This window comes from Paenibacillus sp. J23TS9 (assembly GCF_018403225.1).
GTDB lineage: Bacteria > Bacillota > Bacilli > Paenibacillales > Paenibacillaceae > Paenibacillus_AQ.
Genome location: NZ_BOSG01000004.1, coordinates 230256 through 345598, shown reverse-complemented (window position 1 = coordinate 345598; position 115343 = coordinate 230256). Strand labels below are relative to the sequence as shown.

Here is a 115343-nt window from a genome sequence, read left to right as displayed (position 1 = left end):
CGTTCCAGGCCTATAATCCTCTCGAAACGCAGGTCTATCCTACGATAACGGAGTGGTGCCTGAAAGAAGATATGATGCTCTGTTATCCGTATGATTCGATGGATCCTTTTTTACAGCTTTTGAAGGAAAGCGCTGAAGATCCCCAAGTCGTCTCGATCAAGATCACGATTTACCGGCTGGCTCAGCACTCGATCATTACGCAATATTTAAGCCGTGCGGCAGAAAACCAGAAGGATGTAACCGTCTTGATCGAGCTGCAGGCGAGGTTCGATGAACAGAATAATATTGAATGGGCGGAACGGCTTGAAGAGGCAGGGTGCCAGGTTATCTACGGAGTCGAGGGTTATAAGGTGCATAGCAAAATATGTCTCATCACCCGGAAAGACCGGAATCGAATTCAATATATTACGCATATCAGTACAGGAAATTACAATGAAAAGACGGCAAAATTATATACGGATATCTCCATTATGACCTCGCATGAAGAAATCGGGCGCGATGCGGACACCTTTTTCAAAAATATGGCGATGTCTAATCTGGAGGGGCAATATCAGCACTTGCTCGTGGCACCGAATCATTTCAGGCAGCCTCTGCTTGCTTGCATGGATCGGGAAATCGAGAAAGCTCGTCGTGGTGAGCCCTGCCGCATTCTGATGAAATCGAATTCCTTGACGGATATCGAAATTCTGCAGAAGCTGTCTGAAGCTTCGGAAGCTGGCGTTCCCGTTCAGCTCATCATTCGCGGGATTTGCTGCCTGCTGCCAGGGGTCCCGGATCATACGGAGAACGTTGCGGTACGCAGCATCGTTGGACGATTCCTTGAGCATTCCCGCATTTTTTGTTTTGGTGCGGACGAGGACTGCTCCATCTATATTTCGTCAGGGGATTTAATGACACGCAGCACCACCCGCCGCGTCGAGACGGCTTGTCCAGTATATGATCCCAGACTGAAGCAGCGTATCCTTCATCATCTGGATATCATGCTGCGGGACAATGACAAGGGTCGGCAAATGTCCAGCAACGGGCAATATAAACGGCTATCCGCGCCTTATGAAGCCAACCTCTTGGACAGCCAGAAACAATTAATCGATGAGGCCATGCAGGCCATGAACCGGCAGCACCCGCAGGACTGGCGATTTTGGCGCAAGTGGAGTCGATTGCTTCAGCAGTGAATTTAACCGTACTCTCTCTATTTTGTCCTATTAGAAGGACGGGTAGTGAGCAATTCCGCAAATGTTATTAAATCGTTACGGACGAAACGGGGACACGTATGATCGTGTCCCCGTTTTTTCGAATCCATAAGACTGTATGCATATCAAAAAAAAGCTGCCCACCGGCAGCTCTTCGCATCATCTGCTTTTAGGTTTAGCCTTCCCCTTGTTGGATCCACTCACTAAACTGTTTCATTGCTTTCTCACTGTGAACGTATTTGTATGTCTTGCCGTCTTCGTAATGGAAAATAGCGGCACTGTCTTCGTCATCTTCAATTTCAGACGTTATCGAAAGTATGCGTTCGACATCGAGCAGTTTAAAATTACCTTCTTCATCTTCAGCCGGGATCGCTTGTTGTTTTTGTTCTTCTTCCATATTCATAGTAGGCCTCCACATGTCGTTTTGTCTTATTGTACCCGAACGGAAAACGATTTGCATTTATGATATGATATAGGCAAAAGCAGCCGCTTGTAATTTTGTTTTACCCAGGCTGTAAGACAGAGAGGGACGTGAACATCGTGGGACCGCATATGATCCGGGCCAACATCAAGCCGGGAATGACCGTGGAAATCGTGAAGAAAGAAGATCAGCGTACAGGCAAACGCACGCAGGGCATCGTCCAAAAGCTGCTGACCAACTCGCCCAATCATACAAGGGGTATTAAAGTAAGGTTAACCGACGGTACCGTGGGGCGCGTGCAGGCGATCATGCAGTCATGAAAAACATATAACTCGCTTATCCATAACCAAGACCTTTCGCATATTCATTCTTGCGAAAGGTCTTTTTGCATAGGGGGCAAACATGATGCGTGAGCTCCCGCAAACGAACCCAAATCCGAGCTGCGGCGCAAAAAAGCATCATCTTGCTCAAACAGCCTTGCATCACTAGGTTCCCTTCAGCCCTGTTCGGGCTGGAGAAGCGTCCTTTTTTGTTGCAGATCCTTAGCGAAGAAAACCATCGTTCGTCATGGATTCGATCAAAAGCTGCTTGAAATTACGGGCGGCCATGGAGAGATATTGGTCTTTAAGCGTGATGATGGCGGTATCCGATGCAATCGTCGGGGCGATTTCGGCATGTTTCACCTGCTCCAGACGAAGCAGCAGGGCTGAGCGGGGTACGACCGCCATGCCGATGCCTGAATCTGCCAGGAGCATTAGAGTCGATACGTCAGGGCTCTCGCATACGATGTTGGGCTCAACACCCCTAATTTTACAGACATCCATAAATCGATGATAAACACCATAGTCTCCCTGCCCGCGTAGAATCAATAGGGGATGACGGCATAATTCCTCGATGGAGATGAGAGGATCATCAAACCCATTCCATGAACCCGGAGGAATGGCTACCAAAGGCTCGGTTTGCAAACGATGTATCGATACCTCGGGAGTATGGTCGGATAAACTCGACTGCAGGGGTAGCCTCACGATACCCAATTCGATTCTTTTATTCTGCAAAAGCTCTTCCACCCGATAAGAGTCGTCTTCCCATAATTGGAACGTCACCTGCGGATGGGACTTTTGAAACTGTTTCACAACGGAAGGCAGGTAGGGAACACAGGACATCACCGTACCGATGGACAGCTTGCCTCGCATGCCATGTTTCTGTTCATGGATTTCCATGACGATACCATCCATCGAGTGCAGGACTTCTTGGGCGCGTTTATACAATGTCCAGCCGACCGGGGTGACCTCAAACTTTTTGTTTTCTCGGTCGATTAAGGTCACACCAAGTTCATCCTCCAAGGATTTGAGCTGAAGGCTAAGCGGGGGCTGCGCGATATGCAGCCGATGTGCGGCTCGGGTGATTTGTCCTTCCTCGACGATAGTGACGAAATACAGCAGTTTTTTTAAATCCATATTTTCTCCTCTTCGCAGCATATATTTTTTATATTATAAACATCATTAATATATATTTTACATATATGTACGGACGGATGTAAGCTTTTTATGCAGACATTTTAACGACCTCAGGAGGTTTAATGATGGAAACGAAAAAGAAACCCTCTTCAAGCTTTCGTGAATATATCGAGGCCTTGGAACGATACGGAGACCTGCTCAAGATCGATCAGGAAGTGGACTGGAACCTGGAAATGGGAGCAATGATCCGCTATGCCTACGAAATGCCTTCACCCGCGCCGCTATTCAGCAATGTGAAGGACAGTGCTCCCGGCTTTCGTGTACTCGGCGCGCCTGTGGGTCTCAGTCCGCACGAACGGCATCCTTTTTTGCGGATTGCGCTTTCGCTGGGGCTTCCCGCTGAGATGGGTATTACAGAACTTGTTGAATCCTGGTCCCATCTCCCCGAAGCAGCGCCGCTGCCACCGCAGGAAGTGCTTAACGCGCCGTGCAAGGAAAACAAGCTATTCGGGGAGGACATCGATTTGACGAGTCTTCCGGTTCCATACTTGCATGTTGGCGATGGCGGTCGCTATATCAACACGTACGGCGTTTTAATCGTGCGTTCTCCGGACGGCACGTGGGTAAACTGGTCAATTACGCGGGTCATGCTCCATGGCAAACAGACAATGGCCGGCGTCATCGTGCCTTCCCAGCACATCGGCAAAATCTATGAGCAGTGGAGGGCGCTCGGGCAGAATATGCCGTTTGCGCTGTGTCTCGGCGTGGACCCGGCTATCGCTATGATCGCGGGATATCCCCTACCGGACAATGCCAATGAAGCCGATTTGCTGGGCGGATGGTTCGGTAAGCCGCTGGATGTCGTCCGCTGCGAAAGCCATGATCTTAAGGTTCCCGCAAACAGCGAAATTGTCATCGAAGGTTTTGTTTCATTGGATGAGACCGTCCCCGAAGGCCCCATGGGAGAATACGCGGGATATACTTGGGTGGGGCACCACAAGGAAGTACCATGTTTTCAGGTGACCGCGATGACTCACCGCCATGATCCGATCATGCCGGTGGTGGCTGCGGGCACGCCTCCCGAGGAGAATCACACCAACTGGGGCGTCGCGATCGCCGCGAGCATTCAGCATGAATTGCGGCAACATCGATTGCCTGTTCGAAGCTGTTTTATTCCGTTTGAATCCGCCGTCCATTGGCTTGTCGTTACCGTTGACTCATCCGGAATATATTCCGACTCGAAGGAGCTTGCCCAAAGAATAGGTGAAGTTGTATTTGCCTGCCGAGGTGGCTCCTACATTCCGAAAGTCATCGTCGTAAGTGACGATATCGATCCCAGCCGAATCGACCAGGTCGTATGGGCCGTAGCAACCCGCAGCCATCCGGATAAAGTCATCCATTTTGCGGATCAGCCTGTGCTGCCGCTCGTGGCTTACCTGGATCAGGACGAAAAGAAGAAAGCAGCGACGACCAAGGTGGTATATAATTGCCTTTCTTCGGATGCATGGCCTACAGGCTACACGCCTCTGCAAGCTTCCTTTTCCGGTTATCCGGAGGAAATCCAAAAGCGTGTCAGGGATGTATATCAAAAGCTTGAAGAAGTCGAAAGCTTGTGAATTACCAATGAAAGCCGGGATACGGAAACTGGGACTTGGGAGGAGTGAAGCCATATGAAAATCATCGTAGGCATGTCAGGGGCAACGGGGGCCATTCTGGGAATCAGGCTGCTGCAAGTGTTACAAGAGGCGAGCGTCGAAACGCATGCCGTCATTTCGCCTTGGGCGGCTGCAAACATCCAGTATGAAACCTCCTATACGATAAAAGATGTGGAAAAGCTGGCGGATGCCGTCTACGGATACAAGGATTTGGGAGCAGCCATTTCCAGCGGATCGTTTCAAGTGGATGGGATGATCGTGGCGCCATGCAGCATGAAGACACTTGCCTCCATCCGCATGGGTCTAAGCGATAACCTGCTCACTCGGGCGGCGGATGTCATCTTAAAGGAACGAAAAAAACTGATCCTGCTTACGCGCGAAACGCCGCTGAACGATATCCATTTGGAACATATGCTGGCTTTATCCCGTATGGGGACAACGATTTTACCACCCATGCCTGCATTCTACAACCATCCGGCCACCATCGACGATCTGATCACGCATATTGTGGTACGGACGGTAGATCAGTTGGGGATTCATCTGTCACCGGATAAAAGATGGCAGGGGATGAATGCAAGCATCAAGCAGAAGTGAAACCCGGGCCTTTTCGTAAATATATTTTTTTTGGCAGCAACTTACCATTGATTAAAGAACAGATGTTCGGGTAAAATATAAGAACAAGAGTTCTGTTAGGAGGGGTTGTCATGCCGGAAAAATACATCGGTCAAAGGGTGGAAATTGTATATCTCGATCGAACGGGAAAAATAACACAGCGCAAAATCGAGGTCAAAGGTATCCGCGGACAAATCGTACGTGCTACATGCCTGCGAACGGGAGCGCCGCGGACATTCCGTCTGGACCGCATTCTGGCATGGCAGCCGGCTAAAATTGCGTAGGGAGTGACTGCCATGCTGGCGGATATGGATCGGAAAATTTTGCGCATTCTTTTTAACTATCTCAGCGGACGGAGAAGGCTGCCGACCATTCATGAGCTTGAAATTAAGACAGGGAAACGGAAAGAGGAGATTCACCGCTCTCTGCGGGAGCTGGAAAAGCTGCAGTATATTGAATGGAAGGATAAAGCGAATCTCCAGAGCATTGTGATTATTGAAAAGTGGGAGCGGGAAGAACCGGCAATCGAGGAGGCCCGAAAGCAGCAGAACCAGCTGGTGATCAAGGAAGGAAATACGGATTATTGGACCTTGTACTAAAACGAATAGGGAGATTGGTAATCGTGGAGAGACAGCCGTCCCAAGTTGGGGTGGCTGTTTTTTTGAGTAAGAAGAGCATTATCACTACGGTGTTCGCTGTCAAAGTGCATCAACAATCGACCAGTTCATTGCAAATAACCTCAAAAAACAACGAATTATTAAATTAAATTTTTGTAGTAAAGTTTTAAAATGCACTATATAATTAAAACATATTTTCAAGAAAGTGGGTGGTTGCAACTTCATAATGATGAAGCGCTCAAGATTTGCAAGAAAAACTTCATTTATGGGAAGGGACGTGCATGTATGGTACACCGGGTATCATGGTTGGGTAGGCCTCTTAGTGTAATGCTCATAATAAGTTTAATTGTAAGCGCATTCATATCGTATACACCCGCTTTTGTATATGGAGCGGCAGCAGAGGAGGAAGTTAATGGAGAGCAAGGAGATACACCCGTAAAGAATAACGGTAAAGAAGATTTGGAGAATGGCGGGGAAGCTGAAGCTGCAAATCCGGATGATAAGGAGGCAGTTACTGGGGAAGGCGAGACACCAAGCACAGATAATAACGGCATTCCTTCGGGTTCACAAGGTGAAGCACTTCCAGTAATCGAGGAGAAAACAGAAGCAGAAAAAAACGCTGCTGTGGTGCGTTTGGATATATCGCCTGAACCTATAACGGTAATCGTGAATACATCAATAGCGCTCACGGTAAAGGGCTATGATGCAGGCGGCAGTGAAGTGGAGATACCGCAGCATGAGGTGATCTGGAGCATCAAAACGGACGGTGTTCCCGAAATCGGCAAGATAGCTGGAGGAACACTGACAGCTGGAGAACAACCAGCCACGGGAGTCGTTGCCGCCGAATACGGTGGTTTGACAACGGAAGTCACTGTGAATGTCAAGGCTCCCCCTGCTATGCAAACAGCAGTGAATAGCGAGTGGGCCAAAGTTTTCGAGGATTTTGAAGATATGACAGATCTTAGAGTAACCACTGTTGCAGCCAATTCGGCTGGCATTGACCCGGTAGAGCGTCCAAATCCGGTTAAATACGGTCTGAAGGCGGGCAGGCTGACATATGACTTTACTGATCAGGGGGGTACTTCGGCGGCTTACATACGCTTTAAAGCTCCGGACGGAAAAGACGGACGCGAGATATCCGGCAGCCCGAAGAAAATCGGGTTCTGGGTGTATGGCGAGGATAAAAAGCACTGGATCCGCGGTCAAATTCAGGATGGCAAGGGAGCCTTGTTAACAATCGACTTTACAGGCAGCAGCGAAGTTTTGAACGGCTGGCGTTACGTCACGGCTGATATTCCTTCCAGTAATTATCCGATTAAGCTCAATTATATTTATTTGGTCGAGACGGGAACGAAAACGGCTGGAACTTTATATGTAGATCAGGTGAGCATGATCTACGAGGACACGAATATTTTCGGTTTGGAGTGGTCTGGCGTCAAGCCCCTGGGCATTGGCGAAACCGTGAAAGCCAGCGCGCTGATAACTCGCAAGGGTGATTCGTCTCCGCAGCCCGCAGACAGTGGTATCGTCACCTTTTCGAGCATTGATGAGACTGTGGCAACGATTGATCCGAGCGGTATGATTACAGCACTGGCTGCCGGGGAAACCGAATTGATAGCCACGTATCAGAACAAATATGCAGCTGTGTATCGGCTGGTCGTTTCGTTAGAGCCTGCTCAGCCTGAGCGAATCCTGATTGAGGGACCATCTTCGCTGGTACTGACAGAAACGGCCAACTTGAAGGCATTTGCTGTTTTTGGAGACGGGGAGCCTGTAGATGTATCGGCGGAAGCGACCTTTGAAGTTGAAGCTGACAACGCGGTCGCCGAAATAACGGGGCAGCAAATCCGGGCCCTGCAAGTAGGAGGGACCATGGTGAAGGCAAAATATGAAGGACATGAAGCGAGCTACACGGTACAGGTTAAGGCCGGGGAACTGAAAACGATTGAGATTGGGGATGTGTTCTCCGCGATCGTCGGAGAAGATGTACCCGCAGCCAAAGTTTATGGGGATTATAAAGTTGAAGGAAAAAAAGAAATCACTTCAGGGATCACATTTGGAAGCATGAATACCAATATTGCAACCATTGATCCAGCGACAGGGAAAATGACAGCCATCGCACCGGGAACGACCATGATCACGGCAGAGGTATCTGGGAAAAAAGCACAGCAGCTTCTCGTAGTGACAAAACCGGCAGCACATCCAAAACGCGAGCTGCGTGGCGCATGGATTTCCACGGTCGAGAACATTGACTGGCCAACTAAGAATGTAATCGACCCTGAGCAGCAAAGACAGGATTTTGTTAAACTGCTGGATCAGCTGAAACAGACCGGAATCAATGCGGTTTTTGTACAGATAAGACCGACAAGCGATTCCTTCTTTCCGTCTGAATATTTCCCATGGTCGCACTGGTTGACCGGAGAACAGGGAAAGGCACCAAGCGATGGATATGATCCGCTGAAGTTTATGATTGATGAAGCGCATAAACGGAATCTTGAATTTCATGGCTGGATTAATCCGTACCGGATCAGCATGCACGACAAGCCTGAACTGCTGTCAACGAACCATCCGGCAAGGCTTCATCCCGACTGGGTGGTTAAGAACGGCGGTAAATTGTATTTCAATCCTGCCATTCCCGAAGCCCAGAACTATATCATTGACGGCGTGAAGGAAATTGTTCAGAAGTATGATGTCGACGGCATTCATATGGACGATTACTTTTATCCGTATCCGGGAAATGAACCTTTTGACGACACCAAAGAGTATAACGCTTATAAAAGCAGCGGTGGCACGATGACATTAGACAATTGGCGCAGAGATAATGTAAATACGATCGTCAAAGGCCTGAACACAGCCATCAAGCATATCAAGCCTTACGTTAAATTCGGTATCAGTCCATTCGGGATTTGGCGCAATAAAGGCACCGATCCAACCGGCTCAGACACGAACGGCCAGCAAAACTATGATGGTCTGTATGCGGATACGAGAACATGGATGAAAGAAGGCTGGGTGGATTATCTGGCACCGCAAATTTATTGGCATTTCGGATATTCAGCTGCGGCCTATGAGAAGCTGATTGATTGGTGGACCAAAGAGATTAATGGAATAAACGATAATTCGGGTAAGCATAACGTTCAGCTGTATATCGGGCAGGCTGCATATCGCGTCGGAGAGGATAACTGGAAAAATCCTGATCAGCTGCCGGCACAGCTGCGGTTTAATAATGACCATGGTGAGGATGTAGCTGGGAATATTATGTTCAGCACCTCTGACCTGCTCGGCAATCCTCTTGGTGTAAGGGATGTGATTACGTCCATGTATTCTCGCCCGGCATTGATTCCTGTGATGTCTTGGCTCCCGGATGAAACACCTGATGCACCGAAGTTGACAGGGGCTGAAGGTTCAAGTGGCTCCATTCAGCTTTCGTGGACGGATATCGGTGACAAGGAACCCGCTTATTATGCAGTATACCGTGTTCAGGATAGTTCGGTCATCGACCCAACCAACACATCACAGCTGATCGCCACGGTACGCAGAGCCGAAGGCGTGATGCAGGTCTATAAGGATCTTAGCGCTGCTGCGGGCCAAGAATATACCTATGCCGTTTCGGGAGTGAGCCGGCTGCATCATGAAAGCGGCTTAAGCAATACGCTTGCCGGGCATACGGAAGCTTCTGATTTTACTGCTATTGAATTGGGTAAGTTGCAACCGATGACCGTTTCCCAGACGCAGCAGGTCAAGGTTTACGGTATCCTGCACTCCGGAGAGAAGCAGGGGATATCAGAAGGCGTCACGTTTACCAGCTCTGAGCCCAAAGCGGCAAGTGTCAATGAAGCAGGACTTATTACGGCTCTTGCCGAAGGCTCGACGCTGATCAAAGCTGAGTTCCAAGGCAATAGCGCATCCTATACGTTGGATGTTCAAGCAGCAGCAACTACGAACCCGGGAACACAGACACCATCGACCGGCCCGGGAACACCATCTACGCTGCCGACCGAGCCGCCGGTAGTACAGCTTAACCAACGGGTAGTGTCTGATCATGATCTGAACAGCATCCGGAATGACAAACTGGATATTGAGATGGAGTCAGGTCAAACTCAGGTGCTGCTGCCAAGCAGTGCCCCAGACCGACTGGGCAAAGGTGGAATACTGAATATTCATACCGGAGGGGCAGTCTTATCCATTCCGTCATCCATTCTTCAGGAGGCTGCGAAACTCGTGGCGGGTGCAAATTCGAATGAACTAAAGCTCATCGTTGACGTTAAATCTCTGGCAGCAGATGTTGTTTCGAGTGCGATCAAGCAGCTGCAGCAAAGTGAAGACGCAGAGCTTACGGCGAGCCTAATAATTCAAGTTGGAATTTCTGCGCAGACGAATGACGGCAAGCAATATGAATTGAAGCATTTCTCGGATTCAGTCATTCTTACACTGGATATACCTGCAGGTGTGAAACCTGCACGTACAGGGATCTACCGCATCACGGGCAGCAAAGCAATGGAATATGCAGGCGGAAAAAGAATAGGCGAGAAACAAGTGAGGGTTGGGATTACAACACCAGGACAATACAGCGCGATAGCATATGACAAAACATTCAGGGATATCGCCTCCAATCACTGGGCTTCCGAGGTTATCAAGGATATGGCTGCACGGCATGTGGTGAATGGACTCCCGGATGGATCCTTTGCACCTGATAAGCCGGTCAGCCGTGCAGAATTCGCTTCGATGCTGACACGTATGCTCAGCCTGCCAGCAGGAAATGAGGCAGTGTTCACGGATGTCAGGGATGACAGCTGGTATACGAAGGACATCGCTGCAGCTGTTGAGGCGGGAATTATTCATGGTTCGGGAGACGGGCAGTTCCATCCGGAGCGGGCTGTGACTCGTGAAGAAATGACCGTGATGCTTCTGAATGCTTTTGTGGCCGCGGGAGGCAAGAAACCTGGGAATATAACCGATACAGCATTCAAGGATCAATCCGCCATCAGCAAATGGGCGCAGCAGGCGATCAATGATGCCGTGGGCATGGGGCTGCTGCAAGGCAGCGACGGTAAATTCAATCCGGCACAGAAAACGAAAAGGTCGGAAAGTGCTCAGGCACTTGCAAATTTATTGAAGTTTATAGAAAAGCTGTCCTAAAGGTTAGAAAGGGCGGAGCTCTTATCAGAGCTTCGCTTCTTTTTTAGCGATATCCATGAAGATTTCCAGCAGATTTACCTGAAGGATTGACAACTACCTCCAAATATAATATCTTTATATTAAGATAAATAAACAAGCAAGAAATATTAAAAAGTTAACTTTCACTTAAATATCTCTAATTAAAGATGAACATGATCTAAAAGGAGCTGAACCAGTCATGAATATGAAAACCGCAGGTATTCACCACATTACTGCTTTTGTAAGAGATCCTCAGAAAACAATAGATTTTTATGCAGGTGTGCTCGGACTCCGCCTGATTAAACAAACCGTTAACTTCGATGCGCCGGAGGTATATCACCTTTATCTGGGGGATGAGCAAGGAAGCCCCGGAACCATCATTACGTTCTTTCCATGGCCTAGATCACGCCAAGGACGCGTTGGCGGCGGGCAGGTTGGTGTAACTACATTTGCTGTTCCCGCAGGAGCGCTCAGCTTTTGGGAGAAAAGATTGGCAAATTTTCAAATACCGGTTGTGAAAACGGCAAGATTTTCAGAGGAATATCTGACATTCCGCGATCAGGATGGACTTCAGCTGGAGATTGTGGAACGAAGAGATGGACCTCTCAGCACATGGTCTTTTGGCGGGATTCCTATGGAGCAAGCGATTAAAGGCTTTGGGGGTGCAATTCTGTACAGTACAGCACCTCAGCAAACGGCTGATTTGCTTCAGCGGGTGATGGGGCTTCAAAAGGTTGGCCAGGAAGGAGCCTATGCCCGGTTCAAATCATTCGGTGATATTGGCAATGTCATTGATGTGATTGTGGCGCCAATGGAGCATGGTACAGGAGGAGCGGGTACCGTCCACCATATTGCCTGGCGTGCGAAGGATGATCAAGAGCATGTCCTGTGGAGAGAACATGTGCTTGAGCATGGCTTGCAAGCGACTCCGGTCGTGGACCGACAATATTTTAACGCTCTTTATTTCCGCGAGGGGGGCGGCATCCAGTTTGAAATTGCGACAGATCCGCCGGGCTTCGCACGCGACGAAGAGCCTGCTCATTTGGGTGAACGGCTTATGCTGCCCGAATGGTATGAGGAACGCCGGACAGAAATTGAAGCCAAGCTTACACCTTTTGAAGTAAGGGTATTAGAGGAGGTTATCTCATGATCATTCATATCGATCCGTCTGGGCAAAGTGAACGCGATAATTACAAGCTGCTGACCGGCAGCATTATTCCAAGACCTGTTGCCTGGGTGACGACTCTGGCTGATAACGGCAAGGTTAATGCGGCACCATTCAGTTATTTCAATATCGTGACGGCAGATCCGCCCATGGTATCTGTATCCGTCCAAAGAAAGCTGGGAGAGCCGAAAGATACCGCGAGAAATGCTGTGCGGGAAGGAGAATTCGTTGTTCATATCGGAGATGAGACCTCCATTCTGAAGCTGAATCAAACCGCTGCAAGTCTACCTCCCGATCAGAGTGAGGTGGAGTTTGCCGGTCTGACAACCGTATCAAGCGATGTCGTGCGCGTACCTGGGCTTGCTGAAGCGAAAATACGCATGGAATGCGTACTGGAGCGGTCCAACCCGCTCGAAGGAACGGAGGCATCCCCATCCACGGATCTGCTGATCGGACGCGTCGTACGGTTTCATGTGGATGATGCATTGCTTGATCATGGCCGGGTTCTCGCGGATGTTTTGCAGCCTGTCAGCCGTTTGGCCGGAAACAGCTACGCCAAGCTGGGTGAGACCTTCTCTCTGGATCGACCGCTGTAAGCCTTATTTATTGAACCGGGTGTTGAATCCACTCCCTTCCACATACGATACCTTAACGTCAATCAGGAAAATCAGATTTATATTTTCTTGAAAAATTAACCTATATTTGTCCCGCTGTTCGCCTTATCTTCTTGAAAAGGACAGGCTATAATGGGAAGGAAAGTGTGTACTAAACGAACCATTATAAGGGAGGACACAAGACAATGAGCTTGAAGATTGCGCCGTATATTGTGCTCAATGGTAACTGCGCTGAGGCAGTCGCATTTTATGAAAAGGTGCTAGGAGCAAACAATCTGGGTATCCAACGGTTTGGGGATATGCCGGATGAAGGCCATCCGGTGCCTGAAGAAGCGAAGGACCGCGTGCTGCATGCGGCACTTGAATTTGACGGCCAAATGCTGTTGTTCTCCGATACCTTTCCGGGTAATCCGTTCCAGCTGGGCGACCAACTGAGTATTGCCATTATGACAAGCGATCTGGAGCGTCTTAAATCCATTTTTCACGCTCTTTCCGATGGTGGACAAGTCCATATGGAGCTTCAGGAGACATTTTGGAGTCCATTGTTTGGTATGGTACGCGACCGGTTCGGCATCTCATGGCAGCTTAGCGGAGAGGCATCCGAAGGATAGAATATAGAAAGGGACCGGTGATCCGGTCCTTTTTCTTTTTGATATCGTATGTTATATAGTCATTTCGAGAAAAATGGAGTGGGTTCACTTTAAGCCGTGATTTCGACAATGATTATATCAAATGATGTAAAAAAAGCTCAGCTTTATACCTTCTATTACCTTAACATGATATAATTGGGATATTGTGATTATCCGCATTACTCGGATCTTGCAAAATCTGAGACATATGTTTCTGAAAACAATTGGAGGTTGGAATGAAAAAACTGTTTACTGCACTGCCGCCGCTGCTGGTTATTTGTTTGCTGTCACTCGGCACACCCGCTTTTGCCGCCAAATGGACGGACTATAGCTTAGTCGCCCATGCGCTCGGGGGAATCGATCAAAAGGCGTACACCAATTCCTATGAGGCCTTTGAAACCAACTATGAAAAGGGACAGCGTATCTTTGAAGTCGATCTGCAGTTTACATCCGATGGTTATTTGATCGGACGTCATGATTGGTCTGCGTACGCTTTTCAATCGCTGGGACAGGCTCTGACACCGGCAATTACCGGAGGGCCGCTGCCTTTATCCGATATGAAATCCATGAAAATGTTCGACAAATACAATGCACTGGAATTTAGCGAAATTATCGATCTGCTGCATGAATATCCGGATGCCTATATTGTAACCGACACGAAAAGCACGGATAAGGATACGATTACGGCCCAGTTCAGTCAAATCGTGGAGCTTGCCAACGAAGATCCGTATATGCTGGAGCGGATCATTCCGCAACTTTATAATGAGAGTATGTATCCGATCATTGAAAAGGTGTTTCCTTTTGAGTCATACATTTATACCTTGTACCAAACGACGGATTCAAACCAGAAGGTACTGCAGTTTGTGAAGAACCATAAAAAGATTACCGCCGTTACGATGCCGGAATGGAGAGCGACAGCCGGTTTTGTCGGCAGCTTGAAGAAAATAAACAAACTCGCTTTCGTTCATACGATCAATAGTCCGGAAGAGATGGCGAAATATAAGGCGAGAGGTGTATACGGCTTTTACACCGATTTCGTCACACCGGAGGATCTGAAAGTGTATTATACGAAAAAAGCACAGGAAGCTGCGGCAAAGACAGCGAAAGCCTCATCGGCCAAAGCTGCCAAGAAAGCATAGTCTGCTGATTCACAATATACAAGAAAAAAGGCTGCCCTTAGCTTGAAAAGCTTGGGACAGCCTTTTTCTGGATAAACCTATATTTTCAGGCTAACAACAAGCACTACGCCAAGAATGAGTACCATTAAAGCAGTCATCGTTGATAAATATCCGGTTACTTTCACGGGTTGACCCCCAGCGGCCTTCAGTTTTTTCTTGACCTTGCTGCCGAGAATACCCGTTACGATCAGAGACAGCAGCGCTACAGTACCTCCGCCTTTTTCCATAATATCAAGCCACAGCGGCTTGGTGCCGGATCCCATTTTCAGAATGAGATATACCCCGCTGCCAAGCACGAGCACAGCCCCCGGATGTGCAAGATAGCTGAAGATGGTCAGGCTCTTGCGTGCCAGCAGATTGGAGTCCTGTGATGAACCGAGCTGCTTGTTGAGCAGGCCAATCATGACAATGATCACCATCAGACCACCCACCCAGGCAAACAATCCGCCCAAATGTAAAAATAGCATAAATCCAAACATGCTTATTCCTCCTTGTCTTCGGTTACTCCGGATGAACCGGAAGGTTATTTTTATGGCTCGTACTGCGCTTGCTGCCGCCAATCATCGTCAGGATGGCAGGTAACAGCATGCCACGCACCAGGAAGGTGTCGATCAGAATGCCCATGGCCATCAGGATGCCAAACAGGAACAGTTCCTGCAGCGGCTGCGTGATCAGAACGCAGAAAGTGGCAGCCAGAATAATACCAGCCGAAGAGATGACGCCGCCCGTCAGCGAGACGCCCCGTTTGACGGCTTCCATCCATTCGTATTTCTTCGCTTCCTCCCGGATCCGGGACACCAGCATAATGTTGTAATCAACGCCAAGCGCGATCAGAAAGACGAAGGTATATACCGGCAGGCGGTAGCTGACGGAATCATAACCCAGGAACTCATGGAAGATAAGCCATCCGAGCCCCATGGTGCCTGCATAGGATAGGAGCATGGTTAGAATCATGGTGGCAGCCATCTTGACTGAACGTGCCTGGAAGGCCAGCATGACGGCGATGCAGAGCGTGATCAGCGTAAATACTACGGTCGTATCGCGTTGGTTCATGATACGAACGTCAAGTTGTTCCGCAGTTTGACCGGCAAAATGCAAGGAATATCGCTCCGTTGCGAGTCCGCTATCCTTTAGTAGGCTGTTGCTATCCTGCCGGAGCTGGGCGATTACATCCAGAGCCGCAGGGTCATACGGATTATCTTCGAGTGTGAGCTGAAGCTTGACGACCTGTCCTGATTCAGACAATGCCTTGCCCGGCAGCTGACCGCTGTCTGCTTGCTGCGGAGTCAGCGCAGGTGTAATGGAACTGATATGGCCTTCAGATTTGAGCTTTTCACTGAGGGAAGCAATCTGTTTGACGAAATCCGCATTGACATCGATCCTATGATCAGACTCCAGCAGAACGGTTACGGGTGCAAGCTGTCCCGGAGGGAAGCGCTCCTCCAAAATGTCGAAGCCCTGTCTGGATGAAATATCCTCCGGAAACGACTTCATGATGTTAAAAGAATACTTCATGCCAAACAGGTTGGCGGATGATGCCAGCAGCAGCACCAGCAGAACACCGGCGGTAACTGCAGGCTTCCGGGTGACAAAAGAGCCGATTCTGCTCCAAATGCTTTCCTGCTTAGGTTTGGTCTGTTCTGCTCCGGCTTTGGGAACAAACGGCCAAAATGCTTTGCGGCCGACGAGGGTGAACAGGGCTGGAATCAGCGTGACCCCGCCGATCAGAATAACGACCATTGCGATGGAAAACACGGGAGCGAAGTGATTGTACGGTTTGAAAATAGCGGTAAACAAAATGACCATCGCCATTAACACGGTGCCTCCGCTGAATAGAATCGGTTCCGCGACATGGGTCAGGGCCTGCTTCATGGCCTCATGTTTTGATTCCGTCTGACGGAGTTCCTCCCGGAAACGTGCAATAACAAACAGACAGTAGTCGGTTAATACGGCAAACAGCAGGATCATCATGATGGATAGTGACTGCTTCTCAACAACAAACCAGCCGAGCTTTCCGCCAAGTCCCAGAATCCGGTCCACGACCAGATACACGATGCCGGAAATGAGAAGGGGCATAATGGCTAGCAGCGGCGAACGGTAAATCACAATGAGGATGACCAGTATTAGCACCACGGTGGCCAGCATCAGAACAAAATCCGCGTTTTTGAACAATGTCGTCGTGTCTGAGGCGATACCGGCAGGACCGGTAATTTCGACTTGAAGGCCGCTGTTATTCATATTTTCCACATGGTTACGGATTTGCTGCAATGTATCATAGGTCTGGTCGGACTCGAGATTCTTTTGCAGACTCACATTCAGAAGCAGCGTCGTCTTGTCTTTCGAAAACATCTGCTCCTGAACGTTTTTCGGAAGCTGATGGAAAGGAAGAGCAGCAGATACATATTGCGGTTTGTCCGCAGAGGAAAGCCATTGACTGACTTCTGTAATGGCGCTGCGATCCTTATCCGTAATCCGGCTTGGATCATGAAAGACGAGCAGGGCCGTCAGCCCATCCTTGGAGGGGAAATGCTCATCCATAATTCGCTGCGCTGCCGCGGAAGGCGTGTCGTTATGAACGCTGCCCTCGCCGCTGTTCACGGCATATTCTTTGGATCCCGGTGCGGTCAGACTAAGTAAAAGTATGATGACAATCCAGCCGATCAGCACGGTCCAAGCGCCTTTTCGGCTGCTGACGAAATGGGTGAATGTTTTCGCAAACTGTTTCAACATGGCCTTGAGCCTCCTGTTTTTAGGTTCAAGGTCATTGTAGGAAAGTTATATGAACGGAGAGTGAACAACATATTACAAATGACCGCCCCCGTCACAATCAGTATTGCAATCTCTCACTAATGATTTTCATGACGAGCGTCCTCCCAAACGATTTCCTTAATAAAACACAATCTCATCACTAAAAAAGACATGTTCATTTCATATCTGCGCAAGTTAAAATGTAAGCGATTTCAATTTAAGAGAGGTGGGATTTTATTGATAGGCTTTTTGAAAAGGCTTGGCTTCGGTCTCATGATCATGCTGCTGGTGCTTCCGGTGATACCCAGCGGCAAAGAAAAAGCAGCGGCAGCCAGTGATTCAGGCACGAATCTGGTGCTCGGCAAATCAGCGCAGGCAAGTTCAGGCAAGGCGGGCAATGCCGTGGATGGCGATGCAGCCACCGTATGGCAGCCGCTTGCGGTAGACCGCCAGGATGATATGAATGTCTGGATATCGGTCGATATGGGCACTACGGAAACCTTCAACAAAGTCATGATTCATCTCAACCGTGCGGATAATCTGAAGGATTACCAAATCCTGTATTCGGACGACGGCAGCAATTGGAATCAGGCATACAACAAAAATAAAGATCTTACTTCGACGGAGGCAGCGATGTTCGAACGTGTTTCGGCAAGATATATGAAACTGAACCTGAATCTGAGCAAAGACCTGAATGTGCAGTTATCTGAGCTTGCGGTGTATAACAGTACGGAAACGCCGGCGCCTGCCGGGCTGAAGCGGATTTATTTTACGGATGCAAGCGGTAAAGAATACCCTAACAATGCCGAAATGCGTCTGGAGAAAGGTGAAAAAGGAACGCTGGTCCTGAAAGGAGAACTCGACTCCGGGCAGGAAGTGGACCTGACGTCATATGCAAAAACCTTTATTGCTTCTACGCAGGACGTAAGCATCGAACCGTCAGGATCGTTTACGGCCAATCAGGTTGGTGCCTCGCTCGTTCATGGCGTTGTGCAGGCAGCACAGGAGCTGAAGACCAATGATTTCTGGATCGTGGTTGACGATCCGAATGCTTTTCTGGGTGAAAGCTATGTGATGAATTCCACGTTGACGCATCCGCATATGAAGGCGGAAATCGGCCAGCCGGCCATGATTGAACCCAAGGATGTATATCCTTCCGTGTCGGCAGCTTCCAATATCAACGGGACGCTCAGCGGCGAGCTGATCTATAACGGTTCCAAGGTGATCTCGCAGCTTGATTCTGCGGCGGTAGCCAAAGGAGATACGAAGCTGTGGACACCGCCGGGCAAAGCGGATAATGAAGGACGTTATGAAATCCGCTTGAAAATGGAACAAGACGGTAAGCAGCCAGTGTACGATTCATTCTATTTCACGGTATGGGAAAAGAAAAAGATTCCGAAAGACCAAAGCCAAATCGCCTTTCTTGGCAAAGATGACAAGATGATTTATGTGAGTGATTATCGCGGCAATCAAATACTGGATTTCTCGAACGTGGGTTATATGGGCGGCGGCGTGAAAATTCCGGAGATTAAGGTAAAAGCGACTGTGAAGCCTGGAGATGGGGACGATACGGCCCGTATTCAGGCAGCTATTGACGAAGTAGCCCAAATGCCAATCGGCAAAGATGGCTTCCGCGGAGCAGTGCTGTTGAAAAAAGGGAAATATGAGGTTGGCGGAACACTGAAAATCAAGGCCAGCGGTATCGTTCTCCGGGGTGAGGGACAGGACGACAAAGGTACGCTGATCTATGGTACGGGGGCGAACCCTCGCAACTTGATTGAAATCGGGGAAAATACAGGCCTGAGCATCGATAACAGCACGATGAAAACGATCACGGATCTGTACGTGCCATCAGGTTCGCGTTCCTTCCATGTGGATGATGCCAGCAGCTATCATGTTGGTGACACCATTGTCGTTCGCCGGATCGGAGACAAGAACTGGATTCATGAAATCGGCATGGATTACATATATAACCGTCCGGAAGGCACCGCGACCCAGTGGGCGCCCTTTAATCTGGATTTTGACCGTGTAATTACTGCCATTGATGGAAACAGCATCACCGTTGATGCGCCGATCTCCAACGCCATTGAGCGTAAATGGGGCGGAGGACAAATTTTCAAATACACGGACAGTGCCCGGATTGAGCAGGTCGGCGTGGAAAATATGCGCGCGGATTCCGAATTTGATCCAAGTGTCTTAGACACAACCATGGACAATGGCAAGACTGATCCGTATTATGCGGATGAAAAGCATGCCGAACGCTTCGTCGTGTTTAACAGCGTGAAAAACGGTTGGTTGCGCGACGTGACCGGATACCATCTGTCATACTCGCTGGTGCAAATGAGCCGTAACTCGAAGTGGATCACGGTGCAGGACAGCAAAATGTATGATATGGTCAGCATTATTACGGGCGGACGCCGTTATGTCATCCATCAAATGGGTCAGCTGAACCTTGCGCAGCGGATTTATACCGAGACGGCACGTCATGCCTTCGTGGTGGACAGCCGCGTGCAAGGCCCGAATGTCTTCCTGGATGGCAAAGCGGTGAATAACTTTAACACGAGCGAGCCGCATCACCGCTGGTCCGTGGGCGGCCTGTTCGACAACATCGACGCGCCGATCTCCATCCGCGATCGTGGCTGGCTTGGAAGTGGTCATGGCTGGGCGGGAGCGAACTATGTTTCCTGGAATACCGAGGATGAGTTGACCTCGCAGCAGCCGCCGACCGCGCAAAATTATGCCATCGGACATGTGGGGCCGAAGGTGCCGGGACTTGTCCCGAGCGACTATGATCCGCGCCCCCGAAATGATGGTTATTGGGAAAGCCTCGGCAAGCATGTAAAGGTTGAGAGTTTGTACAAACAACAGCTGCTGGAGCGGCTTGGCAAGAAGGCGCTGGACAATATTAAGCGATAAAATAGATTAAGAACAAAGCTATGGATACCGTATGCGCAGACAGCTAACGGTGTCCGTAGTTTTATTTCAATTTATACATATGACTTTTGGCATTCTTTACCGATGTAAATTCTACAACTTCATGACAAAATCCGATAAAGTATGATATTCTTGAAGAGCAGTAATACACAACTTTCTTCCTATATTTAAGCAGGTCTTCTGGATACAACCTACTTGAAATCGGAAGGTTTGTGAAATTTATCATTTGCTTCGTTGGCTATTTTCTATTCATATTCCGTGCGGATGTGATATTCCCGGCATTCACGGGTATTTTACTAAGGAAAGGGGCATTGTGTGGACATGCTCAAACAATTTATGAAGGCATCACGGTTCGGTGTCGTGCCGGTTATGCTCATTCCGGTTGCGCTTGGCGCACTCGGGGCTTTTGTGTGGAACGGGGTGTTCAACGTCTGGCTGTTCCTGGTGACGCTGGTGGGAGCTGCCGCCGCGCATTTGTTCTCCAATATGATCAATGATCTGTGGGACTACAAGAGCGGAACGGACATAGCGGCAAAAGAAGCGGTAGATGCCGTATCGACCAACTCGGGATTCTTGACCAATAAGGTCTGGAGCATCCGCAAGTTTGCAGCTGTAACATGGGGACTGTTTGCATTGGCTGCGATTTGCGGCATCCTGCTTGCGGTATTCTCCGGTATATGGGCATTCGTATTCGGGGCGCTAGGCGGATTAATCGCCTACTTCTACGTGGCTCCTCCGCTGAAATTCGGCTACCGGGGTAAAGGGTACAGTGAGATCGCGATTCTGCTTTCTTTTGGAGTGCTGCCGGTCATGGGTGCTTATTACGTTCAGACCTCTCATTTGGATATGAGAGCCCTGCTGCTGTCGCTGCCAATCGGACTGCTCACAACATTGATTCTGTTCAACCACCACTTCCTGCATTGGCAGGCGGACCGCCAAGCGGGCAAGCGTACGCTGGTTGTCGTATGGGGTGAGAAGAGAGCTCTAACATTCTCAAGATTTTTGCTGCTGCTATCCGTATTAACATTGATTCTGAGTGTGGTTGCTGGTGCGCTTCCGGTGTATGGCCTGCTCGCGCTGCCTGCGATGATTCCTCTCTATCAGGTATATGGCAAGCTGAAGCCGCAAAATACTTCGCATGCTTACTTGCCTTTAATGGGAGCTTCCGTTAAATCCGCACAGCTGAGCGGACTTATTATGATTGTATGCTTATTCATTCAAGGACTGATCTGATAAACATCCTATGGACAGGTACTGATCCATCAAAGAAGGGAAGTCGAAAGCAACATGGAACAACAAAAAGTCATCGGTGATTTTCATACGATTTTATCGGAAGGCGAAGTTTGGAAAGTGGGTGGATTTCCCCTTCCGGACGGTTCCTTCTGGGAATACCGCGAACCTAATGCGGTCGTCATTGTACGCAACGGTGTTCTGTATGTGCGCGCTCCGCTGAGCCGCGAGAACCACCAGATTCAAATTCTGGATAACGCCAAGCATATGTACTATTCCGTGGAAACCATCAAGGTTCCCGAATCCGGCGAGGTCAGCTTCGAGCTGCAAATCCGTGCACGCAGTGAAAATACGGCGCCGAACGATCTGTATGATGGCTATGTTTCGCTGAATCTGCTGGACTTTACAACCGGCGCGGCTCTGGACTTCTTTGCCGGAAACGACAAGTACGCAAGCGTCTATGCCGTACTTCCTTTCCCGGGAGTAGAGGTGCCGCCATCCGATAAAACGAGATACTTCTGCATCTTCAAGGAAGACACCAACTTCAAAGCCCGCGAGTTCAATACCTACAAAATTACGTATGACCGCGGCAATGACGAAGCGATATTTTACTTGAACGGGGAAGAGATCCGTCGCGAGAAAAATGTGCCGATCAAATTCAATGAATTTACGATCGCACTGGGCATTATGACCGAGAAGGATATTTCGCCGGAAGGCAGCGTGTCCATCCATGGACAAACCGTTACTGCGGAATACTCTCCTGTGACAGTAACGATTAATGATCGTGCGGATGGCAAGAAGAAGTCGAAGGACGAAGAGTAGGAAAGATAGCATTTTGCTGGAAGTGCTTGATTAAGAATATAAAAAGAAACTCCAGGTCCCGTATGAACGGTTCCTGGAGTTCTTTTTTTTGTCGCATTGTAATTTGTTTATCACAAGAAGCGTGCAGCGGTTGGAAAAACGATCCGTTACCGCAGCGGCCTCAGCGTACAAATCTTATTTCTTCAAATCCTCAATCGAGCTGATGTCGACATAGGAAGGGACAACCAGTCCGGTTTTCACGCCGGTCATGTTGGCTCCGAGATCTTCGACTTTGTCCTTGAACTTATCCATGTAGTCTGCGTGAGTGAGCGGGAGCCATGCTGCGGCAGTGGCATCCACGTCACCATTTGCGACACCGGTCCACATCGGTCCAGCCTCTACCTGAAGGGCAGTAACCTTGTAACCAAGCTTACTCTGCAGCACATATTGAAGCAGATTCGTGCTGGCGATTTCCGAATCCCAAGCTACATAGCTCAGCTTCAATGCTTTGCCATCCACGGGCTTCAGATCCTTGATCCATTCATTCACGCGGTCGGCATGCTCATCGGCCCACTTCTTGGCTGCATCCTCAGGCTTTGCGCCTTCTTCAATCGCGGTCATGATTTCACCCATTTCATCGGATGTCCATTCGAAGCGGTCTAGAAAAGCATACGCAGTTGGATCATCTTCTTTAAGTCCTTTACGGGCAATGGTATGAATTTCCTCTGCGTCACCGTATACCTTTTTCGGATCATCGAGATACTTAAGATCATACTTGGAGAACATCCAGTGCGGCGTCCAACCGGTGATGATAATCGGTTTTTTATTCTTGATATCCTTGGCCAGGGTGGCCGTCATTGCAGCGCCGGAGCCTTCGATCAGCTTCCAGTCGGATAAGTCATATTCTTTAATGGCTTTGTTCGTCGCCTTCATGATGCCGGCTCCCGGGTCAATGCCGATAATTTCATATTTTACTTGTTTGCCGAAAGATTCCGTGCTGCTTCCATCTTGCGATGTGTCACTCGCACTGCTGTTTGTGTTGCAGGCAGAGAGCATTAGTACTCCGGCGAGTCCAAGCAGTGTCATCCATTTACCTTGTTTTTTCATTCTTATCTTCCCCTTTTTTTATCGGATTTGAATAAGCGTTGAGTAAAACGATCAAGTACAATGGCCAAAATAACAACAACCAGACCAGCTTCAAAGCCTTTACCAATCTGCAGCTGGGTCACCGCACGGTACACCTCCGCACCGATGCCCTGCGCACCGATCATGGAAGCAATAACGACCATGGACAGCGACAGCATAATCGTCTGGTTCACACCGGCCATCAGTGTTGGCAAAGCCAGCGGCAGCTGCACTTTGAAGAGCTTCTGGCCTGAAGTGGAGCCGAAGGCATCGGCTGCTTCCGTCAATTCTCCAGAAACCTGCTGAATGCCTAGCAGCGTCAGCCGTATCGTTGGCGGTATCGCAAAGATGACTGAGGCAATGACGCCCGGCACGACACCCAAGCTGAAGAAGGTAACGGCAGGCAGCAGATATACGAATGCCGGCATCGTCTGCATGAAATCAAGCAGCGGTGTAATGATCCGGGATGCACCTTTGCTGTAAGCGCACCAGATACCCAGCGGAATACCAAGCACAACGGAAATGAGTGCTGAAGTGATGACGAGGCTCAGCGTATCCATCGTTTGCGACCAGTATCCCAAATTATAGATCAGCAGGAAGCCGATTACGGAGAACAGGGTCAGTGATAACCGTCCGACCAGGAAGGCCAGTATTCCCAGAATGATAATGAAGAGAAAGGGATGAGGCAGCATGAACAACCAGGTGAAGCCGTTGACAATGCCCTCAATGACAGCGGAAATAATATTAAATAGAACCGTCAGATGATCCTCCATCCAGTCGACCAGCGTCTGAACCCATTCATCCAGTGGTATTTTCTGCATCCGGAATCACCTCCTTCGAGCTATTTTCTCCCGCAAGGGCACCGAGCACAGCTCCGCGGACAATGACGCCAAGGAGACGGTTCTGGTCATCAACAACCGCAAGTGGCACTTTGGCCAAGCTGGTGATTTCGAAAAGCTCATTAATAACAACATCCGGTTGTACCCGCGGACCGTCTACAATCAGGATATCCTCCAGTGACTGTCCGACCCGCATGGCGGCCGAAGCGTCTTCAGCCGTAATGACACCAAGCATGCGTTTGGCACGGTCTACGACAAATAGATTGGAAATGCCTCGTTCACGCATAAGTTCAAGGGCGACACGAGGACCACGGTCCGCCATAATCGTCTCTGGACGACGCATGACATGTGAAGCCGTGAGGACCTTCGAGAGATCGACATCTTCAACAAAGCGTTCTACATAAGCATTGGCCGGCTGGGTCAAAATCTCCTCAGGCGTTCCGACCTGTACGACAGCTCCGTCCTTCATGAGCGCAATCCGGTCGCCAATCCGGAGCGCCTCATCCAGGTCATGAGTAATGAAGATAATGGTTTTCTTCATCTTCTCCTGCAAATCGAGAAGCTCATCCTGCATATCCCGCCGGATCAGTGGATCGAGGGCGCTAAAGGCCTCATCCATGAGCAGAATCTCGGGGTCATTCGCCAGGGCTCTGGCGAGTCCTACCCGCTGCTGCATTCCGCCGCTCAGCTCATCGGGGCTTTTATCTCCCCAGCCTTTTAGTCCGACCAGTTCGAGTGATTGCGCAGCTTTGTCGCGCCGCAGCTTCTTATCTTTCTTCTGGACTTCCAGGCCGTATTCTACATTTTCCAGAACAGTGCGATGGGGAAACAGCGCGAATTTTTGAAACACCATGCTGATGGTCTGGCGACGCACCGTCCGGAGCTGCTCCTTGTTCATTTTCATCAAATCTTTGCCATGTACCAGGATTTCTCCTGACGTAGGCTCAATGAGGCGGTTCAGCATACGAACGAGTGTAGACTTGCCGCTGCCCGATAACCCCATGATGACGAAAATCTCGCTTTCCTCGATGCTCAAACTGACACGATTAACACCGACGGTCACGGATTTTTCTTTTGCTATTCTTTCTTTGGTCCAACCTTGCTCGAGAAGCTCCACGCAGGAGTCTGCATGCGCTCCGAACAATTTACTTACCTTTTGAAGCTGTAAGATGGACAAATCAATCCCCCCTTATCAACCATTTCTAAATGAATCAAAAACATACCCCTATTCCGTTGATGATTCGTGTACCGACGTATAAGCGACGTTTAACAGTGTAACAAACTAATAATATCGTATCAAACGTTTTAACCGTATGTAAAGAACGTACAGAAAAAACTGTACGGTATAATCCTCCGGTTTCCTGCCCGATGCTCCAAATTGCAGCTTCTGAAGCTTCTTTACTTTTAAAAGTGGTTTTTCTACAATAGACGATGTAGGTTGTTGCCTTCAGATTTTGTCTGAACTTGGGATTACCTGCCGAAAACATTCGAAGAATGGCTGAACATAAGGAGGTTGCAAGCATGGGCTTGGACCCGATGAAGGAAGAACAGAACGCTGCGCTTCAGAAAATGCGTAAGCGTGTTATAGAATCGATTGGACGAAATATGGACTTATACGGTATATCCTTATCGACAGGACATCTTTACGGTCTGTTATTTTTTGCGGATAAACCAATGACGCTTGATGAGATGGGCAGCGAAATGAAAATGAGCAAAACCAGCATGAGCACGGGCGTCCGGACGCTGCTGGATTTGAAAATGGTGAACAAGGTATGGGAAAAGGGCTCGCGCAAGGATCTGTACGAGGTTGAATATGACTGGTACCAGACCTTTACCGACTTTTTTGACATCAAATGGAGAAAATCGGTGGAGACGAATATTTTGATTCTCCGCAAATCCATGGACGAAATTGATAAAATAGCTAAAGAATACGCGGAAGATCCAGAGATGACGGATATGCTGCAAAAGGACAAGGCCAAACTGCGGGATGCATATGCTTACTACGAATGGCTGGACAGGCTGATCGATACCTTTGAAAACGGCGACATTTACAAGCTGGTGCCGAAGGAGCCGCCTGCGGAGGGATAAGGTGTAAAGGACCGGGATGCAATGCATCTGCGGTCTTTTTTTGTTCAACAGCAACGCACCCTAGGCTTGAAACCTTTACCAGCTGAGTGACGTCAAGAAGGATACAAGACTTTAAGGGGGACCTGAGTTGAAACCGAACCCGGTAAGAATGATGATCATGTTTTTGCTGCTCGCAATGATCTTCGGCTGTTCCGTTCAGCAGGAGCCACATGCGAACGAGACGCAGCCCCAAATACCCAAGATGACAGAGGAGCCTGCCGATAACGATAAAACCGTCAAAGGCGCAGATGTGATCGACATGCATGGCATGGTGGAGAACCGCGGGCAGCTTGATGCATTCGCAGGCCAAACAGAGGGCAAGCAGCGGCTTGTCCGGTATACAATTGAAGGCGATCCTATTTATTACGATTTAACGCATAAGGATGGCCATGTTGAACTGCGTGTGGACACGACCCAGGATAAATTCGGACAAGGGGAAGTCAGAACGTATAGCTGTGACAAGCTAAACCATGAAGAAATGGATACGCTTATCCGTTATAAGCTGACAGGCTGCAATGGGGAACAAAAGGAAATGGAGCTGCTGGAGATTCCATTTGACGTCAGCAAGCAGGACCGGTTCGAATTTGTACTGAGGTATGGGCCGTCTGGGACGAACGAAATCAATACAGTGGATTACAAGCTGGTCAAAGATCTCGGGAACGACCAAATGGTGGAGGTCAGTGATTTCAGTATACCGGAACAGGATCGTCAGAAAATTTACAGGGAGCTCGTGCTTGCAGGCTATTTGAATAAGAAAAAGCTGTCTTCCACATGCAAGCAGCAGGATGCGGATCGTTATGATTTAAACGTATTCATTAATGGAGGGAATCGCCAATTCGAGTGGAAATCATGTGATAAAAGCGTGGATGGCAGGCAGATGACTGCCGCTGTGAAGGAAATCATCGGCATCGTGCATGCGGGCTCGATATATCAGTCATTGCCTAAGACGCCTGCGGAACAAGGCAAATAGATGATCCATCAAATGTGGGTACCTTCGGGTGCCTTTTTTATGGATGATTTCCGGCTGTGGATATGCGAGTGGGGGGTGTATCCAGTATAGTATAGCTATAAACAAGAGAAGGTAGGCGGGGATGACGTGGCAGCGAATATACTGCTTGTAGAGGATGACGCTTCAATTGGCGAGATGGTAGAGAGCTATTTGACGATGGAAGGCTTTCAAGTGGTTCATGCGAAGGACGGAGAAGAAGCGCTTGAGCGCTTTGGGGAGCGGAATTACGATCTGGTGCTGCTGGACATGATGCTTCCGAAGGTCAGCGGTATGGATTTCTTGAAAAAAATCAGGGAAAACAGCCATGTGCCGGTTCTCATCGTATCCGCAAAGGATGGGGAAGTGGACAAGGCGCTGGGACTGGGCTTCGGTGCTGATGATTATATAACGAAGCCGTTTTCCATGATTGAGCTGACGGCAAGGGTGAAGGCTGCCATTCGACGGGCTACGGCTTATGTCAGCAATCAGCCAGCGGAGCAGAACAAGCTCATGCGGGTGCATGAGCTGGAGCTGGACCTGGATCTTCTGACCGTGACCAAGAAAGGCGAGGAAATCAAGCTTACAGCCAAAGAGCTGGAAATCCTGAAGCTGTTCATGACCCATCCGAAAAAGGTTTTTACGAAGCAGCATATCTTTAACTCCGTCTGGAATGATGACTATTTTGGCGATGAAAATGTGATCAATGTACATATGAGCAGGCTTCGCGAAAAGATTGAAGACAGTCCATCGGAACCGCAATATATCAAAACACTGTGGGGCATAGGTTACCGTTTGGGGGAATTTTAAGGTGACAGCCATTTTGCTTGTTTTGATGGGCATGCTGCTGCTCCTCAATATATTACAGTGGGTTTACCGAAAGAAGAGGGCTAAGCAGCTCAGCCATATGATTGATAAGCTGACCTCGATCATGGATTCGTCGCAGCAGGAGCAGCTCCTGCTTTTTACGGAGGATCGTGAATACCGCAGGCTGCTGAATACCATCAACCGTTTGCTTTCGCAAAACAGGCAGTCCATTGCCGGCTTCGCGCGTACAGAGAATGCGATGCGGCGGATGCTGGCGAATATATCGCATGATCTGAAGACGCCGCTCACCGTAGTGCTGGGCTACATCGAAACATTGAACAGACAGCCGGATCTATCGTCTCCGGAAAGGGAACGCCTATTAAACAAGGTGCACATGAAGGCCGTAGAGATCGTGGAGCTGATTAATCGGTTCTTCGATTTGGCCAAGCTGGAATCGGGGGATAAGGAGATTCCGCTCACCCGCATACATATCAATGAAATGACTAGAAACAGCATGCTCATGTTCTATGATATGATCGAATCCGAAGGGCTGCAGGCAGCCATCGATATTCCGGATACGCCGCTGTACGCCTGGGGAAATGAGGAGGCACTGAGCCGGGCACTGAACAATGTGCTCAGCAATGCAGTCCGGTATGGTGCGCTGGGAAAGGTCATCGGCATGAACGTGCGCGGTAATGAAGACAGGGTACTGATTGAGATATGGGACAAGGGTAAAGGTATTCATGAGCGGGAACAGGCGCTTATTTTTGAACGGATGTACACGCTGGAGGATTCAAGAAACAAGAGCTTTCAGGGAAGCGGGCTCGGACTGACGATTACCAAACGGCTGGTTGAGCTTATGGGCGGGGAAATCCGGGTAACCAGCAAGCCTCATGAACAGACCGTCTTCACGATCTCTCTGAAAAGGTTGTCTTGACGGTAAGTTCTCTGCTTAAGATATTCGTAAGAATTACGCAAGAAATAAGAAAGTGTTGGCGGCTATACTGGGTTTAAGCAAGAACGAGAGGAGCAAGGGATGCATGAGCTATATCGTCAGTACCCGCCAAGTAAGCAAAATATATAAAGGTAAAGAAGTCGTCTCCGACGTCAGCATGAACATCCAGCGGGGGCAGGTTTACGGACTGCTTGGCCCGAACGGCGCCGGCAAAACGACCTTGATGAAGATGCTGCTTAATCTTGTGAAGCCGACCAGCGGCGAGATCGAAATGTTCGGGGAAAAGCTGATGCCAGGGTCGGTAGAGCTGTTTAAGCGCATCGGCAGCATTATCGAATATCCGATCTTTTATGAGAAAATGACAGCCAAGGAAAATCTGGAGCTTCACTGTGAATATATGGGTTTTTACAATAAACATGCGATTCTTGAAGCGCTGGAGATGGTGAATTTGACTTCCATCGACGGCAAGGCAGTAGGAGATTTTTCGCTCGGTATGAAGCAGCGGCTCGGGATGGCCCGCGCGATCATAACCAAGCCCGAGCTGCTTATATTGGATGAGCCCATTAACGGACTCGATCCGGTGGGCATTAAGGAATTTCGGAGCTTGCTGCGAATGCTGAGCAAGGAATACCGGATGACGCTGCTGGTCTCAAGCCACTTGCTGAGCGAAATCGAGCAGGTTGCGGATACGATCGGCATCCTTCAAGGGGGCAAATTCATCCGCGAGGTATCCATGAATGACATGCGCAGCGAAAATACCGATTATATCGAAATCGTGACGCCTCATTGCAAAAAAGCTGCCTTTATCCTGGAAAACCAGCTTGGTGTGAGCAACTTCAAAATCATTGGCGATACGGTGGTCCGGGTTTATGAATCGCGGTTTACGCAGCAGGAGCTTACCAAAGCACTCGTGCTCAATGATGTCGAGATTGAATCCTTAAATCATAAGCACACATCGCTTGAGGAATATTTCCTGCAGCAGATTGGCGGAGGTGAGAAGCATGCTTAAACTGATCCAGCTGGAGATGAAAAAACAGAAACTGGGATGGTATGTCAGAGGCGCGGGTATCGCGATCATCATTATTTCCTTCTTCATGTGGCTCATGCCATATGCGGGGGACAACGGAGAACCTACCTTTACGAGCTATGCGGATGCCTTATCCATAGGGGGCCTTTTTGTCCGGGCAGTATTCATTGTGTTCGGCTCGGTGCTGCTCAGCAGGCTCATTATCGATGAGTACAAAAACAAGACCGTTAGCGTGATGTTTACATACCCGGTCGCACGCAAAAAGCTGATCATGGCGAAAATGCTGCTGATTTTTTTCCTGATCTTCGTCACGATGATAATCGCGACCTTTATTGTCAGCCTCGTATTTCTGGCCGTGAACAGCCATTATCATTTCCTTCCGGGTAAACCGGACGGGACGGTTCTCCTGCATGCAGGCATTCGGCTCTTTATTCAGACGCTGTCCGCCGCGGGCGTCAGCCTGATCCCTTTATATTTCGGAATGCGTAAAAAATCCGTGCCGACCACAATCGTATCCTCCGTCATTCTCATGGCGCTGCTCAGCTCCAGCAACAAGGGCTATACGCTCAGCTCCAGCGTGACAATCCCTTTGATTCTGGGAATCATCGGCTTCCTGGTTGCATATCTTTCCTTCCGAAACGTGGATAAAACCGATATTGTCTAATTCGATTCAAAAAAGCACTCTTTTAATGGCAAATCTGCCGGAAAAGGGTGCTTTTTTATGCGATATAAGCCTCAATCCTCCCGTCACTGCACCGGATTTGCAGGCGTTGGTACGGCAGGCTCACTGTCCCGGCCAAGCCTGCGGCTTGCCGTCTCTCTGCGCCCCGTAGCGGGCACATGGCTTGTAGCTTTGGCCAGACCGAATACGGGCATGTTGTTGTACACGGACTCGAAATTGCCTTTTGGTATGATGTACGTCTCGTGAAAAATGCCGACTGTCCCGTCCGTTCCGATGTTACGGTTAAAATCCCTCCAGGCTTTCAAGTGCTTCTGCCCCTTCCGTGCGTAGTGCTCCAGCTGTTCAAAGGAATCCCAGTATTGAACCAGGCAGACCCTGCGCCAGGAAAAATGCATATGACCTTCTTTAAAGCCAAGATCACGATTCATGTACAATTCGCGGATCATGCCGGGCATGGCCATAAATACAGGGAGCCAGCGGTGGACTGCCCAGAGGCGGTTAATCCGCATTCCGATCATAAATACCACGAATGAATCCTCCGTTTGCGCCGTATAGCGGCCTGGAACCACCTTTTCCATGAAGAACAACTCCTTTTCATCCCAAAGGTTATTTTTCGATCAGCTTTAGATGAGTTTCATAAAAAGCCATGACATCCTTCGATCCATATAATCGCGAGGTAAGAAATCCGCCGTAAAACGTGCTGAACAGGAACGACACTGCCGCTTCAGTCTCAATATCTGATCTCAGCGTGGCGTCCTCCCGTGCCTCATTCATGCACTGGGTAAATAGTGCGAACATATCCGGACTCTTGGCACCAGCCTCTTCGTTACCCGGGAACAGGAGCATCACCTCGGCTTCGCTCAGCTCCGGCATGCTGCAGTGCATGTTCATTTCGGACAAAAAAGCGATCAGGCTGGGCATGATGCCTTCGTTCGATCGGGTATCGTCTGCTATATTCCGCAGTATTAAGTGCATCGCATCGAATCCCCGAAGCTTGAGCGAACCGATCTCGATGATGCGGCGGGTAAGCCACACCCGCATGTAATAAACAAGCAAATCTTCCTTTTTGCCGAAAAACTTGAAAAAGGTCACGCGGGAAACCCCCGCCATCCGGCAGATATCGTCAAGCAGCACGTCTTTGAACATGCGATTTTGGGTGAAGGATAGCCCGGCTTCATAGAGGGCAATTTTTGTCTTGGCTTTTTTTAATTCCCGCAAAGGGATGTCGTTGATATTCATGTATATATGCCCCAATCATTAACTTATGTTAATAAATTAACTCGTGTTAAGTTAATTTGTCAAGATAAAGTATTTATGATGTACAAATTTCTGATTTTCCAGAAAAAGTTGTAAAAAAGTTCAACCTTTTATGATCAAGAAATCAAAATTATACTTAATTCATGAAAGCGGATACAGATCTGACACAGCATGTTAAACAAACTTTGAAGCAAAGGACTTGATAAGCATGAGAATGATCTACCTGGATATTGACTCGCTCCGCCCGGATCATATGAGCTGCTATGGGTATCACCGGCAGACGACACCGAATCTGGACCGGATTGCTGCGGAAGGGATGCGGTTCGAGCGCTGTTATACCGTATCTTCTCCGTGTGTACCTTCGCGCGCAAGCTTTATGTCCGGTCGTTTTGGCGTCAATCATGGTGCGCTTACCCACTGGGGACCGGGCTGCGAATTCCAGTATCCGGAAGGGGATGGGCACAGCGAACGCATTCCTTTCTTTACACGCTACCTGCGCAAGGCAGGCATGAAGACGGTCACCTTCTCGACGTTCGGGGATCGGCATCACGCCTGGTGGTATTTTGCCGGCTGGAATGAGGTTCACACCCATACGCTGAAGGAAGGAAACGAGAATGCGGACGAGGTGAACGCGGCCGTGATTCCCTGGCTTAAAGCCCACGGGAAGGAGGACGATTACTTTCTACATATCCAGTACTGGGACCCGCACAGCTTTTATACGTATCCGAGAGCGTACATGGAGCAGTGGAAGGATTCGCCTGTTGGAGCCTTTCCGGACGAAGCGCAGATTGAAGCGCAGCAAAAGAGCACCTTCCCGCGATCCGCATCCTTTCTGCATTGGGGCGATCATTATCCGGAGACGATGCCGGGTGCGATCCGCAGCCGCGAGGATTTCAAACATCTGATTGATGGCTATGACGGTGCAGTATCCTATATGGATTCTTTCGTGGGCGAATTAATGGATACGCTGCGGGAACTCGGCATCGAAGACGAAGTCTGCATCGTCGTCAGCGCGGATCATGCGGAATCGATGGGAGAGCAGGGGATCTATGTAGAGCATCCATGCGCGACGGAGGCGGTGCATCACATTCCGCTGATCATCAAAGCGCCGGGCATCGCGACAGCGGGCGGAACCTATGACGGTTTCCTCTATAATGTGGACGCCATCGCCACGATTACCGACATGGCCGGGCTGCCGGTTCCAAGCGGCTGGGATGGAAAGTCGTATCTCCAAGCGCTCCAAGGCGAGGAAATGGAAGGCCGCGATTATCTGGTCATGGAGCATGCCTTGTATACATGCCAACGTTCGGTCCGCGACCCCAAGTGGTTCTTTTTAAGGACGTATCACACAGGACTCTACGACTTTGAAGAAGTGATTCTGTACGACATGGAGCAGGATCCCCATCAGACGCGGAATGTAGCTGCGAAGTACCCGGAGGTTGTGAACCTCATGGAGCAGCGCATCGCAAATTGGCTGCAGGAGCAGATGAATAAACCGGGATATAAGGCCGATCCCATGCAAAAGGTGATTGAGACAGGTCCTTATAAATACTTAACGGAAAACGACTGGGTCAGCCGCCTGCGCAGCAAAGGGTATGAGGAAGCTGCATCGAAGCTTCTTGGCCGGAGGACAGATGAGGGAATGAAGCCCGCGTATGAATTCTAATACAGCATGAATAAGAGGAGGGGCAATCACATGAACGCAAGCCGCGTATCCACACGACTCATTACGCCGCTCTCGGTCATTTGCGGGATATTGATCTGGTATGCTTTATCCAAAATACCGAGCGTGGGCGCCATTATTACAGATCCGATCCGCATCACCAAAACACTGTTCGCGGAAGCAAAGGCCGGAAGTCTCTGGACGAATATATCCGCCAGCATGCTGCGCGTACTCGGGGGCTTTGCTCTTGGGCTTATCGTAGCCATACCTGTCGCGTTTGTCATGGGCTGGTATAAAAATATCAGGGCAGTCATCGAGCCATGGATCCAGTTTTTTCGTACCATTCCGCCGATCGCACTGATTCCGCTGGTCATTGTATCCCAAGGAATCGGGGAGTCAGCGAAGATCGCCGTCATTTTTATCGCAACCTTCCTGGTCATGGTGATCTCCATTTTTCAAGGCGTGCGCAACGTCGATCCAACACTCATCAAAGCCGCACGGGTGCTGGGAGCAACCGACCGCCATATTTTCTTTGAAGTAGTGGTTCCGGCCTCGTTTCCTTATATTCTGGTCGGTGTCCGGCTGGGTCTGGCCAGCGCCTGGACAACACTGGTTGCTGCGGAAATGACCGGAGCAAACAAGGGGCTTGGCAACATGATTATGGAAGCGAGTCTTTACTTCCGGATGGACCTTGTCATTATGGGTATTTTCGTCATCGGTGTTATTGGCCTCGCTATGGACAAAGGTGTACTCTATCTCGAAAGGAGACTGACAGGATGGCAGGAACTGCGCAAATCGTAACCCCTGATGTAGCCGCATTGGAGCAGCCCAAGATCAAAATTGAGAATCTACGCAAGACATATGAGGTGCGAGGCGGTGAGGTCATCGCGCTGAATGATGCGAACCTGGACATTATGCCCAATGAATTCATCAGTGTGGTCGGACCCAGCGGCTGCGGTAAAACGACTCTGCTGAACATCATTGCCGGCTTGGAACAGGCCACCTCAGGCAGGGTAGAAGTGGATGGCAAGCTTGTTACCGGACCAGGGAAGGACCGGGGGGTCGTATTTCAGCAGTATGCCTTGTTCCCTTGGAAAACGGTCATTAAAAACATCGAGTTTGGTCTGAAGCTGCGCGGATACAGCAAGGCCGAGCGGCGCGAAAAAGCGGAACAGTATCTGGAGTACGTGAACCTGAAGGATTTTGCCCATGCATATCCGAAGGAACTGTCCGGAGGTATGAAGCAGCGTGTCGCGATTGCACGGGCCTATGCAGTTCAGCCGGAGGTGCTGCTTATGGATGAGCCGTTCGGAGCGCTGGATGCCCAGACACGAGCACAGCTGCAGGAGGATCTGCTTAAGACATGGCAAACGGAGAAAAAGACCTGCTTCTTCATCACCCATGATGTGGAGGAGGCCGTCATTCTCGCCCAGCGTGTAGTCGTCATGAGTGCAAGACCGGGCAGAATCAAGGAAATTATCGATGTGGATATTCCGTATCCGCGGGATCAAACGACGAAGATGGATCCGAAATTTATCGAAATCAAGAATGAGATCTGGGCTAAGGTATACAAGGAGTATCTGGAAGTACAAAAATAAGAAATGCCAAGGGGGAAATGGTTGTTTATGAAAACAAATACCAATAAAGGCTTTCGTGCTTCTCTTCTGTTATCTGTACTGATGTGTCTGACGCTGATGATGAGCGCTTGCGGTTCCGGCACCAAAACGGCTGCAGAGGAACCGGCTGGAGCGGCATCCGGGCAAGATGCTCCCTCGGAAACCAAGACTGACGCTCCCAAATCTCCAGTGAAAATCAACGTAGGTTACATTCCCGATCTGAACGGGGCAGCGCCGATTGTAGTGGCGGATGAAAAGGGCTTTTTCAAGGATGCGGGCCTGAATGTCAACGCCGTTAAATTTCTGAGCGGCCCGCCTGAATTCCAGGCGATGGCCTCAGGTGATTTGGATATCGCCTACATCGGACCGGGCGCAACCTTCCTGGCTGCTCAAGGCCAAGGCAAAATCATCGCGCTGGCCAGCCTTGGCTTCGGTGATATGGTCTATGCGACCAAGAAATCCGGCATTCAGGATTGGAAGGATCTCAAAGGCAAAACCGTTGGAGTGCCAAAGGGAACCTCGGGTGAAATGATTCTGAACCTGGGTATTGAAAAGGGCGGACTCAAGCCATCGGATGTTAACATCGTCAACATTGACGTGGCTGGCGCGGTCTCCGCCTTCGTAGCGAACAAGGTAGATGCAGTGGCAATCTGGTCACCATATACCAAGGAAATCGAGAAGCAGCTTGGCAAAGAGAACATCGTGAAGCTTGGGGATAACCGTACGTTCTACCCGGATTATGTATTCCCGGCAAGCTGGGTCGTAAATCCGAAGTTTCTGGAAGAAAAGCCTGAGGTCGTGCAGCAATTCCTGGAGGCATGGGTCAAAGCGAATGACTACAAAATCAAAAACGTGGATGAGACGATCTCCCTGACCTCCAAGTATACGCAGGTTCCGGAGGATTCATTGAAAGAGCAGTATGAGACGATGGAATGGATTGAATCCTCCAAAATCGCAGGGTATATGAAGGACGGCACAAGCGTGAAATGGTTTGAGAATTTAGAGAAGATGTTCGTGGCGAACGGCAAAATGGCTGAAGTTGTACCAGGCGACAAGTTTATCGCCACCGAACCGTTTGTGAAAGCGCAGGAAGCAGCCGGCGGCAATTAAGGCTCGCCGCGCACCTTATGGATTAAATGAATGATATTCAGCTCGCGGAGCAGGGAGATGACCTCCTTGCTCCGTTTTTTGTTGAACTTTTTCAGGATGACGTTGATCTGCGACTTAATCGTGGAGATCTCTACCTGCCGCTGCTTGGCAATTTCGGAAGTCTTATAGCCGCTGTATAGCAGCTGGATGATTTCAAGCTCGCTTGGTGTCAGCTGGGACAGGATCATAGTAGCCTGAAACAGGTTTTCCTGGTTCTTGCGGATGCGTGTGAATTCACTCTTGATCTTGTTCGTGATTTCCGGATGCATTTGGGACATGCCTTCATGCGCGCTGCGGACCCGCTGGACGATTTCCTGATCCGGACGGGTCTTAAGTACGTAATCCACGGCTCCGGTCTCAAAGGCGCTGAAGATGGTTTCATCATCCTCATGAACCGTCAGGAACACGATTCGGGCATGGGGAAACTCCTCCAAAATATGCTGCGCATAAATAATGCCGTCATGCTTGGCGTCCATCTCAATATCCATCAGCAGCACATCTGCGCCGATCGTCCGCATCAGCTGAAGGGCCTGCTTGCCGCTTGCGGCCTGACCGGCGATCCGTATATCCTCATGCTTGCTCAGGACGGAGCAGAAATGTTCACGCAGTACGTCTAAATCCTCAGCAACGATGACCTGGATTGGCGCTGTGTTCATCGCGATGTTCCTCCCTTAAGCTGTATGCTTTTGATAGATTGGCAGAACAATTTGAAACGTGCTTCCAAAGTCGGGCTTGCTCTCGACATGAATACGCCCGTCATGACCATGCACGATCTGCTTGGCGTAGGATAGACCTACGCCCCAGTTGCGGGTCGTATTTTTACTCGTGACAAACGGGTCGAAGATGGCCTGAAGCTGGTCCTTTTCCATGCCGCAGCCGTTGTCCGTCACGCTGATAATATTGAAATTGCCTTCAGGATAGGAAGTGATCTGAATGAAGCCGCGCTTTTCCTCCGGGATGGCCTCTGCCGCATTGGTCAGAATATTGTATATCGCTTCGGACAGATGAGCCTGGTCAGCGAGCACGGTGATTCCTTCATCCTCAAACCGGATGCGGACCTCTAGCGGTCTCGAACCTGAATCGAATCGCCCCAGCACGTTGTCCATCAGCTCGCGCACGGACACGGAACGCAGCTGCAGATGGGTGGTTTTGATGGAACGGTACAGCTGATCCAGGCGCTCGAGCGTCTCGGATACGACGATGTTGGCCTTGTCCAGCGGCTCTTTACCCGTGCCAGTGCCGTGTTCATCAACAGAAGGATTCTGCTTGGCCTGGTTCAGGAGTACCTGAATAATGAGCAGCTGGTTTTTAATTCCATGTGTGAATACCTTGATTCCCATATCCGCAGTTTTCAGCTTGCGCTCCAGCATCAGGGTTTCCTCACCCATTTTCTTCTCAATATCGGTGTAGCGCCAAATGGAGAAGAGGCTGATGGCGGATAGAATCCCTGTAATGCCGATCCCGAGATACCACTCAAACAGGGTCAGCGGCGGATTGAAGTTGGAGAAGTCGGAGTACAGTACATAATAAGTGCGGACATCCGTGACCTGCATTGGCCCCATGAAGCCCAGATAGAAATAAAACAGAACCAGGGCAAACACGCCGTAGAGAATATGCTTAATCTGCTTTTTCAGCCACGGAATCGTGACATGGGAATAATAATATACGATAAGCGAAGTGGCGTAGAGTGCTGATATAACAAGCCACCCGCGGGTAATAAAACTGATGATGTAAGTGCTTCTCGGAGTGAGCAAGCTGAGCATGGGCTTATAGATGACAGGATCGTAAAAAACGATATTGATTAGAGGTAAAATGGCATGAAGCGTCAATACCAGGAAACGGTGCTTCATCTGATTATTGTAGAAGAGAGACAGGGACAGGCCTATAAATCCGAAGATGAACAGGGATCTGCCGATCGTAATCATGCGGCTGACGCCATCGATGCTGATCGGGGAATGGAGCAGCATGTTGCGAATCATGTCATTAAAAAAGAGCACGATGTTGACACGGTAATAGAATCCGCCGTATTTGGCGATAAACAGGACGAGTCCGGACATGCTGAGGAACCAGCCCAGCAAAATAATCGACATCCAGTAGACGGACGGATTCCGGGCTTTGGCAATAAACATGATAATCATGGCCGACATCAGGAGGATCAGTAGAATCGTCATATCTGCAAAGCTCCTTTGATGGGTCTATTAGTATGGCTTCTATCTGTAGTAGTGGGTTGGCGCGGAGCCGAAATAGCGGTGAAATGCCCGTGAAAATGAAGCGGTGTCCGAATATCCCAGACTCAGGGCCGTTTCCAGAACCGAGTGACCTTGCTTCAGCATCAGGAGTGCTTTGTCCATTTTCAGCCGCTTCAGATACAGGGTGGGCGTGGAGCCAACGCGTTCGGTGAATATTTTCGAAAAATAAGAGCGATGTACCCCGACATACGCAGCGGCATCCTGCACGGTAATATCCTCGGTAAAGTGGGTATCCATATAATTTTTACTGTCCTCGATCCATTGATCCGGCTTGGTTGGAATGCTGCTCTCCGGTTCCGCAGGAAGCAGCTGGCTCAGCAGCCGATAGAGCAATATAGTGCGGTTCAACCGATCATGCGCAGAACTTCCTGTTCCGGTATGAAGCAGCTGCTCGAAGGCGAGCAGGAACTCTCGTGCCACTTTTTGCGATGCATAAGGTAAGGATTCAACGAGTGGGATCGAGGCGAGAATGAAGGGGGCCTGTTTTCCTTGAAAAGCTACCCATCCCATGCGCAGCTTGTCCGGGTCCGGATGAATACGGTACGTGTAGGTATGTTCGGGGAATAAGCAGAACATATCGCCCTTATGCAAGATAACGGTCTGCTCACCTGTGTTTAGCTCTACAGCTCCTGACTTTACAAAATGCAAACTATAGTAGGGCACCATTCGCGGTCCGGCATGGTAATCTGGCTTGGCTTCATTCATACCCGCATGAATGGGCCAAAGCCCTCCGCTTTTATCATATTCATCAGGGTTGAAATGGGTAACGTTATAGTACTCTTCAGCCCGTTCCTGCAAGGATGTATCCCCTTTCATAATACATGAATTTGCCTGAATTGTACCATACATCCTGACAAAATGTTAAAGATATGCAACTTGCGGTCATTGTTGAACGGCCTTGCTGGCAGATAAGATGATAGAAACGAACCCAGCAAAGGATGAAATGATATGCCAAAGCCCAATATTTTACTTATAACAAGCGATCAGCAGCATTGGGACACCATCGGTGCATTTAACCCGGAAATATCAACGCCTCATTTGGATCGTATGGTGAAGGAGGGGGCTGCGTTTACTAGAGCGTACTGTCCGAACCCGACCTGCACGCCTTCACGATCATCGATCATTACGGGCAAGTATCCAAGCCAGCATGGAGCATGGACGCTGGGGACAAAGCTGCCGGAAGAAGAAGTAACCGTCGGGGATTTGCTGCAGGAAGAAGGCTACCGGACGGCGCTGGTAGGAAAGGCGCATTTTCAGCCTGTCTTTACCAAGGAGCCATACACCTCGCTGGAAGGGCGCGATAAGCTTCATGATTTTGAATTCTGGCGTGATTTTCATGGTCCGTTTTATGGCTTCGAGCATATCGAACTGCTGCGAAATCACACCAATGAATATCTGGTGGGCCAGCATTACGCGCTTTGGATGGAAGAAAAGGGCTGCGAGAATTGGCGTGACTATTATTCGGCTCCGACCGGTACCATGAATGAATCGATTCAATTCTCTTGGCCGATCCCTGAAGAATTTCATTACAATACATGGATTGCGGAGCGTTCCAATCAGCTCATGGAGGAGTACAGCAGGGAGGAAGAACCGTTTATGCTATGGGCCAGCTTTCCGGATCCACATCCGCCTTATCTCGTACCAGAGCCATGGGCAAGCATGTATGATCCGGATCAATTGACGGTGCCGCAGGTTGTGCCTGGCGAGCATGATCATAATCCGCCGCATTTTCAAATGACCCAGCAAAGAAATCCTGACTTTTCAGAATATAAGGAAACAGGCTACGGTATTCATGGTTATCATTCACATCTGGGCATGACGGATGAGGAGCATCGGAAAGCAGTCGCCACGTATTACGGGATGGTCAGCTTTATGGATGATGCGATTGGCAGGATTCTAAACAAGCTGGATGAACTTGGAATTGCAGACCAGACCATTGTCATCTTTACGACCGATCACGGGCATCTGTTCGGCCAGCACGGCATGATGTTCAAGGGGGGATTTCATTATGAAGACTTGCTGCGGCTTCCTTTCATCGTGAGATATCCAGGACAAACGCCTGCCGGCGTGGTCTCGGATTCCATTCAGTCGCTCGTTGATCTGGCCCCGACCTTTCTGCGATTTGCAGGTGCCGTCCCGCCTCACGACATGACAGGTGTGGACCAGTCCGAAGTGTGGCTTGCCCCGGAGAAGGCCGTCCGCGATCATGCAATTTGCGAATTCCGGCATGAACCGACTACGATTCATCAGAAGACCTATGTGGGTCAGCGTTATAAAATTACGGTTTATTACAACCAGACTTACGGGGAACTCTTCGATCTTGAGGAGGATCCGCAAGAGATTCACAACCTATGGGATCAGGCAGAATATCAATCTCTGAAAATGGAGCTTCTGATGAAGTATATATGGGCGGAGCTGGGCAAGGAAACGATGCCAATGCCGCGCGTATCCCATGCGTAACCACCTAAATTGAACATCATGCGCCGCCATGCCTGCATGCAGGAAGGCGGTTTTTTTCTTGTGTTTTGAATGTGAAAACGAGCAAAATCATCGATTAAGAAAATCGTAAGAAAGAAGAAAGAGAAACGATAAATTCATTTTATACAATGTTGGCATGGGTTTCAGGTTTTCCACCGTCTAACTAAATAGACAGATATCCTGCGGGGTTAAGCAGGTTTACAGAGGAAGACCAAATTTCGAATAGAAAGATGTGACCAATATTGAATATGTTAGCTTCCATTTCAAAAGCAAGTGCTCAGTCGGTTTGGATGGCTTGGGAGTCGGTTTTTGACCAAATCACGAAATTGCGGAGTGCTTCCGTGAAGAAATTTGGTATCTGCAAGCTGGTCATCCGGCGGCATCATGGAAAAAGCGTGGAATGTCATGACGGACATTGGATTCAATCCGGAGATTGGGTTGGGGAGCTTCATCTGGATAACCGCCAGGTGCTGGAGTTATCCAGAGAAGTCGGGGCTGACCGCGCTGCGCTGCTGACTGCCAGAATGCTGCGGCGTTCGATGAAGCAGATCAGCCATGCGATGGAAACCGACCCCGAGCTTGCCCAAGTAAAGGCACTAACGGGAATCACCCTGCTGCACCGGGGCATCATTCATGGTCTTGGCTTTGAGCTTCATCCGCTGGAGTCCAAGGGATTCCGGATGTTCTCCACCTATTATTTGCGTTTACTGCTTCGGGTACTGCATCCGGTAGGCCGGGGACGTATGAAGCAAAATGCTCCTAAGCTCGTTCCTAAAATGCTGATGATGACGCGGCAGTCGCTGTTCTTGCGGTATAACAAGGAAACGGCAGCATGAGTCTTTTAATGATGAAACTGTTACTGCTGTTTGTCCTTATATATATGATAATTCCCTATGTGATCACGCGAATTATGGGGATTGGCGTCGCCATTCGCGGCCGGAGTGGCAGGCAGATCGCTTTAACCTTTGATGATGGCCCCCATCCACTGTATACGCCAAGACTACTGGATTTACTGAAGCGTAAAGGAATTAAGGCAACCTTTTTCGTGCTTGGGAGCAAAGCGGAGCAACATCCGGAGCTGACAAGACGCATCCATATGGAGGGGCATCAGATAGGTATTCATAATTATACGCATCTTCCCAATTGGCTCATGAGCACGCGGCGTATCCGGGAGATGCATGTTCAGCGGACTGCGGACATCGTCGAACGGATTACGGGCGAGCGGCCGACGTTTTACCGTCCTCCCTGGGGGATTTTGAATATAGGCGATTTATTCACACTGCGAAAAACATACCGGATCGTGCTCTGGTCGGTGCTGGGGCGGGACTGGGGAAAGGCGCGAAAGAGCAGGCCGCTGAAGGAGCGGATTCTGAGCCAGCTTGAGCCGGGATCCATCATTTTGCTGCATGACAGCGGCGATACATGGGGAGCCGTGCCTGATGCTCCGGGACGGATGATCGCAAGCCTCGAGGAAGTCTTTGAGGATGTCCGCTTCCAGGGTTATAAATGCGTGCGCGCCGATGAGCTGCTGCAAAATGCACATGGCGCGCGCAGCGAGTTGCCGGATGCCTTCGGGCGGGTGGATACATGGAGATCTACGAACAAAGGTGCATGAGTTTTACCATGCAGAGATGTTTACTTAGGAGTACAGCCTCAAGAAATGTAGAGGTTGTACTTTTTATTTTGCCTATTTACAAGTGGTAAATCATGGATTATGATAAGCCGTATAGACGATCTAAAAAAATAGATCGAATAAATAATACAGTACGAACCATTAAAACAGATCAACTTATAATTTAGATCGGAGTGTATTGGATATGAAAAACGATCAATCCCAATCCATTGAGATTTCAGTAGAGCAGGCCAAATTGTTAGGCAGCGCGCAGCGGGTGAAAATCATCAAAACATTGGTCGACGCAGCGAAAACCTCCAAACAGGTAGCGGATGAATTGGGGGAATCTCCGGGCAGCATTCACTATCACATTCAAAAGCTATATGAAGGCGGGCTGATCGACCTTGTTGAAACAAGAACGGTTGGCGGCATTGTGGAGAAATACTACAAGTCGAAGGCGAAGTGGTTTAACTCGCAGGGAAAACAGCTGATGGATCCGATACTGGCCGATGATTATGATGCAGCGATCAGCACGAGAATGAGTCTGAGAATGCAGCTGTCATTGGAGCAGCGTGAGGAAATGGAGGCCGACTTCAAGGCATTGCTGGAGAAATGGGTGGAGATTTCCATTGCATCCAAGGGAGAGGACACCAAGGAATATGCGATCGGTATTAAAGTGATTTCGGCTGAAGCGCCAAAGTAGGGGGATCTTTCTAAACTTTATCCTACGAACAGGGAATGGGAGTGTTGTTGACATGGAGATTTTTAAAAATCGCAATTTCACGCTGCTGTTTATCGGCCGCATTCTGACGAATATCGGTGATAGCTTTTATGCCGTCGCGGCCATGTGGTTGGTATACAGTCTCGGAGGTTCAACACTATATACGGGGATTGCCGGTTTTCTGTCGATCCTCCCCCGAATCATTCAATTGTTTTCCGGCCCTATGATTGACCGGGTTCCACTGCGGGGCCTGCTGGTGTACACTCAACTGCTGCAGGCACTGCTGCTGTTAATTGTGCCAGTGGCACACTATTTCGGTTTTCTGACCGTAGGTCTCGTGCTTAGCATCACGCCGATCCTCACGACCATTAATATGTGGTTTTATCCGGCTCAGATGTCCGCGCTTCCCAAGATATTGAGCAAACACCAGCTGACGCAGGGGAACTCCTTGTTTTCGATCGCTTACCAAGGCATCGACGTTGCCTGCAACGCGATTTCGGGAGCTTTAATTATCGTGCTGGGTGCGGTTTCCCTATATCTGTGGAACTCCCTGGGATTCTTCGTTGGGGCCCTTTTGTTCATGCAGCTGCGGATAAATTCATCAACCGTTAATTCCGATAACAACGTATTGAAGAAATTTGGTGGCAAGAGAAATTTATCGGATTCCCGTCAGAACCCTATGAAAAGCTATGTGTCAGATATGAAAGAAGGTCTTAGATTGATCCTTGCCACACCGCTGGCACGCATCCTGTTTGGCATTATCTTGATTAATGCGGCAGGAGGAGCCACCTTTACCGTCATGCCAGCCTTTGCGAACAGCCTCGGCGGGGCGGGGGTATACGGAATTCTGCTCATGGCTCAAGCCTGCGGAAGTTTACTTGGCGCGATGCTTACACCCTATATGAAACTGGAACGCGTACGACTCGGATCTCTTTTTGCCGCTGCCTTTTGTTTATCCGGAGCCGCCTGGTGTCTCAGCATATTCAGCCATTGGACGTGGCTCATTGTTCTGGTCTACGGTCTGGCTTGGTTTCCGGGCGGAGTAACCAATGTCATCATTAACACCGTGATTCAAAAAGCCGTGCCGGAAAAGAGTCTGGGTACCGTTTTTGCGGCATCCTCGGGACTTAGCGGTATCGCTATGCCGCTTGGCAGCCTCATCGGCGGCAGTTTAGGTGTGATCGCAGCAAGCTCACTCGTGATCGCAGGCTGTGGTATTGTGGTATTGGGTGTAGGCATATTTTGGATGTTCGATCCGGTGACGAAAAACCTTCCGACCGCCCATGATGCGGATGAATCCTGGTTTGCGGCACCCGTACGCCCGGACGCTGTACCCTCGTCTACTTCCGTATAACAGTTTGAATCCTATATGCGATACAAGATCGAAACAACTGCCCCGCCTTAGGGGATACAGTTGTTTTTATTTTGGAGGCACGCTTTTTCGGGTGCAAAATGTACGGGCCAGCTCGGCTTGTCAGGCTAGTCTGCATAATGTGAACAAGTCCCTCATAGACATGTATCAATCAATTAAAACATGTGCTAAAGGGGATGATGTCATGCGCCGGATGTCATGGGTACTCGCCATGATCTTGTGCGTCACCGTCGTATTTGCCGGGTGCGGCAAAAAGGACGCTGCTTCCGTAGTCAAAGGTTTGAATAATGTTGCCGATACGCTGCAAAGCAAGGAAGGATCTTATAAAGGAATGGGGAAAATGACGCTCTTTACGGGAGAAAAACCGCAGGAGTATAACATTGAGGTTTGGTATCAGAACCCTTCCTACTACCGGATCAGCCTTACAAACGCCCAAAAGGATGTCACTCAGATTGTTCTCCGCAATGATGACGGTGTTTTCGTCCTCACGCCCAGCCTGAACAAAAGCTTCCGCTTCAAGAGCGATTGGCCGGAAAATCAGGGGCAGGTTTACCTGTATCAGACGCTGGTGCAAGGAATACTGAGTGATAGTACCCGCCAGTTTGCCACAGACAAGGACAGTTATGTATTCGATGTTGCAGCCAACTATCACAGTCAATCTCTGGTTCGCCAGAAAATCTGGCTCAGCAAAGACAATTACGCGCCTAAGCAGGTGCAGGTATCCGATGCTGAAGCTCATGTCATGGTTGAAGTGAAATTCAGCGAGTTCAAGTTTGATGCCAAATTTGATAAGGATTCCTTTGATATGAAGCGCAACATGACGGCCCTGGACGATCCTACGCTGGGAACGGTCATGCAGGTGGATGAGAATGGTAATCCGATTTCGGCAGATGATCCGAAGGCTGAAGGCACCGCGGCTGCAGCTCCGAAGGAGCTTGGGGACTTTGGAATGATTGTTCCGGTCTACCTTCCGGATGGCGTCGAGAATAAAGACACCAATAAAATGGAAAATAGTGAAAATCATACGGTCATCCTCCGCTATGATGGAACATATCAGTACACCATCATGGAGTCGCGTTCGCAGGACAAGGCGGTTTTCTCGTTGGCATCGGGAACGGTGGTTGATCTCGGGTTTACGTCAGCGCTCCTCACAGGAGATGATCAAAAAACGCTGACCTGGATGAATGATGACGGCATTGAGTTCCGTATTACGAGTGCAAATCTTCCAGTTGATGAAATGACGAAAATTGCCGCGTCTTTACAGGAACAAACGGGTAAATAATACAAAGTAGGCGGATTCCTGAGTTGTTAGAGCTGATTCCTCTACAATGAAGGCCTCCGCCTGTTTATCTTCTGACGCTGTGTGGTATGGTAAACCCGCCCCAATCCGGCCAGCTGTGGTTCATTGACAGTGGCCTTCTCGAACATTACGATAAATGAGCGAGTTATATAGAATGAACTAAAGCAAATCACGGTTGCGTAAGCACAGAGCTGATCGTAATTAAGTGATAAGTCATATCAGACTTTAGTCCAATCTATGTAGGTGTAAAACGTAAGAGAAGGTGACTGAAAAAATGCAAGTTCAATATAGAGCTACACAAGCGGAAATAAATCTGGATCATTTGCGTGCCAATTATGAGGCATTTCGCCGGGCGCTTCCTGAAGAAATGCTGCTGCTGGCTTGTGTCAAAGCGGATGCTTACGGACACGGTGCTGTAGAAATGGCGCGCGAGCTGGAGCGAGCGGGCGCGGACTATCTGAGCGTGGCTTTTCTGGATGAAGCGATTCAGCTTCGCCAGGCAGGCGTTAAGATACCTGTGCTTGTACTCGGATATACGCCACCTGAAGGCATCCAGGCAGCCTGGGAGCATCAGGTAACCTTGACGGTGTTTAGCCAAGATGTGCTGGAAGCCATTAAGGTGCTTCCGGCAGAAAGCCTGAAGCGTCCTTTGAAGCTGCACATCAAGATCGACAGCGGCATGGGCAGATTGGGACTTCTTCCTGGTGAAGCCGCCATTTCTTTTATCGAAAAGGCCCTGGCATTGCCGCAGGCTGAGGTGGAGGGCATGTTTACCCATTTTTCCAAGGCGGATGAAGAAGATAAAAGCTATACACTGGAGCAATACCGGCGTTTTACAAGCGTAGTGGTCGCACTGAAAGAGAGAGGCATCAGCCTCCCGATTATACATACGGGAAACAGTGCCGCCGCGATTGACACTCCGGAGCTGTCGTTCAACATGGTCCGCATCGGAATCAGCATGTATGGACTGTACCCTTCGGATGAGGTTAATCGGCAAAAGGTGGCGCTGACCCCGGTATTGACGCTGAAGACACAGGTGGCATTTGTTAAAACGCTTCCGCCTCATTGGGGCGTCAGTTACGGCGCGAGGTATGTGACGGATGCGGAGGAAACCATTGCCACGCTTCCGATTGGCTATGCGGATGGATATTCCCGAATGCTAAGCGGTAAAGCGGAGGTATTGATCCGCGGCCGCCGCGTTCCCGTAGTCGGAACGATTTGCATGGACCAGTGTATGGTAACGCTGCAATCTTTTGCTGAAGAAGCAGAAGAAATTCAAGCCGGCGAAGAGGTTGTACTCATCGGTCAGCAGTCTGGCGCAAGCATTTCGGCAGATGAGCTGGCATTCTGGCTCGGTACCATTCACTATGAAGTCATCTGTATGATTGCTAACCGGATTCCCCGCTTTTATATACGAAACGGGGCCCCATATACCCTGATCAATCCTTTGATCAGCGAAGCACACTAAACTGGATATAACCTTTGTTAGGAGCAGAAGGAATAACTTGCATACATCTCGAATATAGAATTGTGACGAGATTGTCTGTACGGAAATGCCGACTGTAGTTTATAATGGAATGCAGCATACCTGATATACCTTCGGCATATATATTCCTTTGTATAAATTTCCTTGAATAAAGTTATACTGGTGCACAAGGGTGTGAAGGTTGTGGGGGTGGAAGAAAAGGTGGCTAATATGCAGAATACCAAAAGAATTATGATCAGCTTGCCGGATCATCTTTTGCAGGAAGTGGATGGCATCGTTGCTATGGAGAATTCCAACCGCAGTGAACTTATCAGGCAGGCCATGAAGCTGTATTTGCATGAACGGAAGAAGCGTTATATCCGCGAATCCATGCAGCGTGGCTATATGGAAATGGCCAAAATTAATTTGACCATGGCCTCTGAAGCGTTTCATGCAGAGGAAGATGCAGACAGCACTCTAGGCCGCTTAGTGAGCGGGGTGTAGACATTGATCGTAAAACGCGGCGACGTTTTTTTTGCGGATCTTTCACCCGTTGTTGGTTCTGAACAAGGTGGAGTGAGACCGGTGCTGATCATTCAGAATGATATCGGCAACCGCTTTAGTCCTACGGTAATCGTGGCGGCTATTACGGCCCAGATTCAAAAAGCCAAACTGCCGACTCATGTAGAAATTGATGCGGCTTCGCATGGTTTTGACAGGGACTCTGTTATATTGTTGGAGCAAATCCGAACCATTGATAAGCAGAGGCTGACGGATAAAATCACCCACCTGGACGAAGAAACGATGAAAAAAGTGGATGATTCTCTACAGATCAGTCTTAGCTTGATCGACTTTTAACCATGAACGTGCAAAAGTAAAGGCGTGCCCCGGGGCACGCCTTTTGTCTTTTCTCTTGCTGTATGATGGCTTTTAAAATGTCACATAAGTCCATTGTATCCGATGCTTGATCCATGTAACTTTATAGTAACCAATAAAGAGCGGACAAGGCGGGGGATACCCGGCTGAAAATCATTCCGCTTAAGCATACGGAGGGAATTATGGGAATTTATATTGATTCACAGCAGCAGCTGTTCCATTTGCAAACGAAAGGCTCAAGCTATGTATTTCAGATTCTTCCTTCCGGCTACGCGGCACATTTGTATTATGGCAAGCGGCTGCGTGCAGGCGATCTCAGCTGGCTGCTGGTATCGCAGGAGCGCTGTTCGTTCAGCCCGAATCCAGTACCTGAAGACCGTAGTATATCGCTGGATACCCTACCGCAGGAGCTGCCAGTGTATGGAACCAGCGACTATCGTCATCCCCTGCTTCAGGCGAGACTTGAGGACGGAACGACCATTACGGAATTCAAATATGTATCGCATCGCATGGAGCAGGGAAAACCGGGGCTAGAGGGTCTTCCTGCTGTATATGCGGAACGTGAAAGTGAAGCAGAGACCTTAGTGCTGAATATGCAGGACCTGGCTTCAGGACTCCATGTAGAGCTGATTTATGCGGTGCTGGAAGATTATGATGCCATCACACGGTCGATGCGTATCGTTAATGACAGCGGAGCAAGCATAGAGCTTCTGCGTGCGCTCAGCGCGAGCGTGGATTTTCCGCATATGGACTATGAGTGGCTGCAGCTGTCCGGCGCTTGGACTCGTGAGCGGGATGTCATCCGCCGTCCATTAGCATACGGCATGCAGGCTGTGGAAAGCCGCCGCGGTTCGAGCAGTCATCAGCAGAATCCGTTCGCGGCGCTGCTTTCACCGGGAACGGATGAGGATCATGGCGAGGTCTACGGCTTCAGTCTGGTATATAGCGGAAGCTTTATTGCACAGGCTGAAGTGGATCAATTCCGGACGACCAGATTGTCGATCGGTATCAATCCTTTTGACTTTACATGGCTGCTTGAACCTGGGGAGTCCTTCCAGACACCGGAAACCGTGATGGTGTATTCCGCAGGAGGCCTTGGAGGCATGTCCCGGACGTATCATAAGCTGTACCGCGAGCGGCTGGCGCGCGGGGAGTTCCGTGACCAGGAACGTCCCGTGCTCGTCAACAACTGGGAAGCAACGTATTTCAATTTCAACGCAGAAAAAATTGAAAACATTGCGAAGGCCGGACAAGAGCTGGGCATTGAGCTGTTCGTGCTGGATGACGGCTGGTTCGGGCGACGGGACCGTGATAATTCCTCGCTTGGAGACTGGGTTGTCGATTTGAATAAGCTGCCGGATGGATTGGATGATTTGGTGGAAAGAGTGAATCACCTGGGAATGCAGTTCGGCTTATGGTTTGAACCGGAAATGGTATCGCCGGACAGTGATCTATACCGCATGCATCCAGATTGGTGTCTCCATGTTCCTGGGCGTCGGCGTACGGAAGGCAGACAGCAGCTCATACTTGATTTTTCCCGTCAAGACGTCAGAGATGAGATCGTACGGATGATCGGTAATGTCCTAAGCAGTGCGCCGATTACGTATGTAAAATGGGACATGAATCGTAATATGACGGAGATTGGCTCAGCTTTACTGCCGCCGCAGCGGCAGCGGGAGACAGCCCACCGTTATATGCTCGGACTCTATGAAGTTATGGAGCGCATTACAATGGCATTCCCGCATATCCTGTTTGAAAGCTGTTCCGGTGGCGGTGGACGCTTTGACCCTGGTATGTTGTTTTATATGCCTCAGACTTGGACCAGCGATAATACGGATGCGGTCGCCCGTCTGAGAATTCAGTATGGTACCAGTCTTGTATATCCGGTCAGCTCTATCGGCTCCCATGTGTCAGCGGTTCCCAACCATCAGGTCAAACGTACAACGCCGCTTGATATGCGCGGTCTGGTGGCGATGTCGGGGAACTTCGGTTATGAGCTGGATTTAACGCGGTTTAGCGATGAGGAGAAGGAGGCTGTCAAAGAGCAGGTCGCCTTATACAAGGAGATCCGCGGACTGGTGCAGTTTGGGCTGCATTACCGGCTGCTCAGTCCTTTTGAAGGCAATGAGACCGCATGGATGTTTGTGGCTGAAGATGGGAGTGAAGCGGCTGTATTCTATTTCCGTGTGTTGTCTGAATCCAATGCGCCTCTAAGCCGGCTGAAATTGAAAGGACTTGATCCGGACGCAGATTATTCAATCCTTGGGAGCGATGGGGTCTTCGGCGGAGATGCTCTGATGTATGCCGGTATTTCCGTTGGAGAAGATCGGGGAGATTTTCACAGCGAGTTGTTCCGTCTGAAAAGAATGCAGTAATAGGAAAATGGGATCGGCAGTGTAAAAAGACTGTAAAGGACGAGCCTTGCTCCGGATATTCCGGCGCAGGGCCTTTTTGTGTTATTGCCGAATTTCCAGGCAGAGTAAGGGTAAAATCGCTCATGGAAGAAGCTTCTGCCATCATTGTTTGCCTCTTCCAAAGATGCCCGCTGGAAAAGTAGGCAAAAGTTTGTGATAATATACAAGAACCAAGCTTCACTTTTTAGAATAAAATCTAAATTTTTGCTTGGCGTTTCAACTGAACTCCGAACCTATGAAATGACGACGGAGATAGAAATTTAACATAACGAAAATGAAATGTATGGAATGCCCTAATAAACGAACGTTATATACCAGACTTTGCACTATTCACGCATAACAAGCGACTGATACGGGGAAAGAGGGATTTTTATGACAGATAAGGTAATGGTGGAAATGAATACGGAAGAACAGAAGGCCAAGGAGCAGGAACGCATCGTTCAGCAGACAGCGAAGGAATTGCAGCTTTCACTGAAACAGATCCGCACGACGGTTGAGCTGCTGGATGAAGGCAACACGATTCCTTTTATCGCACGTTACCGTAAGGAAATGACCGGGGAATTGGATGAGAACCAGCTGCGCGATATTGAGGAACGGGTGAACTATCTGCGCAATCTGGAGGAACGCAAGCGTGAAGTCATCAGGATCATCGATGAGCAGGGTAAGCTGACAGGAGAGCTGAAGTCGTCTATTGAGAAGGCGGTCAAGCTGCAGGAAGTGGAGGATTTGTACCGTCCTTACCGTCAAAAGCGCAAAACCCGCGCCAGTGTAGCCAAGGAAAAAGGGCTGGAGCCGCTCGCAAACTGGATTATGGGGCAGCCGAAGCAAGGTGACCTGCAACAGGAAGCCTCCCAATACATGGACGCCGATAAAGGCGTTGAGAGCTCGGATGAAGCCATTGCCGGAGCGATGGATATTTTGGCTGAAAATATTGCGGATGACGCGACAATCCGTTCCTGGGTCCGCCGGTATACGATGGACCATGCCATGCTGACCTCGGAAGCGAAGGATGCGGAGCAGGAATCCGTGTATGAAAACTACTATAGCTACCGGGAACTTGCCAAAAAAATGCCTCCTCACCGGATCTTGGCCATTAACCGTGGCGAACGCGAAAATATACTGAAGGTAGGCCTTGAGGTATCGTCCGATCCGATTCATCATTTTATGGCACGTCAGATTGTTAAGGGCTCTTCCATAGTAGAAGCAGTATTAACGGCAGTGATAGAAGATGCTTATAAGCGTCTGATTGCCCCTTCAATTGAACGGGAAATTCGCGCGGAATTAACGGAAAAAGGGGAAAATCAGGCCATTTCCATTTTTTCCGGCAATTTGCGGAGTCTCCTGCTGCAACCCCCGGTAAAAGGCAGATGCGTGTTGGGCGTAGATCCGGCCTTCCGGACCGGCTGTAAGCTGGCTGTCGTTGATGATACGGGGAAGCTGCTCGAAGTAGCAGTAACTTATCCGACGCCACCGAACAACAAGCGAAGAGAGGCTGCGGAAAAGTTCCGCGAGCTGATCACCAAATACGGCATCCAGCTGATCGTTATCGGCAACGGTACGGCTTCCAGGGAAACCGAGCAGTTTGTGGCAGAAGTCATTGGTGATCTGAGCGATCTGAACCTGTCTTATCTGATCGTTAATGAAGCGGGAGCAAGTGTGTACTCGGCTTCCAAGCTGGCGCAGGAGGAGTTTCCGGAGCTTGATGTTGCTGAGCGGAGTGCGGTTTCCATCGCCCGCCGGGTGCAGGATCCGCTCGCAGAGCTGGTTAAGATCGAACCGAAAGCCATCGGTGTCGGACAATATCAGCATGATGTATCGCAAAAGCATCTGGACGAAAGCCTGAAGGCAGTCGTAGAGTCTGCTGTTAACCATGTTGGTGTTGATGTAAATACAGCATCACCTTCGCTGCTGTCCTATGTGGCAGGGGTTAACGCGACCATAGCCAAAAACATCGTAAAATACCGTGATTCAAACGGTAAATTCAGCAGCCGCAAGCAGCTGCAAAGCGTCCCGCGTCTCGGAGCTAAAACCTATGAGCAGTGCATCGGCTTCATGCGTATTTCAGAAGGGGATAACCCGCTGGACCGCACACCGATTCACCCGGAATCCTACACGGTCGTAGATCGTTTGTTCAAGGAGCTCGGGATCGGCATGGATAAGCTTGGAACAAAAGAGCTGTCGGATTTGCTGGCTCAGCAGCATGTGGAGCAGTTGGCTAACGCGCTTGACGTTGGCGTGCCGACGCTTCGTGATATTCTGGAGAGTCTGCAGCGTCCGGGCCGTGACCCGCGTGAAGAGCTTCCGCTCCCTATTTTCCGGACAGATGTGCTCAAGATCGAAGATTTGATGGCGGGCATGGAGCTGCAGGGAACGGTGCGCAACGTCATCGACTTTGGCGCGTTTGTGGATATCGGTATCAAGAGTGACGGCCTCGTACATATTTCACAGCTCAGTGAAGGATATGTTAAGCATCCGATGGACGTTGTATCCGTCGGGGATAATGTGACCGTCTGGGTACTGAATGTGGATTTGAAAAAGGGCCGTGTCGGACTTACGATGCGTCAGCCGAAGGATCAGCAATAAGTCGGTTCGCCCCAAGCCGCTATGGCGGTGTCAACGGATAACAAAACAAGCCCCTTTTTAAAAAATGTAAGATCCAGGGGCTTGTTTCGTTGTGTTTATTTTCTTATGGTCTGATGAAATTTTCAGGGTATCAAGATGAGGGATTTGAGTCCGAGCTGTCCGAAGCGGCTTCCTGCTTCTTTTTGGCGCGGAAACGCCGGACCTTCATCAGGTTGCCGCACATTTTATCGTCGCAGTACCGCTTGGAGCGGTTGCGCGTATCGTCGTAATATACCCAGAGGCAGTCCGGATTGTCGCAGATGCGGATTCGCGAAGGCTCACCATCGACCAGTGTAGACGCAAAGGAGGCTGAAATTTCGGCCATCACTTGCGTCCAATTGGCGTTCACAGGGATTTCTTGAAGCTGTGGTCCATGTCCTTCGTCCATGACCAAGCGGCGGTACACGGGTCCCGCATCCATCCATTGGTTGAGCTGTTCGATTTGGCTTGCGTTCGGCTCATGCCCGGAAACGATATGCCGGACCGTGTCCAGCAAAAAGTTACGCAGCCTTCGCATTTCATCTCGCTCCTTCTCGGTGGGGAATACTTCCGCGCAGACCCGATCCTGCTTCATGAACAAGCTTAGCCATTTTTCCTGTTCGAGCCGATCCTCGGAGCGGCCGCTGCCGCGCCAATCATGCCACATGCTATTGATGAAATCGTCCCAAAGCATTGCAGTTCATCCTTTCTATATGAGCATTGTAGCAAGCCAGCGAGGCTTTTGCTATCTTTTGCCCAAGCATCGGAAAGGCGTTCCCGAACGGGATGGAGGATCATATGGAATAAATTTCTTGTCTGTGGCAAAGGGCTATGTTAAAGTGTTTGTAACGACCTAAATTTAATTACAATGGTTACAAATGGAATGGAGGCGACAGGCATGAACATCCGGGAACTTTTGCTGCAATATTGGGATAACAGTATGGACCAAGAGGATTGGTACCCACCGCTCGGACCCGCGCTGAAGGAAGTGACGCTGGAGCAGGCGGTTTGGAAGCCTGGAATGGGTGCGGCGAACAGCATTTGGGAGAACGTTCAGCATTTGCTGTATTACAAGGAACGCATCTTAGGGCGATTGACGGACCCGGATGGACTGCCGGCGCAAATCGGTAACGACGAAACGTTCCGCATTCCGGAAAGCAGCGAGCAGGCGTGGGAGGAGGCGCGGGTGAAGCTTGAACAGGTCCATGCCCAATTGCGAAGCAAGCTGGAACAGCTGCCGGAGAGCGAACTGGAAAAGGATCCGCAGCGTTTCCAGAGCTTGATTACCCATGATGCGTACCATACGGGACAAATTGTGTTATTGCGCAAGCTGCTGGGCTCCTGGCCGGCGACAAGAAGCTATTCATAGGGCGCATATGTCAAGCTTTTCGGGTGAGATGAAGCCGCAGTGACCATATCTCTTGGGAAGCTATAATATGGGAAGATATAAAAAAGAAGCCGGACATTGTGTCCGGCTTGGTTTTTTGCGTACGGGCGTATTATGGATTTGGAAATCCGGCTTATGAGTGATCCGTGCCTTCGCCCGCTGAATTGCGGTAAAAGAACCAGCAATCGTTCAGCAGCTTGATCTGGCGTCTGTCCTTTTTGCGAAAGGCACGTGTCAGTTGATTGCAGAGCCATTGCGGCAAGGGTATCTCCTCCTCTTGCTAAACCTTATGTATGGATAGCATATGGGGAAGATGCCCAAAGCGTGCAGGTCTACGTCGGTTTATGGCATAAAGAAAATCGCTTATGCTCGGGTTATACGAATTCTTCTTCGTACCATTGCTCCAGCTGCGCCTGCAGCGCACGAATTTCCGTGAGCAGGGAGATCAGCGGGTAATTTGTTTCGTTCAGGGAAGCAAAGGATTGCTCCAGTTCGTTAATGTAATCGAGACCGCTGACAATGATGGAATTTTCCTGCAGCAGCTCGAGCTGTTCGCACTCAGCAACGGCGAGTGGCAGTTCAGGTGTACCTTGTGCGGTGAGCTTACTGATCTCTTTATTGAGTCTTAGGTTCAGCGCACTGAGCTGATAAGCGTAATCGGCAGGCATCTCCACGTATTGAAGCTTGTCTCCCAGCTGCAAAATGACGTAACGCATGTTTGGCATAATGTTTAGTTTCCCCCTCCATACTTGCTGCTAGCTTGTCGATGCAAAGTTAATCCTTTACTTGACAGTGTAGCTTAGGCAGAAGTTAAAATTCAAGTAGGATTCCTGTGCGTTTCAAGCATGCCGCCAGGAGGAAAGCGGAAAGGAAGTAGGACAAGAGCTATGCCAATCATGAGCAATGACGAATTGCAGGCCTGGGTGGAAAACGTGTCGCTGGATAGCTTTGGCGTGCCTTTCCGGCATCAGGCGACCTTTAATAAGAGACTGTCCTCCACCGGAGGGCGATATTTTACCAAAAGCCATCATATTGAGATTAATCCCCATCAGCTGGAGGAAAACGGCAGGGAAGAAGTGGAGAAAATCATCAAGCATGAGCTCTGCCACTATCATCTGCATTTGGCTGGAAGAGGGTACAAGCACCGTGATCCGGATTTCAAACAGCTGCTGCAGCATGTGGGAGGGAGCCGATTCTGCAGCTCACTGCCGAATCGCGGCGGAAGAAAGGTGCAGCCATACCGCTATGTACTTATTTGCCGGGATTGCGGTATGAAATACATGCGTAAACGCAAGGTTGATACGAGACGTTTCCGGTGCGGAAAATGCAGGGGGAAACTTCAACAGCAGACGCTTGACTCCCCTAAGAAATCATGATAAATTATTGATTGTTACCATTTGTAAACGTTCCCTGATAGCTCAGTTGGTAGAGCACTCGACTGTTAATCGAGTTGTCACAGGTTCGAGTCCTGTTCGGGGAGCCATTTTCTTGGAGAGATACCCAAGTGGCTATAAGGGGACCCTCTGCTAAGGGGTTAGACTGCGTAAGCGGTGCGAGGGTTCGAATCCCTCTCTCTCCGTTCGGAATACAACACGAAGCTCCCCCCGCGATTAGCGGCTGGGAGCTTTTTTGCAAAGGGATGAGAAGCCTCGAAGAGGGGGCGTCGGAGCATAAGCATCGGTAGGATCCGCATCGCAGTCCCGACCGGAGGGAGGGTATCCCTCTCTCTCCGTTCTAGCAATAACATCGCAAGAGCTCCCGCGCGAAAGCGCCGGGAGCTTTTTTGTGCAAAGGGATGAGAACCCTCAGGAGAGGGTTCGTCGGAGCATAGGCATCGGTAGGAATAGCATCGCAGTCCCGACCGAAGGGAGGGTATCCCTCTCTCTCCGTTCGAAATACAACATGAAGCTCCCACCGCGATTAGCGGCTGGGAGCTTTTTTGCAAAGGGATGAGAAGCCTCGAAGAGGGGGCGTCGAAGCATAAGCATCGGTAGGATCCGCATCGCAGTCCCGACCGGAGGGAGGGTATCCCTCTCTCTCCGTTCTAGCAATAACATCGCAAGAGCTCCCGCGCGAAAGCGCCGGGAGCTTTTTTGTGCAAAGGGATGAGAACCCTCAGAAGAGGGTTCGTACAAAAATAATGAGTTTTGCGCTTGTATTGTCTTTAAGCCTTTCATTGGCAATACCAGCATTTGCAGAACGTGATCCCTATTCAGCTATTGGCAAATATGTTCAGGAACTTGTTGACCTTGATAATGAACAAATTAAAGCACTATCTATCGAAGAGGCCGATGTTTTATTTGAAAAGGCGTATACCGTTCAGGCTGAGGATTTACCGAAGATGAAATCCGTCATGGATTGGACGGCTTAGCCTTTTTAAAATTCCAAAAAGCTATGGATGAAATTAAAGCAGCCGAAACCCAACAACTGTCCGTGTCTCCCATGTCTGATCTTTCAAATAATCGCTCATATTCAGGAGATGTCGGAATTGCATGGCTTCGTGATACAACAAGTGGTCATTCTCCTTTAACATTAGCTGAAGTTCTATCCGACACATATACTTTAGAAGTAGACTACATTACTTGGGATACCGCGGCAACCATTTTAGCAGCAAGTGCTAGTTATAATACTTTTTCAGATTTACTTCAATTAGTTGCTGTTGGTGCTGGGGGTACCGCATTAGGTAACGTTATTGGGATAAAAATTTTATAGCCCTTTATTACATCAAGGTGGTGGAATATGGTAAAAAACATACGCAATCTTATTGGCATATTTTCAGTAATGATCATCGCTTTTTGTGGAACAGAGTATCTAACTTATATTTTCTATAGCAAAAAAAGCAAATTGTTTATTCCTTGCTTTATCTTATTTTTACTAATGGTATCACTGTCTATTGGAATAATGAATAAATTCATCATTTTACCAAACAAAATAATAATTGTACCTATTATCGTGCTATTTGCCGTCTTTATCAGCCTAGCCATATTGAAAGTTACACTTCCTTACTTATAAAATTGTTAAAAAATCATAGGTCATCCTGTAGAATTCAAAGGATTCCAAGCCGTTATGAGAATATCCGCGGTGATTGTATTCCTTGGCATAGGCTGTCGTGAATTCTTGTGGTCAACTTATCTCTTTACATACTTGTTACTTACCGCAGGCACAGCAAAACTTTCTAATTAAAATGCATCTCTTAAGATGATCAATGGTTAATACACACGATTGGCATGTGCTCATTGGATCGATTTGCGAGGTGCATTTTTTTGTGCCTATAACCAAATATTCATTAAAGGAGGATATTTCATTATGAATCCAAGTATATCCGTCTTGACCCTGGGGGTAGACGATTTGGAAAGAGCGCTGATCTTTTACCGGGATGGCCTGGGGCTGCCCACGGAAGGCATTATCGGAACAGAATTTGAGCACGGCGCCGTCGCGTTCTTTGACTTTCAGGCCGGCATAAAGCTGGCTATCTGGAAAAGGGGCGACCTTATCCACGATGCTAACATCGTGAGTACCGCACCGAGCAGTGCGGAGTTTACGATCGGCCACAACGTCGCCAGCAAAGCGGCGGTCGACCAAGTGATGGAACAGGCGCGTCTGGCAGGAGCCACGATCACCTCCCCGGCACATGATACGTTCTGGGGAGGGTACTCAGGCTATTTTCAGGACCCTGATGGGCATTTGTGGGAAATCGTCTGGAATCCCTCCTGGGAGTTTCCAGTGGAGTAAAGGAGGGGAGACGGGGAACGGCAAATGCATCCCCTCTTTTTTGGATTTTGAAGCCGGTCATATCTCCGTTTGGATATACATCTTCAAGAAGCTCCCACCGTTACCGGTTGGGAGCTTCTTGAACAGGGAAGAGAGGGGCTTTGAGTCCACCTTACTTTTCGTCCTGGTATTCTTCCTCAAAACCTTCGATTGCTTTTTCGCGTTTAGCATTTTTATGCTCAAGATTTTGCTGTTCTTGTCCGGAGATTTCATCTGCATGCTCATCCAGGTAATGATTCGTTTCCTGAATGTTTTCGCGAGTGTTGCTGATCGAGTCTTGGATTTTCTCCGCGTTGTCGGAACGGTCATCGGGTTTAGCCATAAGTATAATTCTCCTTTATTTGTTTTTTAGGCAGGATCCGGTTCAATCCTTTTTATGTGTAAAGCCAATCATAAGATGCCTTGGCAGCGTCAAACTTATGCATTTGTATTAGAAAGGCTATGTTAAACTTTAGTCGGAGATGATTTGCTTAATATTAAGTAGGGAGGTCTTTCAATGAAAAGTTCTTTTCTCGGCTTAGTTGCTTCCATCGGATGCATTATTTTGAGTGCTGTTTTTTTGTATTGGAATCCATATTCAACTACACCACCGAATATTAGAACGATTAATGTCATTTATATAATGTTGATTCTTCCCGCTTTTGTTGGCATTGTAACTTCGTTTTTGAAAAATCGAATCTTAATGTTTATTGTGTTTGTTTGGTCTTTGCCTTTTGGTCTTTATCTATCAATCGTGTCAATACCGAGTATTTGGAACCTCTTTGGTGCAGTTCTTATTGTGTATCTCGTTTCTGCGATACAGATGAAGAAAACTGTTGGTACTTGAAAAAGACTGTTATTTAAATATCATTGCGCCGATCGTTTAGTCAAAATTGGTCTGAGTGCCATTTGAAAAAAAATAACGCTTTGCAGGTAAGAGGAATAAATCAAAAAAAGTACTTGTCATGTCCCAAAAATTCTGGTAAGATAATTTTTGTTGTCACGCTTTGTTGATATGGCCCGTTGGTCAAGGGGTTAAGACACCTCCCTTTCACGGAGGTAACAGGGGTTCGAATCCCCTACGGGTCACCATTTATATTGCAGCTTCGATGGGGGATGAGAGCCCACAAGGGTTCGTCGGAGCAGGAACTTCGTTAGCACTGCATCGCAGTCTCGAACGAAGAGAGAGTATCCCCTACGGGTCACCATTTATACTTATGGCACACATCCTAGTGAGTCAGCGAGAGCCATTAGCTCAGTTGGTAGAGCACCTGACTTTTAATCAGGGTGTCGAAGGTTCGAGTCCTTCATGGCTCACCAGTTTTATTTCAGGAAATTTCCCTTATACATGCGGTAGTGGTGGAATGGCAGACACGCTATCTTGAGGGGGTAGTGGGCGTATGCCCGTGGAGGTTCGAGTCCTCTCTACCGCATACTAAAAAGAAGCATTCGCGAAAGCGGGTGCTTCTTTTTGTTTTATAGACAGCCTGATGCCATTCCGGACGGGCTGTTTTATTTATATAGTAGGAAATAAAACATGGTTTCCAATGTATAACTTTTCATCTCAGGGCAGGACGATTATGATATGATAGCTACTATATGATAATGATAACCATTCTCAATAAAAGGCGGTACATTGATTAATGATACATGAAAGCAGTGTGAAGCTGCATAATTTGACTGCCAGGCTATGGAATGTGGAGTTCTTTCATGAGATGGGGCTGCGCCTCGCACATCAGCTGGCCGTGCAGAGTGCCTTGATTATACTTCTGAAGGGAGAAGCTGATCTTGAACTGGGAGATCGGATCATACGGATGGGCGAGGGCTGCGTGTATTTATGTCCTGGAGGAAGAACATTCGGAGTGAGCGGATACGGCTCGGAGCCAGTATCCGTCGCAGTTTTTAATTTCAGTTTCTATCATGCAGATCTTTTACAGAGAGAAAGGCTTCTTGAAGTCGAGACGGGTGCATGGATGATCCGGGAAGAAGGGACGGTGTTAAGTTCTGCGGAAAGACTTCATTCGATCTGCCGCAAGGTTTACAAGGAGTTTCATCATGTTGATGATATTAAACGTTGGCGTGCCCAGCTCGATTTTCAGGAACTGCTGTTTGAGCTCATAGCGGAAAGCAGCAGCGATTCTAAAAACGATAAAATTCAGGCATTGGAACGTGCCAAAATATTTCTGGAAGAGCATTACAGCGAGGACCTCACGATAGACCAGCTGGCAGAGGTGGCCGATTTCAGTTCGAACTATTTTGCGGATATGTTCAAGAAGACCTATGGCCGCAGTGTTGTAGACTATTTGGGATACGTAAGGATGAACAAAGCCAAGCAACTGATGCTGGGCTCGGAAACCCTGCTTAAGGAAATCGCGCATTTGGTGGGGTATAAAGATGAGTTCTATTTCAGTAGAAAGTTTAAGAAGGAATTTGGCCTGTCTCCCTCGGCCTATATCAAGAAGAGAACCAATAGAATAGCCCTGTACGGCTCCACCTCACTGCTTGGGTATCTTACGCCTCTACAAATCATCCCTTATGCTGCTCCCCTTCATCCTAAATGGTCTGCAGAGTACCACTCGCTTGGGCCTGAAATTCCCGTGCATCTGGATGCTTACCGCCAGAATCACAATAAAGCAGCCAATCTGGACAAGCTCGCTGCGGCACAGCCGGAACGGATTATATGCATGAAAGAGCTGGAGTCCTGGGAGAAGGAAAGGCTCAAACAAATTGCACCCGTATACGAGCTCTCGCTTGAAACGGAGAACTGGGAAGATGAACTCAGAGCGCTCGCCGGATGGCTGGATAGAACGGAGGAAGCGGAACAATGGCTGAAGTTCTTTTCCCGGAAAATGAAATTGCTGCACCAGCATGTCTCCCGGCATATACAGCATCCCAGACTCATAGCCGCACGTGTTTATGAAAACCGACTCGCTCTAAATAACAGCCGCGCGGTTAATGAAGTGCTAAGCAAGCTGCTGGGCTGCATTATGCTCTCCCTTCCGGAAGATGTGTCCGAGCTTTCCCGTTTAACCGTGGAGGATCTCGGGAAGATGGAGGCGGAGCATATTCTGGTCTTAGTCAGGCAGGATTCGGAGACTTTAGCATTTTGGAAAAGCCTGTCATCCTCGCCGGAATGGCTGTCATTGCCTGCGGTTAAGAAGGGCGGATTGCATCTCATTACTTCCTATCCGTGGCGCGAGTACTCTCCCGTTGCTATGGAGCAAATGGCAGAGTCAGCGGCTGCGCTGTTAACCGGAAAAAGTCCATGAGAAATCGGGGAATTGTCCATGGTGTATTTGACCATCCTCCTTTACTATCAATAATGATAATCATTATCAATTAAAGTGGGAACCGTCGAAGGGAGAAATCAGAGAGAAATGAAAAGAATGAAGCTTTTAACAGGGGTGTTTTTAATGCTTGCGGTGATTTTGTCAGCTTGCGGGAAAGAGAATCCATCATCAGAGCCTGCTGCGTCGACAAGCACGAATCAAACAGCCACAGAAGGAAAGTCTGCTGAAAAATCGGAGGAGCCACCAGCCTCATCAGATACAAGAGTTGTGAAATACCTGGATCAGGAATACACGCTTCCTTCCCATATAGAACGTATCGTTATTACAGGTGCTGTTGAAGCCATGGAGGATTCGATTGTCCTTGATGTGAATCCGGTCGGAGCCATCACGTTTTCCGGTAAATTCCCGCCGCTGTTCGAGTCCATCACCAAGAATGCCAAATCCGTCGGTGAAAAAATGGAGCCGAATTTCGAAACCATTCTATCGCTCAAGCCGGATGTAATTCTGAGTTCAACCAAGTTTAAGCCTGAAGTGATTGAGAAGACCAAAAAAATTGCGCCGACCATCCCGTATTCCCATGTGTCAACCAATTGGGAAGCGAATCTGAGACTGCTGGGAGAGCTCAGTGGAAAGCAGGAGCAGGCGGAACAGGAAATTGCAAAGTATAAATCGGATTTGGAAGCAACCAAAGCCCAAATTGGCGATACCTTGAAGGATAAGAAGGTTCTTGCGATACGGATTCGCGCCGGTGAGCTCTACATATATCCGGAAAAGGTATTCTTCAACCCGGTGCTCTACGAGGATCTTGGACTTACTGCACCTGCTGAAGTCAAAGCCGCTAAAGCCCAGGAGCTGATCTCGAAGGAGAAAATCGCCGAGTTGAATCCGGATGTTCTGTTCATTCAATCCTTGCCTGATGAAAATAAAGATACACCCAATGCGCTTGAAGATTTCCAAAAGGACCCGATAATCAAGAGCCTGAACGCATTCAAAAACGGTAAAGCTTTTGTGAATGTGGTTGATCCGCTCATGCAAGGCGGAACCGCATTCAGCAAAATTGAGTTTCTGAAAGCAGCAGCGGCTAAACTTACGGAGTAGAAATAAACAACGAGTTCAATATAAGGCGTGTTGATTATGCAGCTTAAACGTACGCTGCCGGCGGTTATTCTTGGAATAGCCCCGGCAGCCATTGTGTTACTAATTCTTGCTTCGATTTTGTATGGTGCCAAAAGTATCACGGCCGGCGAAGTCTGGAACTCTATTTTTGCTTTCAATCCGGATAATGTGGATCACCAGATTATTATGTCCTCGCGTCTGCCGCGTGCAGTTGGTGCAATGCTGATAGGTGCATTTCTCGCGGTCTCTGGAGCTTTAATGCAGGGCATGACACGTAATTATTTGGCTTCACCGTCCATTATGGGCGTGTCAGACGGATCTATTTTTGCCGTAACGATATGTATGGTATTTCTACCGAACGTGAATCCGAATATGTATATTATCAGCTCGCTGATTGGTTCTGCCTTCGGTGCAGCTGTGGTCTTTGGATTGGCTTGGTGTATTCCGAACGGGTTAAGTCCTGTAAAGCTGGCTATTCTAGGTTCCATTATTGGTACTTTTCTCAGCGGGACGGCGCATGGGATAGCAACCTATTATCAGGTTTCGCAAAATATCAGCTTTTGGTATAACGCCCGGCTGCATCAAATGGATCCCGAGCTTATCCGATTAAGTATTCCATTTGCCATTGTCGGCTTGACGCTGGCTCTGGTGATATCGAAATCCATCTCGGCATTGTCGCTGGGCGAAGAGGTTGCCAGAGGACTAGGAATTCGTACCTGGCTGACCAAGGCTTTGGCTATTTTGGCTGTCGTCCTGCTGACAGGAGTCTCCGTGGCCCTCGCCGGTAAGGTGGCCTTTGTAGGTCTGATTATTCCGCATATTGCCCGTTTTTGTTCAGGCTCGGATTACCGCTGGATCATTCCGGTGTCTGGTGTGCTGGGCGGGATCTTTCTTGCGCTGTGTGATATTGTGGCGCGCTTTATCAATTACCCGTTCGAAACGCCTGTGGGTGTGGTCACGTCCTTGATCGGCGTTCCTTTCTTCTTGTATCTCATCCGAACAAGAGGGGGTGCACAGCGTGAGTAAAATATCCCATGGACGATTCTGGACGGTCACGGTCTCGGGACTGTTTCTTGCCGCAGCTGCCGTCTATCTCAGCTTAACGAACGGGACGTTTGACATGTCGGTGCTCGATGTTATCAAAACGCTGCTAAGGATTCATCCCCAGCCGGAACATGATCTGGTGGTATTCGAATTCCGTCTCCCCCGGATCGTACTTGGCGGACTTGTTGGCTTTGCTCTGGGAATTGCAGGGGCAATCATCCAAGGCGTAACAAGAAACGGGCTCGCAGATCCTGGAATATTGGGCGTCAATGCAGGAGCTGGGCTGTCCGTCGTGCTGTTCATGTTTTTATTCCAAGGGAGCATCACCGCCACGGGCTGGCTTGGAGTGATGATGATGCCTATATTTGGCGTGGCTGGCGGTCTGGCGGCGACGACTGCCATTTATATGTTCGCCAACGAGGGAGGCAAGCTCGATCCCCAGCGCTTGATTTTGGTAGGTATCGCCATCGCCTCGGGCTTTGGAGCCCTCACCGTGTACATTTCTCTAAAGATGAATCCGAGCGATTATGAGATGGCTGTCGTATGGCTCGCTGGGAGTCTGCACAGCGCCAACTGGAAATTTGTTGTTACGATGCTGCCGTGGCTGCTGCTTTTACCGTTGATTTGCATGCGTTCCCATGTGCTTGATCTGTTTCAGCTAAGCAGTGAAAGCCAGAAGAGCCTGGGCATGTCGGTAGAACGGGAAAAAAATATATTTCTGCTATGCAGCGTCGGTCTGGTCAGTGCCAGTGTCGCCGTATCCGGCAGCATCGCTTTTATCGGCTTAATCGCTCCTCATCTGGCCAGACGGCTTGTAGGTTTACGGCATATTCATATCATCCCGGTCAGCGGTGTTGTCGGTATGATCATGGTGCTAGTTGGCGATTTTATCGGGAAAACCCTATTTGCCCCAGCTGAACTGGCTGTTGGCATTGTCGTGTCCATTATCGGCGTACCATATTTTGTTTTTCTGCTGATCCGCTCGCGAGCGTAAGCAGAAAGGTTCAACAGGGGGAGTAATATATGATTCGATATCAGCAGCTTACGGTTGGTGATCGGAAGTTGATTCTCTATTTGCCGCCATCCTATGAGGAATCAGAGCGCCGTTTTCCAGTCGCGTATGTCCAGGATGGCGGGGATCTTTTTACCGATTGTGCTAATTATCTGGAGCATTTGTATGCATCCGGCCAGTTGGAGGAGATTATTCTGGTTGGTGTCGTATCTGATGCACGGAATGACGAATATACGCCATGGCCTGCTGCTGCACTAGTGGAAAGTTATCCGCCTTTTGGCGGAGAGGGACGGGCCTATGCGGATGAAGTCGCGGATGTGCTTAAGCCCTATATCGACAGCCGCTACCGTACGAAAGGGCAGGCGGAAACAACCGCCATCATCGGTGGCTCATTCGGTGGCCTGATCGCATTCTTCGCAGGGTGCTGGCGTCCGGAAACCTTTGGCCGCATCGGCCTGGTATCGGCATCCTTCTGGTATGAGGGCGTTATGGATTTTATTCGGGAGCATAAGGGAATGGAAGATCAGCAGCGTGTTTACATGTCTGTTGGAAGCAATGAAGGCATTTATAAAAAGAATCGGCAGAGATGCATGGTAGAGAATACGAGGGAAGCTCATCGGTTATGGCTCGAAAAGGGGATGCAGGCAAGCCGGTTGAAGCTGGATATAGATCAGGAGGGTACGCATGATCCGCTTTTTATGGTAAAGCAGTTTCCGGAGTCGCTGAAGTGGCTGTTCAAGAAGGAACCAAACGATCCAAAGCCGGCTTTAACCCGTTTGGGAGCAGCACAAATCCCCGGAACGCTTATGTGGAGCATGAAGTCGGGCCTGACGGGACGCGAATACCGTATTTTCATCGCTGAACCCATGGGTTCCCCGCCGGAAGGAGGCTTCCCTGTTCTTTATACGCTGGACGCGAATGCTTCCTTCGGCTCGCTCGCGGAGGCTATCAGACTGCAGTCAAGAGGTCCGCATGGCATCCCGCCTGCTGTCATTGTCGGCATTGGCTATGATTCCTCCGAGCCCATTGTAACAAAGGAGCGGTTTTATGATTATACCGTGTATGCGGATGAGGATGAGCTGCCTGCAAGACCTGATGGTTCCGCTTGGCCTCATACAGGAGGAGTGGAAGCGTTTCTTGACTTTATGGAGTATGAACTGAAGCCTGCCGTGGAGGAAGCTTATCCTGTTAACCGTTCCAGACAATCCCTTTTCGGCCATTCTCTAGGCGGTTTCCTGACCTTATATACCCTGTTTACGCGGCCCGCCGCATATCGTCGTTATTTTGCGGCAAGTCCATCGGTATGGTGGAAAAACCATATGCTGCTTAATCTATGGGAAAATGCAAAAGAAGATTTAGAGCTTGAAAAGACGGATATTGAGCTGCATCTGAGTGTGGGGAGCTTTGAAAAGCCTCACATGATTAGCGATGCGAAGGAACTGTATCAAACCCTGGCAGCAAGCGGCCGGGGTCCGCAAAGCACTTCAATGCTTGAGGTTCAGGGCGAAGGACATGTTTCAATTCTGCCATCGTTATTCAGTCCCATGCTCCGCAGGGTGACTTCTTGAAATCCGAAGTACCCTAAGCTGTCTCAAAATTCTAAAAACGAACAAACGCTTTTCGCCAACATCGGGGAGCGTTTTTTATTTTAGAAAAGGCTGCATTGCATGACTCCTCCAACCGACAACGTTTTCGATTTATCTTGTAAGTTGATCGGGATTCTGGAATACTGGTCTTGTTCGAATAAATTGTAAACGCTGTTATGGGGAGGGAGAATATGCGCGTCTTGGTATTATGCGACGACAACTGGCATCCGGCTCATGTGATCAAGGAAGGCTTGGAGCCGCTGCGGAAACATGACTTTGAATTTGATTATATATTGGCAACCGGACCTGATTTTCAGGAGCATGCTGTGGAACGGTTACAAGAATATCCCGTGCTTCTCATTAGCAAATCCAACCGGGTGTCGGCAGAAGAGGAAAAGCCTTGGATCTCAATACAGATGGAGCAGGTGCTTCAATCTTATGTGAATAGGGGAGGTGCGCTTCTGGTCATCCACTCAGGCACTGTGGGATATAAGGATTCGCTGGCGATGCGTGAGCTGGTGGGTGCCGTATTCAACCATCATCCCGAGCAGTGCCCGGTAACGATGAAGCCGGTTGACGAACACCCGATTACACAAGGTATCCATGAATTTACGATAAAAGATGAGCATTACTTTGTGGATGTCACAGCGGGCCATGATAAGGACATCTTTCTGTCAACCAGCTCGGAGCATGGACAGCAGCCGGGAGGCTGGACGAGGCAGCAGGGGGCGGGATGTGTATGCGTACTGACACCGGGTCACAACCTGGAGGTATGGCTGCATCCGGAGTACCAGAAATTGCTGAGACAATCCTTGGAATGGTGCTTACATAACGGACAGGGGAGAGATGCTGGGTGACACAGGTCGTACTTATCACAGAAGCTCAGCATCCTTGGAGCACATCCCTTTGCCGTTATTTTGCAATGCATCAGTGGACGGTTATTGCCTGCAGCCCTGAGAGTATGGGCTTAAGCTTTACGGGAACGGAACAGATCCGTGCCGTAACGCTTGATCCACGGTCGAAAGACTCCGTTCAAGCAGCGGCTGCTCATGTTCAGCGTATCACCGATCGTATCGATTTGATCGTCAGCCAGACGGTGTCGACAGGAGAAGATGAGATTGCTGGCATAGCCTCCATATCCCCTGCAGGGCTGCTGGATTCCTTTAACGGGAATGCTCTTGGACCGATCCGGGTCGTTGAGGCATTTTTGCCTATGATGCATCAAGGGTTGAAGCGGATTGCGCTTCTTACGGACCCGAAGGGAAGCTTGGGGCTCAGCCTACCCGGAAGCAGTATGGGTTACAGCATGTCGAAGGCCGCTTTACATATGGCTTATACAATGATGCATGGGGATTTAAGCCGTGAAGGTTACACCTTCCGTTTGTATGCACCTGCGGCAGAGGTAGACATGAATCTTTCCGCTGAAGCTGCATTTCGCTATTTTACACATTCACGCGAGGATGAGGAAAGAATGGTGCTATTGAATGAAGCGGGTGCAGAGATTCCGCTATAACGGCATAGAGAGGGGGAAAAGCGTGCATGAACAAAACGGCAGTTGTAACGGGTGCTGACCGCGGCCTCGGTCTTGGAATGACCAAGAGGTTGTTAGAGCAGGGCTGGAACGTGTTTGCAGGCAGTTACATGGCAGACTGGCCTGAACTACAGCAGCTGGCGCAGGCGGAGCCCGAACGTCTAACACTCATTCCGCTGGATGTTTCCAGCGACAAGAGTGTGCAGGAAGCCGGCAGGATGATTTCAGATCAGACCGGGCAGGTGGATTTGCTGATCAACAACGCGGGGATAGCCACCCGGCAGTTTAGCAGCATCCATGAACTTCAGGATGACAAAGAAGTGCTGCGCATATTTAACGTAAATGCCATCGGTCCGATGCGTATGGTGCAAGCCCTGCAGCCGCTCATGGAACGCAGTGAATGGAAGCGGCTCTGCTTCGTTTCATCAGAAGCCGGCAGTTTGGCGCGTAGCTGCCGGGATAACTGGTACGGCTACTGCATGTCCAAGACAGCGTTGAACCGCGGTGTCCAATGTCTGTTTGATGAGCTTCGGCCGATGGGCTACACGTTCCGTTTATATCACCCCGGCTGGGTGAGATCTTATATGTCCGGCAAGCTCAGCGCCGAAGGAGAACTGGATGCGAACGATGCGGCTCGCATGGCCATTTCTTATTTCCTTCGAAATCGTTATCAGGACCAAGAGACGTCAGAAGAAGACCGATTAGTGATGAGAGATTGGCTTGGTCGGGAATGGCCTTGGTAAGGAACTGTGCCTCACTTTTTTTGATATATAAAAAGCCCTTCTGCGTTCATGGCTGAAGGGCTTTTATATGAAATGAAATTACCAGTTATTCACCGCATGCTCCATGAAAGCCATCATATCTTTCACTTCCAGCACCGTGCCGTCATCCAGGACGGCTTTGCCGGTGAACCGGCCAAAAATTTGATGGCAGCCATTGTCCACAAACAGCATTTTTGTCTCGGTATAACGGTCGAACACGGGCTCAAAATCCATTTCAAAACGCCCATCGTCACTGGTGAATTTTTTGGGAGACATGTATCCGCCAGCAGCCAGATCCACATATACATGGTTCAGCTTATGCGAGGTTCCGTTATAGAAAAGAATGTTTTCGGTGGCAGCCTCCGTATTGCCGAATCCAAAACCGATGTTGAAGCCAAAGCGTTTGCCGTCAATCCAGGTGCTTCCGTTGCCCCAGAACCACTCATGGCTGAACGGCCATACACCGCGGCCCCAGTCGATAAGTCCAAATGCGGTATCCGGCTCGAACGTGATGGTATTCCCCCCCATCTTCACCGTACCGCTGGCAGGCATGCAGTTGATTTTATGATTGTAGTAAAAATGCTTGGGATGATCATCAAATGGTGTGGCGATGACCAGTGACTCCTGATCAGGCTGGGAGAGAAGAATATCAATCTCCATATTATGCTGTGCTTTAGGATCACGGGTCTTGCAGCGAAGACGGCGTCCGCCTTTATATACCTCAAACTGCATGTCGATCTTTTTACGATGAACCGCAAGATCTCCATGCTCGGCCGATTCCGGCATCTTCAGCCTGTTAAAAGGAAGAACCAGCATATCGGTGACGGTATAGGTCTTTTCATTCTTGAAATCGATCAGCATGGCCGAGACATTGCCGGCATAAGAGACATGGCCTATCGTCAGCTGAAGGCAGAAGTCATCATTGGATACCTGGTAAAAGTCCCATTCCTTGATACGCCATGGTGCGGATTTAATATACCGCCGATTATAGTGCATGACCGCTTTGGTAGAATAGCCCTTCTGCATCAAGGTGCCATTGGGATAAAGCAAATCCGAAAATGTCGTAATGCGATGATTGTTCATAGATTTAGATCCTCCTTATGTAATGGGTACCAGGCAGCTATAAATGGCTTTCGCTTGCATGCAAGATCACTCCATGTTCTTATGACGAAAGTCGCCAGCGACGGCATGACAGCGCTTACAACAACCATCCTGGAAATGATCGCCGGATCCTTAGCGATCTTGGTGTACACGAACGTGTTAAACCAAGAGTTCTTGATATTCCAGCATATTTGTCCGCTCATTCCGAGAATTCAATTGAGCAGCCAATTTCTTTTTGAAATGCTGTTATTCATTCACGGCTCCCCCAATATAATTGAACACTTATCTCTATAGCGGACCTTCTGTGAACATTATATGGGATAGCAGTACCAAGAATCACCATAAATTTTAATTGTAGGTAGAATAGCAGAGCAAGGAGGAGCGTCACATGTGCTGCAGATTTTGATTTTTACTATAAAAAACCCTTCTGCCTTTATGCAGAAGGGGGAAGCAAGTCCTATCTCTCCATCGTTCGATTGTCTGCGGAAGCTTTCAGTAATCTGCTTCCGTCCTTGGATCGGGTTAGCAGATACAGAGCATACAATACAATAAAGATACCAAGGAACAGGGAGGAATACCGGTACATCGATCCGTAGCTGCTGAAGGATGCGATCTGTCCGAGAATTAAGGCGCCTACGGCGATCCCTAAATCAAGCGAATTAAAATACATGCTGTTGGCCATGCCCTGCTGTTGTGGGGGAACCAATTGAATCATCCAGGATTGCAGGGTTGGCTGGGCTGTACCGAAGCCAAGACCATAACAAAGCGCAGCCAATGCGAGAAATCCGGTTGAAGTCGAATAGGACAGCAGCCAGAGCCCTCCGATCAGGAATGCTGCCGCAGGGATGAGCAGCGCTTTATGTCCCTTTTTATCATAGATTTTACCGGATATTGGCCGGATGAGAACTACAGCGGCTGCATTAAACAGGAAGAAGAGCGAGGCATTGGCCAAACTCGCTTCTTTGCCGAACAGGTTGATGAAGCTGAGCAGACCGCCGTAAGTGACGGACATGAGCATATTAAGCAAGCTTGGCAGGAGCAGTGTTTTGGGAAAGCCCTTTTTACGCGGAACGGCTGTGAATTCCTGGGGGAGGGACGCCGAAACGGGTGGCTTCACCTTTTTGGCCAGCGGATATACCAGCGGGAAGATCAGGGCGATAACAATCAATGTAGCGTATACCAGCGACGGGAATCCTTGTTTTTCCAGCAGCATACTGCCGATTACGGGTCCGAGGGATAGCGCGATGCTGGTAGAAAGTCCAAAGTAGCCCATTCCTTCACCTAGGCGTCGAATCGGGATTACCCCGGATGCCATCGTTGGAAGCGTGGTGCTGCCCATCCCGAAGCCTACACCGAACAGGATCCGCATGCACAGAAGCAAGGCTAGCGTTCCGCTCCATAGGTAACCCAAGGTGGCGAGAAACGCGAGAATGATACCGAGAAACAGGATGGTGTTGCGTTTGCCTTTCTCCAGTGCCTTGGCCGAGAAGAGACGTGAAATAATGGCGGACAAAGCAAATACGGTCGTAAACATGCTTACCGTAAAGGCTCCCGCATGAAAATGCTCTTTAACATAGCCTGGCAGTGGCGATAAGACCATCTGTAAATTTAAAAACAGCAGTAGATTGCACACGGTGAGCATAACGAATTCCCGCGTCCATAGCTTTTCTTTGATGTCTTCCATGGTTGTAACCTCTAATCTACAAAAATTCGATCGATATTAGCATTAATCTGTTTCATAATTTGATCCAGCGTTTGCAACTGTTCATCTGAAATGCCGGCGATCAGCTCATCATTCAGGCTGAGCTCCAGCGGTACGGTCTCGTTCATTAGCTCTTGTACAGCCGAAGTAGCGTAAATCAAATAGGCTCTGCGGTCTCCAGGATCGGGTTTACGCTGGATGAAGCCTTTTTTATCGAGCACATCCAGAATACGCGTAATGGAAGGCTGATCCTTACCGGATCTCGTGGCAAGCTCCTTCTGGTTAATTCCTTCCTGAAGATATACCTGGTAAAGAACGGTCCATTGCTCGGGGGTAATGCCATAAGGCTTGAGTCTGCCTGCAAAAAGAGCGGACATTTTACGTGACATATTGCCAAAACGGAATCCGATGGATTGATGGGTTGATGTGAATCTGCTCAGAGCAAAACACTCCTTCAAAATAATTGTCAAGACAATTATATTCACATCAATGAAAATCGTCAATCATTTTTTCCAAATGGAAGGAATGAAAACGAGAGCGGGGTTTTATGATGTTGAACTGAAGGAGTGCAGATTATATGTGGGTATTTACTTATCACTAGGAATAGGAGGGGCCATCGAGTACGGATGAATACTTGGGATACAAACGACGAATACATTCCGGGCAGATATCATGGGTGAACTCGGCATGGGTGTGCTTTTCAAGAAAGCTTTCCACTGAATTCCAGATGTCGTCCTCATCCCGTATTCTTTTACATACCGCACAAATAGGGAGTAGACCGCGCAGGGTACGGATTTGAGTCAGCGCTTCCATTAAATCCTGTTCTAGCATCTTGCTTTGGGTAATATCGGTGAGGCAAACGATCATACCTTTGACGGTGTGCGAATCCTCATAATAAACCGTGGTGGCTTCGAATAAGAACCATTTTAAGCTCCGCTCGAAAGAGGATTGAAACTCCGTGCGGAAAAGCGGGCTAGTCCCGTTCAATACGGGATCAAGCGCGTTGGGACAACGTCCTTCAGCTTCTGAAAGGGCCGCAAATATTTGTGTGAAATTAATTCCCGTCCAGTTGAATGATGCAGGTATGCCGCCTTCACTCGAATTTTGAACCCAGGCATGATTGACAGAAAGGATGTAGCCTTTGGGGTTGACAACCGCAATGGCTTGTCTTAGTGAATGTATGATTTCAAGAATACTAATGCCTGAATTAAACAAATAAAGTCGCTCCCTCTATATGAATTGGAAGTGCTTATATCGATGTGCGGCATGCTCGTCCAGTTTGACGGGGGAGTTGCAGTTCATGCGGAGAATAATGGTAAAAAGGGTGGAATTAATGATACAATTACCAATATGTTATCATTTGCGATAGCAAGGAGAGTATATACGTCTTTACGTAATTTTGCAAGAATATAATTACTTATATGCGTCGTCGGAAGACGATTTGGAAGGCGGTCTTATATGCAATCCATTTACGATCGAATTGAATCGTTAATTAAAATGCGGGGGATGACGAAGAAGCTATTTTGTGAAGAGCTGGGGATCAGTACAGGCAATCTGGGAGACTGGAAAAGGAGTAAATCAACACCAAGCACGAATAAGCTCGTTGAAATTTCCTCGTTTTTTGGCGTCAGCTTGGATTGGCTCATTCTGGGCAAAGAACCGGAGTCTTTTCTTATAAAGGAAAACAGGAGTACATACGTATGGGACGAATGTGATCAATCCAGCGTCTTATTATCCGAAAAAGAAAAAGAGTTTATTAAGGAGTATATCAGTTTTACCCGCTATAAAAAACAACAATCTTTTGATCAATAACGTATTTTATTCTGATGAGAAACCGTAAGGCAGGACTTGTCATTTTGATGCTAGTGAGAGCGGGTCCTGCCGTCTATACATTGAATTTTCAGGATAGCTATTTACATTTTCGGGCTGTTGGTATATAATAAAAAAGTTGCTGAAAAAGTTATCACTGCGCGGTAGTGGTGGAATGGCAGACACGCTATCTTGAGGGGGTAGTGGGCGTATGCTCGTGGAGGTTCGAGTCCTCTCTACCGCATTTATAGTAAGAACACGAAGAAGATCCTTGCTCCCGCAAGGATCTTTTTGTTTTTTCAGCAGATATACGAAATTATATGCCGCTCGTTGTTTTTAATTGGAAGAAGAATTCCCGATCAGCTTTTTAATATCCTCTTCAATTTTATCCGGTGTCGTTTGTGGTGCGTAGCGCTTAATAACCCGCCCTTGTTTGTCGACCAGAAATTTAGTGAAATTCCATTTGATCGCCTTGGAGCCCAGTACGCCAGGCGCCTTTTCGGTGAGATGCTTGAACAGCGGATGGGCGTTATCGCCCTTGACATCGATTTTCTCGAACATGGGAAAGCTTACGCCGTAATTGACTTGGCAAAACTCCGCAATTTCCTCGCTGCCTCCCGGCTCTTGATGCGCAAACTGGTTGCTGGGAAATCCGAGGATTTCAAAATGCTGATCATGAAATTTTTCGTACAGCTCCTGAAGCCCCCGATATTGGGGAGTCAACCCGCACTTGCTTGCCGTATTTACGATAAGCAGCACTTGATCCTGATAGTCGGATAAAGGTTTTTCCTTGCCCTGCAACGTGCGGGCATGATAGTCGTACACAGACATTTTCCTTCCTCCCTTCCTTATATCTTATACAACTTAATTTTATACAATGAATCAATTCATTTCAATCTTACGTATCGATCAGAACAATGAAACATAAGCCTCAGCCAAACTCAGCAGAGGGCTGGAATCACCTTAATATCCGTTTTCAGGGCATGGCTGCCTGACTGCCGGTTGGAGCAGCTGTTTTTCAACCGTTTGCTCGCTCTGGCGCTGCTTCACGTCACTTTATGAAAATACAGTGTTCATTGACAGAAAGAAGAATGGAAGGCTCTAATCCGTTTAATATAAACAGGTGAAATAGAGAGGATACGAGAGCCAAAAGGAGATATAAACTTTTGTAAGCGATAACCTGAGCTGAAATGATCTTATTTTAAGCGATAAGCGATTTCACACCACCTTTACACTAATTGCACGCGGGTGTATGATTCAAATCGTAATTCAAGACGTTTCCATTTTTGAATCGCTGAATTTTCACTCTCTTTATGGGTGGGAATCGGGGGAACCAATCGCGCGTACTCCAGTTGTCCGGTGTGAGAGTCGGAGACAGGTGATACCGCAGGGGTGAATCCTGTGACCGGATGCCATGGATCCGGGCGCGGGTAGAGCGACTCTCACCGCTCGAATCCGTCAGCTAACCTCGTAAGCGTTGTTTGAGAGAGGAATGATGAAACTTGTGATCGATATCTATCGACCACAGGGGTTCAGTTAACCTCTGTGGTTTTTTATAATATCAGAAAGTATAAACTACAGAGCCATTACTTCCTGATATTGCAAGAAAAATTTCCGCTAATCGCGGTCTGTCTTCTGTGAAAGTACGTCAATTGACGTTTTTCTTATTGCCAAAATGCATGAAATGCAAAAAAATATAACATTTGAATGTCTTTAACGCTTAATTCCGGCCCAGGGCCGGAAGCGGGGGAACCAACAGCATCATATGGCTTTAGGCATATGAGGCAGGGGTGAATCCTTCCGTCCCGTAATGGGACAATGAGGATGGGCGACTCTCACGCCCTAATCCGTCAGCTAACCTCGTAAGCGTATAGGGAGAGGCAGCATTTGTCGTGAGCATATTTTCATGGCTTTCTTTCGTCATGAACTTGTAGGCCGCGGGAAAGGTCCTCTTTCCCTGCGGCCTATTTTATGTTCAGACAATCTGCCAGAAGGAGGAGCACAAAGTCGTGGATGAGGAACTCATCATCGTTACAGCGCCGAACGAGGTCGGACGCAATTTTATTAAGCTTTTGATCTATCTCAAACGGCCTTTCGCCGTGCTTACCAATAGTCTGAAAGAAGAACGCGAGCTTAGAAAGCTTGGAGCTTCGCAAATCATTCGGATCCACACCAACAACACGGTTGAGTGGGTCGTTCCTGAACAGAGGATCGGCCGGATCTTTATTTTTGAGAACAGTCTCAATTTAACATGCCGCTACCTGCAAATATGCCGGCCGTGGACATCGCGTCCCATATACGTGATCACAAGGGCGGATAATTCTCCGGGGATTTACCGGGGACTAGGAGCGAATCACATCATTCATACGTTGAACGGCGAGGTTGGATTCTTGCTGAAATAGTGCTTATTCGGGAAAGAGAAGGGAAAATGTGAAGCCATGATGGACTTTCTGATGATTTTGACGCTTGCAGGGGTATTTGGTGTCTTTCTGCTATTCCTAAGATGGTGCGGCCATGTCGTGGATGGGGGAGGGGAAGACAAATGATCGTTGTTATGGTACTGGCGCTGCTCGTATTCATCTATTTGGTCTATGCCCTGATCCATCCGGAACGATTTTAGAAAACCAGCCTTGAAGAGGAGGAAGCAATTTTGGATATCCTGCAGATTTGTATCGTTATCGCTGTGCTGCTCCTGCTGGTTAAACCGGTAGGCAGCTATATATATCACGTATTCTCCAATGAGGCGAACCGTACGGACAAAATTTTTGGAGCCGTAGAAAAGCTCTTTTATAAGTTCATCGGTCTAAAAAACCGCTCCGGCATGAACTGGAAAAAATACGCTCTCAGTATGATTGCGACCAACATCATATTGGTGGCCGTCAGCTATTTGATTCTCAGACTGATGGGAGGGCTGCCAGTCAATCCGAATCAAACCGGAAATATGGAGGCCAGCCTGTCCTTTAATACCGTCATCAGTTTCATGACCAATACGAATCTTCAGCATTACAGCGGCGAAAGCGGCATGTCTTACTTCGGCCAGATGATCGTCATCACGATGATGATGTTTACGTCGGCGGCTTCCGGTCTGGTCATTGCCATCTCATTTATGCGTGGGATCACCCGCAGAGGAGGCGGGATGGGTAACTTTTTTGAAGACTTCGTAAAGGCTCATACCCGCGTATTTCTGCCGCTCGCGATCATCGTTACGCTGGTGCTGGTGGGACTGCAGGTACCGCAGACGCTGGAGCCTACCGTTACTGTAAACACGCTTGGCGGTGCAGTGCAGCACATTGCCATGGGGCCTGTAGCGTCCCTGGAGTCGATCAAGCATCTCGGAACGAACGGGGGCGGATTTTTCGGCGTGAACTCGGCGCATCCCTTTGAAAATCCGCGTCCGCTGACGAACGTAATTGAAATATTGAGCATGTGGACGATTTCGGCGTCGCTGCCTTATACCTTTGGGCGGTTTGCGAAAAACCGCAAGCAGGGCTGGATTGTTTTCTCGGCCATGATGGTGCTGTTCGCAGCTTTCCTGTGCCTGACCTATTTTTCGGAAAAAAGCGGCAACCCGCTAATCAATGAGCTTGGCATCAACAGTACGCAAGGCAGCATGGAGGGCAAAGAGGTCCGGTTCGGCGTGGCGCAGTCCGCGCTGTTCACGACCGTCACGACGGCGGCGACGACCGGCTCGGTCAATAACATGCATGATACGCTGACGCCGCTTGGCGGACTTGCTCCACTGGCGGAAATGATGCTGAACGTCGTGTTCGGAGGCAAGGGTGTAGGTTTCGTCAATATGATTATGTATGCCATTCTGGGCGTGTTCATATGCGGTTTGATGGTTGGACGGACACCGGAGTTCCTGGGGCGTAAAATCGAAAGCCGGGAAATGAAGCTGATTGCCATTGCGATACTCGCGCATCCGTTTATCATTTTGGTTCCGACGGCTGTTTCATTTATGACGCATCTGGGAACGGATGCCTTGACTAACCCAATGTATCACGGACTGAGCCAATCCTTGTATGAGTATACTTCTTCCGCAGCGAACAACGGCTCCGGCTTCGAGGGCCTGGGTGATAACACGGTGTTCTGGAACGTAAGCACGGGGCTTGTCATGCTATTGGGACGGTATGTCTCGATTATCGCTCTCCTGGGCGTAGCCGGCTCTCTGTCGCGAAAAAGAACGGTCCCTGAAACCATCGGCACCTTCCATACGGATACAAAGCTGTTTGCGGGCATTTTGGTCGGAACAGTGCTCCTGATCGGAGCATTGACCTTCCTGCCGGTGCTGGTTCTGGGCCCGGTGGCGGAATTTCTAACACTTAAATAAGGAATGGCTTCAATTCCCAAAATAAATGAGGTGGAAAGAATCATGAGCGGAAAACGCAAAAGCATGCTTACAGGCAGCATTATCAAGCATGCTATGAAGGACAGCATTATTAAATTGAATCCGGTCGTTATGTTGAAGAATCCGGTCATGTTCGTGGTTGAAATCGGCACATTTGTCGTTTTGCTGATGGTTCTGTTTCCAGACTATTTCAACACTGGAGGGCGCCTGGGTTTTAATTTGACTGTATTTCTGATTCTGCTGTTCACGGTCCTGTTCGCGAACTTCGCCGAGGCGCTGGCTGAAGGCCGCGGTAAGGCACAGGCAGATTCTCTGAAGAAAAGTAAAAAAGAAACAACCGCCAATAAATGTGTTGGTCCGGATATTAAAGTTGTTAATTCTACAGAGCTGCGCAAAGGTGACATCGTCATCGTATCGCAGGGCGAGATGATTCCGGGGGATGGTGAAGTCATCGAAGGGCTCGCTTCAGTTGATGAATCGGCCATTACCGGGGAATCAGCCCCTGTCATCAAGGAAGCGGGCGGCGACTTCAGCTCCGTGACCGGTGGTACACGGGTAGTCAGTGACCGGATCAAGGTGGCCATTACCAGCGATCCGGGCGAATCGTTCATCGACAGAATGATTTCACTCGTTGAGGGCGCATCCCGTCAGAAAACGCCAAATGAAATTGCGCTGAGTACGCTGTTGACGACATTGACGCTGATCTTTCTGATTGTGGTCGTCACGCTTGCACCAATTGCCAAATATTTGGGGATATCACTTGATATTCCGGTTCTCATATCCCTTCTGGTATGTCTGATTCCTACGACTATTGGCGGTCTGCTATCAGCCATTGGGATTGCCGGGATGGACCGTGTTACCCAGTTCAATGTGCTGGCCATGTCCGGTAAGGCCGTGGAAGCTTCCGGTGATATCAATACCATGATACTGGATAAAACAGGGACAATTACGTATGGTAACCGGATGGCCAGCCAGTTTATTCCTGCAGGTGATGCTTCCCTGCCAGAAACAGCCTATTGGGCGGCAGTAAGCTCACTTAAGGATGAAACACCAGAAGGACGGTCTGTTCTTGAGCTGATGAAGAAGCAAACGCTGGGCTATGACGAGGATATTGCAGCAGGCGGCGAATTTATTGAATTCAAAGCAGAGACAAGAATGAGCGGCATTGATTTGCAGGATGGACGTCATGTCCGCAAGGGAGCGGTTGATGCGGTCCGCCAGTGGGTGCTTTCCCAAGGCGGCAGCATTCCATCAGACCTTGCCGCGAATTCGGATGCGATCGCGTCCGAAGGCGGAACGCCGCTTGCAGTTGCGGTTGACGACAAAATCTATGGATTGATTCACCTGAAGGATACTGTGAAACCGGGTATGAAGGAGCGCTTTGAACAACTCCGGGAGATGGGGATCAGGACCATCATGTGTACGGGGGATAACCCGCTGACAGCGGCAACGATTGCCCGGGAAGCCGGTGTTGATGATTATATTGCGGAGAGCAAGCCGGAAGACAAAATCGCCGTGATTCGCCGGGAACAGGCCGAAGGTAAGCTGGTAGCCATGACCGGGGACGGCACGAATGACGCGCCTGCCCTGGCCCAGGCTGATGTCGGCATTGCAATGAACAGCGGGACGGTGGCAGCGAAGGAAGCAGCAAACATGGTTGACCTGGACTCCGATCCCTCCAAGATCATTGAAGTCGTAGCCATCGGTAAACAACTGCTGATGACTCGGGGCGCATTGACCACGTTCAGCATCGCGAATGATGTTGCGAAGTATTTTGCGATCATTCCCGCGATGTTCATGGTGGCCATTCCACAGATGAACGTACTGAATGTGATGGCCCTGGGATCGCCGATGTCGGCTATTCTGAGTGCATTGATTTTCAATGCCGTTATTATTCCGCTGCTGATCCCGCTGGCAATGAAAGGCATCAAATACAAGCCAATGAGCTCGGCGCGTCTGCTCAGCCGGAACCTGATGATCTTTGGACTCGGTGGTGTCATTGCTCCATTCGCCGGTATCAAGCTGATTGATTTGGTTGTGCATTTGTGGATCTAAGGTCTGGTTTATAGAGAGAAAGGGAAACTTCCCATCACAAGCTTATGAAAAAGGATGATATACAATGAAGACAACGGCGAAATTCGAAGAAGTGTCGCATGGCTCCATTTGGCTTATAGCCCTGCGCTCCAGCTTATTGTTCATCGTGATTTGCGGCATCGCTTATCCGCTGGCAAGCACAGGACTCGCCCAGCTGATCTTTCCGCATCAGGCCAATGGGAGTATGGTCAAGGACACCACAGGTCGTACGGTGGGTTCAGAGCTCATCGGGCAGACCTTTACGGATCCATCGTTTTTCCAAGGGCGGATATCCAGCATTGATAACGATGGTGCCGGGTCAGGCTCTGGCAACTACGCTCCGTCGAATCCCGAGCTGCTGAAGCGAGTTAAGGATTCCATCGCCCAGTGGGAGAAAGAAAATCCCAAGGTGGCTGTCAGCGGGCTGCCTGTGGATCTGATTACCAACTCCGGATCAGGTCTGGATCCGCATATTACGCCTGCTTCTGCCGAGGTTCAAATTCCGCGGATTAGCGCCCTGCGCCATATTCCAGAGGAACAGCTAAAGCAGCTGGTTGCAAAGAGCATCGAAGGACGGGATCTTGGCGTTTTTGGCGAAGAGAGAGTGAATGTGCTGAAGCTGAATCTGGAGCTGCAGATGCTTGGCAGCAAATAACCAGTCTATTTGAAAATAAAAGTCCGCATGGCCGTCCTGAGACGCCATGCGGACTTTTGTATATGGGGATATCAGCCCATGAAGGTTTGATAAATGAGAAACAGGTTGAGTACAACGATAATAGCGGAAACACACCATGCGAGAATTTTCACCCAAGCCGAGTTGACGAATCTTCCCATGATCTTCTTGTCTCCGGTAAATTTGACCAGAGGAATGACTGCAAACGGGAGCTGGAGCGACAGGATTACCTGACTGAGGATCAAAAGCTCTTCCGTTCCTTTTTCCCCGGCGATGATCGTAACAATGACTGCTGGAATGATGGCGATCAAACGTGTAATCAGCCGGCGCAGCCAAGGGGGAAGCTTGATATCCAGGAAGCCTTCCATGACGATCTGTCCTGCCAAGGTGCCGGTAAGCGTTGAATTTTGTCCCGAAGCCAGCAATGCTACGGCAAATAAAATACTCGCAAGGGTCGTTCCTACCAGGGGTGTCAGCATGTGGTAAGCATCGCTGATCTCCGCTACTTCGGTCATTCCTGCCTTATGAAACGTCGCTGCTGAGACGATCAGGATAGCTGCGTTAATGAACAGCGCAAGGGTCAGGGCGATCGTGGAATCCCACGCGGAAAACCGGATGGCCTGGCGCTTGCCTTTGTAGGTATTTTCATACTGCCGGGTCTGTACAATCGAAGAGTGAAGGTACAGATTATGCGGCATAACCGTTGCCCCGAGAATCGCAATGGCAATGTACAGCTTCTGATGATTGGTAATCAGGTCGGCAGTTGGGATGAACCCGTTAAAAATGCTGCCTGCATCGGGTTTTGCCAGCCATAGGTCAACAGCAAAGCATGCGCCTATCGTTAAGACGAGCACAATGACGAGCGTTTCAATGGCCCGAAAGCCCTTGTGCTGCAAAAGCAGGATCAGGAGGACATCCAAAGCCGTAATTAAAACGCCGTAAAGCAGTGGTATGCCGAATAGCAGCTTCAGTGCAATGGCTGAGCCGATGACCTCTGCAAGGTCACAGGCCGCGATGGCGAGCTCGCATAGAATCCAGAGGCCAATGGAGACAGGCTTGCTGTACTGGTTGCGGCAGGCCTGCGCCAGATCATGCCCGGTAACAATGCCGAGCTTGCTTGCAAGCGACTGCAGCAGTACTGCCATCAGATTGGACATCAGGATAACGGCGAGCAGGGAATATCCAAACTGGGCACCCCCTGCAATATCCGTTGCCCAGTTGCCCGGGTCCATATATCCAACAGCCACAAGGTAGCCGGGACCCACAAACGCGAGAAATTTACGAAAAGTGGAACCCTTCAACGGAACCTTCATGGAGTGGTTTAGCTCTGACAATGAGGAGCGTTCCTTAGGCTTGGTCCAGTTTTCTGCTTGATCGGAATCCATTACTTCAGTGTCTTTCATCTATATCACACACCTTGTTGCAATTTATTCTTATATATTAAACAGCTTAATATTCATTGTACTCATACAAATATGTTCGTCTAGGGAAACTTTTGTGTAGGTGTACAAAAGTTATGAAAAATGTTTCCTTTCCGCATTGTAAAGTAAGTGATACGTTTCAAATCAGGCCGTTAGCTTTAATGAAAGAGGTAGGTTATTTCAGGAAAAAGGAGACGGTGAAGATGGAAGCACTATACACAGCTACAACAACAGTACGTGGTGGACGTGAAGGTTCGGTCACATCATCCGACGGTGTCCTGAAGCATGATCTCAGCATGCCGAAGGAGCTTGGAGGCTCCGGCGGCAGCGGTACCAACCCAGAGCAGCTATTTTCTGCAGGCTATGGAGCCTGCTACGAAAGCGCGCTGGCTAATATCGCTCGCAAAGAAGGCGTATCTCTCCATGACGTGGAGATTAACTCTAATGTAATGATTGGCAAGGATGAAAGCGATGGCGGATTCCGCCTTTCTGTTCGAATGGACATTAAAATGCCGGGAATCGAACGGTCTCAGGCAGAAGATCTCGCCAAGAAGGCGCATGATTTCTGCCCATATTCCAAAGCAACCCGCGGAAACATCGATGTGGAGCTGAACGTCGTTTAAACAGATGCTGCTGATGATCGTATAGGATTTCCAAACATAGCCGGTACCGGATGGCGAGCCATTCAGGCCGGCTTTTTTGGTGCAATCTGTATAGGGGAAGGCAAATTGACGTAACCTTTTATTGACATGAAGTTTAAAATTCTTTAATATGTCTAGGTACTTGATACTTTGATTTTTGTTTCAAGGCAAGAAATTTATATAGACGGGTGATGCATATGTCTTACAGACCAGTGATTTCGAACATGAAGGAAGCCAGCAGCAGCGAACAAAGCGGATTGTATGAATTCATTCTTGATCTGGCTGACGGAACAGTGTGCCGTGTGTTCTATAGCCGTTATCCGGAATGGAAAATGACAAACATCAGCCGATTGCAAAAGACGCCTTGCCCCGTATGCCGCAAAGATTTCATTTGCAAATGCATCGAGAGCTACAAAGGCGAGCTGAGTCAGCAAATCGAAGAGAACCAATGGATCGACAAAGCTCTGGCTGCGGCCAAGTAAATCTGTCGAACCAGAGATCCAGGCGCGGGAGCTACCCGGGCTTTTTTCTTTTTGTCTGGATTTTTTTGAGCTGAGTTTTGTTTAACCTGACTGATTGGCTTGATTTTTAGGGGAGTTAGCCAGATACTTTACTCAGGAGGTGCCTGTATATGGAGGATAAACAAGGGCCTGAGAGAAACGGCTATCAAGGGATCGTCCTCGTAGACGGGGTATGTCATTTATGCCAGGGGCTAACACGTTTTATCATTGAGCGTGATCCTCTTGCCAAGTTCCAGTTTGCTTCATTGCAATCCGATATTGGCGCCGAGCTGCTGCAAAAGGGCGGACTGCCTGTGGATGAGGTAGACACCGTGGTAGTGATTGAAAACGGGAAATATTATATCCGCTCGGCTGCGGTGCTTCGTATTGTCCGGCAATTAAAGATGCCTTGGCCGCTGCTATATGCCTTTGCGTTTGTTCCTCTGCCGGTCCGTGACTGGCTCTACCGTTATGTTGCCCGCAACCGGTACCGCTGGTTTGGTAAGGAAGAGCAGTGTTTGCTGCCGACTCCTGAGCTGCGGAAGCGATTTTTATCATGATGTTTCGCATATGTGCTATTTAAGGTCATCTTTGTTTGATATGTCGATATTTTACACATTTTGTATTGTTTTTCATTACAGGATATGATAAATTCCTAATTAAGTAAAACAAGCTGATAACGGAAGCACCGTTTCTTCAGCCGCTTATGCGGTTGTTGAAGCGGTGCTTTTTTTCATGCTGTGAATGGGGGATGAAGAGCTTTATGGTGACGTATAAGGTGGTCCTGGCTGTCAAAGAGCCGCAGTATCTGGAGCCGCTGCTTCATTACGTTCATGTAAGCGAGTTTGGCAATAGATTGAGAATGATCGGATTTACGCGTATGGAACCATTTCTGGAGTATATGAGCGGGGAGGAGAGGCCGGATCTGGTCATCGGGGACAGCGAGCTGCTGGAGCCTTGGCTTCGGCAGGAGAATACGGCATGCCCTTGGAAGCGCCTTGGCATAGGTGAAGATCCATCCACGGAGTTGGCCAAGTATCAACCGCTTCCAGAACTCATTGGAGCCATGCTTCAAGCATGCCAAAAGGGCGGAAGCCGTTCAAGAACGGCTGTGCAGCAGGAAGCGGGAGCAGTGACTATCGGCTTGGTTTCCACCGTTGGAGGGAGCGGTAAAACGACGACTGCAGTCAATATGGCCAAACAGCTCGGCGGCATGGGGATGTCGGTGTTTTACCTGAATTTGGAGACGCTGAACAGCAGCGCCGCGTTTCCAAGACAGGGCCGGAAAGCAGAAGATGCCCAGGGACTGCCGAGATTGCTGTATGAGATGAAAGCTGCAATGGAAACGAAAAGCACTGGATCGATACCTTTAGAACCCTTTATAGCAAGTCATCCTGCGATGAAATGTGACTGGTTTGAGCCGGTTAACAACCGGAATGAAATTCTGCAGTTGAGCAAATCTGACGTACTCAGGCTGATGGACATACTCTCGCAAAGCGGCAGATACGATGTGATTATCGCAGACACGGATTCGGGGTTGAACGAGCGTACGGATGCTGTTATGGAAGGCTGCAGCCAGCTGGTATGGATACTGCTGGATGATCTGATACATATGTTCAAAAGCGGACAGCAGCTTTCCTACATGGAGCGCAGCAGCAGCGGGCGTTTCGCTGAAATCGCAGCAAAGAGCCGGTTTATCGTTAACCGCTATGTCGGCGAGCTTGCCAATCCGCTTCCGGGTGTCATTCAGGGGATTGATGGCTTTCTTCCTTACATCCCTTCGTGGAAGCAGAATAGTAACGCGGAGCTGCTGCTGAGCTCACCTATTTTTCAGCGTGATATCCTCAAGCTCTGCCGGGAACTGCTTGGCGAGGACGTACTTGAGGAAACCGGGGTGAGGGCATATGGATGAAGAGTTGTTCAGACAGCTTCGCGGAGAGGTGAGATCCGGACTGGATGTCACTTCTGCGCTGGACAACAGCGAGCTGATGAAATATATCGAGCGTACCGTCTTCAGCCGCCGGGAACTGCTGGAACTGACGGCATCGGAGAAAAGGAGGCTTGTCCGGCGCATCTATGATTCGTTTCGGGGACTTGATATTTTACAGCCGCTTGTTGATGATCCGGCCATTACAGAAATCATGATCAACAGTCACCGGGATATTTTCATCGAACAAAACGGTGAAGTCTCCAAGCTTTTACTGGAGTTTGAGTCCCAAACCAGATTGGAGGATATCATCCAGACCATTGTATCGGGCGTGAACCGGGTGGTTAACGAATCGTCACCCATCGTGGATGCCCGTCTGAAGGATGGCTCGCGCGTCAACATTGTACTTCCTCCCATCGCATTAAAAGGACCTACCATGACCATCCGGAAGTTTCCAGAGAAGCCGATGACCATGGAGGATTTGGTGCAGCGAGGCGCTCTTGGCGGGGAGGCTTCCTTGTTTCTGCAAAAGCTGGTCGCAGGAAAATATAACATTTTTATCAGCGGCGGTACGGGATCTGGCAAAACCACATTTTTAAATGCCTTGTCCCAGTTTATTCCGGCGGATGAGCGGGTCATCACCATTGAGGATTCGGCGGAGCTGCAGATTGTGACCGTGCCGAACTTGGTTTCCATGGAGACTCGCAATGCCAATACAGAAGGCCGAGGAGAAATTGCGATTCGGGATCTGATCCGCTCATCCCTTCGGATGCGTCCAAACCGGATCGTTGTCGGAGAGGTGCGGGGAAGCGAGGCCCTTGATATGCTGCAGGCGATGAACACTGGCCATGACGGCTCCTTGTCAACGGGGCATGCGAACAGCACCCGCGATATGATCAGCCGATTGGAGACGATGGTGCTAAGTGGAGCAGAGCTGCCTATAGAGGTTGTCCGCCAGCAAATCAGTTCCGCTATTGATATTTTTGTCCATTTAACCAGACTGAGGGACAGATCACGGCGGGTGGTGGAGATTAGTGAAGTGATCGGAATGGAGAAGGGGAAGGTCATTCTTCATCCGCTCTACAAATTCAGGGAAACAGGAGAAAAGGATGGCAAGGTTACCGGACAGCTTGAGCCTCAGGGACTATTGCTGAATCAGGACAAGCTGCGGATGGCCGGCATCGGATATGAGGCGCCTGTATTGGTGAAGGAGGCGGCTTTTTGAAGTTAGAACAATCGGCATTGGAACGAAAGAGCTCTGATATTCGGGGAGCAGATGTCCGGGGCCGCAGGCTGTCGCAGCGAAGCCTTCAGGGCAAAAAGGCAAAACCTGATGGAAAGAGGCAGCTGCCTGATTACAGCGTGTATGTTTTAAGCGGGTTTCAGCGACTGATGTGTATTGCTGCAGGAGCGGTTCTCTTTTTAGGTATTGGTTATCTTTTTTATCATCAATGGGTCATTGCGCTTCTTTTATCCTTTGGGGGCCTGCTTGTCCCCCGATTCTGGAGGAAGTATATGCTGGAACGCAGACGCATGGCATTGAACCTGCATTTTAAGCAGGCTCTCTACTCTTTATCTTCCTCTTTGTCTGCTGGACGGTCTGTGGAGAATGGGTTCCGGGAAGCGATTCAGGATTTGCGCTTGCTGGATCCGGATGCAGAGAATGATCTAATCACAGAGCTATCTATTATTTGTGCTCGCATGGAGTATGGGGAGCCGATTGAAGATGCGCTGCATGATTTCAGCCGCAGGGCATGCATGGAGGATATCACGAATTTTGCGGATGTTTTTACGACCTGCAAGAGGACGGGCGGGGATTTGGTGGAGGTTATCCGGAGAACTTCTTCCATTATTGGCGAGAAGCTGGACATCCAGCAGGAAATCGCTGTTCTCGTAGCCCAGAAGAAATTTGAATCGAAGGCGCTTCTGGCAGCCCCCATTCTCATGCTGGTGTTTATGAATCTTACTTCAGGCGACTATATGAAACCGATGTTCAGCGGCATGGGCATGATCATTTCAACCTTTGCTTTACTTGGGCTAATAGGCTGTTTGTTATGGATTATCAAACTGATGAACATCAAAATTTAAGCGGGGTGAGGGCATGAAGCTGTTGGCTGCCTTGGTACTGGTTCTGCTGGCGGGAGGTTGGGTGGTGCTGAACCAGATTGGCGGCGCAAAATACCGGAGTATTGCCAAGCTTCAAATGGAAGGACTCAGGCTTAAATCGCTGGTTCCTCCTATGCTGTATATTCTTGACCGGTTTAAGGTCACATCCCGGTTTCCGTTGTTCTTCTTCAAGATCCAGCGCTCGGTGCAAAAACTGAACGGACAGCGTCAAAGCGCTGAAAAAACACTTTTATACGTCGGCGAAATGATGTGCTACAGCTGGCTTTTGCTCATGATGGGGTGTCTGTTGACGTTGGCTATGGGAGAGACCACCGGGCTGGTGATTGGCGTTACTTTAGGTATACTGCTGCCTGCAGCCATGATCAAGGATATGCACAGCAAGGTGCAGAAGCGGGATCACGACATCCTGATAGAGCTGCCTGAGCTGCTGAACAAAATTATCCTTCTGGTTGGAGCTGGCGAGACGGTCCAGAAAGCGATCAGCCACTGCGTGGAACGAAAGAAGCAGGAGAAGAACCATCCGCTGTATCGTGAGCTGATCAAGATGACGGATGATCTGGAAGGCGGATATTCTTTTCAGCAGTCATTCGAGAACTTTAGCAAGCGCTGCGCGGTTCAGGAGGTATCGATATTTATGACGACCGTGCTGCTCAATTTCAGGCGGGGCGGTAATGACTTTGTCATGGCTTTAACCGATTTGTCCCGGGTGCTTTGGGAGAAACGGAAGGCAATTACGCGTACACGGGGAGAACAGGCATCTTCCAAGCTGATCTTTCCGATGGTTGTCATCTTTGTAATTGTCATTGTGCTTGTAGGAACACCCGCATTTATGATGATGAATATGTAGGAGGATGAAGGATATGTTGACGATGGCTTGGGGCAAGGCAAAGGCTTTTTGGAAGCAGGAAGACGGGCTGGGGATGCTGGAAATGATTTTGATTATTGCAGTTATCATTATCATTGCTTTGTTGTTCAGGAAGGAGCTTCTTCGGATTGTTGAAAGATTACTGAATAAGGTGGATAAAAAGAGCGATGAAGTTTTTTCAGATTAATCGCTTAATAAAAAACACCGGGGGGAGCTTCACCGTCGAAGCTTCCCTCGTACTTCCCATCGTCCTGCTTGTCACGATCACTTTGATGTTTTTTTGCTTGTATATTTATCAACAGAGCTTTCTGCATCAGACAGCTTCAGCCGTTGCCGAACGCTCCGCATACAGCTGGGACAACAGCCATAAGGAAGCAGCCACCGGCGCAGTAGCCAAAGGCCAATACGATTCGTTGTACTGGAGGCTGAGTGATGACGGTATGCTTGGCATATTGTTTGGCTGGAGCGGCTTAACGGATAAAAAGCAGACGGTGGCATTGCCGGAAGCTGAAGTTGGAGGGGGTACGCTTCCTATCATTAAAATGAGTAAGTCCGGAAGCATGGTTCCTGCGGAAATGAAAGGTGAAATCAGCTATCAGAATACGATTCTACAGCGAAAGGTCACGGTGAATCTAACCCGCCTGCTTTCCCTGCCGCCGCTGAATGTCATGCTGGAGGGCGGTTCGAATGTGGATACCCATGCCAATTCCATTGTAGTGGAGCCTGTGGAGTTTATCCGGACGGTGGATTTGATGCGATATTACGGTTCGAAATTTAAAGGCTCCGGAGAAGACGGAAAAACCGATCAGGGCAGCGCCAAACAGGTACTGGAAAAATTCAAGTCTTCAGGCAGGTAGAGGGATTCTGAAGAGGGGGAACGATGGTGTTCGCTAAAAGACGATCGGAAAACGGATCGGTTTCCGTTTTTTTAATTATGATACTGGCCCTTATATTCACTTTTGTAGCTCTTTTTATTGATTATGCCCGTATTGCCGCCATGAAGGTTCAGAGTGAGCGTCTGGTGCATGCTGCGGTTCGTTCTGTTATGTCCTCCTATGATCAAGAGCTCCAGGAGCGGTACGGCCTATTTGCCTATGGGGAGCAAAGCGGCGACCAGATTATGGCGGGTGTACTGAACAACAGTATGGACAAGGGGGTACGGAGCGACAAATTTGATGTCATGCCCATTGAGCTGGACAGCTCCGGTTTGACAATGGACAGGATGCTGGGAGAATACGATATTTTCAACCGTGAGATCGGTGAAGAAATGAAGTACAAGGCACCCATCGACTTTACTCTGGAAATTCTGGGCAAGTTTAAGCCCTTATCTTCCTCCATGAAGGAGGCTTCTGACACGGTGGATGTACTGAGGAAGCTGCAAAAGCTGTATGACAAGCGGGAAGCGGCACTGGATCAGATGCTGACCAAGCAGAAAAAAGCTGCACAAAGCACAAGTGGCATCCCAGGGATTCTGATGGGGTTGTATTCGAACTCTATATCCAATGAATCCCTCGGTTCTTCACGTGTAACTACCGCCGCGGGGGTCGCAGCCCAATACGATGATTATGTTACCAAAGCTAATGAGGATGCGAACCGGGACGAGGATGAGGATTCCCAGTACCGTGATGAGATAGATGATTATTTAACCGGTTCGGCAGATGTATTATCCAGGCTTGGGAGCAAACAAAGCTCGGCCGCACAAAGCCATAGCGAACTCCTGCAGGAGGCACATCAAGCCTGGCAGGAAGCTTTTGATCAAAATGAACGGATGAAGCAGGTCATTGCAGCATCTGAAAGCCGTGCGGAAAGCGCAGGTTATGATGAGGTTTCCGGCGGAAGTATTCCAGGGGCAGCGGCGGATACAAACGGGGATGACTCAAGTACGATCCGCGGGCTGCGGGGACAAACCGAGAAGCTGCTGCTGTCCGAAAGTCTGATGAAAGACTTGAAAAACGAGATTGACCGTCAACAGGATGAATTCAGCAAGGCAGACCGCAGCATCTCAGGGGCGACGTCCGTGCTCGCAGAGTCAGCCGGATTAAACGGCAGTTCCGGCAGCATGAAAAATGCGGTCATTTCGGCCCGCGGCATCATAGATTCTTATTCTCGTACGTACGCTGAATCGGGCAACGTTAATAAGCTGGATCAAGAAGCAGCTCAGCTCGAACAGCATCGTGCCTCGGATAAAGAACGCAAAGAGAAAGAGAAGCAGGGTAAGGCCAAATTAAAGGATGCAGCCAATACTCTGGAGCGGATCAACGAGCTGGATAAAAAGGCAAAGGAATATATGGAGGAATATAAAACGCTGCAATCCTATTACGACGAAAGCATGGCGTTTAATAAGCAGCTGATCGACGGGAGCTACCAGGGTGCCGATTTGGACAATGATCCATATGATGCAGGGAAGTCGGCGATGAAAGATATGGACGGACTGTATGGTGCAATGGGAGGTATGATGTCGGGACTCAAAGATGAGCTGCTTCAAAATGAGTATGCTGCACTGTATTTCAAACATTTTGATATCAGCAGCCTGAAAGAAGCGGTTAAGGATCCACAAGCGGGTTTGGGAGATGCCGTTGTTGACCAATTAGGTGTCAAAAATCAGGAGCTGGAATACATATTGTATGGATTTCATAACACGGTGGGGAATGTCTCGGCAGCTTATGCGGAGATCTTCGCTTCCAGGCTTGCGATTCGTACGATGGAAGGACTGGTCAAGAATAGTGGCCTTGGTCATCCGCTGCTCGTGCTTGCTGCGGCACTGCTCTACGGCATTGAAATGGCTATAGCCGATATGATTACCCTCTGTGAGACAGGTTCGGTGGAACTGTCCAGCTATATTAAAGTGAAGATTACATATCGGGATTACTTACGGCTTTTCCTGCTCATTCACAGCAATAATCAGAAGAAAATGTCTCGAATGCTGGCACTGATCCGTTTCAATACGGGGATTAATCCAGCGGAACGGGCGACCTATGCTTCTGGCGAAGTTAAGGTCGGCATGAGATTGTGGTTTCTGCCTGGAGTAATGAAAATGGTCGGATATGCCGGAGGAAGTCCGGATGAAGTGGAAGGAAGCCGATATTATGCGGTCAAACAAGCTGATTTCTCTTATTAGCAGAAGGTTGGTGGCATACAGGAAGGAGATGACCGGGGGAAACGGTGAAGACCAGCGGGGAAGCATGGTGGTTGAGGCATCGCTTGTAATGCCGATGTTCATCTTTTTTGTCATCTTCCTGATTTACATGGTGAAAATGACATTGATATCTACTGCCCTGCAGAGTACGGTATCCGATACCGTCAAAATGGTTTCGACCCATATATACCCGGTCGCGCTGGCCATAGAACAGAAGCCGCCCGAGACAGATGAGGACGGAAAAGAGCCGGAAGGGAGCTGGAGTATCCCTAAGCTCTCACTCCGTGATTGGGCATCACAATACACGGAAACAATGCCGGCCCCGTTGAATGAATGGATGACAGCTGCTGTGGCCAAAGCTGATAATCCGCTTCAGGATTTGAAGAATCAGGTCGCGGAGACTGTGCTTGATCCGGTGGTCAAGCCTATTTTAAAACCGTATATGGAAGGTAAACTGCTGGATTACGACAGAATCCATGTATCCAATATTCAGATCCCGAACTTAAAGACGCGGACAGATCCTTACTTCGGTATAGAAGTAAGCTATGAGCTTCCCGTGAAGGTGCCGTTTCTGAATAAGAAGATCGTCCTTCAGGCCAAGGCCCAAGAGCGGTTGTGGATTGGAGAGACGGAGCCAAGCGCCGATGATGGGAATAATGGTGAGTCCGGCACAAAGGCTGTAGAAGTTCTGGAGAAACCAGACCCGGCTTATGTCGGGAAAAAGGCGAAGGTCCGCATCAAGATAGAGCCGGGGACATCTGCAAACCTGTCTGTCTTTTACAAGAGTGGTCAAAGCACAGCTAAATATCTGGGAGAAAAGCAAGCGGATTCGGCAGGATATATTGAATGGGAATGGTTTGTCGGGCCGAATACAACCCCGGGCACATGGCCCTTCGTTGTGACAACTGCTGACGGTCAGAGAACCGAAGTGATGTTTACTGTCGTGAAGGGTTAAACAGAGGCATGGTTAGACAATTATTCAAGTGTGAACAAGGGGGACTTCAGGAACATGGATGTTTCAATCTGGGGCTGCACACTCATAATCATGGCTGCTTTTGTAACGGATATCAGAACCATGAAAATTCCAAATTGGTTGACAATAACCGCCATGTTCAGTGGAGTTCTATTTCATGTAATTACAGGCGGATTGCAGGGCGTAGCTTTTTCCGCCAAGGGGCTTGGAGCAGGCTTTGGATTGCTGCTTATTATGCATGTGATCGGTGCGGTTGGGGCTGGTGATGTGAAGCTGTTTGGAGGCATCGGGGCATGGATGGGGACACTCCTTACCGTCCAATGCCTGGTTTATTCTGTGCTCTGCGCCGGTGTCATAGGCGTCATGATTCTCTTGTGGAGACGGGAGACAGTGAAGAGACTGAGAAAAGTCGTGAGCAGCCTGACGGGCGTTTTCATCTTAAGGAGCTTTCAGGCTCTCAAGACCGGAAAGGAGAAGCAGCTCCGCTTTCCGTTTATGCTGGCAGTGGTTCCTGGTTATATTTTCGCCTGTATATATACACTCATATAAATTGAACTAAAGTTTATTTCACCATATCTTCCATCTTCGATGCGGTTTATTAGAGATGGGTATACATTCTTTAGTTCATTTTATACAGCTAGGGGGTGAATTCATTTGTTGGGTTTAACAAGAGATTTTATACAACAGGGCGGGACCTTCATGGTATTGTCGGGAACCAATGGAATCCGGTCGGACGAGCTGAGCAAGGTGGAGGTGTCCATGATATCCGCTTCACGGATTCCCCGTTTCTTGCCGCTGCATGTGCAGGAGGTTGATCTGCAGGTGACTTTGCGCTACGACATGACGGAAAAGAAGATGCTCTCACACATGCTGAAAGGCGAGAAGATCAATATGACTGAATACTACAGTCTTCTGCTGCAGTTGGCGGAAACACTGGAAGAAAGTGCAATGTACATGCTCCAGCCCGGGAAGTACGTTCTGGAGGAAGAGTATATTTTTGTGGATGGCTCACTCCAGGAAGGCACACTTTACCTGACATATATTCCGCTTGAACGGACAGAAGGTTTAAGGTCGGTCAGTGACAGTTTAAAGGAGCTTGTTACCCGTTTCATGGCATCCGTCATTGAGCTGAGTGGTGGAGGCGTTCAGCAGCTGCTGCAGTTCACGGTTTCCGAGGAGTTTACGGTGAGCGGCTTTAAGAAGCTGCTCCTTGGACTGCTTTCCGGTGCAGGTGAGGTACGTGTGAACTCGGCAGTAAACGTGAAGCAGGGATATATTTCTGAACCGGAGCATGAACAAGCTTTTGCGGCCTACTCAAGAGCAGGAGGAAGCAAAAATACGAATCATGCATATCAGGGACCACAACAGGCGGAAATGAACTCCCATGCCATAAAGGGGAGAACGGAACGAGTGAGCTCTGAGAATCATGAAGACAGCGCGATCGAGTTGGCGCTAAGGCGAAACAGAAGTTCAACGGCAGCCGAAGCATTTCCGATGCTCAGCACAAGCCGGAATAAGCCTAATCCGAATCACCGGGATGATGATCCGGAAGTACCTGCCTTTCTCAAGAGTTGGAACGGTTACGGATCCGGTCCAGAGGATGAAATAATACCTGATGGAGAACAGGAACCTGCTTCATCGCGAAGAACTTACATAGCTCTTGGTTGTCTACTGATGGCGGCTATTGTGTGGAGAATGATCTATATGCCTGCCCCAAGCAGTGGAAAGATGATCGTATGCCTCTTGCTCACGGTTATCCTTGGTATAGCTGCTGTATTAAGCTGGGTTGGCAGGCTCTTTGCGCCAAAAAACACGGGGACGGCTTCAACTACGCTTAATGAGCTGCCCGATTTCGGTTCTACCGAGCTTTCTGCTGATTCAAAGCCAAGCAAAGGGAATACAAGATTTGAGATCGAACAATTGACGGGTTTCTTCAAAGGTGGCATGAAAAAGGGCGTGGAGAAGCCTTCTGAGATGGCTGCTATTGACCATGACCCTGAGCCGGATTGGAAATGGAAATTCCCTCAGTCACAATCGGATCAGAGAAACGGTGACGATAGGGAAAGCGGCACAGGGAAGAATGAAGCTGATAACGGGGCGCGGATTTCGGCATTTAACCAGAGGATATGGAATCATGCAGGTGTGAATTCAGATTCGGATTCACCGGATACGGACATAGCGGAAAGGGATTATTACAGCCGGCTCGGGCAAAAGACGGAAATACTGAATTCGGGCAAAAGCGGTGCAACCGTGCTTCTAAGTAATACGGTTCCTGCAGCGAATGCCGTATCTGTTAAACTTGCGCCCGTGTGTTATCTGCTAAGAGAAGGGGAAGGGGAAGCGAGGGCTGAACGCATCGAGCTGAGGCAGCAGCATTTTGTGATAGGCCGTTCTGAAGAGGTGGCACAATATATTGAAAACTCGGTGGGAGCCTCACGCGCACATGTGGAGCTGAGCCGGACCGAAGACGGAGGATATCAGATCAAAGATCTCGGCTCGAAAAATGGTACCCGTCTGATGGGAGAGATGCTGGTTCCTTATAAAGAATATCCGCTTCATGACGGGGATCGTTTTATCATCGTTAAGGGAGCTTATACCTTCCGCTCCGCCTAGTTCTCCTTCAAGTTCTGCAGAGCCTGCTCCAGCGTCGGGTAATCGAAGCGGAAGCCATGCTTTAGAATCTTATCCGGTATGACGCGCTGCCCTTCCAATATGATGAGAGAAAGCTCGCCAAGAACCGTTTTCATCAGAAAAGAAGGTACAGGGAACCAGTGAGGGCGATGATAGATACGGCCCACCGTCTGCCCGAACTGATTGTTGGTTACGGGCTCTGGAGCAGAGGCATTGACGGGGCCGCTTATATCCGGATGAGTGATACAGAATTCAATTAACCGGACCATATCATGCAGATGAATCCAGGACACCCATTGCTTCCCGCTTCCAATTTTCCCGCCGAATCCAAGCGTATACGGCAGCTTCATGAGCGGGAAGGCACCGCCATGAGTCCCCAGAACAACACTGGTCCGGAGCTTGATCAAGCGGACACCCTGAATCAGTTCCGCGGTATCCTCCCATTCCTTTACGACAGAGGAGGGGAAATCGACGACATGTTCCGGGCTTTCTTCACTGAAAGTATCAACGCGCGATGTGCCATATATAGCTATAGCTGATGCTTGAACAACGACTGCGGGCTTTTGATGAAGGGTGTGAACCAGCTTGGATACGGCCTGAACGGTTTTCATCCGCGACTCGATGATGCTTTGCTTGGCTTTGGGTGTCCAACGCTGACTCAGGGAAGAACCGGCCAGATTGACGATTGCCTCTGTGCCTTCAAGAAGTACAGGAGCGGCATCGACTTGATCCCATGTCATGTACTTTGATCGATCTTGTTCAGCTTCAGGTACTTTGCGGGTAATGATGATCACTTCGTGGCCTTGCCGCAGCAAATGCTCAGAGAGTGCCTTCCCAATAAAGCCTGTTCCGCCGCAAATCGTAATTTTCATGAGCTGGTACGCCCCTTTGCATTAGATATTTGAAAGTATAATCTTCGAGGACTCAGCATGTCTTTACATGCCAGATAACTTCCGCTAAATGTCCTCTATGTACTGAGAAAGTACGTCGATGGACGGTTTACTTGTTTTTTCATATGCAAAAGCCCCCTGGCATGGAATCAGACTGACGAAATGGTTCATTTCTTCAATTTGACGCTCCTGCCCGGGGGCTTTTCGTTTGCAGACAAAGGGTCTACTTTTGCATCAGATGCTCATATGGCTTGTAGTCAATCTGGTTTTTGTTAAGGAAAGCGACCAGGAACTTGTTATCCCGTTTCGGCGTGGCGGATATATAACCTTTGATGCAGTGATCTCGGGTTACCTCCTTTGCCTGTTCTTCCAAGGCGATTCTGCCGATTTCAGCCGCAATGGAGTGTTTGGCGATATCGCGGAACGGTCCGGGAACGGGCTTGACCAGTTTGTCCAGAAATTCCTTGGATTCATCCGTCCACAGGTAGCGGCTGGTTTCAACCCAGTGATTTTGCCAGTCCAGTTTGGACTTACCGTCATTTTTGGGAAGTACCTTCAGAAATTTACGGATCATAAAATATCCGCCGATGCACATGGAGATCAGCATGATAACCGCCCATACTATCATCGAATCCATAAAGATATTGGATGGCATGGAGGATAGCAGCCTCGTGCCCAATGAACTATGCATGTGGTTCACCTCTAAGATTATCTTCAATTCATTAAACCTTTTTCTGAATTATAACGCATTTCTAGATTTATTTCAGTATTCACGCTAAAATAAGGGTTAATTCTAATGAGGGGGATGGATTATGCTAAAAATCGGTTCTCATGTGTCCTTTTCGGACAAGGGCCTTTTGAGTGCAACAAACGAAGCCAACAGCTATGGATCGAGCTCCTTTATGATATATACCGGTGCTCCGCAGAATACGCGCCGCAAACCGATTGAATCGATGTTTCTGGAAGAAGGCAAGGAATTAATGAAGGAAAGCGGCTTCGAGGAAATTGTCGTGCATGCGCCTTACATTATTAACCTCGGATCGTATAAGTCCAATACATTTGAGCTTGCGGTCAGCTTTCTTCAGGAGGAGATCCGCCGTACGCATGCTATTGGCGTGAAGAATATCGTTCTTCATCCGGGAGCTTATACCGACAAGGATCCGGAATACGGACTTGGGCGGATTGCCGATGGTCTGAACGAGGTGCTGAATGGTACCAATGAAACTGAGGTTCATATTGCGCTGGAAACTATGGCCGGCAAAGGAACAGAAATGGGCCGCTCGTTTGAGGAAATTGCCACGATCATCGAGAAGGTGAAGCACAATGAACGCCTGACGATCTGTATGGATACATGCCATATTCACGATGCTGGTTACGACATTGTAAGTGATCTCGACGGCGTTCTTGAAGAGTTTGACCGTATTATCGGTCTTGATCGCATTGGTGTCGTTCATATCAATGACAGCAAAAATCCGCGGGGAGCAGGAAAAGACCGTCATACCCCGCTTGGGACAGGCTGGATTGGTTTTGATACGATCAACAATGTCGTACATCACGAAAAGCTTGCCGGCAGACCGTTCATTCTGGAAACGCCTTGGATCGGCAAGGATGCCAAAACGCAGAGTCCGATGTACGAGATTGAAATTGCACTTCTGCGCGGCAATGTATCAGAACGCTTTGGTGCAGAGTTTATTAATCAGGTGGACGATCTGCATCGTTTTTATGCAAAGCAGGACATCGATCCCCGCCAGTTCGTACTGGATGTGTGGACACTGCTCAAAAACGATGCCAAAGCGAAGAAGGCTGATTCTCGGGAACCGCTGGAACGCTTGTATGACATGATTACGGAAGCCAAATTGTTCCCTGATCTGAGCGAGAAACAAATCAATGAGCGGCTGATCGCCTGTCTGGCAGGCAAAGAAGCCCTGAAATAGGCATTCATATTAGAGAGATCGTATTAGGGAGGAGCAGGAGTCTCATGGAACTACATGTCAAAAAGAACGCTACATCTGCGTCACAAGCACATCAAAATCGCGCGCGTATGCTCATTTCTTGCCCGGATGGACCTGGAATCGTCGCCGCCGTATCGCATTTTCTGCATCAGCATGGAGCGAACATCGTTCAATCCGATCAATATACGATGGATCCGGAGGGCGGCATGTTCTTCATGCGTGTTGAGTTCGATCTGGCTGATCTGGAGGAGCGATTGCCTGATCTGGAAGAAAAGTTTGCGCCTGTGGCAGCAACATTCAGTATGCAATGGGAAATCTACAATGTCAGCCGCAAGAAAAGACTGGCGATCTTCGTCTCGAAGGAGGATCACTGTCTGGTTGAATTGCTGTGGCAATGGCAGGCGGGAGATCTTGACGCAGAAATTGCGATGGTTGTCAGCAATCATCCGGATATGAAGGAGTATGTAGAATCCTTTGGCATTCCTTATCATCATATTCCGGTAACGGCAGATACGAAGCAAGAAGCCGAGCAGCGCCAGCTTGAAGTTGTAGGCAGCGATATTGATGTGATTATTTTGGCAAGGTACATGCAGATTATCTCTCCGACCTTTATTGAGCATTACCGGAATCGGATTATCAATATTCACCATTCATTCCTCCCGGCTTTTGTCGGCGGGAAGCCTTATGCCCAAGCTTATGAGCGGGGCGTGAAAATTATTGGAGCCACTGCCCACTACGTCACGGAAGTGCTGGATGGCGGTCCGATCATTGAGCAGGACGTACAGCGGGTCAGCCACCGCGATGATGTCAGCGAATTGAAGCGGATCGGGCGCACCATTGAGCGTGTCGTACTGGCCAGAGCTGTCAAATGGCATATTGAGGACCGAATTCTGGTTCATGAAAATAAAACGGTCGTATTTAACGGTTAATCCGGCGTTCTTCGTCCGGAAAACCAGTTAAGATCCCTTTTTACAAGTCAAATGAATGTTTTACCGCAAAAGCCTGCTTCGAGAGAAGCGGGCTTTTTTTATCAGCATGCCCAGGTTTTATGCGAGCCCATGACATCTGATTTAGCTGCGAAAAAGGCCCAATATAAGCAAGTTTTTCTGTTGTAAAGTACTTTCAACAAAATTTTCTTTAGAAAATTTTTAGAATATTGAAGTGAAACTTAAGAAACGAAGCGTCTTTAATATCGTAAGATCAAATCAAGCATTGATTAGAGAGGGGTATACATGTTGTCTTTGATAAAACGTGATATGAAGTGGACTAGGCTTCCTTTGTGGGCCATGGCGTTACTCTTGCTGCTTCAGCTTGGACTTGGCACCGGGATTGCGCATGCCGATGACAAGCCTTCCATTATTGTGAAAAGTGAAGCCGGCTACAGCGGGATGATTAAAAATGGGACTTGGAATCCACTGAAGCTAACACTTACAAGCAATCAGGACCTGTCGGGAGATATTGTCTTCCAGGTGCTGCAGAACCAATTCGGAAACAGTCCTTCTTCTTATGTACAGCATGTCGAGCTGCCGAAGGATACGCCCAAGGAGGTTGTCCTGGCTATTCCAGGGCAGCAGTATAACAAAAACAATAATACAGTGAGATTTTATGAAGGATCTGTCGAGAAGGGGAAGCTCATCAGCTTTTCTAACGGCACTGACAGCTATATCAACGGTGCTACTATTAATTCCACGAATGTCGGTGTGCTGTCCGATGATCCGGATGCGATGAACTTTCTCGCGGTCCTGCAAAGCGGCAATTCAAAAATAATCGTCATGCATATGAAGCAGAAGGATATTTCTGAAGATCCGATGCTGATGGATGGACTGGATGTGCTTGTGTTCGACCGCTTCGCGTCCGACACGCTCACTCCGGCACAGGTCACATCCATTGAGCAATGGGTCAAAACCGGAGGTCAGCTGATACTTGGAGGCGGAGCGGCTTACCCGAAAACAGCAGCCCCTTTTGCTGAAATATCACCGGTCAAGTATAAAGGGACATTCAGCGTGACGTCGCTGCCCGAGCTGGAAAAGCTGGGAGCATTCAAGCAGGGAAGCGCCAAAGGCGGGGCTTCAAAGCTGAATTTGGGAGGAGAGCTTACGTTATCCGATGCTGAATTGGTAAAGGATGCGAAGCTGATGTACACCACCGGAGGCAAGCCGCTGTTTGCGAGTCGGCAGGTGGAGACTGGCAAGGTGCTTTACGCTGCTTATGATATCACTCAGGAACCGATTGCCTCGTGGGCGGGCCATCCGTCTGTATGGTCTGCGCTGCTCGGCACTGAACTTCAAACAAGCAACCTGAACGCCATGCGCGGGAATTACAATCCACTAATGAATCTGAGCTATATCCTGAACTTCTTTCCATCGCTTAAAATGCCTTCGTTTCAGGTTCTGGCCTGGTTGATCGTTATTTATGCGGTTGTCGTTGCGCCGCTGCTTTACCTGCTATTAAAAAGAGTGGACAAGCGCGAATGGGCATGGTGGATGATCCCTTTAATCGCAGTAATCGCAAGCGGTACGGTGTATTTCATTGGTGCTTCTGATAAAACAAAGGAGCTTGCCCATACTCTCAACGTGGTGGAGCTGGACGGCCGCGGACAGGGAAAAGTCAAAAGCGCGACAGCCTTCTTTTCGCCGGGAAGCGGAGACTATCATCTGGAACTGCCTGCCAACTCCTATGTGACGATCCAGCGGGACGGAGGTTCATTCTCTGGATCAGCTGACAGTCTGAGTCTGGTAGAGGTTGGTTCCAAAGAGACAGGAGTTGAGCTGTTGGACATGCCTCAGTGGTCCCTGGCCAAGCTCTGGGTGGAACGGCGTTCCCAAAATGAAGGCCTGGGCCAATTAGAGGTCAGTCTCTTTATTAATGATAAGGGTGACATTGACGGGAAAGTCGTGAACACGACATCCAAAAGTCTGACTCATGCCGGACTCGTTGTCGGCGGGAAACTTTATCCGCTGGGAGATTTGGAGCAAGGGAAATCCATTTCTCTTGCATCGGTCAAAAACGCACAAGCCGTCCGGAACGGCATGCTGAGCTTTGCCATGTTCCAGAACAATTCGGGTGGACAGGATCCTTACAACCGGGAGAGAGGCATGCTGGACAACTATCTTCAGGGTTCCGCATGGTCAGCTCAAGATGCTTACATCGTGGCATTCAGCAAGGATAAGCTGTTTAACTATCGTAATGATGGACGCGATATTGATAGTGATCAATTGAACCTATGGCTTCAGCCGGTGGCTGTTAGCTGGACACAAAATGGGAAGGTGAAGATACCTCTGGGCTTTATCACACCGATTGTCAATCAAGTGGCTTCTCCGAACTGGTATGAGCAGCCAAACGGAATCAGCCATATCGAGCAGGGATATATCACATTTGACTATGACGTACCGGATATGAAAAAAATGACGGGTGGCATGGTGAAGCTTCAAGCTAAAAATCCTGGCAAACAAACGGAATATTATATTTTTAATTATAAAAAGCAGGACTGGGAGCTCATCAAATGGGATGCATCCAAGCAGTGGAGCGCGGCAAATCCAAATGATCAATATGCTTCGCAGGGACGTATCCGCATCAAGCTGACAGCCAAGGAAGCGACGGAGCTGATGCTGCCCGAGCTAGCGGTAGAGGGGGCAGTGAAGCCATGATAGACATTCAGCATTTAAGTAAACGTTACGGCAATTTCGATGCATTAAAAGATATAAATCTCTATATTCCCGAAGGGACTGTATTTGGATTCGTTGGACCCAATGGTGCCGGCAAATCGACGACCATGTCGATATTGGCGACCTTGATGCTGCCGACGTCGGGCATTGCCAAAGTAGACGGCTTTGACGTAACCCAGCATCCGAAAGAAGTGCGTAAAAGAATCGGATATATGCCGGATTTCTTCGGTGTGTATGATCAGCTGAAAACGACGGAATATCTGCATTTTTACGGCGCCAGCTACAATATCCCGCGCGGCGAACGTGAGAAGCTGATTCCGCAGCTGCTGGAGCTTGTGAATCTGAGCGACAAAAGTGATGTCTATGTAGATGGCCTCTCCCGGGGAATGAAGCAGCGGCTCTGTCTGGCACGATGCTTGATTCATGATCCGAAGGTGCTTATTTTGGATGAGCCGGCTTCCGGCCTTGATCCAAGGGCAAGAATTGAAATGCGCGAAATATTAAAAGAGCTGAAGCAAATGGGCAAGACGATCATTATTTCCTCGCATATTTTGCCGGAGCTGGCGGAAATGGTGGATGAGATCGGTGTCATCGAGCATGGGCAGATGGTGGCACAGGGCAGGGTTGCGGACATTCAGGCCCGGCTGCGCGTCAAAAAAGTGCTTCATATTCGCGTGATGGAACGGGAAGAGGAGCTTGCTGCACGCTTGCAGGATGAGGCCATGGTGTCAGCCGTGCTCTCCGATAATACAGGCATCCATGTGCATTTTGGCGGCGGAGACCTGGAGCAGGTGCAGCTTCTGCAGAAGATCATCTCGTGGGGATATGCTGTTATTTCCTTTCATGAGGCACAAACCAATCTGGAGGATGTATTCCTCGAAATCACCAAAGGAGGGCCTGCCGTATGAACTGGAGCCGCAAATGGATAAATCCGGTGCTGGACAAAGAATTCCGACTGCGAATGCGGACACCGCGATCGTCGATTTCCCTGCTGGCCTATATTCTGGTACTCGGCCTGATTGCGCTGGGATTCATATATATCACGCTTTATTTGGGCAACCAGGGAAACCAATCCTTCAATTCAGGCGCAGGCCGTATGATGTTCTATGTGCTCAGCTTCGCGCAGCTGGTGCTGATTGCGTTTATGGCACCCGCATTGACGGCGGGAGTCATCAGCGGTGAACGGGAAAAGCAGACGCTGAGCATGCTGCTGACGACCCAGCAAAGCTCATCGACCATCATATTGAGCAAGCTATTTTCTTCCTTAAGCTTCATGACCCTCATTATTGTAGCGACCATGCCGATCTACAGCATCGTTTTCTTGTACGGAGGTATTTCGCTGAAGCAGATGATCTTTATCTTTTTGTTCTATTTATTTGTCATGCTGCTTCTAGGGTCACTTGGAGTGCTGTTCTCAACGCTCTTTAAACGGACCATGGTTGCCGTCATTGTGACGTATGGCGTCGCGTTATGCATCTTTCTTCTGACAGGCCTCTTGTATTTATTCATCATGAGCATTGTTCAGCGGAGCTATTACTCCACGCCAAGCACAGCGACAACGTACTCTTTTGTCGGTTATATTCTGGGCCTTAACCCGGCGGGGGCACTGATCAGTCTGTTTGAACCCAGCTTTTCAAAGCAGGCCTTTATGCTCCGGAACGGTAACTTGAACTCGAATGCGCCGATTCAGCTGTGGCAGGAGTTTGTGCTGGTATACAGCGTGGTGATCATCGCTTCTTTATGGATCAGTATCCGCCGAATTCGTCCGGTGGCAAGACGTAAATCCAAAGTTCAGGACAACCAGGCTTCAGCTTTGGAAACGAGTGCAAGCGATCATTCATAAAATGTATTTGCTAAGTAGATGATGCATCTAAAAAATTGAACGAACAAAGGAGGACAGCTTATGGACGCCATTCGGAGTGCGGTTTTCAAAGCGAAGTCACGACTCCAGCAGTTCCGGCTCATCCGCTATTCTTTATACGGAATTGCCGCCGGACTTGGTGCAGCCATCCTTCTGCTGCTCGTGGCCCGGTTGTGGCCGATTCCATTCTACCGTTATCTGGCACTGGCAGCTGTATTGGCCGGCTTTATTACGGGGGCTGCCTGGGGCTTGTTATACCGCGTGAAGGAAAGAGAGGCAGCGCAGGCCATGGATGCGGCCACCGGTGGAGCCGAGCGGAGCGATATGATGGTGACGGCTCTCTCTTTTGCTGAGCAGGAAACTCCCGCAGCCCACTGGCAGCGTAAGCAGGCGGAGGCGTATGGAAGCAGCTTCACGGCTCATCTCAAAAGCAGACTTCCATACCCGAGCTATAAAAAAGTAGCGATTGCTTGCTGCATTTTTCTTGCAGTTGGGGCCGGGCTCTCCATCTTGCCAAGTCCCATGGATACAAAGCTTGCTGAGGCAGCCCGCCAAAAGGGATGGGTGCAGGACCAGAAACAGAAGACGGAGCAGCTGGTACAGCAACTTCGGACACAAGAGCTTGATCCAGCCGTAAAAAAACCACTCGAGGATTCTCTCAAAGCGCTGCAAAAAAATCTGGATGGGAAGAAGGATCCGGAAAAAGCGCTGGCTGAGCTGGAGAAAACAATGAAAGAGATGGAAAAAACAGCTGCGAAGCAAGAAGCGGCCGTTCAGAAATTATCTGAGCTGGGCAAGAAAATGCAGGACACTCCGAATATGTCATCCTTAGGCAAGAGTCTTGCTCAGGGAAAGTCGGAAGATCTCAAAAAATCAATGGAGAATTTCAAGCAGCAGGTGAAGCAGCTTTCCCCGGAGCAAAAGAAGCAACTCAAGGAGGCGCTGAGCAAGCTGGCGGATGAGGCTGCTAAAAACCCGGAGACCCAGGCGCTGAAGGATGCTTTGAAAAAGACTGAAAAGGCACTGGCTGAAGGGGCAAAGGATAAAGAAGTAGATGAAGCTCTCAGCGATCTTGAAGCAGCAATGTCCAAAGCGTTAGCGGCTCGCGCAGCCGCTTCGAGCCAGTCGGCGGCCGCCTCCAGCATGAGTTCCAAGCTGGCCTCTCAGGGACTTGGTTTGGCTTCGCAAATGACCGCATCAGGCATGCAGGTATCGGACGCCTGGAGCAGCGGCGGCAGCGCCGAAGAGCTTGCCATGGCCGAAGAGTCCGGCGAAGCGGATCCGGAAGATAGTGATTCCGCTTCACCTGGAAGCAGCGGAACACAAGGTAAGGGTGTGGGTAACGGCAGCGGTTCAGGCAATGGCAGCGGCTCGGGCAACGGAAGTGGTTCTGGAAGCGGCCAGGGAGCCGGTCAAGGGCCGGGTGCCGGTATGGGGGCAGGAGGACGCAATCTCGTCATGACACCGCGCAAGTTTGAAGGCAGTGGTAATAAGCAAAATGACAAGGGACCACTGAAGGGCCAGGGCGGCACCATCCAGAAAGGCGGAGTTTCTCCTGCCGTCGATGGGGCGAGCCGACCGTACGAGGAAGTGTACAAAGAATACGAGGCCGAGGCCAAGAAGTCGCTGGGGCGGCAGGAGCTGCCGCAGCAGATGCAGGGCTTGGTCGAGAGCTATTTTACCGGAATTAACCCGAATCCGTGAGATGTAAGAGATCGCGGTAACGAATATATCCATATTTAAGGGAACCAGGAGGAGCGTAAAGATGCAGGAAACCCAAATCCAGCCTGAGGCCTGGAAAGAAACGATATCGCGCGTGCGCAATCAGATCGGTGAGATCATTGTTGGCCAGCAGGAGGTTGTGGAGCAGATGCTTTGGTGCATTTTTGCCGGAGGACATGCGCTGCTGGAAGGCATTCCGGGACTGGGGAAAACGATGCTGGTCCGCACGATTGCAGACACCCTTGACCTGTCCTTTTCACGCGTTCAATTTACGCCTGACCTGATGCCAAGCGACATTACCGGGACACAGATTCTATCTTTCGGAAGACAAGGTGAGACCGCGATGACGTTCCAAAGGGGACCGCTATTCAGCAGCATTGTACTGGCGGATGAAATCAACCGTGCCACACCGAAGACCCAGAGCGCGCTGCTGGAAGCTATGCAGGAGAAGACCGTGACCGTCGGGAATGAGACGCACCGTCTACCGAATCCATTTTTCGTACTGGCGACTCAAAATCCGCTTGAAAACGAAGGGACCTATCCGCTGCCAGAGGCGCAGCTTGACCGGTTTCTCCTTAAAATACTCGTGCCTTATCCAAAAGCGGAGGAGCTCAAAGAAATCGTAAAGAGAACGACTTCAAATCACCAGCCTACGATCGTGAAGCAGGCGGGATCGGAAGAGCTGCTGGAAATCCAGCATGGGGCAAGAGAAGTGCTGGTCGCTGACGAGGTGCTCGACTATGCGGCGAGACTGCTGATGATGTCACATCCCGAAGAAGAGTCTGCACCGGAGGGCGTGAAGAAATATGTGCGCTTCGGTTCCGGACCGCGCGGAATTCAGTCCATTATTTCTACCGGCAAGGTGCGTGCGGTATGCCAGGGAAGAATGCATCTTGCCCAGAGTGATATTAACGCTGTAGCCATACCTGCACTTCGTCACCGGATATTCCTGAACTTTGAAGGACAGGCCATGGGTATTACGACTGATCAGGTCGTAGGCGAGATGCTTCAGGCCCTCGGAGGGCGATCATGACCAGCGCCCATCTGCTGCCACCGGACTGGATGGTGCGCCTGGAAAGGCTCGCGCTCGGTTCAGGCAGACGGGTTGCTGGCACACTTCAGGGCAAGCGGCGTTCAAGCAGGCTCGGCTCTTCGCTAGAATTCGCTGATTATCGTTCATATGCACCCGGGGACGATATCCGCCGCTTTGATTGGGGCGTATATTCCCGCACGGGAAAGCCGTTTGTAAGGCAGTTTATGGATGAGCAGGAGTTAATGGTCAGCCTGTATGTGGACTGCTCCGCTTCAATGGACTTCGGCGGTTCGTTATCTGATGGGAAGCCAGGCCGCGAGGCGGCCGTGAATAAGCTGCTTTTTGCCAAGAGGCTTGCTGCCAGCATCGGTTATATTGCGCTCTGCTCGTATGAACGGGTCGGAGCCTATTGTTACAGCGATCGGCTGGATGGCCGTTTGCCTGTACTGCGGGGCAGGGGTTCTACCATGAGGCTATTTCAATTTTTGCATGATGCTCCTCCCGGAGGAGAAGGCAGTCTATCATCAGCGCTGGGAGAGCCCGGTGCCATGCCGCGCCTTCCCGGAATGACCTGGATCTTTTCCGATTTCTGGCTTGGAGAAGGCGAGTCCGCGATGGGCAGCATTCTTTCCCGTTTGGCGGGAGCCCGCCAGGAGGTTGTCCTCGTGCAGGTGCTGTCACCGGAGGAGATCAACCCGGATCTTAGCGGAGATTTACGGCTTGTGGATAGCGAGCTGAACACCGGCAAGGAAGTCGCCATCACTGGACGTGTGCTTCAGAGTTACCGTGATGAGCTGGAACACTATCAGAATGAATTACGGAAAATAGCTTCCGAACGAGGTATTTCATTCGTCACGCTGTCAAGCGATATGACGCTGCAGGAAGCTGTCTTCGGCGTGTTAGCGGGAGCCGGTCTGGTAAGGGTCTAATCGATTCGAGAACGTAAGGAAAGGGGGGATCCAAGTGGGAATCGGTTCATGGCTCGGGCTTTGGTTCGGTCTTAGCATACCGGCGATTCTGGCCATGTATCTGCTTAAACGCAAATTTCTCGACACCAAAGTGCCCAGCCACCTGCTATGGCAGAGAGTCCTGAAGAATCTGGAGGCAAACCGGCCTTGGCAAAAGCTGCAGAACAGGCTCCTGCTTTGGCTGCAGCTGCTTGCCGCTGCACTCCTCGTGTTTGCTCTAATGAAGCCGTATCTATGGTCTTCAGGGGGCGGAAAAGAGCATGTTGTGCTGGTGGCGGATACATCCGGAAGTATGAGTGCAGTAAGCATGCCATCCGGTCAGCCTTCTCAGGAGCGTCTGGAGCAGTTGAAGCAGGAGATGAAGGATTATATTAAGCAGGAGGCCAAGAATAGCGATGTCACCCTCCTCAGCATGAATGCGGAGCCGAATGTAGTCATTTCCCGGGAAAAAGATCATGGACGCGCCAACGAGGCTATCGATTCACTGCAGGCCTATTTTGGCAAAGCCTCCTATAATGAAACGCTATCACTCGCCTCGGCGCTGACCCGGGATGAATCCGATGCGGAGGTTGTTGTCTTTACCGATGGACAGTGGAAGGGAGATCCTTCATCGATTCTCTTTCAAGCGCCGGTAAAGGTCGTAACCTTGGACTCAGAAGCAGGCTTCAACCTGGGTCTGCAGCAGTTTGGCGTGAAAGATGAATCAAGCGGGAAAACAGCTGTAGCAGTCGTGAAAAACAGCAGCAAGGCCGCGAAGCAGGCGGAGTTTAATCTGTACGGGGATGGCAAGCTGATCAAAACATCCTCTGCAGAGATCAAGCCGGGTGCATCGCTTACGCTGACCTTCCGGGACTTACCCGCCGCGGAGGTATACCGGGCTGAGCTGGAGGGAAGCGACGATTATCAAGCGGACAATGAGGCCTACGCCTTTTCGCAGCATAATGAGACGCCGCGGATTCTGCTGATGACCCAAGGCAATCTGTTTCTGGAGAAGGGGCTTCAGCTGACGGGGGCTGAGGTCGTTAAAATGGCTTTGCCTCAGGAAGGTATAGACGCCAACCCAGGCGACGCCAGCGGGACAGCTGTTCCTGAAAAACAGCCTGATCTAATCGTCATTGACGGAGCAGCTCCAGCTTTTACTGCCCAGGGTGAGTGGAAGAAGCTGCTGGACCGTACACCGGTATGGACGCTCGGAGGCGGCGGAAACAAAGTCAATGTGAACGGAGGGCAGCCGAGGCTTGCCAATCATCCGGTAAACCGCTATGTAAGCTATAACGGTGTTTATATCGGCAGTGTACTGGATCGCAAGCTGCCGGACTGGGCGACGCCGATCGTCAGCATTGAGAACCACCCGGCTATCATTGCGGGGACTGAAAAAGGGGAGCAGCGTTTGTCCTTTTTGTTCAATCTGCAGGAAACAGACTTTCCGTTATCGTCGGAGTTTCCGATTGTGGTCCATGAAGCCGTATCATGGCTGACAGAGAGCGGCGGTAAAAGCCTGGGTCGTCTGACAGCGGGAACGCGTGTGGAAATTCCGATCGCTGCGGATACCGTGTCAGCACATTGGGTCGCCAAAGATGGGATGGCCAGAGAAATGAAGGTGCAGAATCTGGAGGCGGAAACCGGAGAAAAAGGGATCAATGCCTTGCAGCAGGTGCCTCCTGTTCCTGGGCTGTATGCTTTTGAACAGAGAAACAGCGCTGGGAAGAAGCTTGAGTATCTCGCTGAATCCGCTGCTGATCCGTATGAGGCGCAGTGGGGCGAGGCCAACGCCAAGCTTGCTGCTATAGGCCAGATTGCAAAAGATGGGAAAGAAACGCCTGCAACTACGGTTTCAGACTCAGTTCCAGCCAAAAGCCATAGCGATGAGCGGCAAGTATCGCTCATCACGCTGCTTGCTTCGTTAGCATTATTGATTATTTTAGTGGAATGGGGGGTGTATCAGCGTGGGCGTTCAATTTAATCACCCTTGGCTGCTGCTCCTGCTCATTCCGCTGGCGGCGGTTATGTTTTATGCGTATCGTTCCGACTTTCGTTTATCCGGCGCGCGGAAAAAAGCGGCCGTGATACTCAGGTCTGCTGTGCTATTGCTATTGATTTTGGCCATTTCGGGTTTGCAGTCCTATACCGTGCTTCAGCAGAAAAAAGTTGTCTACCTGGTGGACAGATCTGCAAGTATGCCGGAGTCAGGGCAGGCTGAGGCATGGATGATGAAATCAGCCGTTTCTAAAAAAGAGGATGATACCATCGGAGTCGTCTCCTCTTCGCTGCAAGCTGCCTACGAACAGAAGCTGCTGCCCCGGTTGCCGGAAAGCTTAAAACTGAATGCGGCGCAGAACCCTGACTTTACGAACCTGGAATCGGGACTCATGCTGGCGGGCAATCTTCTGGATGGACGCTCTGATTCCCGGATCGTACTGATCAGTGATGGCAAGGAAAACGTAGGGAGCATGCTTGCGGCAGGACGGATGCTGAAGGATCAGGGTATCGCCGTGGATGTCCTGCAGTCGCCTTCACGGCAGGTGAAGGATGTGTCGGTAGAAGAAGTGAGCGTGCCTCAGAAGCTCTATCAGGCAGAATCCTTTTCCATTGAAGTGCTTGTACAAAGTACTTACAAAGGCCGTGGAGAGCTAAGGCTTTATGAAGACAGCCGTGAAATCGGCAGAGAAACCGTCGATATTGCCGCAGGAGAAAATCGTTACGCTGTCAAAGCTTTGGCTAAAACGACAGGACTGCATCGTTACCGGGCAGAAATCTTCATGGAGGGTGATCAGCAGTCGGCCAACAATGCCGGATATGCCTTTACACGAGTTGACGGTCCACCGAAAGTGCTGATTGTTGAAGGCAAGAAGGGGACCTCTGCGAATATCACATCGGCATTGTCGTCAGGACTGGTGCAGTATGAGGTCATGCCAAATCCGGCGCTGCTGCCGAATGAAATGGCTAAATATGCAGCGTATGATTCGATTGTTTTTAACAACGTATCCGCCGACCAGGTCGGTGAGCGTAAGATGGAAATGATTGAACAGGCTGTAAAGAGCTACGGCATCGGCTTTATGATGGCTGGCGGCGAGGATAGCTACGGCATGGGCGGGTATTTTAAAACGCCGATCGAACGCGTTTTGCCGGTATCCATGGAGCTGGAGGGCAAGCGTCAAATCCCGTCGCTCGGGCTGATTCTGGTCATTGACCGATCGGGCAGTATGTCCGGAGACAAAATGGAGATGGCCAAGGAAGCCGCCATACGTACCGTACAAATGCTGCGTTCCAGGGATACCGTCGGTGTTCTGGCTTTTGATTCAAGCAATTGGTGGGTCGTGCCGCCGATGAAGCTGGATAATAAAAAGGAAGAAGTCATTGATCAGATTCAATCCATCCAAAGCGAAGGCGGAACGGACATCTATCCTGCGGCAGCCTCGGCTGTCGAGGAGATGCTGAAGGTTCAGGCCCAGCGCAAGCATATCATCCTGATGACGGACGGCCAGTCGGCCGGCAACGACGCATACGGATCGCTGCTTGCGCAAATGGTGGATGAAAAAATCACCATGTCTACGGTAGCCGTAGGTTCAGATTCTGATGTGAATCTACTGCAGAGTCTTGCCGATGGTGCCAAGGGCCGGTTCTACATGGCGGAGGATGAAACGACGATTCCGGCCATATTCAGCCGGGAAGCCGCGATGATTTCGAAATCCTATATTGTGGATAAGCCGTTTGTTCCTGCATTGCAGGACGCGGGAGACTGGGGAAAGCTGTTTGAAAACGGGGTACCGCAAATCTACGGTTATGTAGCGACCACGGCAAAACCGGCCGCACAGACGGTGCTATCCAGTCCGGAGCCTGATCCGCTGCTGGTCCGCTGGCAATATGGATCAGGAAGGACGGTTGCCTGGACGAGTGATCTGATGGGCAAATGGTCGAAGGACTGGGTATCGTGGCAGGCCTTCTCGAATGTGCTGACACAGATGGTGAAATGGACTTTCCCGCAGTTTACGGCTTCGCCATATGAAGTGAAAACACAAGTGGAAGGCAACAAGGTCCGGTTCGAAGTGAATGCCGCCGGAGGCAACGGACCGGAGCAGCTGCAGGCTGTGATCACCGGCGACCAGCTGCAGCCGAGCACGGTGGATCTGGTTCAGGAATCCCCGGGAAGCTACAGTGGGGAAATTACGGTGGAACAACCGGGCTCCTTTCTGATGTCGCTTCAGGATAGCAATGGGAAAAGCGTAGCCATGCCAAGCGGCTTGATTGTCCCATATTCGCCCGAATACCGGATTGAGTCGGGCGACGCGAAGCAGGAGCTGGGGCGGCTTGCCGAAATGACCGGCGGACGCGTGCTTTCCTGGGACAAGCCGGAGCAGCTATTCGCTGCGGCTCCGCGCCCAAGCCGGCAGCTGCATGATCTCAGCTATGCGCTGCTTATCGCGGCCCTGATTCTCTGGGTCGCGGATATTGCGGTGCGCCGCCTGGCCCTCCCATGGGGCCTGATCGGCGCCCGCCTGGCCGCCCTGCTCCGCAGGCGGCCACAACATCCGGCCGGCGGGACGGAGCCCGCAGACGCCGGCCTCGGCAGGCTCGCCGCGCGCAAGCAGCGCGCCGCGGCCTTCTACGGCGGCGGCTCCGCAGCGCCGCCGCAAGCAACGGCGCAGCCGCAGGCACGCGCCGTTGCGCCGGAGGAAGCCGGAGCGAAGCGTCCGGCTTCCGGGGCGTCCCGCCCGGCGGCGGCTGGCGCCGAGGGGCCGCGCGGGACGCAGGCAGCCCGGCAGCCGGTGGCTGCGCCGGGCAAAAAGGCGGCGGCAGAGCCCAAGCCACCGCAGGAGGAGCGGTCCGCTTCGATGGACCGCCTGCTGGCTGCCCGCAAGCGCAACACGCGCTAACCGGGCCGGATCGGCAAGAATACAGAACAAGAGACCCGCGATGAATCCAATGCGGGTCTCTTGTTGCGTGCCGATTTGTTGATAAATGCTACCCATCAAGCCGAGGTACGCATGTTTAGCTAAATTCTCTTTGACGTAAAGTGTCAGCGGCCGTGCCAAAACTATACATTGCAATTTTTATTTCGGCTGCATGTTTTTCATCCATTGCGGTTAATGAATAGGACTATGCCTTTTTGGATTTGGCAATTCTATAAGACGGATTCAGTATTCTTGCTGAGACATAGAGCATGAAGCCGTACAGAAGATGTCCGGTAAACCACCAGGTAAAAGCAGTCATATCTACAGGCGAGGGCGCTCGGTCGGACAGGGCTGCCAGCGGGAAAAACAGCAGTGATGACAGGAGGCCCAGGATCAGGGCTCCCAGCAGACGATGCGGTTTCGGGCTGAGCATGTTCCACCCGGAATAAAGAATCCCGATTCCAACGGACACCATCAGATGCAGGGCAAATTCGAGCCACTCAGGTATCATCGGCGGCAGAAAGCTTACAAAATCAACGTTCAGCAGCAGGCGGTACACCAGATGCCCGGTCATGTGCTCGGCTAGCCTGAGAAAAATACCGAGAATGATTCCGCCAAGCAGACCACAGATGAGCCCGTTGATCCAGAAGGCAGGGGACAGGACGAGGCGTTTCAGACGGTTATCCAGAAGGCTTACCTCCCGTAAAAAGAATTGGGCAGATAAAAAATTGTGACAAATTATTTCAGGAAGAAAGAAAAGAATACTCCAAATGTGACCGCTTTAATCAGCGGTATATTAAGATTTTTTATCGTTCTGAATGATGTCAAACGCTGCCGCATAATGACGTTCCCGGCAGGGAATGGTGATAAAGGATATGGAAAAGAAGACTGCCAAGTGTTACAATAAGTCAAAATGAAACATTCAAGCGGAGCTTCTTCATAATCCGCAGGCTGGAGAAGGCTTTTAACGCCTTTCTTTTGTGTTCATTGTAGTTGATTTAACCAGGATTATGAAGCAGCATCGCTGCCGCTTTTAAATTTCCCAGAATGACTGAGGAGGATAAACATGACTGACAAGAATCAAGCGATCGACAAAAAAGAGAATTCGACTATCGATAATCTTTCGATCACCACCATTCGTACTTTGGCTATCGATGCCATCGAGAAGGCGAATTCCGGACACCCCGGCATGCCTATGGGCTCAGCGCCAATGGGTTACCAATTGTTCGCCAAAACGATGAACCACAATCCGGAAAATCCAACTTGGATCAACCGTGACCGTTTCGTATTGTCTGCAGGACATGGCTCCATGCTTCTGTACAGCTTGCTGCACCTAAGCGGCTACGATCTTCCGATGGAAGAACTGAAGCAGTTCCGTCAATGGGGAAGCTTGACACCAGGTCACCCTGAATTCGGACATACAGCGGGCGTTGACGCAACGACTGGACCTCTGGGCCAAGGTATTGCGATGGCGGTTGGTATGGCTATGGCTGAAGCACAGCTGGCTGCAACATACAACAAAGATCAATTCAATGTTGTTGATCATTACACATACGCGATTTGCGGCGACGGCGACCTGATGGAAGGTATTTCTTCGGAAGCAGCTTCCCTGGCTGGTCATCAGAAGCTCGGCAAATTGATCACACTATATGATTCCAATGACATTTCCCTGGATGGAAAATTGAACCTCTCCTTCTCTGAAAATGTTCAAAAGCGTTTTGAAGCTTATGGCTGGCAAGTGCTGCGGGTTGAAGACGGAAACGATCTTCCTGCCATCGAAAAAGCGATTGCTGAAGCTCAAGCTGAAACGGAAAAACCAACCCTGATCGAAGTGAAAACGATCATCGGTTACGGTAGCCCGAACAAGCAGGGTAAAGGCGGCCACGGTGGTACGCACGGATCTCCGCTGGGTTCCGACGAAGCCAAGCTGACCAAGGAATTCTACAACTGGGTATACGAGGAAGATTTCCATGTTCCGGATGAAGTGCGTGCACACTTCGCAAAAGTGAAGGAGCATGGCGTGAAAGTGAACAAGGAATGGAATGAGCAGTTCGAAGCTTATAAAAAGGCTTATCCAGAACTTGCAGCTCAGTTCGATACAGCTGTTGCCGGCGATCTGCCAGAAGGCTGGGATGCCGATCTGCCGAAGTACGCCGTAGAAGATAAAGCCGTTTCCACCCGCGTGGCTTCCGGTAATGCCTTGAACGGTCTTGTAGGCAACGTGCCTCAGCTTACGGGCGGATCTGCCGACCTTGAAAGCTCCACCATGACTCATCTGAACGGTTTGGCTAACTTTACACCGCAAAGCCGCGAAGGCCGTAACATCTACTTCGGGGTACGCGAATTTGGTATGGCTGCAGCCATGAACGGTATGATGCTCCATGGTGGCGTTAAAGTGTTCGGCGGCACATTCTTCGTGTTCACCGACTATCTGCGTCCAGCGGTGCGTCTGGCTTCCATCATGAAACTACCTGTTACTTACGTGTTGACACATGACAGTATCGCAGTTGGTGAAGACGGACCAACGCATGAACCAATCGAACAGCTGGCTTCCCTGCGTATCATTCCGGGTCTGACTGTTATCCGTCCGGCTGATGGCAATGAAACCTCTGCTGCATGGGCTTATTCCGTAGAAAACAAGGAGAACCCTGTGGCGTTGGTATTGACTCGTCAAAACCTGCCAATTCTGGCCGGCACAGTTGACGGTGCAAAAGAAGGTATCAAACGCGGTGCGTACGTGGTAGCCGATGCGAAGAATGGCAAACCGGTTGCCCAAATTATCGCGACAGGCTCCGAGGTTCAACTGGCTGTCAAAGCTCAGGAAGAACTCGCTAAAGAGGGCATTGAAGTACGTGTCATCAGCATGCCAAGCTGGGATCTGTACGAGAAACAAGATCAAGCTTACAAGGATTCCGTCATTCTTCCTGACGTGAAAGCCCGCCTTGCTATTGAAATGGCGCAGACTTTCGGGTGGGAACGTTATGTTGGCGACAAAGGCGATATTCTTGGCATCACGACCTTCGGTGCATCCGCTCCTGGGGACAGAGTTATCAAAGAATACGGATTTACGGTGGAAAACGTAGTTAGCCGCGTCAAAGCGCTGCTCTAAGCGTTTAATCCCTGCATAGATCAAGTTCCAGAAGATGAGGAGCAGTGAGTATTCATGTCGCAATTGAAGAACGCAACGATTGTCAAAGCAGCGAATATTTATTATGACGGTCAGGTAACCAG

105 protein-coding genes, 6 tRNA genes and 2 riboswitches (2 of these 113 cut by a window edge) are annotated in these 115343 nt (G+C 49.5%); of the genes, 86 read left to right on the top strand and 25 right to left on the bottom strand.

Going from position 1 to position 115343, the window contains the following annotated elements; all coding sequences use genetic code 11:
- Nucleotides 1-1172, top strand: the 3' portion of a protein-coding gene (gene ppk1, locus KJS65_RS23220; protein ID WP_213652209.1) for a polyphosphate kinase 1. Its footprint begins 967 nt before the window's first position; the window shows 1172 of its 2139 coding nt (coding positions 968-2139); its start codon lies off the left edge, out of view; its stop codon occupies nucleotides 1170-1172.
- 193 nt (nucleotides 1173-1365) lie between these two features.
- Here the strand turns inward: ppk1 and KJS65_RS23215 are convergent, their stop codons facing one another.
- Complete coding sequence (locus KJS65_RS23215; protein WP_213652208.1) at nucleotides 1366-1593, bottom strand: hypothetical protein; 228 nt, start codon at nucleotides 1591-1593, stop codon at nucleotides 1366-1368.
- A 128-nt stretch (nucleotides 1594-1721) separates the two neighbouring features.
- Between KJS65_RS23215 and KJS65_RS23210 the strand changes: the two genes are divergently transcribed.
- A complete protein-coding gene (locus tag KJS65_RS23210) occupies nucleotides 1722-1931 on the top strand; it encodes a YwbE family protein (RefSeq protein ID WP_374706209.1) in 210 nt (69 codons plus the stop codon).
- Between the two features lie 222 nt (nucleotides 1932-2153).
- On the opposite strand, the gene KJS65_RS23205 is transcribed toward KJS65_RS23210, so the two are convergent.
- The gene (locus tag KJS65_RS23205) at nucleotides 2154-3068 is read right to left on the bottom strand and encodes a LysR family transcriptional regulator (protein ID WP_213652207.1); all 915 of its coding nucleotides are present in this window, start codon (nucleotides 3066-3068) and stop codon (nucleotides 2154-2156) included.
- Nucleotides 3069-3190: 122 nt separating this feature from the next.
- Between KJS65_RS23205 and KJS65_RS23200 the strand changes: the two genes are divergently transcribed.
- From KJS65_RS23200 to KJS65_RS23160, 9 genes are all read left to right on the top strand, one after another.
- Nucleotides 3191-4684: a UbiD family decarboxylase gene (locus KJS65_RS23200; RefSeq protein WP_244864754.1), complete on the top strand. Its 1494-nt coding sequence runs from the start codon at nucleotides 3191-3193 to the stop codon at nucleotides 4682-4684.
- Nucleotides 4685-4738: 54 nt separating this feature from the next.
- Nucleotides 4739-5317: a flavin prenyltransferase UbiX gene (locus KJS65_RS23195; protein WP_213652206.1), complete on the top strand. Its 579-nt coding sequence runs from the start codon at nucleotides 4739-4741 to the stop codon at nucleotides 5315-5317.
- Between the two features lie 110 nt (nucleotides 5318-5427).
- Complete coding sequence (locus KJS65_RS23190) at nucleotides 5428-5619, top strand: WYL domain-containing protein (protein ID WP_213652205.1); 192 nt, start codon at nucleotides 5428-5430, stop codon at nucleotides 5617-5619.
- A gap of 12 nt (nucleotides 5620-5631) precedes the next feature.
- Nucleotides 5632-5934, top strand: a complete 303-nt coding sequence (locus KJS65_RS23185; RefSeq protein WP_213652204.1) for a hypothetical protein — start codon at nucleotides 5632-5634, stop codon at nucleotides 5932-5934.
- A 345-nt stretch (nucleotides 5935-6279) separates the two neighbouring features.
- The gene (locus KJS65_RS23180) at nucleotides 6280-11088 is read left to right on the top strand and encodes a family 10 glycosylhydrolase (RefSeq protein ID WP_213652203.1); all 4809 of its coding nucleotides are present in this window, start codon (nucleotides 6280-6282) and stop codon (nucleotides 11086-11088) included.
- A gap of 217 nt (nucleotides 11089-11305) precedes the next feature.
- Nucleotides 11306-12256, top strand: coding sequence for a ring-cleaving dioxygenase (locus KJS65_RS23175; RefSeq protein WP_213652202.1), 951 nt, complete (start codon nucleotides 11306-11308; stop codon nucleotides 12254-12256).
- On the top strand, nucleotides 12256-12867 hold the full coding sequence (locus KJS65_RS23170) for a flavin reductase family protein (RefSeq protein WP_213652368.1): 612 nt from the start codon (nucleotides 12256-12258) through the stop codon (nucleotides 12865-12867). The genes KJS65_RS23175 and KJS65_RS23170 overlap by 1 nt, the downstream gene beginning before the upstream one ends.
- 203 nt (nucleotides 12868-13070) lie before the next feature.
- Complete coding sequence (locus KJS65_RS23165) at nucleotides 13071-13496, top strand: VOC family protein (protein WP_213652201.1); 426 nt, start codon at nucleotides 13071-13073, stop codon at nucleotides 13494-13496.
- A 254-nt stretch (nucleotides 13497-13750) separates the two neighbouring features.
- Complete coding sequence (locus tag KJS65_RS23160) at nucleotides 13751-14653, top strand: phosphatidylinositol-specific phospholipase C/glycerophosphodiester phosphodiesterase family protein (RefSeq protein WP_213652200.1); 903 nt, start codon at nucleotides 13751-13753, stop codon at nucleotides 14651-14653.
- Nucleotides 14654-14730: 77 nt separating this feature from the next.
- On the opposite strand, the gene KJS65_RS23155 is transcribed toward KJS65_RS23160, so the two are convergent.
- The gene (locus tag KJS65_RS23155) at nucleotides 14731-15171 is read right to left on the bottom strand and encodes a hypothetical protein (RefSeq protein ID WP_213652199.1); all 441 of its coding nucleotides are present in this window, start codon (nucleotides 15169-15171) and stop codon (nucleotides 14731-14733) included.
- Nucleotides 15172-15193: 22 nt separating this feature from the next.
- Nucleotides 15194-17422 (bottom strand): MMPL family transporter, encoded by a 2229-nt coding sequence (locus tag KJS65_RS23150; protein WP_213652198.1) that lies wholly within the window; start codon nucleotides 17420-17422, stop codon nucleotides 15194-15196.
- 255 nt (nucleotides 17423-17677) lie between these two features.
- On the opposite strand from KJS65_RS23150, the gene KJS65_RS23145 reads away from it, so the two are divergent.
- The 3 genes from KJS65_RS23145 (at nucleotide 17678) to KJS65_RS23135 (ending at nucleotide 22426) form a co-directional block, all read left to right on the top strand.
- The gene (locus KJS65_RS23145) at nucleotides 17678-20356 is read left to right on the top strand and encodes a discoidin domain-containing protein (protein WP_244864752.1); all 2679 of its coding nucleotides are present in this window, start codon (nucleotides 17678-17680) and stop codon (nucleotides 20354-20356) included.
- A 333-nt stretch (nucleotides 20357-20689) separates the two neighbouring features.
- Entirely contained in the window at nucleotides 20690-21607 is a 918-nt protein-coding gene (locus KJS65_RS23140; RefSeq protein WP_213652196.1) for a prenyltransferase, read from the top strand.
- Nucleotides 21608-21661: 54 nt separating this feature from the next.
- Nucleotides 21662-22426 (top strand): DUF6081 family protein, encoded by a 765-nt coding sequence (locus tag KJS65_RS23135; RefSeq protein ID WP_213652194.1) that lies wholly within the window; start codon nucleotides 21662-21664, stop codon nucleotides 22424-22426.
- Nucleotides 22427-22600: 174 nt separating this feature from the next.
- On the opposite strand, the gene KJS65_RS23130 is transcribed toward KJS65_RS23135, so the two are convergent.
- From KJS65_RS23130 to KJS65_RS23120, 3 genes are read right to left on the bottom strand one after another with little or no spacing between them, the layout of a single operon-like run.
- The gene (locus tag KJS65_RS23130) at nucleotides 22601-23512 is read right to left on the bottom strand and encodes a glycine betaine ABC transporter substrate-binding protein (RefSeq protein ID WP_213652193.1); all 912 of its coding nucleotides are present in this window, start codon (nucleotides 23510-23512) and stop codon (nucleotides 22601-22603) included.
- Between the two features lie 2 nt (nucleotides 23513-23514).
- Nucleotides 23515-24351: an ABC transporter permease gene (locus tag KJS65_RS23125; RefSeq protein WP_213652192.1), complete on the bottom strand. Its 837-nt coding sequence runs from the start codon at nucleotides 24349-24351 to the stop codon at nucleotides 23515-23517.
- Complete coding sequence (locus tag KJS65_RS23120) at nucleotides 24329-25546, bottom strand: quaternary amine ABC transporter ATP-binding protein (protein WP_213652191.1); 1218 nt, start codon at nucleotides 25544-25546, stop codon at nucleotides 24329-24331. The genes KJS65_RS23125 and KJS65_RS23120 overlap by 23 nt, the downstream gene beginning before the upstream one ends.
- Before the next feature lie 344 nt (nucleotides 25547-25890).
- On the opposite strand from KJS65_RS23120, the gene KJS65_RS23115 reads away from it, so the two are divergent.
- From KJS65_RS23115 to KJS65_RS23090, 6 genes are all read left to right on the top strand, one after another.
- Entirely contained in the window at nucleotides 25891-26457 is a 567-nt protein-coding gene (locus KJS65_RS23115; protein ID WP_213652190.1) for a GbsR/MarR family transcriptional regulator, read from the top strand.
- A 127-nt stretch (nucleotides 26458-26584) separates the two neighbouring features.
- A complete protein-coding gene (locus tag KJS65_RS23110) occupies nucleotides 26585-27466 on the top strand; it encodes a DUF4362 domain-containing protein (protein WP_213652189.1) in 882 nt (293 codons plus the stop codon).
- Between the two features lie 126 nt (nucleotides 27467-27592).
- The gene (locus KJS65_RS23105) at nucleotides 27593-28291 is read left to right on the top strand and encodes a response regulator transcription factor (protein WP_280531353.1); all 699 of its coding nucleotides are present in this window, start codon (nucleotides 27593-27595) and stop codon (nucleotides 28289-28291) included.
- Nucleotide 28292: 1 nt separating this feature from the next.
- A complete protein-coding gene (locus KJS65_RS23100) occupies nucleotides 28293-29225 on the top strand; it encodes a sensor histidine kinase (RefSeq protein WP_280531352.1) in 933 nt (310 codons plus the stop codon).
- A 103-nt stretch (nucleotides 29226-29328) separates the two neighbouring features.
- Nucleotides 29329-30252, top strand: coding sequence for an ATP-binding cassette domain-containing protein (locus KJS65_RS23095; protein WP_213652188.1), 924 nt, complete (start codon nucleotides 29329-29331; stop codon nucleotides 30250-30252).
- A complete protein-coding gene (locus KJS65_RS23090; protein WP_213652187.1) occupies nucleotides 30245-30934 on the top strand; it encodes an ABC transporter permease in 690 nt (229 codons plus the stop codon). Before KJS65_RS23095 ends, KJS65_RS23090 begins: the two co-directional genes overlap by 8 nt.
- A gap of 83 nt (nucleotides 30935-31017) precedes the next feature.
- Here KJS65_RS23090 and KJS65_RS23085 read toward each other — a convergent pair whose 3' ends face one another.
- Both KJS65_RS23085 and KJS65_RS23080 read right to left on the bottom strand, forming a co-directional pair.
- Nucleotides 31018-31530, bottom strand: coding sequence for a DUF4188 domain-containing protein (locus KJS65_RS23085; RefSeq protein WP_213652186.1), 513 nt, complete (start codon nucleotides 31528-31530; stop codon nucleotides 31018-31020).
- A 28-nt stretch (nucleotides 31531-31558) separates the two neighbouring features.
- Nucleotides 31559-32191, bottom strand: a complete 633-nt coding sequence (locus KJS65_RS23080; protein WP_213652185.1) for a TetR/AcrR family transcriptional regulator — start codon at nucleotides 32189-32191, stop codon at nucleotides 31559-31561.
- A 226-nt stretch (nucleotides 32192-32417) separates the two neighbouring features.
- On the opposite strand from KJS65_RS23080, the gene KJS65_RS23075 reads away from it, so the two are divergent.
- The 4 genes from KJS65_RS23075 to KJS65_RS23060 are packed head-to-tail and all read left to right on the top strand — an operon-like array spanning nucleotide 32418 to nucleotide 36598.
- The gene (locus KJS65_RS23075) at nucleotides 32418-33875 is read left to right on the top strand and encodes a sulfatase family protein (protein ID WP_213652184.1); all 1458 of its coding nucleotides are present in this window, start codon (nucleotides 32418-32420) and stop codon (nucleotides 33873-33875) included.
- A 30-nt stretch (nucleotides 33876-33905) separates the two neighbouring features.
- A complete protein-coding gene (locus KJS65_RS23070) occupies nucleotides 33906-34673 on the top strand; it encodes an ABC transporter permease (RefSeq protein ID WP_244864748.1) in 768 nt (255 codons plus the stop codon).
- Entirely contained in the window at nucleotides 34649-35470 is an 822-nt protein-coding gene (locus KJS65_RS23065) for an ABC transporter ATP-binding protein (RefSeq protein ID WP_213652182.1), read from the top strand. Before KJS65_RS23070 ends, KJS65_RS23065 begins: the two co-directional genes overlap by 25 nt.
- A gap of 27 nt (nucleotides 35471-35497) precedes the next feature.
- Nucleotides 35498-36598 carry an aliphatic sulfonate ABC transporter substrate-binding protein gene (locus tag KJS65_RS23060; RefSeq protein ID WP_213652181.1) on the top strand — a complete coding sequence of 367 codons (1101 nt, stop codon included), beginning with the start codon at nucleotides 35498-35500 and terminating at the stop codon, nucleotides 36596-36598.
- On the opposite strand, the gene KJS65_RS23055 is transcribed toward KJS65_RS23060, so the two are convergent.
- From KJS65_RS23055 to KJS65_RS23045, 3 genes are read right to left on the bottom strand one after another with little or no spacing between them, the layout of a single operon-like run.
- Nucleotides 36595-37293, bottom strand: a complete 699-nt coding sequence (locus KJS65_RS23055) for a response regulator transcription factor (RefSeq protein WP_213652180.1) — start codon at nucleotides 37291-37293, stop codon at nucleotides 36595-36597. The genes KJS65_RS23060 and KJS65_RS23055 overlap by 4 nt on opposite strands.
- Nucleotides 37294-37308: 15 nt before the next feature.
- Nucleotides 37309-38808: a sensor histidine kinase gene (locus KJS65_RS23050; protein ID WP_213652179.1), complete on the bottom strand. Its 1500-nt coding sequence runs from the start codon at nucleotides 38806-38808 to the stop codon at nucleotides 37309-37311.
- A 39-nt stretch (nucleotides 38809-38847) separates the two neighbouring features.
- Entirely contained in the window at nucleotides 38848-39684 is an 837-nt protein-coding gene (locus KJS65_RS23045) for an AraC family transcriptional regulator (RefSeq protein WP_213652178.1), read from the bottom strand.
- A gap of 150 nt (nucleotides 39685-39834) precedes the next feature.
- Here KJS65_RS23045 and KJS65_RS23040 point away from each other — a divergent pair, with 150 nt between their 5' ends.
- The 11 genes from KJS65_RS23040 (at nucleotide 39835) to KJS65_RS22990 (ending at nucleotide 53707) form a co-directional block, all read left to right on the top strand.
- Nucleotides 39835-41346, top strand: coding sequence for a sulfatase family protein (locus KJS65_RS23040; RefSeq protein ID WP_213652177.1), 1512 nt, complete (start codon nucleotides 39835-39837; stop codon nucleotides 41344-41346).
- A gap of 266 nt (nucleotides 41347-41612) precedes the next feature.
- A complete protein-coding gene (locus KJS65_RS23035; protein WP_213652365.1) occupies nucleotides 41613-42200 on the top strand; it encodes a YkoP family protein in 588 nt (195 codons plus the stop codon).
- A gap of 8 nt (nucleotides 42201-42208) precedes the next feature.
- On the top strand, nucleotides 42209-42979 hold the full coding sequence (locus KJS65_RS23030) for a polysaccharide deacetylase family protein (protein ID WP_244864746.1): 771 nt from the start codon (nucleotides 42209-42211) through the stop codon (nucleotides 42977-42979).
- 202 nt (nucleotides 42980-43181) lie between these two features.
- The gene (locus tag KJS65_RS23025) at nucleotides 43182-43679 is read left to right on the top strand and encodes a winged helix-turn-helix domain-containing protein (protein WP_213652175.1); all 498 of its coding nucleotides are present in this window, start codon (nucleotides 43182-43184) and stop codon (nucleotides 43677-43679) included.
- Nucleotides 43680-43731: 52 nt separating this feature from the next.
- Nucleotides 43732-45051, top strand: a complete 1320-nt coding sequence (locus KJS65_RS23020; RefSeq protein WP_213652174.1) for an MFS transporter — start codon at nucleotides 43732-43734, stop codon at nucleotides 45049-45051.
- Between the two features lie 202 nt (nucleotides 45052-45253).
- Nucleotides 45254-46351: a DUF4367 domain-containing protein gene (locus tag KJS65_RS23015; RefSeq protein WP_213652173.1), complete on the top strand. Its 1098-nt coding sequence runs from the start codon at nucleotides 45254-45256 to the stop codon at nucleotides 46349-46351.
- 292 nt (nucleotides 46352-46643) lie between these two features.
- Nucleotides 46644-47837, top strand: a complete 1194-nt coding sequence (alr, locus tag KJS65_RS23010) for an alanine racemase (RefSeq protein WP_213652172.1) — start codon at nucleotides 46644-46646, stop codon at nucleotides 47835-47837.
- 219 nt (nucleotides 47838-48056) lie between these two features.
- Nucleotides 48057-48338, top strand: a complete 282-nt coding sequence (locus KJS65_RS23005) for a CopG family ribbon-helix-helix protein (RefSeq protein WP_136606770.1) — start codon at nucleotides 48057-48059, stop codon at nucleotides 48336-48338.
- Between the two features lie 3 nt (nucleotides 48339-48341).
- Nucleotides 48342-48692 (top strand): type II toxin-antitoxin system PemK/MazF family toxin, encoded by a 351-nt coding sequence (locus KJS65_RS23000; protein ID WP_127606057.1) that lies wholly within the window; start codon nucleotides 48342-48344, stop codon nucleotides 48690-48692.
- A gap of 200 nt (nucleotides 48693-48892) precedes the next feature.
- A complete protein-coding gene (locus KJS65_RS22995) occupies nucleotides 48893-51085 on the top strand; it encodes an alpha-galactosidase (protein ID WP_213652171.1) in 2193 nt (730 codons plus the stop codon).
- A 411-nt stretch (nucleotides 51086-51496) separates the two neighbouring features.
- Complete coding sequence (locus tag KJS65_RS22990; RefSeq protein WP_213652170.1) at nucleotides 51497-53707, top strand: Tex family protein; 2211 nt, start codon at nucleotides 51497-51499, stop codon at nucleotides 53705-53707.
- Between the two features lie 130 nt (nucleotides 53708-53837).
- Here the strand turns inward: KJS65_RS22990 and KJS65_RS22985 are convergent, their stop codons facing one another.
- Entirely contained in the window at nucleotides 53838-54419 is a 582-nt protein-coding gene (locus tag KJS65_RS22985) for a CGNR zinc finger domain-containing protein (RefSeq protein WP_213652169.1), read from the bottom strand.
- A gap of 204 nt (nucleotides 54420-54623) precedes the next feature.
- On the opposite strand from KJS65_RS22985, the gene KJS65_RS22980 reads away from it, so the two are divergent.
- Complete coding sequence (locus KJS65_RS22980) at nucleotides 54624-55094, top strand: DinB family protein (protein WP_213652168.1); 471 nt, start codon at nucleotides 54624-54626, stop codon at nucleotides 55092-55094.
- Between the two features lie 151 nt (nucleotides 55095-55245).
- On the opposite strand, the gene cmpA is transcribed toward KJS65_RS22980, so the two are convergent.
- Both cmpA and KJS65_RS22970 read right to left on the bottom strand, forming a co-directional pair.
- Entirely contained in the window at nucleotides 55246-55374 is a 129-nt protein-coding gene (gene cmpA, locus KJS65_RS22975; RefSeq protein WP_213652167.1) for a cortex morphogenetic protein CmpA, read from the bottom strand.
- Between the two features lie 112 nt (nucleotides 55375-55486).
- Nucleotides 55487-55837, bottom strand: a complete 351-nt coding sequence (locus KJS65_RS22970) for a hydrolase/acyltransferase (RefSeq protein ID WP_213652166.1) — start codon at nucleotides 55835-55837, stop codon at nucleotides 55487-55489.
- 171 nt (nucleotides 55838-56008) lie between these two features.
- On the opposite strand from KJS65_RS22970, the gene KJS65_RS22965 reads away from it, so the two are divergent.
- The 6 genes from KJS65_RS22965 (at nucleotide 56009) to KJS65_RS22940 (ending at nucleotide 58844) form a co-directional block, all read left to right on the top strand.
- Entirely contained in the window at nucleotides 56009-56488 is a 480-nt protein-coding gene (locus KJS65_RS22965) for a SprT family protein (RefSeq protein ID WP_213652165.1), read from the top strand.
- Between the two features lie 31 nt (nucleotides 56489-56519).
- Nucleotides 56520-56595, top strand: a tRNA-Asn gene (locus KJS65_RS22960).
- A gap of 7 nt (nucleotides 56596-56602) precedes the next feature.
- Nucleotides 56603-56691, top strand: a tRNA-Ser gene (locus KJS65_RS22955).
- Nucleotides 56692-57207: 516 nt separating this feature from the next.
- Nucleotides 57208-57483: a hypothetical protein gene (locus KJS65_RS22950; protein WP_213652164.1), complete on the top strand. Its 276-nt coding sequence runs from the start codon at nucleotides 57208-57210 to the stop codon at nucleotides 57481-57483.
- A complete protein-coding gene (locus KJS65_RS22945; RefSeq protein WP_213652163.1) occupies nucleotides 57471-57824 on the top strand; it encodes a hypothetical protein in 354 nt (117 codons plus the stop codon). The genes KJS65_RS22950 and KJS65_RS22945 overlap by 13 nt, the downstream gene beginning before the upstream one ends.
- Before the next feature lie 594 nt (nucleotides 57825-58418).
- Nucleotides 58419-58844 carry a VOC family protein gene (locus KJS65_RS22940; RefSeq protein ID WP_213652364.1) on the top strand — a complete coding sequence of 142 codons (426 nt, stop codon included), beginning with the start codon at nucleotides 58419-58421 and terminating at the stop codon, nucleotides 58842-58844.
- Between the two features lie 151 nt (nucleotides 58845-58995).
- On the opposite strand, the gene tlp is transcribed toward KJS65_RS22940, so the two are convergent.
- On the bottom strand, nucleotides 58996-59205 hold the full coding sequence (gene tlp / locus KJS65_RS22935; RefSeq protein WP_213652162.1) for a small acid-soluble spore protein Tlp: 210 nt from the start codon (nucleotides 59203-59205) through the stop codon (nucleotides 58996-58998).
- Between the two features lie 174 nt (nucleotides 59206-59379).
- On the opposite strand from tlp, the gene KJS65_RS22930 reads away from it, so the two are divergent.
- The 12 genes from KJS65_RS22930 to KJS65_RS22875 all read left to right on the top strand — a co-directional run bounded on the left by KJS65_RS22930 (nucleotide 59380) and on the right by KJS65_RS22875 (nucleotide 69184).
- Complete coding sequence (locus KJS65_RS22930) at nucleotides 59380-59709, top strand: hypothetical protein (protein WP_213652161.1); 330 nt, start codon at nucleotides 59380-59382, stop codon at nucleotides 59707-59709.
- A 170-nt stretch (nucleotides 59710-59879) separates the two neighbouring features.
- A tRNA-Glu gene (locus KJS65_RS22925) sits at nucleotides 59880-59954 on the top strand.
- Nucleotides 59955-60106: 152 nt separating this feature from the next.
- Nucleotides 60107-60182 (top strand) — tRNA-Lys (locus KJS65_RS22920).
- Between the two features lie 30 nt (nucleotides 60183-60212).
- Nucleotides 60213-60295 (top strand) — tRNA-Leu (locus KJS65_RS22915).
- Between the two features lie 210 nt (nucleotides 60296-60505).
- Nucleotides 60506-62131, top strand: coding sequence for an AraC family transcriptional regulator (locus KJS65_RS22910; protein ID WP_213652160.1), 1626 nt, complete (start codon nucleotides 60506-60508; stop codon nucleotides 62129-62131).
- A 108-nt stretch (nucleotides 62132-62239) separates the two neighbouring features.
- The gene (locus KJS65_RS22905) at nucleotides 62240-63250 is read left to right on the top strand and encodes an ABC transporter substrate-binding protein (RefSeq protein ID WP_213652159.1); all 1011 of its coding nucleotides are present in this window, start codon (nucleotides 62240-62242) and stop codon (nucleotides 63248-63250) included.
- Nucleotides 63251-63286: 36 nt separating this feature from the next.
- Nucleotides 63287-64294, top strand: a complete 1008-nt coding sequence (locus KJS65_RS22900; protein ID WP_213652158.1) for a FecCD family ABC transporter permease — start codon at nucleotides 63287-63289, stop codon at nucleotides 64292-64294.
- Nucleotides 64287-65306 (top strand): FecCD family ABC transporter permease, encoded by a 1020-nt coding sequence (locus KJS65_RS22895; RefSeq protein WP_213652157.1) that lies wholly within the window; start codon nucleotides 64287-64289, stop codon nucleotides 65304-65306. Before KJS65_RS22900 ends, KJS65_RS22895 begins: the two co-directional genes overlap by 8 nt.
- Nucleotides 65307-65335: 29 nt before the next feature.
- Nucleotides 65336-66892: an alpha/beta hydrolase gene (locus KJS65_RS22890; protein ID WP_213652156.1), complete on the top strand. Its 1557-nt coding sequence runs from the start codon at nucleotides 65336-65338 to the stop codon at nucleotides 66890-66892.
- Between the two features lie 209 nt (nucleotides 66893-67101).
- Nucleotides 67102-67767: a ThuA domain-containing protein gene (locus KJS65_RS22885; protein ID WP_213652155.1), complete on the top strand. Its 666-nt coding sequence runs from the start codon at nucleotides 67102-67104 to the stop codon at nucleotides 67765-67767.
- Entirely contained in the window at nucleotides 67764-68423 is a 660-nt protein-coding gene (locus KJS65_RS22880) for an SDR family NAD(P)-dependent oxidoreductase (protein WP_213652154.1), read from the top strand. The genes KJS65_RS22885 and KJS65_RS22880 overlap by 4 nt, the downstream gene beginning before the upstream one ends.
- 26 nt (nucleotides 68424-68449) lie before the next feature.
- Complete coding sequence (locus KJS65_RS22875) at nucleotides 68450-69184, top strand: SDR family NAD(P)-dependent oxidoreductase (protein WP_213652153.1); 735 nt, start codon at nucleotides 68450-68452, stop codon at nucleotides 69182-69184.
- A 78-nt stretch (nucleotides 69185-69262) separates the two neighbouring features.
- On the opposite strand, the gene KJS65_RS22870 is transcribed toward KJS65_RS22875, so the two are convergent.
- The 4 genes from KJS65_RS22870 to KJS65_RS22855 all read right to left on the bottom strand — a co-directional run bounded on the left by KJS65_RS22870 (nucleotide 69263) and on the right by KJS65_RS22855 (nucleotide 73220).
- Complete coding sequence (locus tag KJS65_RS22870; RefSeq protein WP_213652152.1) at nucleotides 69263-70285, bottom strand: DUF2804 domain-containing protein; 1023 nt, start codon at nucleotides 70283-70285, stop codon at nucleotides 69263-69265.
- 475 nt (nucleotides 70286-70760) lie between these two features.
- Nucleotides 70761-71987, bottom strand: coding sequence for an MFS transporter (locus KJS65_RS22865; protein ID WP_213652151.1), 1227 nt, complete (start codon nucleotides 71985-71987; stop codon nucleotides 70761-70763).
- Between the two features lie 11 nt (nucleotides 71988-71998).
- Nucleotides 71999-72508: a MarR family winged helix-turn-helix transcriptional regulator gene (locus KJS65_RS22860; protein ID WP_244864744.1), complete on the bottom strand. Its 510-nt coding sequence runs from the start codon at nucleotides 72506-72508 to the stop codon at nucleotides 71999-72001.
- 94 nt (nucleotides 72509-72602) lie between these two features.
- Nucleotides 72603-73220 (bottom strand): nitrogen regulation protein NR(II), encoded by a 618-nt coding sequence (locus KJS65_RS22855; RefSeq protein WP_213652150.1) that lies wholly within the window; start codon nucleotides 73218-73220, stop codon nucleotides 72603-72605.
- Between the two features lie 243 nt (nucleotides 73221-73463).
- On the opposite strand from KJS65_RS22855, the gene KJS65_RS22850 reads away from it, so the two are divergent.
- A complete protein-coding gene (locus tag KJS65_RS22850) occupies nucleotides 73464-73817 on the top strand; it encodes a helix-turn-helix domain-containing protein (RefSeq protein WP_213652149.1) in 354 nt (117 codons plus the stop codon).
- A 158-nt stretch (nucleotides 73818-73975) separates the two neighbouring features.
- A tRNA-Leu gene (locus KJS65_RS22845) sits at nucleotides 73976-74058 on the top strand.
- Between the two features lie 92 nt (nucleotides 74059-74150).
- Here the strand turns inward: KJS65_RS22845 and KJS65_RS22840 are convergent.
- Nucleotides 74151-74645 (bottom strand): glutathione peroxidase, encoded by a 495-nt coding sequence (locus KJS65_RS22840; protein ID WP_213652148.1) that lies wholly within the window; start codon nucleotides 74643-74645, stop codon nucleotides 74151-74153.
- A 451-nt stretch (nucleotides 74646-75096) separates the two neighbouring features.
- A riboswitch (cyclic di-AMP (ydaO/yuaA leader) is annotated at nucleotides 75097-75307 on the top strand.
- A 214-nt stretch (nucleotides 75308-75521) separates the two neighbouring features.
- Nucleotides 75522-75699: riboswitch (cyclic di-AMP (ydaO/yuaA leader) on the top strand.
- 124 nt (nucleotides 75700-75823) lie between these two features.
- Here KJS65_RS22840 and KJS65_RS22835 point away from each other — a divergent pair.
- The 5 genes from KJS65_RS22835 (at nucleotide 75824) to kdpC (ending at nucleotide 80890) form a co-directional block, all read left to right on the top strand.
- Nucleotides 75824-76216 (top strand): hypothetical protein, encoded by a 393-nt coding sequence (locus KJS65_RS22835; protein ID WP_213652147.1) that lies wholly within the window; start codon nucleotides 75824-75826, stop codon nucleotides 76214-76216.
- Nucleotides 76217-76317: 101 nt separating this feature from the next.
- Entirely contained in the window at nucleotides 76318-76434 is a 117-nt protein-coding gene (kdpF, locus tag KJS65_RS30310) for a K(+)-transporting ATPase subunit F (RefSeq protein WP_213652146.1), read from the top strand.
- 30 nt (nucleotides 76435-76464) lie between these two features.
- Nucleotides 76465-78144, top strand: a complete 1680-nt coding sequence (kdpA, locus tag KJS65_RS22825) for a potassium-transporting ATPase subunit KdpA (RefSeq protein ID WP_280531351.1) — start codon at nucleotides 76465-76467, stop codon at nucleotides 78142-78144.
- Nucleotides 78145-78186: 42 nt separating this feature from the next.
- Complete coding sequence (gene kdpB, locus KJS65_RS22820) at nucleotides 78187-80217, top strand: potassium-transporting ATPase subunit KdpB (RefSeq protein WP_213652145.1); 2031 nt, start codon at nucleotides 78187-78189, stop codon at nucleotides 80215-80217.
- 64 nt (nucleotides 80218-80281) lie between these two features.
- A complete protein-coding gene (gene kdpC, locus KJS65_RS22815) occupies nucleotides 80282-80890 on the top strand; it encodes a potassium-transporting ATPase subunit KdpC (RefSeq protein WP_213652144.1) in 609 nt (202 codons plus the stop codon).
- Nucleotides 80891-80961: 71 nt separating this feature from the next.
- Here the strand turns inward: kdpC and KJS65_RS22810 are convergent, their stop codons facing one another.
- Nucleotides 80962-82311: an Nramp family divalent metal transporter gene (locus tag KJS65_RS22810; RefSeq protein ID WP_244864742.1), complete on the bottom strand. Its 1350-nt coding sequence runs from the start codon at nucleotides 82309-82311 to the stop codon at nucleotides 80962-80964.
- Nucleotides 82312-82532: 221 nt separating this feature from the next.
- On the opposite strand from KJS65_RS22810, the gene KJS65_RS22805 reads away from it, so the two are divergent.
- From KJS65_RS22805 to KJS65_RS22745, 13 genes are all read left to right on the top strand, one after another.
- Nucleotides 82533-82952: an organic hydroperoxide resistance protein gene (locus KJS65_RS22805; protein WP_213652143.1), complete on the top strand. Its 420-nt coding sequence runs from the start codon at nucleotides 82533-82535 to the stop codon at nucleotides 82950-82952.
- Nucleotides 82953-83167: 215 nt separating this feature from the next.
- The gene (locus KJS65_RS22800; protein ID WP_213652142.1) at nucleotides 83168-83452 is read left to right on the top strand and encodes a hypothetical protein; all 285 of its coding nucleotides are present in this window, start codon (nucleotides 83168-83170) and stop codon (nucleotides 83450-83452) included.
- A gap of 149 nt (nucleotides 83453-83601) precedes the next feature.
- Entirely contained in the window at nucleotides 83602-84030 is a 429-nt protein-coding gene (locus KJS65_RS22795; protein ID WP_213652141.1) for a thiol-disulfide oxidoreductase DCC family protein, read from the top strand.
- A 203-nt stretch (nucleotides 84031-84233) separates the two neighbouring features.
- Nucleotides 84234-85382 (top strand): P-loop NTPase family protein, encoded by a 1149-nt coding sequence (locus KJS65_RS22790; RefSeq protein ID WP_213652140.1) that lies wholly within the window; start codon nucleotides 84234-84236, stop codon nucleotides 85380-85382.
- Nucleotides 85375-86622, top strand: a complete 1248-nt coding sequence (locus KJS65_RS22785; protein ID WP_213652139.1) for a TadA family conjugal transfer-associated ATPase — start codon at nucleotides 85375-85377, stop codon at nucleotides 86620-86622. Before KJS65_RS22790 ends, KJS65_RS22785 begins: the two co-directional genes overlap by 8 nt.
- A gap of 68 nt (nucleotides 86623-86690) precedes the next feature.
- A complete protein-coding gene (locus KJS65_RS22780; RefSeq protein WP_244864764.1) occupies nucleotides 86691-87485 on the top strand; it encodes a type II secretion system F family protein in 795 nt (264 codons plus the stop codon).
- Nucleotides 87486-87498: 13 nt separating this feature from the next.
- Nucleotides 87499-88371 (top strand): type II secretion system F family protein, encoded by an 873-nt coding sequence (locus KJS65_RS22775; protein ID WP_213652138.1) that lies wholly within the window; start codon nucleotides 87499-87501, stop codon nucleotides 88369-88371.
- A 13-nt stretch (nucleotides 88372-88384) separates the two neighbouring features.
- Nucleotides 88385-88576, top strand: coding sequence for a Flp1 family type IVb pilin (locus KJS65_RS22770; protein WP_213652137.1), 192 nt, complete (start codon nucleotides 88385-88387; stop codon nucleotides 88574-88576).
- The gene (locus KJS65_RS22765; protein WP_213652136.1) at nucleotides 88557-89246 is read left to right on the top strand and encodes a TadE family protein; all 690 of its coding nucleotides are present in this window, start codon (nucleotides 88557-88559) and stop codon (nucleotides 89244-89246) included. Before KJS65_RS22770 ends, KJS65_RS22765 begins: the two co-directional genes overlap by 20 nt.
- A gap of 23 nt (nucleotides 89247-89269) precedes the next feature.
- Complete coding sequence (locus KJS65_RS22760) at nucleotides 89270-91507, top strand: TadE/TadG family type IV pilus assembly protein (RefSeq protein WP_244864737.1); 2238 nt, start codon at nucleotides 89270-89272, stop codon at nucleotides 91505-91507.
- A gap of 28 nt (nucleotides 91508-91535) precedes the next feature.
- Nucleotides 91536-92480, top strand: a complete 945-nt coding sequence (locus KJS65_RS22755; RefSeq protein ID WP_374706214.1) for a TadE/TadG family type IV pilus assembly protein — start codon at nucleotides 91536-91538, stop codon at nucleotides 92478-92480.
- Between the two features lie 54 nt (nucleotides 92481-92534).
- The gene (locus KJS65_RS22750) at nucleotides 92535-93047 is read left to right on the top strand and encodes an A24 family peptidase (protein WP_213652135.1); all 513 of its coding nucleotides are present in this window, start codon (nucleotides 92535-92537) and stop codon (nucleotides 93045-93047) included.
- 105 nt (nucleotides 93048-93152) lie between these two features.
- Nucleotides 93153-95111, top strand: coding sequence for a DUF6382 domain-containing protein (locus tag KJS65_RS22745; protein WP_213652134.1), 1959 nt, complete (start codon nucleotides 93153-93155; stop codon nucleotides 95109-95111).
- On the opposite strand, the gene KJS65_RS22740 is transcribed toward KJS65_RS22745, so the two are convergent.
- Nucleotides 95108-96001 (bottom strand): TIGR01777 family oxidoreductase, encoded by an 894-nt coding sequence (locus KJS65_RS22740; RefSeq protein ID WP_213652133.1) that lies wholly within the window; start codon nucleotides 95999-96001, stop codon nucleotides 95108-95110. The two genes, KJS65_RS22745 and KJS65_RS22740, sit on opposite strands and share 4 nt — an antisense overlap.
- Nucleotides 96002-96242: 241 nt before the next feature.
- Nucleotides 96243-96710: a DUF2621 family protein gene (locus KJS65_RS22735; protein ID WP_244864732.1), complete on the bottom strand. Its 468-nt coding sequence runs from the start codon at nucleotides 96708-96710 to the stop codon at nucleotides 96243-96245.
- Nucleotides 96711-96831: 121 nt separating this feature from the next.
- On the opposite strand from KJS65_RS22735, the gene KJS65_RS22730 reads away from it, so the two are divergent.
- From KJS65_RS22730 to KJS65_RS22685, 10 genes are all read left to right on the top strand, one after another.
- The gene (locus KJS65_RS22730) at nucleotides 96832-97953 is read left to right on the top strand and encodes a deoxyribonuclease IV (RefSeq protein WP_213652132.1); all 1122 of its coding nucleotides are present in this window, start codon (nucleotides 96832-96834) and stop codon (nucleotides 97951-97953) included.
- Between the two features lie 44 nt (nucleotides 97954-97997).
- Nucleotides 97998-98900 carry a formyltetrahydrofolate deformylase gene (purU, locus tag KJS65_RS22725; protein WP_213652131.1) on the top strand — a complete coding sequence of 301 codons (903 nt, stop codon included), beginning with the start codon at nucleotides 97998-98000 and terminating at the stop codon, nucleotides 98898-98900.
- A gap of 303 nt (nucleotides 98901-99203) precedes the next feature.
- Nucleotides 99204-101618, top strand: a complete 2415-nt coding sequence (locus KJS65_RS22720) for a DUF7408 domain-containing protein (protein ID WP_213652130.1) — start codon at nucleotides 99204-99206, stop codon at nucleotides 101616-101618.
- Entirely contained in the window at nucleotides 101615-102544 is a 930-nt protein-coding gene (locus KJS65_RS22715) for an ABC transporter ATP-binding protein (RefSeq protein WP_213652129.1), read from the top strand. The genes KJS65_RS22720 and KJS65_RS22715 overlap by 4 nt, the downstream gene beginning before the upstream one ends.
- Entirely contained in the window at nucleotides 102541-103479 is a 939-nt protein-coding gene (locus KJS65_RS22710) for an ABC transporter permease (protein ID WP_213652128.1), read from the top strand. The genes KJS65_RS22715 and KJS65_RS22710 overlap by 4 nt, the downstream gene beginning before the upstream one ends.
- 60 nt (nucleotides 103480-103539) lie before the next feature.
- The gene (locus KJS65_RS22705) at nucleotides 103540-105201 is read left to right on the top strand and encodes a phage tail tape measure protein (protein WP_213652126.1); all 1662 of its coding nucleotides are present in this window, start codon (nucleotides 103540-103542) and stop codon (nucleotides 105199-105201) included.
- Nucleotides 105202-105262: 61 nt separating this feature from the next.
- Complete coding sequence (locus KJS65_RS22700; RefSeq protein WP_213652125.1) at nucleotides 105263-106252, top strand: AAA family ATPase; 990 nt, start codon at nucleotides 105263-105265, stop codon at nucleotides 106250-106252.
- The gene (locus KJS65_RS22695) at nucleotides 106249-107181 is read left to right on the top strand and encodes a DUF58 domain-containing protein (protein ID WP_306432988.1); all 933 of its coding nucleotides are present in this window, start codon (nucleotides 106249-106251) and stop codon (nucleotides 107179-107181) included. The genes KJS65_RS22700 and KJS65_RS22695 overlap by 4 nt, the downstream gene beginning before the upstream one ends.
- Before the next feature lie 34 nt (nucleotides 107182-107215).
- Nucleotides 107216-109183, top strand: coding sequence for a vWA domain-containing protein (locus tag KJS65_RS22690; RefSeq protein WP_213652124.1), 1968 nt, complete (start codon nucleotides 107216-107218; stop codon nucleotides 109181-109183).
- Nucleotides 109167-112094: a VWA domain-containing protein gene (locus tag KJS65_RS22685; protein WP_213652123.1), complete on the top strand. Its 2928-nt coding sequence runs from the start codon at nucleotides 109167-109169 to the stop codon at nucleotides 112092-112094. The genes KJS65_RS22690 and KJS65_RS22685 overlap by 17 nt, the downstream gene beginning before the upstream one ends.
- Before the next feature lie 223 nt (nucleotides 112095-112317).
- On the opposite strand, the gene KJS65_RS22680 is transcribed toward KJS65_RS22685, so the two are convergent.
- Entirely contained in the window at nucleotides 112318-112686 is a 369-nt protein-coding gene (locus KJS65_RS22680) for a hypothetical protein (protein ID WP_213652122.1), read from the bottom strand.
- Between the two features lie 492 nt (nucleotides 112687-113178).
- Between KJS65_RS22680 and tkt the strand changes: the two genes are divergently transcribed.
- Both tkt and ppnP read left to right on the top strand, forming a co-directional pair.
- Entirely contained in the window at nucleotides 113179-115221 is a 2043-nt protein-coding gene (gene tkt, locus KJS65_RS22675; RefSeq protein ID WP_213652121.1) for a transketolase, read from the top strand.
- Nucleotides 115222-115275: 54 nt separating this feature from the next.
- On the top strand, nucleotides 115276-115343 hold the 5' end (the start) of the coding sequence (gene ppnP, locus KJS65_RS22670; protein WP_213652120.1) for a pyrimidine/purine nucleoside phosphorylase. The gene runs 250 nt beyond the window's last position; 68 of the gene's 318 nt are visible here — the first part of the coding sequence; it begins with the start codon at nucleotides 115276-115278; the stop codon falls past the right edge of the window.

Excerpts from the sequence above, each read along its gene's own strand:
- KJS65_RS23085 (WP_213652186.1), bottom strand. The coding sequence starts at position 31,530 with ATGGAAAAGGTGGTTCCAGGCCGCTATACGGCGCAAACGGAGGATTCA.
- KJS65_RS22770 (WP_213652137.1), top strand. The coding sequence starts at position 88,385 with ATGTTGACGATGGCTTGGGGCAAGGCAAAGGCTTTTTGGAAGCAGGAA.
- KJS65_RS22865 (WP_213652151.1), bottom strand. The coding sequence starts at position 71,987 with ATGGAAGACATCAAAGAAAAGCTATGGACGCGGGAATTCGTTATGCTC.
- KJS65_RS22730 (WP_213652132.1), top strand. The coding sequence starts at position 96,832 with ATGCTAAAAATCGGTTCTCATGTGTCCTTTTCGGACAAGGGCCTTTTG.
- KJS65_RS22705 (WP_213652126.1), top strand. The coding sequence starts at position 103,540 with ATGGACGCCATTCGGAGTGCGGTTTTCAAAGCGAAGTCACGACTCCAG.
- KJS65_RS22800 (WP_213652142.1), top strand. The coding sequence starts at position 83,168 with ATGTCTTACAGACCAGTGATTTCGAACATGAAGGAAGCCAGCAGCAGC.
- KJS65_RS23175 (WP_213652202.1), top strand. The coding sequence starts at position 11,306 with ATGAATATGAAAACCGCAGGTATTCACCACATTACTGCTTTTGTAAGA.
- KJS65_RS23205 (WP_213652207.1), bottom strand. The coding sequence starts at position 3,068 with ATGGATTTAAAAAAACTGCTGTATTTCGTCACTATCGTCGAGGAAGGA.
- KJS65_RS22790 (WP_213652140.1), top strand. The coding sequence starts at position 84,234 with ATGGTGACGTATAAGGTGGTCCTGGCTGTCAAAGAGCCGCAGTATCTG.
- KJS65_RS22885 (WP_213652155.1), top strand. The coding sequence starts at position 67,102 with ATGCGCGTCTTGGTATTATGCGACGACAACTGGCATCCGGCTCATGTG.
- alr (WP_213652172.1), top strand. The coding sequence starts at position 46,644 with ATGCAAGTTCAATATAGAGCTACACAAGCGGAAATAAATCTGGATCAT.
- KJS65_RS23070 (WP_244864748.1), top strand. The coding sequence starts at position 33,906 with ATGAACGCAAGCCGCGTATCCACACGACTCATTACGCCGCTCTCGGTC.
- KJS65_RS22760 (WP_244864737.1), top strand. The coding sequence starts at position 89,270 with ATGGTGTTCGCTAAAAGACGATCGGAAAACGGATCGGTTTCCGTTTTT.
- KJS65_RS22680 (WP_213652122.1), bottom strand. The coding sequence starts at position 112,686 with ATGACCGGGCATCTGGTGTACCGCCTGCTGCTGAACGTTGATTTTGTA.
- KJS65_RS22795 (WP_213652141.1), top strand. The coding sequence starts at position 83,602 with ATGGAGGATAAACAAGGGCCTGAGAGAAACGGCTATCAAGGGATCGTC.
- KJS65_RS22870 (WP_213652152.1), bottom strand. The coding sequence starts at position 70,285 with ATGAACAATCATCGCATTACGACATTTTCGGATTTGCTTTATCCCAAT.
- KJS65_RS22890 (WP_213652156.1), top strand. The coding sequence starts at position 65,336 with ATGATTCGATATCAGCAGCTTACGGTTGGTGATCGGAAGTTGATTCTC.
- KJS65_RS22715 (WP_213652129.1), top strand. The coding sequence starts at position 101,615 with ATGATAGACATTCAGCATTTAAGTAAACGTTACGGCAATTTCGATGCA.
- KJS65_RS22785 (WP_213652139.1), top strand. The coding sequence starts at position 85,375 with ATGGATGAAGAGTTGTTCAGACAGCTTCGCGGAGAGGTGAGATCCGGA.
- KJS65_RS23095 (WP_213652188.1), top strand. The coding sequence starts at position 29,329 with ATGAGCTATATCGTCAGTACCCGCCAAGTAAGCAAAATATATAAAGGT.
- KJS65_RS22700 (WP_213652125.1), top strand. The coding sequence starts at position 105,263 with ATGCAGGAAACCCAAATCCAGCCTGAGGCCTGGAAAGAAACGATATCG.
- KJS65_RS22940 (WP_213652364.1), top strand. The coding sequence starts at position 58,419 with ATGAATCCAAGTATATCCGTCTTGACCCTGGGGGTAGACGATTTGGAA.
- KJS65_RS23040 (WP_213652177.1), top strand. The coding sequence starts at position 39,835 with ATGCCAAAGCCCAATATTTTACTTATAACAAGCGATCAGCAGCATTGG.
- KJS65_RS22985 (WP_213652169.1), bottom strand. The coding sequence starts at position 54,419 with ATGCTTTGGGACGATTTCATCAATAGCATGTGGCATGATTGGCGCGGC.
- KJS65_RS23160 (WP_213652200.1), top strand. The coding sequence starts at position 13,751 with ATGAAAAAACTGTTTACTGCACTGCCGCCGCTGCTGGTTATTTGTTTG.
- tkt (WP_213652121.1), top strand. The coding sequence starts at position 113,179 with ATGACTGACAAGAATCAAGCGATCGACAAAAAAGAGAATTCGACTATC.
- KJS65_RS22740 (WP_213652133.1), bottom strand. The coding sequence starts at position 96,001 with ATGAAAATTACGATTTGCGGCGGAACAGGCTTTATTGGGAAGGCACTC.
- KJS65_RS22910 (WP_213652160.1), top strand. The coding sequence starts at position 60,506 with ATGATACATGAAAGCAGTGTGAAGCTGCATAATTTGACTGCCAGGCTA.
- KJS65_RS22735 (WP_244864732.1), bottom strand. The coding sequence starts at position 96,710 with ATGCATAGTTCATTGGGCACGAGGCTGCTATCCTCCATGCCATCCAAT.
- KJS65_RS23185 (WP_213652204.1), top strand. The coding sequence starts at position 5,632 with ATGCTGGCGGATATGGATCGGAAAATTTTGCGCATTCTTTTTAACTAT.
- KJS65_RS22970 (WP_213652166.1), bottom strand. The coding sequence starts at position 55,837 with ATGCCAAACATGCGTTACGTCATTTTGCAGCTGGGAGACAAGCTTCAA.
- KJS65_RS23195 (WP_213652206.1), top strand. The coding sequence starts at position 4,739 with ATGAAAATCATCGTAGGCATGTCAGGGGCAACGGGGGCCATTCTGGGA.
- kdpF (WP_213652146.1), top strand. The coding sequence starts at position 76,318 with ATGGTGCGGCCATGTCGTGGATGGGGGAGGGGAAGACAAATGATCGTT.
- KJS65_RS22695 (WP_306432988.1), top strand. The coding sequence starts at position 106,249 with ATGACCAGCGCCCATCTGCTGCCACCGGACTGGATGGTGCGCCTGGAA.
- KJS65_RS23050 (WP_213652179.1), bottom strand. The coding sequence starts at position 38,808 with ATGACGATTCTACTGATCCTCCTGATGTCGGCCATGATTATCATGTTT.
- KJS65_RS23060 (WP_213652181.1), top strand. The coding sequence starts at position 35,498 with ATGAAAACAAATACCAATAAAGGCTTTCGTGCTTCTCTTCTGTTATCT.
- KJS65_RS23115 (WP_213652190.1), top strand. The coding sequence starts at position 25,891 with ATGGGCTTGGACCCGATGAAGGAAGAACAGAACGCTGCGCTTCAGAAA.
- KJS65_RS23080 (WP_213652185.1), bottom strand. The coding sequence starts at position 32,191 with ATGAATATCAACGACATCCCTTTGCGGGAATTAAAAAAAGCCAAGACA.
- KJS65_RS22805 (WP_213652143.1), top strand. The coding sequence starts at position 82,533 with ATGGAAGCACTATACACAGCTACAACAACAGTACGTGGTGGACGTGAA.
- KJS65_RS22755 (WP_374706214.1), top strand. The coding sequence starts at position 91,536 with ATGACCGGGGGAAACGGTGAAGACCAGCGGGGAAGCATGGTGGTTGAG.
- KJS65_RS22850 (WP_213652149.1), top strand. The coding sequence starts at position 73,464 with ATGCAATCCATTTACGATCGAATTGAATCGTTAATTAAAATGCGGGGG.
- KJS65_RS23155 (WP_213652199.1), bottom strand. The coding sequence starts at position 15,171 with ATGTTTGGATTTATGCTATTTTTACATTTGGGCGGATTGTTTGCCTGG.
- KJS65_RS22995 (WP_213652171.1), top strand. The coding sequence starts at position 48,893 with ATGGGAATTTATATTGATTCACAGCAGCAGCTGTTCCATTTGCAAACG.
- purU (WP_213652131.1), top strand. The coding sequence starts at position 97,998 with ATGGAACTACATGTCAAAAAGAACGCTACATCTGCGTCACAAGCACAT.
- KJS65_RS23090 (WP_213652187.1), top strand. The coding sequence starts at position 30,245 with ATGCTTAAACTGATCCAGCTGGAGATGAAAAAACAGAAACTGGGATGG.
- KJS65_RS23025 (WP_213652175.1), top strand. The coding sequence starts at position 43,182 with ATGAAAAACGATCAATCCCAATCCATTGAGATTTCAGTAGAGCAGGCC.
- KJS65_RS22750 (WP_213652135.1), top strand. The coding sequence starts at position 92,535 with ATGGATGTTTCAATCTGGGGCTGCACACTCATAATCATGGCTGCTTTT.
- KJS65_RS23165 (WP_213652201.1), top strand. The coding sequence starts at position 13,071 with ATGAGCTTGAAGATTGCGCCGTATATTGTGCTCAATGGTAACTGCGCT.
- KJS65_RS22930 (WP_213652161.1), top strand. The coding sequence starts at position 59,380 with ATGAAAAGTTCTTTTCTCGGCTTAGTTGCTTCCATCGGATGCATTATT.
- KJS65_RS23130 (WP_213652193.1), bottom strand. The coding sequence starts at position 23,512 with ATGAAAAAACAAGGTAAATGGATGACACTGCTTGGACTCGCCGGAGTA.
- KJS65_RS23030 (WP_244864746.1), top strand. The coding sequence starts at position 42,209 with ATGATGAAACTGTTACTGCTGTTTGTCCTTATATATATGATAATTCCC.
- KJS65_RS23015 (WP_213652173.1), top strand. The coding sequence starts at position 45,254 with ATGCGCCGGATGTCATGGGTACTCGCCATGATCTTGTGCGTCACCGTC.
- KJS65_RS23190 (WP_213652205.1), top strand. The coding sequence starts at position 5,428 with ATGCCGGAAAAATACATCGGTCAAAGGGTGGAAATTGTATATCTCGAT.
- KJS65_RS23180 (WP_213652203.1), top strand. The coding sequence starts at position 6,280 with ATGCTCATAATAAGTTTAATTGTAAGCGCATTCATATCGTATACACCC.
- KJS65_RS22905 (WP_213652159.1), top strand. The coding sequence starts at position 62,240 with ATGAAAAGAATGAAGCTTTTAACAGGGGTGTTTTTAATGCTTGCGGTG.
- KJS65_RS22980 (WP_213652168.1), top strand. The coding sequence starts at position 54,624 with ATGAACATCCGGGAACTTTTGCTGCAATATTGGGATAACAGTATGGAC.
- KJS65_RS22810 (WP_244864742.1), bottom strand. The coding sequence starts at position 82,311 with ATGAAAGACACTGAAGTAATGGATTCCGATCAAGCAGAAAACTGGACC.
- KJS65_RS23135 (WP_213652194.1), top strand. The coding sequence starts at position 21,662 with ATGGAACAACAAAAAGTCATCGGTGATTTTCATACGATTTTATCGGAA.
- KJS65_RS22775 (WP_213652138.1), top strand. The coding sequence starts at position 87,499 with ATGAAGCTGTTGGCTGCCTTGGTACTGGTTCTGCTGGCGGGAGGTTGG.
- KJS65_RS23035 (WP_213652365.1), top strand. The coding sequence starts at position 41,613 with ATGTTAGCTTCCATTTCAAAAGCAAGTGCTCAGTCGGTTTGGATGGCT.
- kdpB (WP_213652145.1), top strand. The coding sequence starts at position 78,187 with ATGAGCGGAAAACGCAAAAGCATGCTTACAGGCAGCATTATCAAGCAT.
- KJS65_RS23065 (WP_213652182.1), top strand. The coding sequence starts at position 34,649 with ATGGCAGGAACTGCGCAAATCGTAACCCCTGATGTAGCCGCATTGGAG.
- KJS65_RS23075 (WP_213652184.1), top strand. The coding sequence starts at position 32,418 with ATGAGAATGATCTACCTGGATATTGACTCGCTCCGCCCGGATCATATG.
- KJS65_RS23055 (WP_213652180.1), bottom strand. The coding sequence starts at position 37,293 with ATGAACACAGCGCCAATCCAGGTCATCGTTGCTGAGGATTTAGACGTA.
- KJS65_RS22875 (WP_213652153.1), top strand. The coding sequence starts at position 68,450 with ATGAACAAAACGGCAGTTGTAACGGGTGCTGACCGCGGCCTCGGTCTT.
- KJS65_RS23200 (WP_244864754.1), top strand. The coding sequence starts at position 3,191 with ATGATGGAAACGAAAAAGAAACCCTCTTCAAGCTTTCGTGAATATATC.
- KJS65_RS22840 (WP_213652148.1), bottom strand. The coding sequence starts at position 74,645 with ATGTCTGTGTACGACTATCATGCCCGCACGTTGCAGGGCAAGGAAAAA.
- kdpC (WP_213652144.1), top strand. The coding sequence starts at position 80,282 with ATGAAGACAACGGCGAAATTCGAAGAAGTGTCGCATGGCTCCATTTGG.
- KJS65_RS23125 (WP_213652192.1), bottom strand. The coding sequence starts at position 24,351 with ATGCAGAAAATACCACTGGATGAATGGGTTCAGACGCTGGTCGACTGG.
- KJS65_RS22765 (WP_213652136.1), top strand. The coding sequence starts at position 88,557 with ATGAAGTTTTTTCAGATTAATCGCTTAATAAAAAACACCGGGGGGAGC.
- KJS65_RS22720 (WP_213652130.1), top strand. The coding sequence starts at position 99,204 with ATGTTGTCTTTGATAAAACGTGATATGAAGTGGACTAGGCTTCCTTTG.
- KJS65_RS22965 (WP_213652165.1), top strand. The coding sequence starts at position 56,009 with ATGAGCAATGACGAATTGCAGGCCTGGGTGGAAAACGTGTCGCTGGAT.
- KJS65_RS23150 (WP_213652198.1), bottom strand. The coding sequence starts at position 17,422 with ATGTTGAAACAGTTTGCGAAAACATTCACCCATTTCGTCAGCAGCCGA.
- tlp (WP_213652162.1), bottom strand. The coding sequence starts at position 59,205 with ATGGCTAAACCCGATGACCGTTCCGACAACGCGGAGAAAATCCAAGAC.
- KJS65_RS23020 (WP_213652174.1), top strand. The coding sequence starts at position 43,732 with ATGGAGATTTTTAAAAATCGCAATTTCACGCTGCTGTTTATCGGCCGC.
- KJS65_RS22710 (WP_213652128.1), top strand. The coding sequence starts at position 102,541 with ATGAACTGGAGCCGCAAATGGATAAATCCGGTGCTGGACAAAGAATTC.
- KJS65_RS22990 (WP_213652170.1), top strand. The coding sequence starts at position 51,497 with ATGACAGATAAGGTAATGGTGGAAATGAATACGGAAGAACAGAAGGCC.
- KJS65_RS22900 (WP_213652158.1), top strand. The coding sequence starts at position 63,287 with ATGCAGCTTAAACGTACGCTGCCGGCGGTTATTCTTGGAATAGCCCCG.
- KJS65_RS23215 (WP_213652208.1), bottom strand. The coding sequence starts at position 1,593 with ATGAATATGGAAGAAGAACAAAAACAACAAGCGATCCCGGCTGAAGAT.